This is a genomic window from Herbidospora sakaeratensis (assembly GCF_001570525.1).
Taxonomy (GTDB): Bacteria; Actinomycetota; Actinomycetes; order Streptosporangiales; family Streptosporangiaceae; genus Herbidospora; species Herbidospora sakaeratensis.
Window position 1 is genome coordinate 329,961 of the sequence record NZ_BBXC01000007.1, and the last position, 92,783, is coordinate 422,743.

Sequence of the window (92,783 nt, forward strand, 5' to 3'; positions counted from 1 at the left end):
GGCCGGCACCATGTGGGCGGGCAGCGACCTGGCCAGCGCGTCCCGCAGCTCACCGGGCGCGGGCGGCGCGCCGGGGTCGGCCGCCACGACGTGGGCGACGAGCGCGCCGTCGAGCAGGGTCACGACGCAGGCGCGGACCCCCGGGCGGGCGGCCAGCGCCGCCTCGACCTCGGCCGGTTCCACCCGGTGGCCGCGCACCTTGACCTGGTCGTCGGCGCGCCGCAGGTACTCGACCGCGCCGCCCGGCAACACCCGGCACACGTCGCCGGTCCGATAGAGGCGGGCGCCCGGCGGGCCGAAGGGGTCGGGGACGAAGCGGTCAGCGGTCAGGCCCGGCCTGTTGTGGTAGCCGTGGGCCAGCTGGAGGCCGCCGACGTGCAGTTCGCCCAGGACGCCGGGCGGGACCGGGCGCAGGTCCTCGTCCAGCACGTACATGGTGGTGCCGGGGATCGGGCGGCCGATGGGCAGCAGGTCGCCGGTCTCCCTGCCGTCGGCGACGTGGGTGGAGTTGGCGACCGTGATCTCGGTCGGGCCGTACTCGTTGACCACCTTCGTGCCCCGCCAGCGGACGGCCAGGCGGGTGGCGAAGCCCTCGCCGCCGACCACCAGCGTGCCCGCCAGACCGGGGTCCGGCGGCAGCAGTTCGAGGTGGCCGGGGGTGAGCTTCACGAAGTCGTAGGGAGCGCGGGCGGCCAGCGCGTCGGCGAGCCCGGCGGCCTCGACGTCTTTCGGGATGACGGTGACCGGGCGGCCGAGCAGCAGCGGCGTGTAGAGGGTGGTGACGACGAGGTCGTAGGCGACCGAGGAGAACAGCGGCGCGCCGTGGCCCGCCCCGCCCGCGTAGTCACGGGCCGCCCAGGCCAGGTAGTTGGCCAGCCCGCCGTGGGTGACCAGCACGCCCTTGGGCTTTCCGGTGCTCCCCGAGGTGTAGATCATGTACGCCGCCTCGTCCGGCCCCGGGGCCGGAACCTCCACGGGCGGGCCCGCCCGGAACGCCTCCCGGTCGAGGGCCACGACCTGCCCCGGCAGCCGGGCGGCGTGCGCCGACTCCGACAGCGTGACCGTCGCGCCCGCGTCGACGAGGACCTCGGCGATGCGCTCGTCCGGATGCCCCGGCTCGACCGGGACGTACGCGGCCCCGGCCCGCCACACGCCCAGCAGCGCGGGCAGCAGCAGCGGCCCCCGGTCGAGGCAGACGCCGACGACGTCACCCCGGCCCACCCCGAGCCCGATGAGACGGCGGGCCACCGCGTCGGCGCGCCCGTCCAGGTCGGCGTAGGAGACCGTCTCGCCCGCGCACCGCACGGCCGGGGCGTCGGGGGCGCGCCGGGCGTGCGCCGCGACCGCGGCCTCCACCGACGGGTGGCGGGGGAGCGGCGGGCCGCCGTCTCCGGCGCGGAGCAGGGCGTGCCGGTCGCCCTCGGTCATCGCGGTGAGCTCGGACACCCTGACGCCGGGGTCGGCGGCGATCAGGTCGAGAACACGCAGGTAACCGGCGGTCAGCCGGTCGGCCGTGGCCCGGTCGAACAGCGCGCCGGCGTAGCCGAGCCCGCCGAGGAGGGAGCCGTCGGGGCGTTCGGCGAGCTGGAGGGTCAGGTCGAACTTGGCCACGCCGCCGCCGGTCTCCAGCTGCTCCCAGGGCCCGCCGCCGGCGCCCGCTCCTTCGAGCAGGTCGAACATGACCTGGAAGAGCGGGGTGCGGGCGGCGTCCATGAGCAGGTGCAGCGGCACCTCCTGGTGGTCGAGCGCGCCGAGCAGGAAGGCCCTGCCGTCGTCGAGCAGGTCGGCGAAAGAAGGGTCGCCCTCCCATCGGGCTCGCAGCACCAGCGTGTTGAGCAGCAGCCCCACCAGGTCCTGTTCGTGCGGGCGGCTTCTGGCCGCCATCGCCGTGCCGACCGCGACGTCGCGGCGGCCCGCCCGGCCCGCGAGCAGCACCTGGTACGCCGTCAGCAGCACCGTGAACAGCGTGGTCCCGGCCTCGGCGGCGACGGCGCGCAGCGCGGCGGTCCGGGCGGCGGACAGCTCGAAGACCACCTCGTCGCCCGCCCAGTCGCGGACGGCCGCGCGGGGCCGGTCGGAGGGGAGGTCGAGCGGGGTGATCCCGTCGAGCGCCGCCCGCCAGTGGGCCAGCGCGCGCTCCAGGCCCGGCCCGGCCACCCGGCCGCGCTGCCAGGCGGCGTGGTCGGCGTACTGGACGGACAGGGGGCGGAGCCCGGCGGGCACGCCGGTGGCCTTCTCCCGGTAGAGGGCCGCCAGCTCCTCGACGAGGATCCCGAGCGAGCGGTTGTCGCAGGCGATGTGGTGCAGCACGAGGCTGAGCACGTGCTCGCCGGGCCCGATGGAGAACAGGCGGGCCCGAAGCGGGTGGTCGGTCTCCACGTCGATCGGCGCGGCGGCCTCGGCGGCCAGCGCGGCGGGAAGGTCGCCGACGGGCTCGGCCGGCAGCGTGAGCCGCGGCGGCGGGTCGATCACCTGGACCGGCTGGGCGCCGGCCAGGGCGTACCTGGTGCGGAGGATCTCGTGCCGGGCGACCAGGGCGGTCAGGGCCGCACCCAGCGCCGCCTCGTCGACGGGCCCGGGCAGCCGCAGCGCCAGCGGGACCAGGTACTCGGGGCTGTCGGGGGCCAGGCGGCTCAGGAACCACAACCGCTCCTGGCCGAACGAGAGCGGCAGCGGGCCGGTCCGGTCGGCGGCCGGGACGCCGGCGCGCCGCCGTCCGCCGCCGGAGAGCCGCAGCCGGATCAGCTCCTCGCGTGAGATGTCGATGGTCATGCGCGTGTCTCCTGTGGGGTCGTCTCGGCGCGGACCTCCGCGTCGGAGAGGCCGGCCACCTCCGCTCGGATCAGGTCCTCGACCGCGGCGGCGAGCTGGGCGACCGTCGGCCTCTCGAACAGCGTCCGCAGGGACACCTCGAGGTCGAACCGGTCCTGCACCGCCGCGATCACCTGGGCCGCGAGCAGCGAGTGGCCGCCCGCGTGGAAGAAGTCGTTGTGCACGCCGACCTCGGCGCCGAGCGCCTCGCTCCAGATGCCGGCGATGATCTCCTCCGCGGCGGTGCGCGGCGGCGTCACCCCCTGCTCGCGGAGCGCGGCGGCGGGGTCGGGCGGCGGCAGCGCCGCCCGGTCGGTCTTGCCCGCCGCCGTGCGCGGGACGGCGGGCAGCGGGATCAGCGCCGAGGGCACCAGGTAGCCCGGCAGCCGGTCCTCCAGGTGCCGCCGGACGTCGGCGCCGGTCGTCCCCCCGGCGGCCTGGAAGTAGCCGGCCAGCCGCAGGTCGCCCGAGGGCGGCCGCCACACGTCGACCACGGCGTCGAGGACGCCGGGGCAACCGCGCAACACGCTCTCGATCTCGCCGGGCTCGACCCGGACGCCCCGGATCTTGACCTGGTGGTCGGTCCGGCCGAGGAAGACGATCGTGCCGTCCTCGCGCCGCCGGGCGAGGTCGCCGGTGCGGTAGAGGCGGCCGCCCGGGGTGAACGGGTCGGGCACGAACGCCGCCGCGGTCCTGGCGGGGTCGCCGTGGTAGCCGCGAGCCACGCCGGGGCCGCCGATGTAGAGCTCGCCCCGGGTGCCGGGGAGCACCGGGCGCAGGTCGGCGTCCAGGACGTGGACGCGGGCCCCGGGCAGCGGGCGGCCGATGGGCACCGCGCCCGGCTCGCCGGCGTCGGCGCGGCTCACCCGGTGCCGCGTCGAGTCGATGGACGCCTCGGTGACGCCCCAGTGGTTGTGCAGCGTGACGCCGGGGAAGCGGTCGAGGAACGCCATGGCCAGCTCGGGGCGCAGCGCCTCGCCGCTGGTGCCGACGTGCCGCAGCCCGGCCGGGGGCGCGAGCTCCGTGAGCATCGCGAGCATGCTCGGCACGACCAGCACGACCGCGACGTCGTGGTCGGCGGCGGCACGCAGGATCGCCGCCGGGTCACGGTGCGCGCCCGGCGCCAGGAGGACGACCCGGCCGCCGGTCACGAGCGGCCAGAACACCTCGACCGGCAGGTCGTCGAAGACCACCGTGGTCTTCTGCAGCACCCCCTGGCCCGGCCGCAGCCCGATCGCCTCCTGCATCGCGGCGATCCGGACCGCCCAGCCCCGGTGGGTCGCGGCCACGCCCTTCGGCCGCCCGGTCGAGCCCGAGGTGTAGTAGACCGCGACGAGGTGGTCGGGCCGGGTGGTGGACGCGGGTCCGGCGGCGGCGGTGGCGTCGTCCACGGTCACCGCCCGCACCCCGGCGGGGAGCGGGGTGCCGGGCGCGGTCAGGCACAATCGTGCGCCCGCCTCGCCGAGGAGCCGGCCGATCCTGGCTGGTGGGTACTCGGTCTCCAGCGGCACGTAGCAGCCGCCCGCCTTCAGCACCCCGAGCAGCCCGACGACCAGCTCGAACGACCGGTCGAGCAGCACCCCGACCGGCACGTCGGGGCCGACGCCGAGGGCGCGCAGCCGGTGGGCCAGGGCGTTCGCCCGGGCGTCCAGTTCCGCGTACGTCAGCGACTCGGCCCCGAACTCGACCGCCACGGCGTCGGGCGTCCGGCGGACCTGCTCCTCCACCATCTCGGGCAGGACGCCGCCCTCCGGGACGTCGTCCGGCGGCGCGGGCGTCTCGGTCACGATCGGCTCCCCGGCCAGGATCCGCGTGTACGCGCCCGCGAGGCGGGCGATCGCCTCCGGGGTGAAGAGGTCGGTGGCGTACTCGAAGACCGCGCGCAGCGAGCCGTCCGGGCGCCGGGCGACGTTGAGGGTCAGGTCGAACTTGGCCCGGGTCCAGGCGCCGAGCACCTCGTCGTCGCCCGGGACCTCCTCGCCCATCTCGAACATCACCTGGAACAGCGGGGTCCGGCCCAGGTCCCGGTCGGGGGCGAGCTCCTCGACCAGGCGCTCGAACGGCAGCCCCTGGTGGGCGAACGCGCCCAGCGCGGTCTCCCGCGCCCGGGGGATCGCCCCGGCCAGGCCGGTCACGTCCGCCAGGTCGCAGCGCAGCACGAGCGTGTTCACGAAGAACCCGACGACCCCGGCCGACTCGGGCGAGAGGCGGCCGGCGACGGGCGTGCCGACGACGACGTCGGTGGTGGCGCACACGTGCGAGAGCAGGACGGCGAACGCCGCCAGCGTGGTCATGTACGGGGTCGCGCCCAGCTCCCGGCCGGTCGCCAGGGCCGCGCCGGCGACGCCGGCGGGGACGTCGAAGCCCAGGGTCGCCCCGCCGGGAGTGCGCCGGGAGGGCCGGTCGGCGGGCAGGTCCATGGTGGGCAGGCCGGCCAGGCGGGCCCGCCAGTAGCCGAGGTCGCCCTCGTCGTGGGCGGCGGCGACGTCGGCGTACCGGAACGGCAGCGGGGCGAGCGGGCGGCCCGCGAGCAGGTCGTCGAGGTCGCGGCGGATGATCCCGGCCGAGTGGCCGTCGCAGGCGATGTGGTGGACGAGCAGCAGCAGCCGCCCGTCGGCGGCCAGGGTGGCCCGCCAGACGGGACCGGCCGCCAGGTCGAACCCGGTGGCGAGCTCCCGCGCCAGCACCGTGCCGAGGTCGTCGGCGGAGACGGTGAAGTCGACCGTGGGGTGGGGGTCGACGATCTGGGCGGGAGTGTCGTCGTAGCGGGTGCGCAGGATCTCGTGCCGGTCGGCCAGCGCGCGCAGGGCCGCCGCCATCGCCTCCGGGGTGCCTTGTGGGCGCAGGACGATCGGGAGGACGTACTCGGGACTGCCGGGTTCGAGCCGGTCGAGGAACCAGAGCCGGCGCTGCCCCGGCGACAGCGGCGGCGGGACCGACCGGTCGCGGGCGACCGGCGCGGGTGCGGGGTCGCGGGAGGTGAGCAGCCGGGCCTGCGCCTCGACGGTCGAGGCGGCGAACAGGTCGCGCAGCGGGATCGGCGCGCCCGACCGGCCGCGCAGCGCGGCGGCCAGCCGGGGGACCAGCAGGGAGTAGCCGCCGAGCTGGAAGAAGTCGTCGTCGGCCCCGATGTCGCCGACGCCGAGGACGTCGGACCAGACGTCGCGGACCAGCCGCTCCTCGGGCGTGCGCGGGGCCACCCGGGAGACGGTTCTGCCGACCTCGGGGAGGGCGGCTCTGTCGATCTTCCCGTTGGGGGTCAGCGGCAGCTCGGGCAGCGTGGCGAAGTCGGTGGGCACGTACTCGGCGGGCAGCGAACGGCGCAGGAACGCGCGCAGGTCTGCCGGGGCGGCGGTGCCCGCGACGTAGCCGATGAGGCGGTTGTCCCTGGCGGTGACGGCCGCGGCGGCGACCTCGGGGTGGCGCAGCAGCGCCGCCTCGACCTCGCCGGGCTCGATGCGCACCCCGCGCACCTTGAGCTGGGCGTCGGTCCGGCCGCAGAAGGCGTAGCGGCCGTCGGGCAGGCGGCGGACCAGGTCGCCGGTGCGGTAGAGCCGCCCGCCGCCGCCCCTCGGGTCGGGCACGAACGCGGCGGCGGTCCTGGCGGGGTCGCCGTGGTATCCCTGCGCGACGGCGATGCCGCCCACGTACAGTTCGCCGACGGCTCCGTCGGCGACGGGCCCGCCGCCGGGCCCGGCCACCAGCACGTCGACCCCGGCGATCGGCGTGCCGATCGGCACCGCCTCGCCCGGGTCGCCGGCGAGGTGGCGGCCCTCCAGGCAGCCGATCGAACACTCCGTCGGGCCGTAGGCGTTCCAGAGTTCCGCGCCGGGCAGCCCGGCCGCCACGCGTTCGGCGGTCGCCCGGTCGAGCTGCTCGCCCGCCGAGTAGACCAGCCGCAGCCCGGCCGCGCCCTCGTCGGCGAGCAGCCGGAGCATCGACGGCACCGCCTGGAGCACGGTCACCCCGCGCTCGGCCACGGCGGTGACGACCGCGCGGGCGTCCCACGCGGTGTCGCCCTCGCCGACCACGACGGCGGCCCCCGCCAGCAGCGGGACGAAGATCTCCCAGGCGGCGGCGTCGAAGCCGATGGGCGTGCGCAGCAGCACCCGGTCGGCGGGGGTCACCCGATGGCGGCGGATCGTGTCGGCGACCCGGTTGGCCACCCCCCGGTGCGTGACGGCCACGCCCTTCGGCCGCCCGGTCGAGCCCGAGGTGTGGATCAGGTACGCCACCGAGCCGGGCCCCTCCCCGGGCCGGTGACCGGCGGTCGCCGCGACGAGCGCGCGGCGGCGCTCCTCGGGCAGGTCGGGGTCGAGCGGCAGGTAGGGCGCGCCCGACTTCAGCACCGCGAGCAGGGTGGTGACCAGCCCGGCGCCGTGCGGCAGGCACACGGGCACGGGCCGGCCGTCGCCCGGCAGCGTCGCGGCCAGCGCGTCGGCGGCCGCGTTCAGCTGGGCGTAGGTCAGGCGGGCGTCGGGGGCGTCGACGGCGAGGGCGTCCGGGGTGCGGGCGGCCTGGCGTTCGAAGAGGGTGTGCAGGCAGTCGTCCGCCGCCGGGGGCGCGGCCTGGGCGGCGGGCCACGCCAGGCGGTGGCGGCCGGCGTCGGCGTCCGGGTCGGCGGCCATCGCCGCCAGCACGCCGCGCAGCGTCGCCGTCAGCAGCTCGCCGTACGGCCGGGCCAGCCGGTCCTCCCGCGCGGTCAGCAGCAGGCCGTCCGGGGTGGTGGACACGTCGAAGGCCAGTTCCGACTGGGTGACGTCGTAGGTGGCCGTGTGGTCGAGCCGTTCGTCGGCGGACGTGGCGAAGTCGACGTAGTTGAACACCGCGTCCACGAGCCGGCCCGCGCTGGGGTGGCGGCGCTGGAGCTCGGCGAGCGGATGGGCCCGGTGCGGTTCCAGGTCCAGGTGCCCGGCGAAGACGCGGCGCACGACGTCGGTCCAGGTGCCGGTCAGCCGGGCCCCGAAGGGCACCGAGTTCACGAACAGCCCGAGCACCCGGTCGCCGCCCGGCTCCTCGGGGCGGCCGTGGCTGACCAGACCCGACCAGACGGTGTCCCGGCCGGTCAGCACGCCGAGGGCTTTCAGATAGGCCGTGTGCAGCACCGCCTTCATCGGCGCGCCCGCCAGCGCCGCCAGGGCGCGCAGCCCGGCGTCGAGGTCGCCCGTGTGGACGGGCAGCGTGTAGTGGCCGGTTCCGGTCCCGCCCCAGGCGGCGGGCACGGTGAGGGGGTCGGCGGCGGCCAGCACGGCGTCCCAGTAGGCCGATTCGGCCGGCCGCCGCCGTTCGGCGCGGACGAAGTCGGCGTACCGGATCGGGATCGGGCCCGGTTCGCGGCCGAGCAGCTCGCCGACGAGCAGGTGCTGGCTCCAGCCGTCGAGGACGGCGTGGCACTGCACCAGCGTGAGCCGCCACGCGTCGCCGGGCAGCAGGTGCGCGGTGATCCGCAGCAGCGGCGCCCGGGTCACGTCGAGCGGCGTGCGCCGCCACCGGTCGAGGAAGGCCCGCACCGCCCGGTCGGCCTCGGGGCCGGTCAGGTGGCGCAGGTCGTCGACGTCCACGCACGGCCCGGCGTCGTGGTGCACGAGCTGCATCGGCTCGCCGAACGAGGTGAGGTCGAACGACGTGCGCAGGACGTCGTGCCGGGCGTGCGCGGCGGCGGCGCGGGCGCGCAGCCCGTCGGCGTCGAACGCGCCCCGCACCAGGAAGCTGGTGATCGTGTGGTAGTCGGCCTCGCCGCCTTTGAGCTGCTCGTAGAGCATGCCGACCTGGTTGGCCGAGGCGGGGTAGGCGTCGTCGAGCCCGGCGGGCAGCCGGGCGCGGTCGCCGGGCTCCAGCAGCGCGAACGGGGCCGCGCCCTCCTGGCCCGAGGCGGGGGCGCGCCCGGTGACGGCCTCGGTGAGGGCGGCGACGGTGCGGTGGGTGAAGACGTCCCTGACGCTGACCCGGTAACCCGCCCGCCGCATCTCTCCGACCACGGCCACCGCCCTGATCGAGTCGCCGCCGGCGTCGAAGAACACGTCGTCGACGCCGACGGCGGACCCGAGCGCGGCGGCCCAGATCGCGGCGATCCGCGCCTCGTCGGGGGTGCGCGGGGCCGACCCGGATGACACGGAGGACACGGCCGGGGCGGGCAGCGCGGCGAGGTCGATCTTGCCGCTGGTGGTGAGCGGGAACCGGTCGAGCACCTGGAGCTGCGCGGGGATCATGTACTCGGGCAGGCCCCGCCGCAGGAAGGCGCGCAGCGCGGCGGGTTCGGCGGCCCCGGTGACGTACGCGGCGATCCGGTCGCCGTGCGGCACCACCACGGCGGCGCCGACGTCCGGGTGCCGGGCCAGCGCGGCCCGGATCTCGCCCAGCTCGACCCGATGGCCGCGGATCTTGACCTGGTGGTCGAGCCGCCCCAGGAACTCGATCCGCCCGTCGGGCAGCCAGCGGGCCTCGTCACCGGACCGGTAGAGACGCGAGCCGGGCGGCCCCCACGGGTCGGGCACGAACCGGCCGGCGGTCAGGCCCGGCCGGCCCGCGTAACCCCGGGCGACGCCGTCGCCGCCGAGGAACAACTCGCCCCGTGCGCCCACGGGCATGGGGTTCAGCGCGTCGTCGAGGATGTGCAGGCGCATGCCGGGGATCGGCCGCCCGATGGGGGGCACCCCGTCCGCCGGGTCGCAGTCGACCGCGCTCGCCAGGATGGTGATCTCGGTGGGGCCGTAGAGGTTGACCAGGCGGCGTCCCGGCGCCGACCAGTCGCGGACGACGGCCTCGGGGCACGCCTCGCCGCCCACGGTGAGCACCCGCAGCCGGGGCAGCTCGCGCGGCGGGGTCGCGGCCAGGCACGACGGCGGGATCAGCGCGGCGGTCACCTCCAGCCGTTCGAGGGTGGCGGCCAGGGCGTCGCCGGGCAGCAGGTCGTCGGCGTCGGCCAGGCAGAGGGTGGCGCCGTGCGCCAGCGCCATGACGATCTCGTAGACGGAGGCGTCGAAACTCGGCGACCCGAACTGGAGCACCCGGTCGGCGGCGGTGAGGCCCAGCAGCCCGGCCTGGTGCGCGGCCACTCCGGCCAGGCCCCGGTGCGGCACCGCCACGCCCTTCGGCCGCCCGGTCGACCCGGAGGTGTAGATGACGTACGCGAGCCGGTCGGGATCGTCGGTCCTCTCAAGGTCCGCCGAACCCCCCTCGTCGCCCGCCAGCACGATCGGGCGGCCGGGGAAGCGGGCGGCCAGGGCCGGTTCGGTGACCAGGAGCGGGGCCCCGGCGTCGTCGAGGGTCGCGTGGAGGCGCTCGTCGGGATGGGCGGGGTCGAGCGGGAGGTAGGCGGCGCCCGCCTTCAGCGCGGCCAGGAAGGCGATCACCCCCGACGGGCCGCGCCGCAGGCACACCGCCACCGGCGACTCGGCGGGCACGTCGAGCCGGGCGGCCAGCGCGGTCGCCCGCGCGTCGAGCTCGGCGTAGGTGAGCGTCGTGCCGCCGAACTCGACCGCGATCGCGCCGGGCGTGGCGGCGGCGTGCCGTTCGACGAGCCGGTGCAGGGGCGGCCACGGGCCGGGGGCCTCGGTGCGGTTCCAGCCGGCCAGGGCGTCGTGCTCGCCGGCCGTCAGCGGGTCGAGCGCGCCCAGCCGGAGGTCCGGGTCGGCGGCGACCTGCTCCAGGACCGCGACGTAGCGGGCGGCGAGCCGGGCGGCGGTCGGGTGGTCGTAGAGGGCCTCGGCGTAGGTGAGCAGCCCGTCGAGGCCGCCGTCGGGGGTCTCGGTCAGCTCGAAGGTGAGGTCGAAGAGCGCCGCCTGCCGTCGCGGCGGCAGCCGCCGCCAGTGGTCCTGCGGGGTGTTCTGGAGCACGAACGCGATCTGGAAGACGGGGTTGCGGCTCAGGTCCCGCTCCACCCCGAGATGGTCGACGACCAGGTCGAACGGGGCTCCGGCGTGCGCGAACGCGTCGAGCGCGACCTCGCGCGCCCGCCGCACCGCCTCGCGGAACGACGGGTCGCCGCCCAGGTCGGCGCGGAGCGCCACCGAGTTGACGAAGTAGCCGACGAGGTCCTCCACCTCGGGCACCGGGCGTCCGGCGACCGGGGTGCCCACGACCACGTCGGTGACCCGGGTGTGCCGGGCGAGCGTCATCGCGAAGGCGGCGTACAGGGTCGAGAACAACGAGGCCCGCTCGGCCGTGCCGAGGTCCCGCAGCGCGGCGGCGAGCGCGGCCGGCACGCGGAAGGGGTGGATGGCCCCCTCGCCCTGCTGGGTCTGCGGGCGGGGCCGGTCGCCGGGCAACTCGGCCGGGGCCGCGCCCGCCAATGTCTGCGCCCAGTAGGCCAGGTCGCCGTCGTGGCGCAGCGACTCCTGCCAGAGGGCGTAGTCGGCGTACTGGAGCGCGGGCTCCGGCAGCCGGGGGACCCGCCCCGCCGCGAAGGCCGTGTACGCCTCCCGCAGCTCCCGGCACAACACGTCCAGCGACCAGCCGTCGACCGCGATGTGGTGCACGGCGAGGACCAGCGTGTCCTCCTCCTCGCCGACGGCCAGGACCGCACGCAGGATCGGCCCGGTCGTCAGGTCGATGGGGGTCGCCGCCTCGGCGTCGGCGACCTCCTCGCGGGGCGCGCGGGTGACCGCGAGCGGGACGGGCGCCGGCGGGTCCACGATCTGGACCGGGCCGGACCCGTCGTCGGCGTAGCGGGTCCGCAGGATCTCGTGGCGGACCACCAGCTCCCCGAGCGCGGCGCCCAGCGCGCCCGCGTCGACGTGGCCGCCCAGCGGGACGGCCACGATCTCGACGTAGTGGGTCGCGCCGGGGGCGAGCTGGTCGAGGAACCACATCCGCCGCTGGCCGGGGGAGAGCGGGAAGGTGGCCGCCGCGTCCATCAGCTGTCCCCGTTCTCGGCCATCCTGCGCCGCAGGCTCAGCGGGCGCATGTCGGTCCAGACCCGCTCGATGTGGTCGAGGCAGTGGTCCCTGGGGCCCTCCACCCCGTCCCGCCGCCAGCCGGCCGGCGGCTCGCGGTCCGCGAGCCAGATGGAGTACTGCTCTTCGTCGTTGAGCACGACGCTGTAGGTGCGGTCGTCGTCGGCCATCGCCCTCCCCTTCCTGTACGGCTTCCCGATCTGGCTTGACGTCCCGAAGTCTCGGCCGCGCCGACATCGCGCCGGTGTCGCCCGAGTATGGGAACCGTTCGGAACCGCGCCGATACCGCGCGCCGCCAGGCTCCGGCCATGACCTCCGCCATGACCTCCGGCGCCTGGGCCGTGCGGCTGGGCGACCGGCCCGCGCCCGTCCGGCTCTTCTGCTTCCCCTATGCGGGCGGCGGCGCGGCCGTCTTCCGCCGCTGGCCGGCCGCGCTGCCGGGCGTCGAGGTGTACGCGATCAGGCTGCCCGGCCGCGAGAACCGGTTCTGCGAACCGCTGCTGACGAGTCACGACGGCCTGCCCGAACGGCTGGCCGACGCCCTGCGGCCGCTGCTCGACCGGCCCTACGCGCTGTTCGGGCACAGCCTGGGCGCGCTGCTCGCGTACGAGACGGCGCGGCTGCTGCGCCCGGCGCACCTGTTCGTGGGCGGCTCCCGCGCTCCGCACCTGCCGCGCCCGGCCACCGCGCCCGACGTCGCGGGCCTGGACGACGCGGCGTTCACGGCGATGGTGCGGGAGATGGGCGGCACGCCGCCGGAGTTCTTCGGCTCGGCCGAACTGGCCGAGCTGCTGCTACCGGTGCTGCGGGCCGACTTCGGCCTGGCCGAGGCCTACCGCCACCGGCCGGGCCCGCCGCTGGAGGCGCCGATCACGGCGCTGCGCGGCGCCGACGAGGACGTGACCCCGGCCATGGCGCGGGCGTGGGCGCCGCACACGGCGGCCGGGTTCGCGCTGCACGAGTTCCCCGGCGGGCACTTCTTCCTCCAGGACGGATGGGAGCGCGTCTGCCGGCTGGTCGCTCAGAACCTGCCGGCCGCGACGCCGCTGAGAAGCGCGGGGTCGCCCGACAGAATCGCCTGGTGAACCCGGCGCAGCCCCGGTCCGGGCTCCACGCCGAGCTCGTCGACGAGCAGCCGCCGCGTCGAGGCGTACACCTCCAGCGCGTCGGCCTGCAGGCCGCACCGGTAGAGCGCGACCATCAGGCGGCTCTTCAGCCCCTCGCGGAGCGGCTGGCGGGCGGCGGCCTCGCCGAGGTCCCTGATGAGGTCGCGGTGGCGGCCCAGCCGCAGTTCCAGCTCGGCGCACTCGTCGAGCGTGCTCCAGCGCAGCTCGTTGAGCCAGGTCGCGCGGGCGGCGACCGGCGGGCTGGGCAGCCCGGCCAGCGCCTCGCCCCGCCACAGCGCGAGCGCCTGCCGGAGCAGCGCGGCGGCGTCGGCGGGACGGCCGTCGGCGGCGGCCGACCGGGCGGCGGCACGCAGCGCGTCGAAGCGGTCGACGTCGAGGCGGCAGCCGTCGACCGCGAGGGCGTAGCCGGCGGACGAGGTCGTGATCTCGCACGCGGCGCCGGTCAGCGAGAACAGGCGGCGCAGCGCGGACACGCAGATCTGCACCTGCTTACGCGCCGTCAGGGGCGGGTCGTCGCCCCACACGGCCTCGATGAGGCGGTCGAGCGCGACCACGCGACCGCTTTCCAGCACCAGGACGGCCAGGATGACCTGCTGCCTGCTCGACTGGAGGTCGACCCGCTGGGCGCCGACCCGGAGTTCGAGCGGTCCGAGAATCAGGAGTTCCACGTCTTTCGGCATTGGCGTCACATACGGAATGTGACACGCGGGCCGATCATCGTGCAGTGCAGTCGGCCACCAATCGACCGTGAGGAACTCACATGTCCGGCCGCGGCAGCGTCACCGTGACCGTGAACGTCTCGCCGGGCCGGACCTCGACCGACACCGTGCCGCCGACGGAGGCCGCGCGTTCCTCGATGCCCTGCAGGCCGCCGGCCGGCGTCACCTCCTGCACGCCGTGGGCGACCCCGTTGTTGACCACGGTCAGCCGGATCCCCTCGGGCACGTCGACGAGCTCGACCAGCATCCGCTGGGCCTTGCTGTGCCGCAGCGCGTTGGTGGCGGCCTCGCTGAGGATCTTGGCGACCAGTTCGTTCAGCTCCGGGGGCAGCGGCCGGTGGTCCTGGGTGCAGCTGTACTCGATCTCGGCCGCCTTGAGCAGCGGGCCGAGCGCCGACAACTCGGCCTCCAGGGTCATCCGGCGGTAGCCGGCCACGACGGCCCGCACCTCGCTGAGCGACTTGCGGGCCAGTTCGGTGATGTCGGTGATCTCCCGGCGGGCGTCGGGGTCGCCGCCGACCATCCGGTAGACGAGCTCGCCCTTGATCGCGATGGTCGACAACGCGCGGCCGAGCACGTCGTGCAGGTCGCGGGTGATGCGGGTGCGCTCGTCGGCCACGGCCATCTGGGCGAGCTCGTTCTTGGCCTGGCTCAGCTCCATCGCCCCCTGGGCGAGCCGGACCATGGCGAACAACACGCCGCCCGTGAGGGCGGTGGACAGGGTGCCGTACAGGACGCTCGTCAGGGGCAGCTCCAGCACCCACATGGTGCCGAACTGCACGGCGATGACCACGGAGAACAGCCCCCACGACCACGGCGGCGGGACCAGCACGAGCAGCGCGAACGCCAGGAACCCCGGCATGCCCAGCCAGATCCACCCGAAGAACGCGAACGGCGCGTACGTCAGCACGACCTGCAGCGCCAGCGACCACTCCCAGCGGACGTGGACGATCCGGAGCGCGGTCAGCACGTGCAGCGTGTGCAGCGCCGTCATCGCGGCGAACAGCGACAGGGCGGCGCCGAAGGCGTCGGGCGGCAGGCCGCGGTCGACGATGCCCAGGACGGCCGCCGCCACGTAGCCGAGATGGACGAGCAGCGTGGTCAGGAACGCGGTCCTGGCCGCGGGGTGATGGCGCAGTGAGTCGAGGATCACGGTCCGCACGCCACTTCCTCCAGGGTCCTACAGGAACAGGGGCACGGGGTTGAGCGCGTCCTCGGGCGTGCGCGCCGGCAGGCGGCCGAGCTCGACGGGGACGTCGAAGAGACGGCCGGGCGCGAACCTGGCCCAGAAGTGCCGCATGCCCGGCACGACGACCTTCACGACGGGCAGCCCGACGTCGGGCCGCGTCTGGTCGAGCACGAGCACGTCCAGGCCGCGCGCCTCGGCGAGCGCGGCCAGGGTGGCGACGTCGGCGCCCAGGTCGGGGCCCGACAGGTCGGCATGGGTGCCCGGCCGGGTGGGCGGCGCCGCCCGATCGGGCAGCAGGTGCGGATCGGTCTCGATCGTGGCCGTCCGCCACCACGACACCAACGCGGGGTCGGTGACGGCGTACCGGGGGCCGGGCCCGGGGGTCACGGCGGGCAGGAACTGGTTCAGCTCCGTCAGCGCGCGGGACAGCGCCGCCGCCGCGCCGAAGTGGGCGCCGAAGCCGAGCATGACGTCTTCGGGCGGGCCGTCGGTCCGGCGGCTGACGGCGACGAACGCCGGCAGCCCGAAGTCGGCGGTCACGTCGAGCGCCCACACCTCGCGGCCCAGCCCGGCGTAGACCTCGCGCAGCCGGTCGAGCCAGGGGTCGGCGAAGGCGTCGAGGTCGACGGCGGGCATCCGCAGCCGGTTGTACCACCACAGGGCGACGGAGTCGCGCTCGACGACCTCCATGAACCCCTGCACCACCGCGTCCTCCAAGGCGGCCCCCGCCGCGTTGCCGTTGGAGTCGGCGAAGGCCAGGGGCGGGCCGGGCCACGGGTAGTTGTAGTAGAGGTAGCCGGTCGGCAGGTACCGCGCGCGCCCGCCGGTCAGCGACCACAGCGGCGTCCACTCGACCGGCGTCGCGGGGTCGAACGGCTCGGAGACCCGCTGGAAGGGGGAGCAGGCGCGGTTCCATTCGGCCCGGCCCGCGTACTGGCGCTCGCTGTAGAGCTGGCAGTCGTTCGGGTGCAGGCCCGCCTCGCCCAGGTCCTCAAGGGTGGCGGTACGCCGCAGCTCGTCGCCGTGGAAGACGCCCGAGTAGCGTTCCAGCGCCTCGCAGAGGGCGCTCGTGCGGGCCTGGACGGTGGTCCGGCCCTTGCCCGCGCTCATGCTCCGCAGGCCCGCGCGGATCTCGCCGAGGCTGCGCGCGTTGAGGGCGAAGTTGTGCCCGGCGACGTGGCCCATCAGGAAGCGGGGCCCGCGCCGTTGCCTGCGGACGTCTCTGACCAGGCCGGTCACCGGGTCGACCAGGTGACTGTAGCGTTCCCAGACCTCCTCGGCCCGCGCGGTGCGGCCGGCCTCGGTCTTGGCCAGCGGCCGGATCTCGACGGGGCGCGCGGTCCGTGCCGCCGTCATCCCCGGGTCGCCGCAGTCCGGGCACTGCGGCCGGGCGGCGAAAGGGTGGTGGGCGGTCCGCATCGTCTGCACGTCGAAGGTGAGCACCCGGCGGGGTTCGCGCAGCCCGCCGAGCCAGCGGACCACGTCGAGGGCGGCGAGCCGGGCGCCGAGGTCGCGGGAGACCTCCAGGTCGGCCCGGGGGACCGGCGCGGGCCCCGATTGGCCGGTGGCCCGCATGACGTACAACTCGGCGACGCGGTTGGCCCGTAATCGGTGGACCATGCACTCCCAGCAGCCCGGCGTCGCCGCGTCGAACACCGGCCCGCTCCACACCACCGATCCGCGGGGCTTCACCGGCACCCACGGCCGCCCGGCGGCGGCGACCCGCGCGGGGCCGGGCCCGAGGTAGTCGTCGCACACGGCGACGGTCAGCGCGGGGTCGTCGCCGGTGACCGTGACCCCTTCGGCGCGCAGCACCGCCGCGACCGGCTCCGGGTCGGCGCCCGCGTCCACGACCGCGACCCTGGCGGTCCGCACCGCCGCCGCGCTCAATCCCGACAGGTCCCAGAACGCGTCCTGCCCCTCGTCGTCGAGCCGGACGTACCCCTGCTGGAGCAGCCGGTCGAGCAGGTGGGCCACCTCGCCCGCCGAGGGCGGGTCGGGCCGCAGGAGCTCGACGATGTCCTCGACGGTACGGGGCTCGCCGAGCAGCGGGACGACCCGCTGGGCGACCTCCGGCCGGAGCATCTCGACGTCGCGTTCGGACAACAGGTACGCCGCCTCGCCGGGGACGGCGATCGGATGGAGGTGCCGCTTGAGCCGATAGCGGTGTCCCACCGCACCTCCAGAGATTGAGGGCATCGTCCCGTTGGCGGCAATTGTCGCCTTGTGCCCGTCGATCGTCTATAGAGGTGTCAGAGCCATCCCTGTTCGCGCGCGATGCGCACGGCGTCGACCCGGTTGCGGGCGCCGAGTTTGGTGATGCTGGCCGCGAGATAGTTCCGGACCGTGCCGAGCGAGAGGGCCAGCACCCGCGCGATGGCCCGCGGCTGCTCGCCCATCGCCACCAGCCGGAGGCACTCGATCTCCCGTGCGGTGAGCGGGCTCGCGGTCGCCTGCAGCGCGCCGATGACCACGGCCGGGTCGAGCACCGCCTCGCCGTTGCAGATCTTCCGGATGCTGGCCGAGAGCTGGTCGGGGGAGGTGTCCTTGGCGATGAACCCGAGAACGTGGGCGTCGAGCGCCCGCTTGAGGTAGCCGGGGGTGCCGAAGCTGGTGAGGATCAGCGTCTTGACCCCCGGGATCGCCTCGTGCAGCTGGCTGGCCGCCGTCAGCCCGTCGAGGCCGGGCAGGTCGACGTCGAGGATCGTGACGTCCGGGCGCACCTCCAGGGCGGTGGCCACGATCTCGTCGCCGCGCTCGATGTCCGCGACCACCTCGATGTCCTTCTCCTGCTCAAGGAGCCGGACGAGGGCCTTCCTCAGCAGGGCCATGTCCTCGGCGATCATTACGCGGATCACGGGGTCCTCCGATCGGATCTCGCACGGGCCGGCTTATTCGATCGAGATAAGGCAATTGCAGAATGTCAGAAATGTCGCGCTGGCCGAAGTGCCCTCGTCCTCGCGCCCGGTGAGCGACTCCACCCGGTAGGGGTCGGCGTCCGGCATCGGGACGGGGGCCCGCGGGGGGATCGCCCGTGCGGCCCCGGGCAGTCCGGCGGTCCGGATGACACCACGACGTGGATCGAAAGCCTGCATTTCCGTGCCCTTCCGAAGCGGGTTTACACCGACTAGGCGATTGTCGGCTTCCCCCAGGAACGGCCGGTAGTGCCGCACTCACCGATCGACCGTGAGATTCACACATTGATCTTCGACCGTTCCATTCGTGTCCCGCGGCGGAACGGGATGGAACGCCTTATCTGTGAGACGGCCGCGACCGGCCGCCTCTCCCGTTGCGATCAGAGAAGGACAGATCATGAAAAGCGTGCTCAACCGGCTGGCCGCCGTCATCGTGGCCGGCGTCGGCGTCGTCGGCCTCACCACGGCGCCCGCCCAGGCGGCGACCGTCATCACCGCCCACCTGGAGATCGGCTTCAACACCGGCGTGCCCGCCGCCCGGACCATCAACCTGAACGTCCACGTCCCGATGAACGAGTACGACGCGAACGGCTACCTCATCCACGGCGCCCGGATCCAGGTCCGCTTCTACGGCAGCGACCCGGGCACCGACCCGATGATCTACGGGCCGATCACCTGGTACAAGGACGACTACGGCCTGACCGCCGGCCCCGACGGCATCCACCTCGACTACGGCTGGGAGGTCCCCCAGGGCTCGTTCCTCAACGAGGACAGCGGCGTCGCCAACAACGGCGACGAGGTCTACATCGTCGCCAAGTTCATCGACGGCGACGGCGCGACCATCAGCGCCAACTCCAACACCGAAGAGGGCCTCTACTAGGCCGTCACCCCGCCCACCATCTTCAAGGCCCGTTCGAAGTACTCCGCCGCCGGCCCGAACCGCCCCTGCGTCAGATGGTCGTCCCCCAGGTCGCAGAGCGCCGCGATCGTCCGGGCCGCGTGCACCGCCGTCCGGTGCAGGACCCGCGCGTCGTCGTAGCGCGCGCACTCGTGCAGGTGCCGGTGCAGGGTCGCCGACAGGTCCAGGGCGTGCGCCGGCCAGCCGTGCCGGGCCGCGTGGACGGCCACCGCGAGCAGGTTGGCCAGTTCGCTCTCCACCGCCGCCGACGCCGTCTGCACGTAGTGGTCGAACAACCGGGTGAGCGCGGCCTGCCGGTCGTGGTCGGTGTCCTCGTCCGCGAGGGTCGCGGTGGCGTGGGCGCGGGGGAGGTCGTGGAAGCGGTACCGCCCGGGGGCGGGTTCCTGGAGCAGGTGGGCATCGACCAGGTCGTCCAGGAGACGACCGGCGTGTTCGATCGTGGTGCCGACCAGGGCGGCGGCGGCCAGGGGTTCGATGTCGGGGCCGGGGTGGAGGCCGAGCAGGCGGTACATGTCCTGCTGGCCGGGGGTGAGGTGGTGGTACGACAGGTCGAGCGCGGCCGCGATGCTGAGCGGGCCCACTTCCAGTTCGCCCAGGCGGTGCTGGTGGTCGCGCATGCGGTCGGCGAGGTGGGCGGGGGTCCAGCCGGGGCGGATGCGCAGGCGGGCGGCGGCGATCCTGATCGCCAGCGGCAGGCGGCCGCACAACTCCACGATCTCGGTGAGCAGGCCGGGGGCCTCGCCGCTGACCCGTTGCTCGCCGGCGGTGCGGGCGAACAGGGTGAGGGCGTCGGCGCGGGGGAGCACGTCCAGCGAGAGGGGGCGGACGTCTTCCAGGCCGGCCAGCCTGCGGCGGCTGGTGATCAGGACCAGGCAGGTGGGTGAACCGGGGAGCAGCGGGCGGACCTGGGCCTCGGTCGCCACGTTGTCGAGCAGCACCAGGACGCGGCGGCCCGCCAGGCGGGTGCGGTAGAGGGCGGCGCGGGCGCCGGGGTCGTGCGGGATGCGGTCGCCGGGCACGCCGAGCGAGCGGAGCAGCTGGTCGAGGGCGTCGCCCGGGTCGACCGGCGCGCCGCCCCGGGTGAAGCCGCGCAGGTCGACGAACAGCTGCCCGTCGGGGTAGCGGTCGGCCAGCCGGTGGGCGACGTGCACGGCCAGGGTCGTCTTGCCCACCCCGGCCATCCCGTCGATGGCGCCGATCACCGGGGTCGCGAGCTCGTCCAGGACGGCGATCTCGGCGGTCCGGCCGGTGAAGCTGGCGATGTCGCGCGGCAGTTCCCGGGGGACGACCGGGGGCGTGCCCGCCGGCGCGGCCAGGTCGGCGTGGCCGCCGAGGATCTGGTGGTGCAGGCGTTGCAGCGGCGGGCTCGGGTCGATGCCGAGGTCGACGTTGAGGCGTCGCCGCAGGTCGCGGTAGGCGCGCAGGGCCTCGGCCTGGCGGCCTGAGCGGTAGAGGGCCAGCATCCACTGGGCGTGCAGGTGTTCGCGGAGCGGTTGTTCGGCGACGAGGGCGCCCAGGTCGGCGAGCAGGTCGTCGTGGTGGCCGAGGGCCAGGCGCGACTCGATCCACGACTCCTGGGCGGCCAGTTTGCTCTCCTCCAGGCGGATGCGCTCGGCGTCGAGGAGGGGGTCGAGGGCGACGTCCTCGAAAGGGCGGCCTCGCCACAGGCCCAGCGCGCCGCGCAGCCGTTCGGACGCCAGGCCCGGCCGCCCGGCCGTCAGGGCGCGGCGGCCCTGGGCGGCGAGGTCCTCGAAGGTCAGCAGGTCGAGGTCGGCGGGCGTGAGGCGGATCTCGTAGCCGCTCGGCACCGTCGACAACAACGGCGGTTCGGCGCGTCCGGCCAGGCCGAGCACCTGTCTCAGCGCCGACACGTAGGTTCGCAGGGCGACGGCCGCGGTTCTGGGCGGGCGTTGCGGCCACAGGGCGTCGACGAGCCGGTCGACGTGGACCGGCCGGTTGACGTGCAGCAACAGGACGGCCAGCAGGACCCGCTGTTTGGCCGCGCCCAGCCGGACCACGCGGTGGCCGTCGGAGCGGACTTCCAGTGTGCCAAGGACACGAAACCGCATAGACCGGCAATACCACATATTGTTCACATACTGGGATCCTTGTTCCATTCTTCAGTTCAGGCACTCGGGGCCCGGGGGTGCCGCCGGATTTCGTGCCCTACACAATCCGGGTTTCCGGACAAAATTGCCGAACTCTGTCAAGCCACGCCTTTACCGGCTTTTTATGGGCGGGCCGCAAAGTGGCCGCATGTCTGATCTGATCAGCGTCGACGAATGCGAGCGGCTCACTCCCGAACACGTCCACGACCTCTACCGCCGGCACGTCAACCGCAGCCAGGTGTCCCTGATGACCTCGTTCGGGTTCGGCCGCGAACTGGTCGAACGCGCCGAGGGGGCCTATCTCTGGACCCGGTCCGGCCGGCGGATCCTCGACTTCACCGGCGGGGTCGGGGTGCTCAACCACGGCCACAACCACCCCCGGATCCTGGCGGCCCGAAAAAGGTTCCAGGAGCTCCAGCGGATGGAGGTGCACAAGACCTATTTCTCTCCGTACGTCGCCGCGCTCGGCCACAATCTCGCCCAGCTGCTGCCGGGCGACTTGAACATGTCCTTCTTTCCCAATTCGGGCGCTGAGGCGGTCGAGGGGGCGGTGAAGCTGGCGTACAAGTACCACGGGGGGCGCCGGCGCCGGATCCTCCGCGCCGACCTCGCCTTCCACGGCAAGCTGCTCGGCTCGGGCAGCCTCACCGGGGCCCACCAGAACTTCACCTTCCCCGGCATCCCGGGCGTGGAGGTCTTCCCGTACGGCGACCTCGACGCCGTCAGGAGGCTGGCCGGGAAGGACGTCTACGCGATCCTTATCGAGCCGTTCAGCGCGTCGACCATGACGGCCTGCTCCGAGGAGTTCCTGCGCGGGCTGCGGGAGATCTGCGACGCCCACGACATCGTGCTCATCTTCGACGAGATCTACACGGGCTGGGGCAAGACCGGCAGCCTCTTCTACTTCATGCGCTACCCGGGCCTGGTGCCCGACGTCGTCACCACGTCGAAGTCGTTCGGCGGCGGCAAGTCGTCCATCTCCGCCTACGTGGCCCGCGAGCCGGTGTTCAAGAAGGCGTACGACAACCTCGGCGACTCTTTGATGAACAGCACCAGCACCACCTACTACGGGTTCGGCGAGGAGACCGCCACCGCGATCGAGGCGGTGAACATCGCCGTCGAGGACGACTACCCGGCCCGCGCCCGCGCCATCGAGCGGGTGCTCGCGCCCGGCCTCGACCGGATCAGGAAGACCCATCCCGACACGGTGGCCCAGGTCAGAGGGGCCGGCGCGCTCTACGGGATCTTCCTGGACGGCGGCCCGAAGCTGCTCGACCGGGTGGCGAGGCTGGCCCCCGTCGGGCTGGCCCGCGACCCCAACTTCCGGGTCAAGCTGATCACCTGCGCCGTGATCGACGCCCTCTACCGCGACCACGGCGTCTACGCCTACTACACCCTGAACGGCGCGAATCCGCTGGTCGCCGCCCCGCCGCTGGTGGCGGAGCCGGCCGACGTGGAGTACTTCCTCGACAGCCTCGACCAGACCCTCGCCCAGGGGCTGCTCCGGCTGGTGACCCGATTCGTCAAGGAGAAGGTGGCGCCGCGATGGGGATCGTAGTCACGGGCGGCGCGGGCATGCTGGGCTCGACCCTGCTCCGCCGCCTCCACGAAGCCGGCCGCCCGGCCCTGGGCGTCGACCTGAACCCGGCCGAGGGCGTGGCCGCCGACATCCGCGACACCGCCCGGATGACCGAGCTGCTGGCCGGCGCCGACGCCGTCGTGCACACCGCCTCGGCGCTGCCCAGCTACCCCGACGACGAGATCCACAGCGTGATCGTCGAGGGCACCCGCAGCGTGCTGACCGCCGCGCGCGACGCGGGCGTGCCCCGGGTGGTGCACATCTCCTCCACCGCCGTGTACGGCCTGCCCACGCTGGTCCCCACCCCGGAGGACCACCCGCGCGAACCCGTCGACCCCTACAGCCGGGCCAAGGCCGCCGCCGAGGAGGTCGCGGAGAAGTTCCGGGCCGACGGGATGTGCGTGCCGGTCATCCGGCCGAAGACCTTCCTCGGACCCGGGCGGATGGGCCTGTTCGCGATGCTCTTCGAGTGGGCCGAGGAGGGCCACGGCTTCCCCATCCTCGGCCGGGGCGGGGCGCGCATCCAGATGCTCGCCGTCGACGACCTCGTCGACGCGATCCTGCTGGTCCTGGACGCGCCCGCCGACGTCGCGGGCGACACCTACAACATCGCCGCCGCCGAGTTCGCCACCCTGCGGGAGGACTTCCAGGCCGTGCTCGACGCCGCCGGGCACGGCCGCCGCGTGCGGTCGGTCCCCGCCGGCCCCGCGCTCGCGGTGCTGCGCCTGCTCGGCCGCACCGGCCTGTCCCCGGTGTACGACCGGCTGCTCTACAAACTGCTCGACGACTCCTACGTCGACATCGCCAAGGCGCGCGACCGGCTCGGCTTCGCGCCGCGCCACGCCAACCGCGACGCCATCCTCGACGCCTACGCGTGGTGGCGGGAGCACGCGCGCGGCCAGACCGCCGGGCGCACCAGCCGCGACGCCTGGCGGCAGGGCGCGCTCTCCCTCGTCAAGTTCCTCTTCTGACGGCGGGGGAGACGCCACATGGGTGTCATCGAGGCGGATCTCGCCGCCCGCGCGCGGCCGGGCCGGATCGGCGATCTGGTCACGCTGCTGCGGCCGCTGCACAGCGTCAAGAGCCTGCTGCTCGTGCCGCTGCCCCTGCTGGACGCCGGCCACTGGACCCTCACCGCGCTCGCCCAGGCGGCGTGGGCGGTCGCCGGGTTCGTGCTGGCCGGGGCCTGCGTCTACATCGGCAACGACCTGGCCGACCGGCACCGCGACCGGCTGCATCCCGTCAAACGGCACCGGCCGATCGCCGCCGGGCGGATCTCGGTGCGGGCCGCCCACCTCTACCGGACCGTGCTGGTGGTGCTGCTGGCGCTGCTCGTGGCGGCGGGGCCGGGCCGGCCGTACTGGCCGCTGCTGGCCTACCTGGCGCTCAACGTCGCCTACAGCCGGTCGCTCAAGCACGTGCCGCTGGTCGACGTCGGCGCGGTCGCGCTGGGCTTCGCGCTGCGGGTCGTCGGCGGGTACGCCGCGATCGGCGCGCCGATCTCCGGGTGGCTGGTGGTGACGGTGTTCGCGCTGTCGCTGCTGCTGATCGTCGGCAAACGCCGCCGGGAGCTGCTGGAGAGCGGCCCCGACCACCGGCCCGCGCTGCGCGGCTACTCGGTCGAGCTCACCGGCCACCTGCTCCAGTTCGCCGCCGTCCTGTCGGCCGTCGCCGGGCTCGTGTACGTGCGGACCGAGGCGCCGCTCGGGCCGTACGGGCCGGGGGCGCTGGTGCTGGCCACGCCGTTCGTGCTGTTCGCGCTGTTCCGCTACCTGCAGGTGGTGTTCGTCGACGGCGGGGGCGGCGACCCGGTGCGCGGTCTGCTCGGCGACCGGGGCCTGGCCGTCACCGCGCTCGGCCTGGCGATCGTGCTCGGGACCGCGTTCGTGCTGGCCCGCAACCCCGCCCTAGCCGCCGTCCTGCTGCGCTGAAGGAGACCCGATGACCCTCGTGTCGATCGTCATCCCGGCCTACAACGCCGCCAAGACCCTCCGGCTCTGCCTGGCCTCAGCGCTGGCCCAGACCCACCGTCCCCTCGAAGTGATCGTCGTCGACGACGCCAGCACCGACGGCACCGCCGAGACGGCCGCCGAATACCCCTGCGTGGTGGTCCGGCAGCCGTACAACCAAGGGGTGTCGGCGGCTCGCAACAGCGGGGCCGCGCGGGCCCGCGGCGAGGTGCTGTTCTTCCTCGACTCCGACGTCGCCCTCGCGCCCGACGCGGTGGCCGCCGCCGTGCGCCTGCTCGCCGCCGACCCCGGTTGCGGGTGCGTCTACGGGGTGTACGACCGGGAGCCGCTCATCGACGACGGCCCCGTCGAGGTCTACCGCACCCTCCACCTGCACCACGCGCTGAGCCGGGGCGCGGGCCCGACGGCGACGGCGGTCTTCGCCCTGGCCGCCCTGCCCCGGGCGGTGTTCGAGCAGGTCGGCCCGTTCGACGTCACCCTGCGCGCGGCCGAGGACGACGAGTACAGCGAACGGCTGCTGGCCGGGCACCGCATCCGGTTGTCCGGCGCGATCACCGGCCGGCACGACGAGGCCGACCGGCTGCTGCCGCTGCTCGCCGAGCAGTTCCGGCGGGCCCGGCTGCTGCGCCGGTCGGCCCGCAACCGCCTGCGCAAGGACGCGCTCGTGGTCAACCGCGTGAGCGGGGTCGCCGCCGCCGCGCTCACCCTCGCCACCCTCCCGCTCGGCCCGATCCTGCCGGTGCTGCCGGTGCTGTTCCTGCTGGCGTTCGCGGCGGCGGATCCGCCGCTGGCCCGGTTCGTCTGGCGCGAGCGCGGGCCCGCCTTCCTCCTCTACTTCGTCGCGGTGCACTTCCTCGTCCACACGGCCCTGCTCGCCGGGGCGGCGGCCGGATGGCTCCCCAGAAAGGCCGGTGACTCATGAGACCGCTGGTCTCCGTGATCATCCCCAACTACAACTACGGCTACGTGCTCGGGCAGTGCCTGGAGGCGGTCCGCGCGCAGACCTATCCCGACGTCGAGATCGTCCTGGTGGACGACTGCAGCACCGACGACTCCGTGGCCGTCGCCCGCGCCATGGGCGTCGAACCGCTCAGCACCCCCCGCAACGGCGGCGTGTGCGTGGCCCGCAACCTCGGCGTCGAGCACGCCAGCGGCGACATCCTGTTCTTCCTCGACTCCGACGTGGCCCTGGCCCCCGACGCCGTCGCCGAGGCGGTCGCCCTGCTGTCGGCCGACCCCGCGATCGGCGCGGTCAGCGGCAACTACGAGGCGATCCCGCTCAACCGGGTCAGCCTGGTCCGCGAGTACCGCAACCTCTACCGCCACTACTGGTATCTGGTCGCCGAGGGCCCGATCACCGGCTTCCTGCCGGTCGCCATCATCGCCTTCCCGGCCCGCGTCTGGGCCGAGGTCGGGCCGTGGACCGACGCGCTCACCCAGTCGGAGGGCGCCGACGTGGGCGAACGCCTCGCCGACCGCGGCCACACGGTGGTGCTCACCTCGGCCGTACGCGGCCGCCACGACGACGACGCGCAGCTGCGCACCGCGCTCTGGAAGGTCTTCACCCGCACCCGCATGCACGTGCCCTTCTTCCTGCAACGCCGCTACGCCGCCGGCGTGGTCGGCTCGCCCGAGTCGGGCGCGAGCCTGGCCGCCGCGCTGGCCGCCGCCACCCTGCCGGTGCCCCTGCTGACCGGCCTGCCCTGGACCGCCGCGCTGCCCGTCCTGCTGCTGCTGTCGTGGTTCTGGATCGACCGCCGGATGTACCGGTTCGTGCTGAGCAGCCGGGGTGTCGCCTTCACGCTCTACTTCGCCGCGATGCACTTCCTGATCAACCTCACCATCGCCGCCGGGGCCGGCGTCGGCATCCTCCAGTGGCTGACCTCGCGCTCGTTCCGCCGCCTGTACACGCGGGTGCCCGCGTGAAGCGGGTGCTGCGCTGGGCCGCCGTCGTGCTCGTGCTCGCCTTCTTCGGCTGGCAGCTCTGGCGGGTCCGGCACGGCGTCGGCGACAGCCTGCGCCAGGTCGGCTGGTCGACCTCGGTCCTGGCCGCCGTGCTCGCGGCGGTCGGCGGGCTGCCCGGGTTCTTCGCCTGGCGGCTGCTGCTCGGCGGGCTGGGCACCCGGTTGACGCTGCCGGTCGCGGCGCGCGTCTTCTTCCTGGCCGGGATCACCCGGTATCTGCCCGGCGGGGTCTGGCCGGCGGTCGCCCACGCGGCGATGGCCCGGCCGCTCGGCGCGCCGCCCGCCCGGCTCGCCGGGGCGTTCGTGGCCACGCAGGGGCTCGGGGTGGTGTCCGGGCTGCTGGTGGGGCTGATCGCGCTGCCGTGGCTGGTGGCCGCCGAGCCGATCTGGTGGGCGCTGCTGCCGCTCCTGGGCGCCTCGCTCGTCCCGCTGGTGGCGCCGCGGCTGCTGGAACGGCTGCTCGGGACGGCCCAGCGGGTGCTGCGCCGGGGCGGGGGAGAGCCGGTGCGACTGCCGGGGCGGCGCACGCTGCTCACCGTCACCGGGCTGCTGGCCGTCGGCTGGCTGATCAGCGGCCTGCACGTCGGCGTGCTCGCCATCGCGCTCGGGGCCTCGCCCGCCGGGGCGTTGTCGGTCGGGATCGGCGGGTTCGCGCTCTCCACCGTGGCCGGGATCTTCACGCTCGTGATGCCCTCGGGGCTCGGCCCGCGCGAGGTCGTGCTCGGGCTCACCCTCGCCACCCTGCTGACCGGGCCCGCGCTGATCACGCTGGTCGCGCTGAGCCGGGTGCTGATCACCGTCGTCGACGTCGTGTCGACCGCCGTCGTCCTGGCGGTGTTGTCCCGGACCCGTATCGCCCCTCTCGCCGAAGGAGTGTCGTCATGACGTCTCAGCTCAAGCACCTGACCCGGCAGGTTCCGGCCGGGCCGGTGTCGGGGGCGCTGCTGCGGATGATCGGCGCCGTGCCGTTCGCCGACCGGCCGTTCGCGTGGCTGGAACGCCACCCGGGCGTGCACGGCGTGGTGCTGTCGGCCTTCGGGCTGCGCCGCCCGATCTTCATCGACCACCCGATCGACCCCGAGCCCAGGTTCGGCCACGGCCGGCCCGCCCACGGCGAGCTGACCACCCTGATCGAGCGGGGCCGCGACCGCTACGCCGGCCGGCTGACCCGCTTCGGCGACCTCGCCCCCGCCCTGGCCGCCATCCCCGTCCGCGACCGGCCGTCGGGCAGCACGCCCTACTGGGACAACGGCTGGTTGCCCCCGCTGGACGCCCTCGGCCTCTACGGCCTGCTCGCCGAGACCGACCCGCGCCGGTACGTCGAGATCGGCTCCGGCAACTCGACCAAGTTCGCCCGCCGCGCCATCGCCGACCACGGCCTGCGCACCCGGATCACCTCGATCGACCCCGCCCCCCGCGCCAACGTCGACGCGCTCTGCGACGTGGTGGTCCGCAGCCCGCTCGAACGCGCCGACCTGTCGGTCTTCGCCGGCCTCGAACCCGGCGACGTCGTCTTCCTCGACGGCTCCCACCGGGTGCTGATGGGCTCCGACGTGACGGTGTTCTTCTTCGAGGTGCTGCCGCTGCTGCCGCCCGGCGTGCTGGTGCACCTGCACGACATCATGCTGCCGTTCGACTACCCGCCCGAGTGGCGCTGGCGGCACTACTCGGAGCAGTACCTGCTGGCCGCCTTCCTGCTCGGCGACCCCGGCCGCTACGAGGTCGAACTGCCCAGCGCGTTCGTCCAGCACGACCCGGAGCTGCGCGGCCTGCTGCGCCCCCTGTGGGAACGGCTCGGCGTCACCCAGCACTACCTGCCCGCCTCGTTCTGGTTCCGGCGGACATGAGGCGCACGCTCACCTGGGCGGCCGTCGCCGTGCCGGCGGCCTGGCTGGCGGTCACGGTCGTCAACTGGCTGAGCGGGGACTTCTGGTGGTGGGGCGGCGGCGCGCCGCTGGTGGTGTTCTTCGCCGTCCCGCTGCTGGTCGTCGCGGCCGCGCCGATGGTCCTGCTGCGCCGCCGGGTGCCGTCGCGGCGCGACCGGGCGCTGGTCAGCCTGGCGGCCGCCGCGCTGGTGCTCGTGGCGGCGCGCTGGGCGCTGAGCGGGCGCACCTGGCTCTGGGTCGTGCCCGACCTGGTGATCCCGCCGGTGTTGTTCCTGCTGGTCCCGGCGGTCCTGCTGCCGGCCGCCCCGCTGGCCCGGGGGGCCCGCCGGTGGACGGCCGCCCTCGCCGCCGGGGCCCTGGCGCTGGGCGCGACCCAGGCCGGGGTGCACGTCGGCGGGGGCGGCGGCCCGGCCCCGCCGGGCGCGGTGAAGGTCGTCTCGTGGGACGCCTACTGCTGGGACACCGACGACGACCCCGAGCAATTCTGGCGCTACCTCAAGAAGTGGCGGGCCGACGTCTACCTGCTCCAGGAGCACTCGGGCTGCGGCCCGGGCGCGCCCACCCCCATCGACGACGCCGACCGGCTGCGCCGCGAGTTCCCCGGCCACCACATCACCACCCTCGACGGCCTCCTCACCCTCTCCCGCTTCCCGGTCACCGCGCGGGCGGCGGTGGGGGAGACGGCCAACCCGTACGCGCCCAGCTGGCGGCACGCCGCGCTGCGCACCGACCTCGCCATCGGCGGGCACACCGTCTCGGTCTACAACGTGCACCTGTTCGACCAGCTCTACCTGAGCGCCAGCCCCCTGTCCCCGCGCTTCTACCAGGCCATCGCGACCCTCGACACCGCGCGGAAGGCCCAGTTCGACGCGCTGGCCGCCGACCTCGCCGCCAACCCCAACCCGGTCGTGGCCGCCGGCAACTTCAACACCCTGCCCGGCACGGGACACCTGCGCGCCCTCGACGGCCTGACGGCCGCCCAGGGCCCCCTCCTTCCGGCGACCCTGTCGTTCGCCGGGCTGCGCCTGTGGCGCATGGACTGGACCTTCACCTCCCCGGAGCTGGCCGTCCACGACTACGACCTGCACTCCCCGGACGGCCTGTCCACCCACCACCTGCAAGAGCTGCTCATCTCGGAGGTGTGACCCCATGGAAGCCCCCCTGGTCACCGTCATCGTCCCGACGTACAACCACGCCCGGTTCCTCCCGCTGGTCCTGACGGCGATCCGGGAGCAGACCCACCACCCGCTGGAGGTCGTCGTCGTGGACGACTGCAGCACCGACGGCTCGGCCGAGGTCGCCGCGTCGATGGGCGTGCCGGTGCTCCGCACGCCCGGCAACGGCGGCCCGGCCGCCGCCCGGAACCTCGGCGCCGCCCACGCGAACGGGGAGATCCTCTTCTTCGTCGACTCCGACGTCGCCCTGGCCCCCGACGCGGTCGCCACCGGCGTGGCCCTGCTGGCGGCCGACCCGACACTCGGCGCGGTCTGCGGCATCGAGGACCCCGACCCGCTGATCCGCTCCACCCGCACCGAGGACTACCGCGCCCACCAGCACCACTACTGGTCGATCGCGTCGGAGGGGGAGGTGTCGTTCCTGTGGTCGGCGATGTTCGCCATCCGCGCCTCGGTGTTCCGCGAGACCGGCCCGTTCAACCCCGAGCTGCGGCACACCGAGGAGGTCGACTACGGCAGGCGTCTCAGCGATCATTACCGGGTGCGGATCACGCGCGCCGTCCGCGGCCGGATGGGCCACGACCGCGAACTCCCGACCCTGCTGCGCAAACTGTTCCAGCGCGGCCGCCTGCGCGTGCCCCTCTACGCGCGCCAGCGCCGCTTCGCCCAGGGCTACGAGACCCCCGCGCGGGCGCTGGCGTCCCTGGCGTCGGCGCTGGCCGTGCTGACCCTCCCCGCGCCGTTCCTGCTCGGCGCGTGGTGGGCGCTCTTGCCGGCCCTGGCGCTGGCCGCGTGGGCGCTCGGCGACGCCGGCATGTTCCGGTTCGTCTTCGGGCGCAAGTGCCCGCTCTTCGGCGCCTACTTCGTCGCCGTCCACTTCGTGGTCGGCCTCGTCATCCTCGCGGGCGTCGCGGCCGGCGCCCTCCAGTGGCTGGCGTCCCCGTCCTTCCGGCGCCTGTACGACGCCCGCACCCCCGAGCCGGCCCGTTGAGGAAGGCGGCCGGGCTCGCGGCGGCCGGCTGGCTCGGCTTCGTGATCCTGCACCACCTGCTCACCGGCCGGTTCTGGTTGTGGCTGATCCCCGACCTGATCCCGCCCGCGCTCTATGTGGCCGTCCCGGTCGCGCTCCTGGCAGCCGCCCGCTGCCGGGGCCGCGCGGCCCTGCTGGCCGCCGGGTCGCTGCTGCTCGGCGCCCCGCACGGCGGCCTCAACCCCGCCGCCCTGCTCGCCCCGGACGGCCCGCCCCCGGCCGGGGTGGTGCGGGTGTTCTCGTGGAACACCGAATACTGGCACCAGGACGACGACCCGGAGGCGTTCTACCGCTTCCTCACCGACCAGCACGCCGACGTCTACGTCCTGCAGGAGTACCTCAACTGGGTGGACGACCGCCCCCGCGAGGTCGACGACCTCACCGCCCTGCGGCGGGAGTTCCCCGGCTACCACGTCGCGGCCGAGGGGGAACTCGTCACGCTGTCGCGCTTCCCCATCGTGGCCGCCCGCCCGGTCGTCACTCCGGGCGGTTCCTCGTGGCAGGACGCCTTCGACCTCGCCAAGATCCTCCGCACCGACCTGCGAATCGGGTCGTCGGCCCTGTCCGTCTACAACGTGCACATCCCGGCCCAGTACGTCCTGAACGAGAACCCGTTCACCCCCCGCTTCTACACCGAGCTGCGCAGCCGGAGCGACCGCCGCGACGCCCAGTTCCGCGGCCTGCTGGCCGACCTCGCCGCCAACCCCTCGCCCGCCCTGGTCAGCGGCGACTTCAACAGCACCGGCGCGATGGGCGAGCTGCGCCCCCTGTTCGACCGGCTGACGAGCGCGAACACGGCGAACCGATCGCCGTTCCCGACGTCGTGGTACGCGGGCGTGCTCCCGCTGTGGCAACTCGACTGGACCTTCACGACGGGCGTGACCGTCCACCACAGCGAATTGACCGACCCGCGCGGCCTCTCCGACCACCGGGCCCAGTCACTGGCGATCAGCCTCCACGGAGTTCGGCACCGAGGACGGGCCGCCGCAGGTCCGCCAGAGTGATCACCACGCCCGTCACCCGGGAGGCGAGGGCGAGGGCCATCTGGTGCGGGTTGTCGAGGGAGTCGTGGGCGGCCGGGTCGACGCCCAGCTCGCGCAGGTGACGGTTGAGCCCGTCGGGGTCGGCGCCGTGGCGGTCGACGGGGTGGCGCGGGTGGAGGGCGGTGACGAGGCGGCCGTCGACCGCGTAGGAGACCTGGTCGTCGGCGTAGTCGTGCCGGAGCACCGCCACGGCGTCGTCCCAGGCCTCGGGGTGGGCGGCGAGGAAGGCGTCCACGAACACCCGGGCGACCCGGCCGCGGTCGCTGACGGGGTGGCCCTGGTCTCGCGCCCAGGCGCGGACGCGGTCGGAGACGTCCCCTCCGAGCGTCCGGTGGGTGACGCGGAGGGGGTGAAGCCGAGGTCGCTCACGGGCGCAATCTATCGGGGCAGGGCGGCCAGCCAGTCGGTCAGGATGCGGTTGACCTCCTCAGGGCGTTCCTGCTGGATCCAGTGGCCGCAGCCGTCGAGCAGGTGCGAGGAGACCAGCCCCGGCAGCGTGGCGGGATAGGCGGCGATGGCGTCGGCCATCCACGTCGTGGTGGCGTCGAGGGCGCCGCCGGCGAATAGCGACGGCTGGGTGATGGGGGCGCCGTCGAACTCGGCCAGGTCCTCCCAGTCGCGGTCCATGTTCCGGTAGCGGTTGAGCGCGCCGCGCAGGCCGGTGCGCTCGAACTCGGCGGCGTAGACGTCGAGGTCGTCGTCGCTCAGCCACGCCGGCAGCCGGTCGGCGGGGAAGCGGTCGCGCAGCCGGCCGCCCGGGGAGACGTAGTGGGGATCGCGGTCGTGCGGCATGGTGTCGCCCGACAGGGCGGCGTAGACGCCGGCGAGCCAGCCGCGCACGTCCGGCTCGATCTCGGCCTCGGCCCGGCCGGGCTCCTGGAAGTAGCTGATGTAGAACTCGTCGCCGCCGCCCATGGCGGCGAAGATCTCGGTGGGCCGGGGCCCGCCGCGCGGGGCGTAGGCGACGCTCAGCAGCCCGACCGCGCGGAAGACGTCGGGCCGCAGCAGGGCGGAGTGGGCGGCGATCGAGGAGCCCCAGTCGTGCCCCACGACCACCGCCGACCGCTCGCCCAGGGCGTGCACCACGGCCACGTTGTCCTCGACCAGCTCCACCATCCGGTACGCCGCCACGTCGTGGGGCTTGGACGACCGCCCGTACCCCCGCACGTCGATCGCGGCGACGCGGTAGCCCGCCTCGGCCAGCACGGGGATCTGCCGCCGCCACGAGTACCACGACTCGGGGAACCCGTGCACGAGCAGTACGAGCGGCCCCGAGCCCTGTTCCACCAGGTGGATGCGGCCGGCGTCGGTCTCGACCAGGCGATGGGTGATCGTCGGCTCTCCGGGAACGTTCATGCCTCCATCATCCGACGGACACGAACGCGGTGTTGCCCACGCTCCGTAACCTGTCAAACCATATATGAAGGGTTACACTGGAGAAGTGCGGCCGGACACGCTGATGGGACTGGGCGGACACCCCGCCCTCGACTTCCTCAACAGCCGCCTCGTGTTCCACCGGGAGACGATCGAGCTCCTCGGTGACGGCCCGGCGTACCTCGACTGGCTGGAGGCTGAACACCTCGTCGACGCGGACGACCGGGCGGCGATCGAGGCGGGTCCCGGCCTCGACGCCGCCGCCCGCGCCGCCGTCGAGCTCCGCACGTCGTTGCGACCGGTGGTCGCGGCCTGGGCGGCCGGTGCGCCGGGCACGCCCGGCGACGCGACCCTGGCCACGCTGAACGGGCTGGTCCGGGCCGGGCGGCCGTGGCGTGAGGTGGTCCACGCCGACGACGGGCTCGCCTTCCGGTCGCGCCGCGCCTGGGACGGCCCCGAGGCGCTGCTCGCGCCGGTCGCGGAGGCGGTCGCCGACCTGTTCGTCCACGGAGACCGGGCGCTGGTCCGGCCGTGCGACGACACGACCTGTACCCTGTGGTTCTACGACACCACCAAGTCGCGGCGGCGGCGCTGGTGCTCCATGGCGATCTGCGGCAACCGCGCCAAGGTCCGCCGCCACCGGATGGCCACGTGAACCCGCTGCCCGACGTCCTCGCCGACGACCTCGACGTCGTGTTCGTCGGCATCAACCCCGGCCTCACCTCGGCCGCCCGGGGGCACAGCTTCGCCACCCCCGGGAACCGGATGTGGCCCGCGCTCCACCGCTCCGGATTCACCCCCCGGCTGCTGCGCCCCGAGGAGGAGCGCGACCTGCTGTCCTTCGGCCTCGGGCTCACCACCATCGTGCGCCGGCCGACCGCCAAGGCCGCCGACCTCGCCGCCGGGGAGTACGTGGCCGGCGGCCGCGACCTGATCGCCCGCATGGAACCCCTGCGGCCGCGATGGCTGGCCCTGCTCGGCGTCACCGGTTACCGCCGGGCCTTCGGCGCGGCGGGCGCGACGATCGGGCCGCAGCCCGGCCGCCTCGCCGGGGCGCGCGTGTGGGTGCTGCCCAACCCCAGCGGGCTCAACGCCCACTACCCGCCCGAGGCGCTCGCCGCCGAGTTCACCCGGTTCCGGCTGGCGGTCACGCGATGATCCGCCACGGGCGCATCATCTCGTTGTCCTCGTGTTCGAGCATGTGGCAGTGCTGGATGTACGTCGCCGGGAGCGCGGCCCCCTCGGGCAGGTCGAAGCGCAACACGATCCGGGTGACCATGCCCGGCTGCGCCACGGTCGTGTCGAGGCGGCCCGTTTCGTAGTCGCCGGGCGCGATCGGCTCGCCCCGCAGGTGGCGCGCCAGGTCCGGCCTGGCCTCCGGCCGCCGTCCCCCGGCGATCCAGGCGTCGTACGCCGCCCGGTAGCCCGTCGTGTCGAGGCGCTGCCGGTCGAGCAGGTGGAACTGAACCAGGTGGACGTGCATGGCGTGGCCGTCGCCCGAGAGGTTGACGTACTCCCAGATCTCGGTCGTGCCGGCTTTGGGGAAGTCCTCCACCGGGTCGTCGAAGAGGCGCTGGTTGATCGCCAGGTGTGTGGACTTTCCCTTGGCGTCCCGGTTGGCGATCAGCACGAACTGCCGCCTCGGCAGTCCGGGGGTCGGGGGCGGCGCGGAGGCCGCCGTCGGTGCCGATGAGCCAGAAGGGCCGCCGCGACCCGCCGTCCTGGAACCAGAAGTGGAAGTAACGCTGGTTGGAGCCGTTGAGCAGGCGCAGCCGGTAGCGGCGCGGCTCGACGTCCAGATAGGGGTGGGCCTTGCCGTTGACGACCGGGATCGCGCCGAAGAAGTTCGGGTTCCACTTCGGGTGGTAGGGCGTCGGGCCGGTGTCGGGGTAGGACAGCGCCCCGCCGGGGGTGAGGTCGCGATCCTGGAGGATCAGCGGCACCTCGAAGTCGCCCTCCGGCAGGGGCAGGCTCTCCTCGACGTCGTCGCGGATCAGGTACAGCCCGGCCAGCCCGGCGTAGATGTTCAGCCGGGTGATCGCCATGGCGTGGTCGTGATACCAGAGCATCGTGGCCTGCTGCTCGCTCGGGTAGGCGTAGACGACCTCGTTCGGCGCGGCCCCCGGCCGCGTCGTGTACGCCGGCCCGTGGACGCCGTCGGGGGTGAACCACGCCTCGGGATGGCCGTCGAACTGCGGCGGGTCGAAGCCTCCGTGGAGGTGGGGGACGGTCCAGACGTTCGGCAGGGCGGGGAAGTCACCCGGGTTCCGGCCCCCGGGCGGGTCGGGCGGCACGCCGGGGACCTCCCGCCAGAGGGTCACGTCGACCGCCGGCTCCAGCAGGTGCGTTCTCGGCAGCTCGTTGCGGTAGCGGACCACCACGGGCGTGCCCCGGCGGGTGACCAGCACCGGGCCCAGGTAGCCGAGACCGGCCCCGTCGGAGGCGTGGAACCCCCACGTCTCGGTCGGCGGCAGGTCGCGGTGGAAGCGCCAGGCGGCCTGCCGCATCGTCAGTTCGTAGTAGTCGGACCCCGGGACGACCGACCGGCGCGGGGCCGCCGTCGGCAGGCGGGGCACCTGGTCGACATACTTGGCCAGGGCGGTTCCGCCGCCGAGGGGCCCGACGACGTGAAGACCGGTGAAGCCGAGTGCGACCTGGGCGAACTGCCTTCGCGTCAACTCCACCGATACCCCCCATTTTGTGATTATTTGACTACTCATGGTAACCGGGGTGAATCAGTGCTGCGCGAGGTGGCGCTCGTCTTCCTCAAGCTGGGCGTCATCGCCTTCGGCGGCCCGGCCGCGCACACCGCGATGATGCGCGACGAACTGGTGCGCCGCCGGGGCTGGGTGACCGACCAGCGGTTCCTCGACCTGATGGGCGCGACCAACCTCATCCCCGGCCCCAACTCCACCGAGCTGGCCATCCACCTCGGCTACGACCGGGCCCGCTGGCGCGGGCTGCTGGTGGCCGGGGTCTGTTTCATCGTCCCGGCCGCGCTGATGGTGACCGCCCTGGCCTGGGTGTACGTCACCTACGGCGGCACCCCCGAGGTCCGGGGCATCCTCTACGGGGTCGTGCCCGCCGTCATCGCGATCATCGCCCACGCCCTGGTCGGCCTGCTGCGTACCGCGATCAAGAACGTCTGGCTGGCCCTACTGGCGGCCGCGGCCCTGGCCGCCTACCTCCTCGGCGTCAACGAGCTGCTGATCCTGGCCTCGGGCGCGGTGCTGGCCGGGGCCGTCCGGGCCGCCGGCCGGGGGCTGCTCGCGGCGCCCTTCCTCGGGCCGGTCGCGGGCGGGCTGCCGGTCTTCCCCGATCCGACCGGCGGGCAGCTCACGCAGCTGTTCCTGACCATGCTCAAGATCGGTTCGGTTTTGTACGGCAGCGGCTACGTCCTGCTCGCCTTCCTGCGCGGCGACTTCGTGGAACGGCTCGGCTGGATCACCGGCCAGCAGCTCGCCGACGCCGTCTCCGTCGGCCAGGTGACCCCCGGGCCGGTCTTCACCACCGCGACCTTCATCGGCTACCTGGTCGCCGGCCCGGTCGGCGCGTTCCTGGCCACCGTGGCGATCTTCCTGCCGTCGTTCCTGTTCGTCGGCCTGCTGACCCGGCTCACCGACCGGCTGCGCTCGGCCGACTGGACCGCCGCCCTGCTCGACGGCCTCAACGCCGCCGCCCTCGCCCTCATGGCCGGGGTCTCCTGGCAACTCGGCGGCACCGCGATCGTCGACCCGCTGACCGCCGCCATCGCCGTGGTCACCCTGGTGCTGCTCTGGGCGACCCGGCTCAACAACGCCTGGTACATCGCCGCCGGAGCCGTCATCGGCCTGGCCCACGCCCTGCTCACCTGATCACGTGATCAGCCGTGCAGCGCGGCCGGGTCGAGGTGGTAGCGACCCGACGCGACCGGCTCGCCGAGCAGCAGACGGCGGGCGGCGTCGGTGACCGCGCCCGCGCCCACCGCCACGTCCGAGGCGAGCTGCGGCCAGCTCGCGAGGGTCCGGCCGACCTCCGGCAGGGACGCGCGCATCCGGGGGCTGAGCGACTCCTCGGCGAACATGGCCAGCACGTGCCGGATCTTGTCCTTGGGCGCCAGCCCGATCAGGTCGTCGGCCCTGACCTCGCCGAGGAGGCCGTGGAAGATCGGGCGGCCGGGTTCGAGGTCGAAGCGTTCGACGTCGAGCATGCCGCGGTCGCTGGTGCTCATCAGCACCGGGACGCGCCGGGCGCGGGCCCGTTCCCGGAGCGCCACCTTGACGTAGAGGTCGTCGCACTCTTCGACGACGAGGTCGAGGCCGTCGAGGAAGGCGTCGACGTTGGCCGGGGTGACGCCCTCGCGGAAGGGCTGGACGTCCAGGTAGGGGTCGATCTCGTACATCTGCCGGGCGGTCACGACCGTCTTCTCCAGGCCGAGGTCGGGCAGCCCGGCCCGGATGCGGTTGAGGTTCGTCAGGTCGAGCCGGTCGAAGTCGGCGATCCTGAACGACCCCCCGACGCCCTCCATCGTCAGGGTGAGGGCGGTGCCGTTGCCGACCGACAGGCCCACCACGCCGATGCGGGCCGCGCCGAGCCGCCGCTGCTCCGCGGGGGTGATCTTGTTCCGGTTGCGGTCGGTGCGCAGCCGCCGGAACTCCTCGGCCGGATGGGTGCGCACCAGCACCGCCGACCACGGGTACCAGACCCACGTCCCGAAACCGAGGGGGTCGTGGACGCGGCGGACGACGCCGGAGTCGAGCAGGTCCTTCGCCTCGGGCTCGGTGAGCAGGGACGGGCGCCATTCGTCCACGTCACACCGCCGTGTAGCCGACGGTGTCGCGCACGACGTCCAGAATCTGGGCGCGCGTCGCGTAGCTGAGGAAGACCCGCTCGGCCCGCCCGCGCGGCGGGAAGTGGCCGTCGACGCACAGGATCGTGGTGGCCGTGCCGTAGGTGGACCGGAACGCGACGTCCTCGAAGGCGACCCAGGTGTCCCAGTCGGCGTCGAACAGGTCGAGCGCCGTCGCCCGGATCAGCCGCGCCATCGTCAGCGACAGACCCGAGCCGCGCACCCGGGGATGCAGCCACAACCCGCCGACGTGGGCGATCCGGCCCGACAACGCGGGCACGGGCGTGGCGAGCTCGATCCCGGCCGCCATCTCCGGCGGGACCGGGTCGAACCACAACGCGAGCGACTCGACCAGCGCGGCGAAGTCGCGGGTCACGAAGAGACGCCCCGCGCCGCAGGCGACGACGTCGCCCTTCTCGTCGAGCGCGGACAGATGGAAGGCCGAGCCGGGCGCGATCCGGCTGCGGGCGGGGTCGAAGGTCGGGTTGACGCCGTCGGCGCCCATGGCCGCGCCGACGGCGGCGGCCCAGTCGTGCAGGTCGCCGGTCACCTGGAGGCGCAGGCCGCGCCGCCCGGCCCAGTCGGCCGACGCGGCGGCGAGCTCGCGGACCTCGGGCCGCCGGAAGAAGATCCCCCTCATGGCCACCAGGCTCGCCGGTCGGCCGGAACCGGGCGATAGCGCGAGCGGGACAGTTGGGTGGACGCCGCCTAGGGCCGCCGCGCCACGAAGACCAACTCGTGGCCCGGCCGGTCGGGTGCCTCGCGCACCTCGTCGACGACGAGGCCGTGCTCCCGCAGGTCGCGCTCCACCTCGGCCCGCTCACGGAAGCGGAGCGTCGACTCCGAGACCAGCACCTCCCCGTCGGCGAACACGTGGACGCCCCGGAAGCTCACGAACGGCAGGCTGACGCCGGTCAGCTCGGCCCACGTCTCGACCCGGCCGACGCCCGGGAGGTCGGTCACCCGCCGGGTGGTCGCGCGGCTCCACCCCGCCCAGTCGTCCCACACGCGCCGGGCCGGATCGCGCGTCTCGAAGACGAACCGGCCGCCCGGCGAAAGCGCCGCGTACGCGCCGCGCAGCGTCGTGTGCCAGTCGTGCGGATCGACGATCGCCTGGGCGGCGTTCCCGGTCATCGTCACCAGGTCGACGCGCATCGGCGGCAGGTCGCCCGCGTCGCCGTCGAGCCAGCGCACCCGCTCCGCGCCCGGCTTGCCCCGTGCGACGTCGACCGACGCCCGCGCCGGATCGATCCCGGTGACCGTCAGGCCGCGCGCGGCGAGCAGCAGCGCGAGCACGCCCGTGCCGCACCCGACGTCGAGCACCGACCGCGCGCCGAACTCCTCCGCCATCGCGACATAGGCGTCGAGGTCGCTGCGGTCGGGGTCGAGCGGATCGTAGATCGCGGCCAGCCGCGGATGCCCGTAGTTCGCGTCGTTCACGGGATCAGGTCGATCGTGAGGCCCGCGTCGCGCAGCCCGGCGACGAGCCCGGGGTCGGCCTCGCGGCCGGTGATCAGGAGGTCGGCCTCCGGCAGGGCGCAGATCGGGGCCAGCCCCGTGCGGCCCAGCTTCGACGAGTCGGCCACGACCACGTGACGGCGCGCGGCCCCCAGCATGCGGCGCTTCATCTCGGCCTCCAGCAGGTGGACGCCGGTGACGCCCGAGACGGCGTCGACGCCGTGGCAGCCCAGGAACAGCGTGTCGGCGTTGATGCGGTCGAGCATCAGCGCGCCCATCGGGTCGACCAGGGCGTGGGTCGACGGGCGCAGCGTGCCGCCGGTGAGCAGCACGGTGACGCGGGGGATCGCGGGCTCCAGTTCGACCGCCACCCGCAGGCTGTTGGTGAAGACGACGACGTCGGTCAGCTCGGGCCGGGCGACCAGCGCCCGGGCCAGGAACGTCGTGGTGGTGCCGGCGTCGATCACCAGGCTCTCGCCGCTGACGACGAGGGCGGCGGCGTGGCGGGCCAGACGGGTCTTCTCGACGGCGGCGCTGCCGAGCGCGACCTCGAACGACGGCTCGGCGGGCCGCGCCGGCCGGGCCGGGATCGCGCCGCCCCGGACGCGGCGCAGCGAGCCCTGCCGGTCGAGCAGCTCCAGGTCGGCGCGGATGGTCACGCTGGTGACGCCGAACAGCCCGGCCAGGTCGGTCACCCGGACGAACTCGTGCTCCAGCACCATCGAGACGATGCGCTCCCGGCGGGTGTCCGCGGCGACGTCCGCCACGTCGGTCATCGGCGCCCGCCCCGCAGGCCCGGCGGCAGCAGCGCGCCATGGGCGTCGAGCAGTTCGTCGCACAACTCCTCGATGGCCGCCAGGGGCAGGGCGGCGGAGGTGGCAGGGTCGAGCATCACCGCTTGGTACACCGCCGATCGTCTCTCCTCCAGGGCCGCGGTCACGGTCAACTCAACCACATTGAGGTAGGTCCGGTTCAACGCCGCCAGCTGGACCGGCAGCGCCCCGATCGGCACCGGCCGCACGCCCGCGCCGTCCACGTGCGCGGGCACCTCCACGCACGCCTCCGGCGGCAGGTTGTCGATGAGCCCGTGGTTCGGCAGGGTCAGGTAGACCTCGCGCGGGGTCCCGGTGAGCATCGAGTGGATCACCTCCGAGGCCATCTCGAAGTGTTTCCACCGGGCCAGCAGCGGTTCGCCGGAGGCCAGTGAGCCGCGCAGCCGCTCGTAGGAGTCGAGCTTGCGGGCGCTGCGCCGCAGCGCCTCGTCGACGGGCAGGCCGAGCCGCTTGACCTCGCCGTCGTGCGGGAGGAACCACGGCACGTACTCGGCGGCGTGCTCGCTCGACTCGGTCGGATAGTGGCCGAAACGGCGGTAGATCTCGCCGCGCACGTCGTGGTCGCCCGCGATCAGGGGGTCGAGGTCGGGGTAGAGCGAGCGGCCGCCGCTCTCGAAGCGCAACACGAACGCCTGGTGGGTGACCCCGGCCGTACGGAAGTCGATCTCGTCGAGTTCGCGGCCGACCAGGTCGGCCAGCAGGGCGTGGGTGTCGCGGACGGCGTGGCACAACCCCGCGACGTTGCGCAGCGGGCTGCCCGCGCGCACCGCCCAGCACAACGCGGCCATCGGGTCGGTGTAGGTGAGCAGCCAGGCGTCCGGGCAGCGCCGGGCCATGTCGGCGGCCAGGCCGAGCATCTCGGGGATGGTGCGCAGCGCGCGGAAGACGCCGCCGACGCCGATCGTGTCGCCGAGGGTCTGGCGGAGGCCGTACCGGCGGGGGATCTCGACGTCGCGCAGGAGGGCGTCGTAGCCGCCGACGTCGAACTGGCAGACCACGAAGTCGGCGCCGTCGAGCAGGGCGGGCCTGGTCAAGGCGGCCTCGACGCGCGCGTGCGCGCCGGTCTCCGCGTTCAGCCGGGACGCCAGCGCCTCGGCGGTCGCGAGGCGGCCGGGGTCGACGTCGTGCAGGGCGATGTGGAGGGCGCCGGCGAGGTCCGTACCGGAGAACAGATCCGAGAGGATCTTGCGGGTGAGTTCGACGTTGCCGGCTCCGGTGATGACGATCTTGGCCATCCGAAACCTCCCGGAGGAGCGGCCACCGCCCGGAGGCGGTGGCCGCCCGCTGCTATTCGAAGCGGATCTCGTCGATGGTGATGGTGGAGTTGCCGCCGTACCAGAAGCCCATGGTCAGCTGGCTGGGGGAGTTGCGGTTGATGCCGTTGGCGGCCATCGGGATGCGGATGTCCTGGTAGGCGGTGGTGACGACCGGGTGCGCGCCGCCGTCGAGGGTGTAGTCGGCGAAGAGCTTGGTCGAGCCGCCCAGGCCCAGGTTGAAGTGGGTCTGCTCGCCGCCGGCCGCGCCCTTGACCCGGATCACCAGGTGGGTCTTGGACGTCAGGTCGACCCCGACGTCGCTGCCGAACCAGCCGCAGTTGTTGTAGCGCAGGTTCAGCGCGCCGCCGGTGACGACGCCGGAACCGCCGCCGTCGAGGAAGCAGTTCGCGCCGGTCCACTTCCCGAGGTCGTTCTGCGACGGCCAGGCCGGAGTCCCGTTGTAGTCGTCCAGCACCAGCCCCGTGGGACTGGGCGAGGGTGACGGCGAAGGCGAAGGCGAAGGCGATGGTGATGGAGATGGTGATGGGGATGGAGAAGGACTGGGTGAGGGGGACGGGCAGTTCGGGGCGCACTGGCCGACGGTGAAGGCCGGGGCCAGCACGTTGTAGCCGCCCGCCGCGTGCCAGGTCCCCGTGTTGGCGAACCTGATCGAGTACTCCGCCCGCGACCGCAGCCCGGCGGCCTGGTCGGGCAGCCACAGGGCCAGCCGGTAGGTCCCGGGCGCCACGTTCGACGGCACGGTCACCGTCTGGGTCGCCACGGTGTGCGCGCCGGGCGTCCAGCGGCGCGGGTCGAGGCCGGGCACGGCGAGGTCGTACCGGCGGGCGCCGTCGTCGAGCACCAGGAAGACCGGGCGCTGCTTCACCGGACCGGCCCACCCGTCGTTGCGCAGGGTGGCGGAGAAGGTCAGCTGCCCGCCGGGCTGGACCGAGTCGGAGAAGTTCGCGCCGACCAGCCGGAGCCGGTAGCCCATCTTGCGCTTGAGCCGCACGAACGCCGTCTCGGCCGGGTCGTCGCCCGAGGCCGCCAGGTTGGTGGCCTTCCACTTGTTGGTGTTGACCGCCGCGTAGTCCTCGTTGATCTCGGTGAAGTTGAGCTTGGCCATCTCGGTCTGGACGTTGACCCCGGCCGCGTCGTTGTAGCCGTCGGAGTTGCAGGTCTCGCCGCCGGTGATGGTGTTGAAGCCGGTGGACGTCATGCGGTCGTACATCCACTGCTTCTTCACTTCGATGTCGAACCAGCCCATCCACGAGTTGTTGTCGTAGGTCCCCATGTCGTTGTAGTCGGCCAGGAAGCAGTCGTTGTGGAAGCCGATCCGGTCCTTCTGCGCCTGGGTGAGCGAGGGCGAGTCGAGCATCTCCTTGATGAAGATCGGATAGCGCATGGCCAGCGGGATCGTGGCCGGGGTGGTCTCCAGGACCCTGGTGACGATGCGGAGCCGGGTGGCGTACTGGTCCTGGTTGAAGGGGTCGGAGTAGGCGCCCGTGTGCCACTCGCCCCACGCGCCCAGATAGCCGGTCTCCAGGTGCGCCACCACGTCGGCGTTGGCGGTCAGCACCGCGCCGACCTGCGTGACGTGGCCGAGGATGCGCGCCTCGGGCACGGAGGCCCAGCCGTCCCAGGTGTAGGCCGGGCGCAGCACGATCTTCAGGCCGGCCGCGCGGACCGCCGCGAGGCCGCTCGCCAGGTTGTCGAGCAGGGCCTGCGGGAGGGTGTCGGTCCCGCTGTACTTGTCGAGGTGCAGGTAGCTGTGGACGAGGGTGTTGCCGTTCTGCCTCGCCCGGGAGAAGGTGCGGTCGAGCAGGTCGGGGTTGAAGCCGGGGATGGTGGCCGCGTTGACGTAGTCGTTGACGGCCGGGTCATTGATGATCTCGTAGCGGTTGTGGTAGCCGCGCTCGGGGTTGGCGATGACGGTGGCGAGGTCGGCCTGGTAGGTGCGGGTCTGCGCCTCGGCGGTGCCGATGACCAGGCCGGTCACCATCAGGGCCGCCGCCGCGACCACGGCGCTCGTTCTTCTCGGCATCATTCGAACCGGATCTCGTCGATGGTGATGGTGGAGTTGCCGCCGTACCAGAAGCCCATGGCGAGCTGGCTGGGGGAGTTGCGGCTGATGCCGTTGGCGGCCATCGGGATGCGGATGTCCTGGTAGGCGGTGGTGATCACCGGATGCGCGCCGCCGTCGAGCGTGTAGTCGGCGAACACCTTGGTCGAGCCGCCCAGGCCCAGGTTGAAGTGGGTCTGCTCGCCGCCGGAGGCGCCCTTGACCCGGATCACCAGGTGGGTCTTGGACGTCAGGTCGACCCCGACGTCACTGCCGAACCAGCCGCAGTTGTTGTACCGCAGGCTGAGCGCGCCGCCGGTGACGACGCCGGAACCGCCGCCGTCGAGGAAGCAGTTGCCGCCGGTCCACCTGCCCAGGTCGTTCTGCGAGGGATAGGCGGGCGTGCCGTTGAAGTCGTCGAGCACCAGCCCGGTGGAGGCGCCGGGGTCGGTGACCACGGTGACGGTGTTGCTCACCGGCGACAGGTTGCCCGCGGCGTCCCGGGCCCTGACCGTGTAGGCGTGGCTCGTGGAGGCGGACAGCCCGCTGTCGGTGTACGTCGTCCCGGTGACGGCGGCGACCTGCGTGCCGCCCCGGTAGACCTGGTAGCCGGTGACCCCGGTGTTGTCGGTCGCCCCGCTCCACGCCAGCGACACCGACGACGAGGTCTTGCCCGTCGAGGTCAGCGTGGGCGCGGTCGGCGCGGTGCAGTCGCCGGTGCAGGGCCCGCCGCCGGTGCTGACCGAGCCGAGGTTCACCCAGCCGTCCGAACCCTGGTTGGCGTTGGCGAACGACAGCGGATAGGGCGGCCGCCACCGGTCGATCGTGAAGTCGGACAACCGGGTCGCGGCCGGCCGGTTGCGCAGCACGGTCTGGGTGACCGCCTCCAGCGGGTTCCGCACCCGCAGCACCAGCGAGTACGACCCGGCCGGCACCCCCGCCGTGCTGAGGTTGGCGGAGAAGTTCACCGGCCGGCCGAAGTCGAGGTACTCCGAGGTGTTCCAGTCGGGGAACGCGCGGATCCTGAGCGGCTGCACGGTCCGGATGTCCCAGTCGGTGTCCCACGTCTTCACCACGGCGCCCGCGCCGTTGCGCAGCCCGAGCACGAACGTCCACGGGTAGTAGAACGGGGCCACCCCGTCGTTCTGGACGGTCACCCCGACCTTGAACGTCGAACCGGCGGAGGCGTTGAAGTTGGCCTGCGGGATGTGCAGGTTGTAGCCCATCTTGCGGACCCCGGCCGCCACCTTCGGGTCGGTCGGGCTGTAGCCGCCGGCCCCGGTCTGGTTGATCATCCACGAGATGTGGGTGAGCTCGGTGGCCGCGAGCACGTCGTCGACCTGGCCGCCGCCGGCGGGGTAGTTGGCGTACAGCGAGCCCTGGATCTCGGGCCGGGCCTCGCCGCCGATCGACTGCTCGGTCCACCGGTTCTCGGTGCCGGTGTCGAGCATGATCTGGGTGAACGCGTCGTCCCAGCCGTTCATCGACCGGGGCAGGGTCATGCTCTTGAGCTGGTTGCCGCGCCACTCCTTGTAGGGCCACGAGTCGTCGTGGAACCCGATGTCGGCCGACTCCGCGCCCGCCAGGCCGGGGTAGCGCACCTCCAGCTGGAGGTTGTCGAAGGCGGCGTCGTAGGCGTTGATCAGGGTGCGGATCGTGGTGTCGCTCGGCATCAGGTTCGGGTAGCCGTCGGCGGCGTCGCGGTCGTACGGCCACGTGTGCCACTCGCCCCACAGGCCGACCAGGCCCAGCGACATGAAGCCGGCCCGGGGGTCGTCGTCGTAGCGGGCCGCGAAGGCGTTGATGAAGCTGATGAACGCGGCGATGACGTCGGGGTCGTCGTAGTCGGGGCTGACGGTGCCCCAGAACCCGTTGGCGCGCAGCGCCGTCTTGCCGTTGAGGCAGGGCGGGATGCCGTTGCCCGGGTGGGAGCCGGTGCCGCCGGGATACTCGACGTAGAACCGGAAGGCGAGCTGGCGGCCCCAGACGGCGGCCTCGTCGAGGGCCTTCTCGAAGACCGTCCAGTCGAAGACCGAACAGCTCGACGGGTCCTTCATGACCTCGTTGAGGGCGAAGTAGCTCCACAGGACGCCGCCCGGGAACTTCGCTCCGTAGTCGTCGCCGGGGAACAGGTAGGGCGCGAACCCCTTGAGGGGCTGGCCGACCGGCGTGTTGGCGTAGGTGTAGGTGTGGGTGGTCAGTGCGGTGTCGGGGGCCGGACCGGCGGGCGGCCGGGGCGGCGGACCGGCCGCGGCCTCGGCGGGGAGGGCCTGGCCCAGGAGCAGGGTCGTGAGGGCGGTCAGGGCGGCGAGCCAACGCTTCATGGGGGCCTCGGTTTTCACATCGAAACCTGGACGTAACGAATTACAAACAGGAATCTTCGCTTTCGCAACCCTCCGTGAGGTACTTATGATTAGCTCTTGACAAATTTTCGCTAGCCTACATCATTACTTCCGGAAAGGGGCGCGCATGCAGGCGGTTCTGAGGAAGCGTGACGACCGGGTGGCCGGCTGGTTGTTCCTGCTGCCGGTGCTGGTCGGTTTCCTGATCTTCTACGCCTATCCGACGGTCCGCGGCGTCTGGTACTCGTTCACCGACTACAGCCTGCTCAACGACCCCGCCTACGTCGGCGCCGACAACTACCGCGAGCTGGTCGGCGACGGGCAGTTCTGGAACGCCCTCAAGGTCACCGCCTACTACGTCGTGGTGAACATCGGCTCCCAGACCCTGCTCGCGCTCGGCCTGGCCGCGCTGATGCACCGGCTGACCCGGTCGGTCGTGCTGCGCGCGGCGCTGCTGGTGCCGTGGCTGGTGCCGAACGTGACGATCGGCCTGCTCTGGGCCTGGCTGCTCGACCCCGACCTGGGCTTCGTCAACCACCTGCTCGGCGTCGTCGGCGTCGACACCACGTTGTCGTTCAACTCGCCCACCTGGGCGATGCCGCTGGTCGCGCTGGTCAACAGCTGGGCGTACACGGGATACACCGCGCTGCTGCTCTACGCCGGGATGTTGCAGATCCCGCAGGGCCTCTACGAGAGCGCGTCGATCGACGGCGCGGGGGAGGTGCGCATGTTCCGGTCGATCACGCTGCCGCTGCTGCGGCCGATCATCGCGCTGGTGCTGGTCGTGTCGCTGATCGGCTCGTTCCAGATCTTCGACACCGTCGCGGTCGTCTACGGCGGCAAGGCGCCGATCCCCGAGGCCCGCGTCATCTACTACTACATCTTCCAGCAGGCCTTCACCTACTTCCACATGGGCTACGCCGCCGCCGTGGCGATGGTCCTCGTGCTGGTCCTCGGCGTGCTGACCGCCGTGCAGATGCGGATGCTGCGCGCGTCCCGGTCGGACCTGGGCTAAGGAGCTCCCCCCATGCTGAAGCGCGCCTCCTGGCTCGCCCTCGTCGCGGCGCTCGTCGTGACCGTCTTCCCCTTCTACTGGATGATCCGGACGGCGCTCACCCCGGCCGCCGACCTGTTCCGCGACTCGACCGCGCTCTGGCCGTCGAACCCGACCCTGATCAACTTCACCCGTGTGCTCGGCCTGGTCTCCTCCGAGGAGGCGCGGGCGGCGGGCGGATCGGGCGCCGAGATCGACTTCCTGCTCTACACGACGAACTCGCTCGTCTACAGCGGCCTGATCGCGGTCGTCCAGACGTTCTGCTGCGCGATGGCCGGCTACGCCTTCGCGCGGTTGCGTTTCCCGGGGCGCGACCTGGTGTTCGGCGTCATCGTGGCGGCCCTGATGGTGCCGCCGATCTTCACGCTGCTGCCCAACTTCGTGCTGGTCAAGCAGCTCGACCTGGTCAACACCTTCCCCGGGCTGGTGCTGCCGAGCCTGCTCATGACGCCGTTCGCGGTGTTCTTCCTGCGGCAGTTCTTCCTGTCGATCCCGCGTGACGTCGAGGAGGCCGCGACGCTGGAGGGCGTCGGCCGGTGGGGCATGTTCTGGCGGATCGTGTTGCCGATGAGCCGGGGGCCGCTCATCACGATCGGGCTGACCACGATCGTGTGGAGCTGGAAGGACTACCTGTGGCCGCTGCTCGTCGGCAAGGCCGAGGAGACCCGCGTCCTCACGGTCGGCCTGGGGGTGTTCCTGCAGCAGTCGCCGAACCGGGCGCCCGACTGGACCGGCCTCATGGCGGGGTCGGTGTTGTCGGTCGTCCCGGTCCTGCTGCTGCTCGTCTTCCTGGGCCGGCGGCTGGTTCAGTCGCTCAACTTCTCCGGCATGAAGTAGCGCAGTGTCGCGGCGTCGAGGGGCGGCACGTCGAACGGCGTGCCGCCGTCGCGCAGCGACAGGGTGGCCAGGTAGCCGGCCGCGACGCTCATCCGGGCCGCCACCGGCGAGGTGTCGGTGGGGCCGCCGTGCCGGGCGAACCGGAGGAACTCCTCCATGATCGCCTCGTCGGCGCCGCCGTGCCCGCCGGTCGCCGCCGGCACCCGGTACGTGTGGTCGGGTTCGCGGCAGGCCGACTGCCCGCTGTTCCAGACCTGCACGACCGAGCCGGGGCCGTCGCCGAGGTTCTCCAGGCGGCCGTGCGTGCCGATGACGGTGTAGTTGCGCCAGTAGTCGGGGCTGAAGTGGCACTGCTGGTAGGCGGCGATGACGCCGTTGTCGAGGCGCATGTTCATGACCGACACGTCCTCGACGTCGATGAGGTGGTGCAGGCCCGTCGACGCCGACGGCGGCCAGGGCCACTCGCGCAGCCAGCCCTCGGCCGGGGGTGTGCCCGGCGGGCGGCGGTCGAGGTTCCCGTACATCATGAGATCGCCGAAGGCGCTGACCCGTTCGGTGTAGCCGCCGGCCAGCCAGTGGATCACGTCGAGGTCGTGGGCGGCCTTCTGCAGCAGCAGGCCCGTGGTGCGGCGGCGGTCGGCGTGCCAGTCCTTGAAGTAGTACTCGCCGCCGCGCCCGACGAAGTGGCGCACCCAGATCGTCTTCGGCTCGCCGATCTCCCCGCGCGCGATGACCTCGCGCATCAGCCGGACCACGCCCATGTGCCGCATGTTGTGGCCCAGGTAGAGGCGGGTGCCGGTATCGGCGGCCGTGCGCAGGACCTCGTCGCAGTCGGCGATCGTGATGGCGAGCGGTTTCTCCAGGTAGACGGCCTTGCCCACGCGCAGCGCCGCGATGGCGATCTCGGCGTGGGTGTCGTCGGGGGTGGCGACGAGCACGGCGTCGACCCCGTCGTCGTCCAGCAGGTCGCGGTAGTCGGTGAAGGCGCGCTCGGCGGGCAGCCGGGTCAGCGCGGCCGGGTCGGTGTCGCACACGGCGGTGATCCGGCACCCCCGGCCCGGGCGGTGGGCGGTCGCGGCGAGGGTCGAGCGTTGTCCGGCGCCGATCACGCCCAGGCGGAGGTCGTGCATGTCGCGTCCTTAGTGCGTTCGGCCGAGGGTGAGCCAGCCGGTCAGTGTGCTGTCCTGGCCGGCGTTGGCGAAGCGTAGCGGCACGCCGTTCCTGAGCGGGTTGGCGACCCGCATGACCAGCGTGTGGTCGCCCTTCTTCAGCCCGGGGAGCCGGGTGCTCAGCTCGACCGGCGCGCCGGGCAGCACGCGGGTCAGCTTCCAGGACGTCGTCCACGTCCGGGCGATCCGGCCGTTCCGGACGGCGGCCACCTCGACCGGCCAGTCGTAGGCGAACGGGGCGACCCCGTCGTTCTGGATCTGTACGGCCACCTCGGAGCTCCCGATCCGCGCCCTGGTGACCCGCAACGAGTAGCCGAGCGATTTGGCGGCGGCCAGCGCGGTGTCGTAGGCCGCGCCGGTGTATCCCGGGCTGAAGGCGTAGTGGTTGAGCAGCCACGTCGCGTGGGTCTGCGCCACGCTCCCGGCGAAGTCGCCCTCGCAGCCGCCCGAGAACAGGCAGCCCTGCAGCTCGGGCCGCAGTTCGCCGGCGACCGTGTTGGTCTTCCACTTGTCGGCCGTCCCGGCCTGGTTCATCAGGTCCATGAAGTGCCAGCCCGGGCCGGGCAGCGTCGAGAAGACGAACGAGTCGTCGTGGTAGCCCAGGTCGAGGGCCGCGTTGTCGGCGCTCGGGTAACGCACCATCAGGCGGGTCTCGTCGAAGGCCGCGTCGTAGGCGCGCAGCACCCGCTGCTGCTGCGCCGGGGAGGCGAACCAGTTCTCGGTGCCCGGGTCGCCGTTGTGCGGCCAGGTGTGCCACTCGCCCCAGAAGCCCAGCAGGCCGAGCTGGACGAAGCCGATCCGGGGGTCGCCGTCGTAGCGGCGGCCGAGCGCGGCGATGAACGCGTCGAGCGCGGCGGCCAGGCGCGGGTCGTCGTAGTCGGGCGACACGCTCAGGCCGTCGTTGCCGAAGTCGTCGTACGGCCGGGTGAGCAGTCCCTGGTCGATCAGGAACCGCGGGATGCCGCTCGGCCGGGCGGGATAGTCGAGGTAGAAGCGGAACGCGGTCTGGTGTCCACGGGCCGCGATGGCGTCGAGCCCCTCCTCCAGGGCCCGCCAGTCGAACCGGTGCGGGCCGGTCATCACGGCGTTGAGCGGCAGGTAGAACCACTCCATCGAGTGCGGGAACGTCGCGTAGGCGTCGGCGTACGGGATGAAGCCCTTGAGGGGGTTGGCGGCGGGTTCCTGGCCGGCGGCGAGCGGCCGCCAGCCGGGGTGGGCCTGGGCCGGTGCGGTCAGCAGCACGGCCGTGATCAGCGCGGCCATGAGAATCCGGGCAGGTCGGGGGACCATCGGGCCTCCAGCGAGGTACTTATGAGCCAGCCTTGACAAATTTTCGATGAGCCACATCATTATTCGGGAGAGCCACCAAGGCAAGAGGGAACTTTTCTGGCCCCTCGGCCACATCCCCCCAGGAAGAGGTACCTCGATGATCGACAGGAAGCGGGTCGGCGCGGCCCTGCTGTGCGGGTTGCTGGCGCTCACCGGCTGCGGCGGCGCCGACGAGGAGCCGGGGAACGGCGGCGGCCAGGTCACCCTCGACTACTGGCTCTGGGACGACAACCAGCAGGCCAGCTACCAGGCCTGCGCCGACGCCTTCGCCGCCGCCAACCCCGGCATCACCGTGAAGATCACCCAGACGGCCTGGGCGCAGTACTGGCAGAACCTGACCACCCAGCTCGCCGCCGGCGACGCCCCCGACGTCTGGACCAACCAGGTCTCCTACTACCCGCAGTTCGTCACCAGCCAGCAGATCCTCGACATCCAGCCCTACGTCGAGGCCGACAAGGTCGACCTCAGCCAGTACCAGGACGGCCTCGCCGACCTCTGGACCAAGGACGGCAAACGCTACGGCCTGCCCAAGGACTGGGACACCGAGGCGGTCGTCTACAACAGCGACCTGCTCGCCAAGGCCGGCGTCGACCCCGCCGAACTGGCGAACCTCACCTGGAACCCGCAGGACGGCGGCACGTTCGAGCAGGTCATCGCCAAGCTGACGGTCGACTCCAAGGGCCGCAATGGCCTCGACCCCGCCTTCGACAAGGACGACGTCGCCGTCTACGGCTACCAGCCGGAGTGGAACGACGGCTCCCAGGGCCAGAACGGCTGGGGCGAGCTCGCCGCCGCCAACGGGTTCGTCTACCTCGACAAGAACCCATGGGGCACCCAGTACAAGTACGACGACCCCAAGCTGATCGAGACCATCGGCTGGTACAAGGCGCTGACCGACAAGGGCTTCGCGCCGAGGTTCGACAAGCAGTCGACGCTCGGCATCGACGCCGTGATGAACTCCGGCAAGGCCGCGCTGACGATCGCCGGCTCCTGGACGATCAACACCTACCTCGGCGAGGGCGCCCAGCAGAAGTTCGCGCTCGCCCCGCTCCCGGTCGGCCCGACGGGCACCCGCAAGAGCGCCATCAACGGCCTCTCGGACGCGATCTGGGCCGGCACCGAGAACAAGGACGCCGCCTGGAAGTGGGTGAAGTACCTCGGCTCGGCCGAGTGCCAGAACACGGTCGGCGACAACGCCGTGGTCTTCCCCGCCATCAAGAGCGCCACCGACCGCGCGCTGGCCGCCCACCAGGCCAAGGGCCGCGACGTGCAGGTGTACGTCGACTACACCACGACCCCCGGCGGCACCTTCCTGCTCCCGATCACCGACCACGGCACCGAGATCAGCCAGATCGTGCAGGACGCCCTGCAGTCGGTGATCCTCGGCCAGATCAGCCCCGCCGACGCCCTGACCAAGGCGAACCAGCAGGTCAACGCCCTGTTCGTCTGAACATCCCGCCCGGCGGGACAACCTCCCGCCGGGCCCCGTCATCCCGTCTTGAGGAGAGCCATGCCCCTGCTCGTCGACCTGTCCGGCCGGGTCTTCGCGGTCGAACCGACCGGACCGGCCCCCGTCGAGCCCGTCGCCGGCGGCCTGATCCTGCCGCCCGGCCGGGTGGCGGTCCTGCACGGTCTCGGCGACGCCCTGTTCTACCGGCACGGCCAGAACTCGTGGAGCCCCTGCGGCTGGCGCCGCCTCAGCGAACCCCCGCTGCGCATCGCCAACCCCGAACGCCGCCTGACCGCCGACGACACCGTCTGGGACGACCCGTCCCGCCACCACTCCTCGGCCGTGGCCGCCCTCCAGGGGCCTGACGGGAACGTGCTCCTGCTGGGCGCGCTCGGCCTGGGCACCCCCCGGCTGAGCGCCGACCACGACACCCTCGCGGGGTGGTGCGAGGAGGACGGCGCGCCGTGGTTCCTGGCGTACGGCCCCGAGCGGGAGGTCTTCGCCTCCTACACCCGGGAACTGGCCGCGCGGCTGGGCAGCAGCGACCGGCGGGCGGGCAACGTCTGGTGCACCTGGTACGCCTACTACGAGGGCATCACCGAGGAGCAACTCGGCAAGGACCTGGCCGGGCTGGCCGGGCTGCCCTACGACGTCGTCCAGGTCGACGACGGGTGGCAGCGGATCGTGGGGGACTGGGAGCCCAACGACAAGTTCCCCTCGGGCATGGCCGCGCTGGCCGGGCGGATCGGCGCGGCGGGCATGCGGCCGGGGCTCTGGCTGGCGCCGTTCATCGTGCTGCCCGGGGCCGAGCCCGACCCGGAGTTCCTGCTCCGCGACGCGGCGGGGAACCCGGTCGAGGCCGGGCACAACTGGGGGGCCGCCTACTGGGCGCTCGACCTCACCCACCCCGGCGTGCAGGAGCATCTCCGGGGCCTGATCCACCGGGTGGTGCACGAGTGGGGCTTCACCTATCTGAAGCTCGACTTCGTCAACGCGGGGGCGGTCCCGGGGGTGCGGCACTCGGGGGCGGCGCGGGAGCAGGCGTACCGCGACGGGCTCCGGCTGATCCGCGAGGCGGCCGGGCCCGAGGTCTACCTGCTCGGCAGCGGCGGCCTGCTGCTGCCCTCGCTTGGGCTGGTCGACGGCATGCGCAGCGGCCCCGACGTCGCCCCGATGTGGGCCAACTACGCCACCGACGATCCCTCGGACGCGATGGCCTACAACGCCGTCGTGAACTCCCTCCACCGGTTGTGGCACGCGCCGCTGCTCCAGGTGGACCCCGACGTCGTCTACTTCCGCAGCCGGTTGAACCTGCTCACCGACGCCCAGATGGCCTGGTTGCAGGACCTCGCCGCGATCTGCGGCTTCCGGGCGGTCTCCGACCCGCCCTCGTGGCTCAGCCCGGCGGAGCTGGAGCGCCTGCGCGCCTATCTGACCGACCGGCCGGAGATCGTCCAGGGCGGCCGTTACCGCTTCACCGTCGACGGCCGCGAGGTCGACTTCACCGGCGCGCTGAGCCCCGGCCAGCAGTACCCGATCTCGTGAGGGGACCGGTAGAATTACGCTTTCTCAAAGCATAATTAGGGGGCAATGGTGGTGGACCCGGCCGGAGCCGACGTCAGCAGGCTCCGCGAGCTCAACTCGCTGAGCATCGTCCGGGCGATGCGGGGCCAGCCGCCCGCCACCGTCACCGAACTGGCCGGCCGCACCGGCCTGTCGCGGCCGGGCACCGACGTCGTCGTGCGCGGCCTGGTGACCGACGGGTGGGTGCAGGTCGTCGAGCCCGACGGCAGCACCGTCGGCCGCCCGGCCCGCCGCTACCGCTTCAACGCCGGCGCCGGTCACGTCTTCGGGGTCGACATCGGGGCGCACAAGATACTGGTGCTGCTGTCGAACCTCGAAGGGGAGGTGCTGCTCAGCCGCCGCCTGCCGGTCGACCCCGGCGCCGGACCGGCCGAGCGGCTCGCGGCCCTCGACGCCGCCCTCGACGGCTGCCTGACCGAGGCCGGGCTCGAACCCGACCGGATCTGGGCCATCACGGTGGGGGTGACCGGCCCGGTCGACGCCTCGGGCCGGACCTCCCTGTTCACGCCGCTGCCCGGCTGGTCGAGCGTCTCCCCGGCCGACCACCTCGCGGCCCGGTTCGGCTGCCCGATCTCGGTCGAGAACGACTGCAAGCTGGCCGCCGTGGCCGAACGCTGGCAGGGCGCCGCCCAGGACGCCGACGACATCGTCTACCTGCTGGCGGGCATGCGCATCGGCGCCGGCCTCATCATCGACGGCACCCTGCGGCGGGGCTACGGGGGCGCCGCCGGTGAGATCGGCGCGCTCAAGGCGCTCCGCTGGTTGTCGGCCCCCGCCCGGCTGGAGAACTATCCCGGCATGCCCGCCGACGTCCATCCCGACGACCGGGCGGCGTGGGTCTTCGAACGCGCCCGCGAGGGCGACCGCGAGGCCCGGACCGCGCTGCGGCGCTACGCGAAAGACCTCGCGGTCGGCGCGGCGGCGCTGGTGCTGACGCTCGACCCGCAGGTCGTGGTGCTCGGCGGCGGCTACTCGCGGTCGGCCGACCTGATCATCGACCCGCTGGTCGACGAACTGGAGCGGCTCGTCCTGCGGGTGCCGGAGGTCCGGGCGTCGAGCCTGGGCGCCGACAGCGTGGCGCTCGGGGCGCTGCGGCTCGCGCTCGACCAGATCGACGCCCAGCTGTTCGCCGACGGCATGCCCGCGCCGCTTAAAACGTGACAAGCCCCCATCCGCGACGTTGACGACCTCTGACGGCTGCTTTAGCGTCAGGCGGATTGAAACGTTTTTGCGGTGAGGTGGTCGACAGTGGTGACGGCTGGGGTGACGGCCGGGTTGCGGGCGCTGCGCATCGAGACGCCTTCCTGGGCCTACGGGAACTCGGGCACCCGGTTCAAGGTCTTCACGCGCGAGGGGGTGCCCCGCGACCCCTACGAGAAGATCGCCGACGCCGCCCAGGTCCACCGCTTCACCGGCGCCGCGCCGACCGTCGCCCTGCACATCCCGTGGGACCGGGTGGCCGACTACCGCGACCTGGCCGAACACGCCCGCGCCGGCGGGGTGGCGATCGGGGCGATCAACAGCAACGTCTTCCAGGACGACGACTACATGCTCGGCAGCGTCACCAACCCCGACCCGGCGATCCGCCGCAAGGCGCTCGGCCACCTGCTGGAGTGCGTCGACGTCATGGACGCCACCGGCTCGGAGGTGCTGAAACTCTGGTTCTCCGACGGCACCAACTACCCGGGGCAGGACGACATCCGGGCCCGGCAGGACCGGCTGGCCGAGGCCCTCGACGCCGTCTACGCCCGGCTCGGCGACCACCAGCGGCTGGTGCTGGAGTACAAGCTGTTCGAACCGGCCTTCTACGCCACCGACGTGCCCGACTGGGGCACCGCCTACGCCCACTGCCTGCGGCTCGGGCCGAAGGCGAAGGTGGTCGTCGACACCGGCCACCACGCGCCCGGCGTCAACATCGAGTTCATCGTGGCGTTCCTGCTGCGGGAGGGGAAGCTGGGCGGGTTCGACCTCAACTCCCGCTTCTACGCCGACGACGACCTGATGGCCGGCGCGGCCGACCCGTTCCAGCTCTTCCGGATCATGTACGAGGTGGTGCGCGGCGGCGGTCTCGACGGCGGCGTGGCGTTCATGCTCGACCAGTGCCACAACATCGAGCCGAAGATCCCGGGCCAGATCAGGTCGGTGATGAACGTCCAGGAGGCGGCGGCCAAGGCGCTGCTCGTCGACCGCGACGCGCTGGCGCGGGCGCAGCGCGCGGGTGACGTGCTCGGGGCCAGCGGGGTGTTCATGGACGCGTACAACACCGACGTGCGCCCGCTGCTGGCCGCCCTCCGCGAGGAGGAGGGCCTGGCCCCCGACCCCATGGCCGCCTACGCCGCCTCTGGCTACGGCGAGCGCATCGCGGCCGACCGGATCGGGGGGCGGCAGGCCGGCTGGGGAGCCTGAGTGCCATGTCACACATCCAGTACGAGGTGGTGTCAAAGCCGTAACCTGATCTTGTCGGTTATGAGGGTTTTCAAAGAGATTTGGGGTAATTCCCCTGTCTCTGGAGGCTCTTCGTGCCACCGTTGCGAGCCGCCCTCGTCGCCGTCGGACTGGTCGTGGCCATCGCCACGCCCGTCCAGGCGAGTGCCGCCCCCGCCATTTCCGTGGAGAACGGGCGCACCCAGCCCGTCTTCTCCTACGCCGACGCGATCCGCGAGTCGGTCCTCGTCGAGTCGACCGTCGACAGCGACTCCGACGGAGTGCTCGACCGCGTGCGGGTCGACATCATCCGCCCCAAGGAGTCGGGCCCCGGTCTCAAGGTCGCCTCGATCATCGACGAGAGCCCCTACTACGACAACTCCGGCCGCGGCAACGAGGCCGAGCGCAAGGTCTACGACGCGAACGGGAACATCGTGAAGTTCCCGCTCTGGTACGACAACTACTTCGTGCCGCGCGGCTACGCCTTCCTCGCCGTCGACATGATCGGCACCACCAAGTCGACCGGCTGCCCCGACGTCGGCGGCAAGGCCGACATCCTGGGCGGCAAGGCCGTCATCGACTGGCTCAACGGCCGCGCCACCGCCACGAAGCTCGACGGCGTCACCCCGGCCGTCGCCGACTGGAGCACCGGCAAGGCCGGCATGATCGGCAAGTCGTACGACGGCACCCTGGCCAACGGCGTCGCCGCGACCGGCGTCGAGGGCCTGGAGACCATCGTCCCGATCTCGGCGATCAGCTCCTGGTACAAGTACCAGCGCATGAACGGCGTGATCTACAACTTCAACTACCAGTCGTACCTGGGCAACGTCGTCGACACCGACCCCGACGCCAAGTGCGCCGCGGTGCGTGCCTACGCCGACGCCAACGACGGCGACGACACCGGCAACTACAACGCCTACTGGGCCGAGCGCGACTACATCGCCGGCACCCTCGCCGACGTCTCCAAGGTCAAGGCGTCGGTGTTCGTCGTGCACACCGTCAACGACCTGAACGTCAAGCCGGACAACTTCTCCGTCTGGTGGGACGCGCTGGCCAAGAACGGCGTGCCGCGCAAGATCTGGGTCGGCCAGACCCAGCACGTCGACCCGTTCGACTTCGAGGGCCAGCGCGACCGCTGGGTCGACACCCTGCACGCCTGGTTCGACTACTGGCTCGTCGGCGTGAGCAACGACGTCATGAAGCAGCCGCGCGCCGACGTGCAGACCGGCCGGACCGACTGGATCACCCTGCGCGACTGGCCCGAGCCCGCCGCCCAGAACCACCTGTTCCGCCCGGCCGCCGACGGCACCCTCGGCCTGGTCCAGGCGCAGAACGGCGAGACCGCGACCTTCACCGACGTCCGTCAGTCGGAGAACGCCATGGTCGCCAACATCACCACCCCCGCCGCGGGCCGCGTCGCCTTCACCACCAGCGAGTTGTCCAAGGACATCCGGATGTCCGGCACGCCCGAGATCAGCCTCCAGGTGAAGCTCGACAAGCCGACCAGCAACCTGACCGCGCTCCTCGTCGACTTCGGCACCGACAACCGCATCAACTGGCGCAGCAACCAGGGCATCCGCAACCTGACCACGCAGAGCTGCTACGGCGAGTCGACCGCCGCCGACGACGGCTGCTACTTCGACGTCGAGACCAACATGACGACCGCCGCCCTGGAGATCGTCGGCCGCGGCTGGATCGACGTGCAGAACCGCGACTCGATCAGCGCCTCGAACCCGCTCCCCGTGGGCTCGTACGGCGAGGTCAAGTGGCTGACCCTGCCGCAGGACTACACCTTCAAGGCCGGGCACCGCATCGGGCTCGTCCTCGCCGGCACCGACTCGACCTACAGCGGCGAGCCGGCCACCGGCACGAAGGTCACCGTCGACCTGCAGCGCAGCCGCGTCCGCATCCCGCTCGTCCTGGCCCCCGGTGAGACCATCTCCGAGGCCGACGTCCGCGCCCGCCGCGCCGCTCCGTGGGTCGCCCCCGCCGAGCCCGAGTGGCCCGCGCCGGAGTACCGCTTCTGGTAGACCGCGCTCAACCCGGCGACGGCCCGGCGGCTCCGTGCCGCCGGGCCGTCGCCCTTTTTCACCTGCGGGCCGGTCCGTAGCGGGCGGTGCCCGCCCCGGTGACGTGGGCCCAGTAGCGGTCGCCGTACGACCAGTGCCACCACTCCGTCGGATAGTTGACCAGGCCCGCCTCGGTGAGCGCCGCGCCGAGCACCCGGCGGCGGGCCGCCGCCTCCGGCGCGATCGTGGTGTCGGCGGTGTGGCACGCCTCGGTGTCGGTGTCGTTCACCTCCGTGCCGAGCCACAGTTCGGCCCCGTCGGCGTCGCGCAGGGTCAGGTCGACGGCCGCGCCCGCGACGTGCGGGGCGACCTCCGGCGGGGAGATGTAGCGGGCCGCCCGGTGGTGGTACCAGTCGTCGTCGCGGCCCGGGTGGGCGTCTCTCAGCCGGTCGACGTGCTCGGTGAAGTAGGTCGTCTGCAGGTCCACCGGCCGGAAGCCCTCCACCACGAGGAAACGCAGGCCGGGCGGGAGCAGCGACTGCGCGACCACCAGCCGGTCGACGACGCCGCGCCGCAGCCACGCGTGCGACGGGTTGGCCGCGGCCATGCGCGGGTCGACGCACAACGCGGGCACGGTCCCCAGGTCGAGCAGCTCGTCGCCGTTCTCCTCGACGGGGATGCGGCCGATGACGGGGTCGGACAGATAGATCATGTCGTCGCTCCTCAGGAGACGGGGATGTGGCCGTTGACTCCCCAGTTGGAGAGCTGCACGCGCTGGCCGGTGGTGGAGTAGGCGGCGTACCAGGCGCCGGTGGACGGCCGCCACAGGACGCGGTCGGCCTGCCCGTCGCCGTTGTAGTCGCCCGGGACGGGGACGTCGCCGTTCTGGCCCCACGGTTCGGTCTCGTTCTTCACGCCGTCGCGGCTGAACTCGACGAACCACGCGCCGTTGGCCGGGTTCCACAACGCCCGGTCGGATGTGCCGTCGCCGTCGTAGTCGCCCGGCACGGGCACGTGCCCGTTGACGCCCCAGTTGCCGAGCTGCACCCGCTGGCCGGTGCCGGAGTAGGTGACGTACCAGGCGCCGGTGGAGGGGCGGAACAACATGCGGTCGGCTTCGCCATCGCCGTTGTAGTCGCCCGGCACGGGGATGTCGCCGTTCTGGCCCCAGGGTTCGGTCTCGTTGTGGTTGCCGGTGCGGCTGAATTCGACGTACCAGACGCCGGTGGACGGCCGCCACAACGTGCGGTCGGCCTTGCCGTCGCCGTCGTAGTCGCCCGGGACGGGCACGTCGCCGTTCTGACCCCAGGCGGGCAGTTGCGCCCGCTGGCCGGTCGTGCTGTAGGTGGCGTACCAGGCGCCCGTCGAGGGGCGGAACAGCACGCGGTCGGCCTGCCCGTCGCCGTTGTAGTCGCCCGACACCGGGACGTCGCCGTTCTGGCCCCACGGTTCGGTCTCGTTCTTCACGCCGTCGCGGCTGAACTCGACGAACCACGCGCCGTTGGCCGGGTTCCACAACGCCCGGTCGGATTTGCCGTCGCCGTCGAAGTCGCCCGGGTGGCGGAAGCGGGGGCCGCTCGCGGCGAGGGCGGCGAGCTGAGAAAGGCTGCCGTTGAAGACGTTCTGGTCGCCGGGCAGCGAGCCCGCGTCGGCGTACTGCCACAACGTCCACTTCGACCAGCCCGAGGGTAACGGGGTGGGCGCGCTGCCGTAGTTCGCGATGAACAGCGGGTTCCCGCCGAACCGGGTGGTGCCGCCGGTGCAGGGGTTCCACCAGTTCGTGTTCGTGTAGATCATCGTCGGGCGGCCGGTGCGTTCCCTGACCCGGTCGACGAAGTCGCCGATCCAGGTGACCATCTGCGCCGGCGACAGGCCGTAGCAGGGGGACGGGCTGCCGGAGCCGTTCCACGGCCACTCGATGTCGAGCATCGGCGGGAGGGTGCGGCCGTCGGCGACGTACCGGGCGCGGTCGAGGAAGTAGTCGGCCTGGGCCCGGCCCCCGCTCTGGTCGGGGCGGGCGAAGTGGTAGGCCCCGGCGTAGAGGCCGTTCGCCTTCGCGCCCGCGTAGTTGGCGGCGAAGGTGTCGTCGAGGTAGTAGGTGCCTTCGGTCGCTTTCATGTACGCGAACCTCGCCCCGGCGGAGGCGACGTTCGGCCAGTTGACGTTCCCCTGCCAGTGGGAGACGTCGATGCCGGTCACCGGGTAGCCGGAGGGGGCGGCGGCCTGGGCGGGGGAGGAGGTGAGGGTCAGGGCGGTGACGACCGCGGTGATCAGGGCGATGGCGCGCATGGCGTTGCTCCGCATGGGTCGGAGACCCCGGCCGGATTACGCCGGCCGGGGCCTCAGGGGGAAGGGGTCAGCTGACGGGGATGTGGCCGTTGACTCCCCAGTTGGAGAGCTGCACGCGCTGGCCGGTGGTGGAGTAGGCGGCGTACCAGGCGCCGGTGGAGGGGCGGAAGAGCACGCGGTCGGCCTGGCCGTCGCCGTTGTAGTCACCGGGGACGGGGACGTCGCCGTTCTGGCCCCACGGTTCGGTCTCGTTCTTCACTCCGTCGCGGCTGAACTCGACGAACCACGCGCCGTTGGCCGGGTTCCACAGGGTGCGGTCGGACCTGCCGTCGCCGTCGTAGTCGCCGGGCACCGGGACGTGGCCGCTGACGCCCCAGTTGCCGAGCTGGACGCGCTGGCCGGTGCCGGAGTAGGTGACGTACCAGGCGCCCGTCGAGGGACGGAAGAGCATGCGGTCGGCCTCGCCGTCGCCGTTGTAGTCGCCCGGGACGGGGACGTCGCCGGCCTGGCCCCACGGTTCGGTCTCGTTGTGGCTGCCGGTGCGGCTGAACTCGACGTACCAGGCTCCCGTGGACGGCCGCCACAACGCCCGGTCGCCCTTGCCGTCGCCGTCGTAGTCGCCCGGGACCGGCACGTCGCCGTTCTGGCCCCACGCGGGCAACTGCGCCCGCTGGCCGGTGCCGGAGTAGGTCACATACCAGGCGCCGTTGGACGGGCGGAAGAGCATGCGGTCGGCCTCGCCGTCGCCGTTGTAGTCGCCGGAGACCGGGATGTCGCTGTTCTGGCCCCAGGGCTCGGTCTCGTTGCGGCTGCCGTCACGGCTGAACTCGACGAACCACGCGCCGTTGCCCGGGTTCCACAGGGCGCGGTCGGTCTTGCCGTCGCCGTCGAAGTCGCCGAACTTGGGCCTCGGGGTGGCGGCGACGTCGTCGACGATGTTCTTGTAGCGGATCGGCTGATAGCCCTGCATGCTGGACCACGACTCGTCACCCACCTTGCCGCGGGAGTTCGGGGTCGGGCCCTTGGCCCAGTCCTGTTCCCAGCCTTGCGCGTCCCCACTGGAATTCGTTCCGTTCAGCGAGTAGGTCCAGGCGCCCTTCGTGTGGTCGGACGTGTCCTTCCAGCGCACGAACAGCTCGATGTGGGTGCTGCTGAGGATCGCGTCACCCGGCTTCAGATCGTGGAGGCTGTCGAGGTCCTCCACCCCATCCCACGCCGCGAAGTCGCGGGTGCTGTTGCCCCCCTTCCCGGAGTTCGCGGTGATGTGCCACGCCATGGAGACCAGGCCGGAGCAGTCGGGGCCGTACTTGTTGTCACCTTCCACGTCGGTCTTGAGCGTGCCGGGGTCGCGGGTCAGGTTGTACTGGATCTCGCGGTTGACCCAGTTCTGCGCTCGGGCCAGGACCTCCGAGCGGGTGATCTGGCCGCCGGCTGTCGAGGCGTTCGCCGGGGTCGTGGTCACCGCGGTGGCCAGGCTGAACGAGGTGGCGATCATCAGGCCGGCGCTGATCAGGCGGGTGATCTTCATGGTCGTGTCCCTTTCGGTGGGGGTGTTTCTCGCTCGCACCGAAAGGTTCCGACGGGCCGCTGAAACGGCGGTGAAAATCCGCGGCGGGCCGTTTTCAGCGGCCGGTGAGCTCCCCGTACTCGCGGGAGCCGTGTTCGTGGAAGACCGTCAGCGCCCGCGCGCGGACCTCCTCGGCCAGCCCCGTCTCGCCCCGCGCCTCGTGCAGCAGGGCCAGGTCGCGGTCGGTGCGGGCCTGCCAGAGCGGGGCCTCCATGCCCTGCCAGACCTCCGCGGCGGCGGTCAGGCACACGTCGGCGTCGGCCAGGTCGCCGTCGGCCAGGTGGAGTTCGCCCAGGGTGCGCAGCGTGACGCCGAGCCCCCAGCGGTCGCGCATCGTCTGGGAGGTCGCCAGCGCCCGCTCCAGCGGGGCCAGCGCCTCCCGGGTGCGGCCCATGCGCATCTCGGCCTTGGCCCGGGTCCGCACGCAGTACGCCTCCATGAGCCGGTCGCCCAGCCGCCCGAAGACGGCCGCCGCCCGTTCGGCCGGGTCGAGCGCCGCCTCCAGGTCGCCGGTGGCGCGGTGGAACAGGCTGATCGTGCGGAGGGTGACGCCCTCGCCCCGGAGGCTGCCGGCGCGCCGGTAACCGGCCAGGCTCTCGGTCAGCTCCGGCCAGGCGGCGTCGTAGTCGCCGAGTTCCAGCCGGACGGAGCCGGCGAGGCGGCGTACATAGGAATGGCCGACCTCCTCCCCGAGGCCGGCGAACAGCGTGGCGGCCTGGTCGAGGAAGTAGAGCGCGTCGGTCAGGCGGCCGGCCTCGCGGCAGGTCACGCCCAGCCCGGCCAGCACCCGGGCCTGGCCGCGGGCGTCGCCGAGGTCGTGGAAGGCGCCGAGCGCCTCGCCGAGCAGCCGCCGCGCCTCCGGGAACCGGTCCTGCTCGTAGCGCAGGTGGCCCAGCTCGGCCAGCATGCCCGCCTCGGCGGGCCGGTGCCCGGCCGCGCGGGCCGCCGTCAGCCCCGCCTGGTTGATGCGCTCCCGCGACTCGAACCGGGTCGCGCCCAGGAACGACAGGCCGAGCCGTAAGGACGCGAACCGGCCGACGAGCGCGTGCAGGCCCAGCGCGGCGGCCCGCTCCATGCCGACGACCAGCGCGGGCTGCTCGATCTCGAACCAGTCGTGCGGCGCCTTCAGCACGCCGGCGACGAGCTCCGGGGGAGCGGGCGCCGGGTCCTCCGGCCGGTCGCGGTGGCCGGCCTCGTCCGACGGCGCGTCGACCGCCACCTCGTCGGCCACGGCCAGCCAGCCGCCGAGCACCCGCCCGACGGCCGCCAGCAGCTCCTCGTGGGGCTCCTCGGCCTCGGCGCGTTCGCGGCCGTGGATGCGGACCAGGTCGTGCATGCGGTAGCGGAGCGTGCCCAGGTCGTCGACCCGGCCGAAGTCCACCACCTGCGCGTCGACCAGCCGCTCGACGACGTCCTCGGCGACCGTCCCGTCGACGTCGCACAACCAGGCCACGATCCAGGGCGAGAACTCCGGCACGCCGAGGAAGCCCAGCCGCCGCAGCGCCCGCCCGGCCGCCGGGTCGAGCCCCCGGTAGCTGACCTCGAACCCGGCCCGCACCTCCAGGTCGGCGATGGCCAGCTCGTCGAGCCGCCGCCGCTCGTCGGCCAGCCGGTCGGCGAGCACCCGCAGCGGCCAGCGCTGCCGCGTCGCCAGCCGGGCCCCGGCGATCCTGATCGCCAGCGGCAGCCGCCCGCACAACTCGACGATCTCCCGGGCCACCTCCTCCTCGGCGGCGACCCGCTCGGCGCCCACGATCCGCGCCATCAGCTCCCTGGCCTCGTCCGGTTCGAGCACGTCGAGGTCGGTGCGCCGGACGCCCGAGAGCCCGCCCAGCCGGTTGCGCGAGGTGATCAGCACCGCCGCCGCGCCGCCCGGCAGCAGCGGCCGGACCTGCTGCTCGGTCCCGGCGTCGTCGAGCACGACCAGCGTCCGGCGGCCGGCCAGCAGCGTGCGGTAGAGGTCGGCGCGCTCGCCGGTCGACTCGGGCAGGGCGTCCGGCGTCACCCCGAGCGCCTTGAGGAACCGGCCGAGCACCTCGCCCGGGTCGGCGGGCGCGGCCGTCATCCCGCGCAGCTCGGCGTACAGGCGGCCGTCGGGGAAGGCGTCGGCGACCTGGTGGGCGACGTGCAGCGCCAGCGCCGACTTGCCGCTCCCGGCCCGGCCCGCGACGATCTGCACGATCCCGCCGCCCGACTTCAGCGCCGCCCCCAGCGCGGCGCTCTGCCGGTCGCGGCCGGTGAAGTCGGCGGCGGCCGGCGGCAGCTGCGCCGGGACGGCGACCCGGCGCGCCTCGCCCGACGGCGGCCCGAGCAGCGCGGCGTCGCCGCGCAGGATCGCGTGGTTGATCGCGGTCAGCTCCGGCCCCGGGTCGACGCCGAGCTCCTCGGCCAGCAGCGCGCGGCCCTCGCGGAACACCGCCAGCGCGTCGGACTGGCGGCCCAGCCGGTAGAGGGCGGTCATGTACTGCCCGCGCAGCCGCTCGTTGGCCGGATGGGCGTCCACCAGCGCGGCCAGTTCGGCGACGAGCTGACCGTGGCGGCCGAGCGCCAGGTCGGCGGCGACGCGGTCCTCGGTCGCCGACAACCGCAGCTGCTCCAGCCGGGCCGCCTCCCCGGCCAGCGCCGAGTCGCCCAGCCCGGCCAGGGCCGGTCCCCGCCAGAGCGCCAGTGCCGCGCCGAGCAGGTCGGAGGTCTCCTCGGGGGTGGTGACCTGCCGCGCCTCGGTCAGCAACCGGCGGAACCGGTCGACGTCGAGCGAGCCGGGCGGCAGGTCCGCCAGGTAGCCGGGCGCGCGGGTGACGATCACCTCGGGCAGCCCGGCCTTACCGAGGGCCTGCCGCAGGCTCTTCACGTACGTCTGGATCGCGGCCTTCGCCGTCTCCGGCGGGTCGTCCGGCCAGAGGATGTCGATGAGCCGGGTCATCGGCACGACGTGGCCGTTCTCGAGCAGCAGCGCGGCCAGCAGGGTCTGCGGTTTGGCGCCGCCGATCCGCGCGGCCGCCTCTCCGGCCCCCACTTCGACGGGCCCGAGCAGCCGGAACATCACCGGCCCAGCATGACAATCGCCGCTTTCCACGACAAGGCCACTGACTTGCCTGTGAACGCCAGGAAAAGGGTTCACTGTTCGCCCTGATTTCGCCTTCCGGTCAGGCACGTCCACCAGGCTCGCTGGAACGTTGTTCGCTGTGGTGAAAAGGGCACGAAGTTGAGCATGAATTGGCGGCGGACAGTCGCATTGGCATTACCGATCCTGACCGCCGTCCCGCTTCTCGTGACACAGGCCTGGGCGGCCGACCCGGTTCCCTCGATCAAGGTGAACGAGGTCGAGTCGAACGGCGGCGTCCCCGGTGACTGGGTCGAGCTGACCAACACCGGCGCAACCCCGGTCGACATCGGCGGCTGGCAGATCAAGGACAACGACGACACGCACGTCCTCACCGTTCCGGCCGGCACCACCGTCGCCCCGGGCGCCTTCCTGGCGATCGACACCGAGGCCGCCTACGGCCTCGGCGGCGGCGACTCCGTACGGGTGTTCCTGGCCGACGGCGTCACCCTGGTCGACACCTACACCTGGGCCGCGCACGCGCCGATCACCTGGGGCCGCTGCCCCGACGGCGCCGGGGAGTTCGCCGCCACGGTCGCCCCGACCAAGGGTGCGCCCAACGACTGCGGCACCCCCTCGGCGTTCGTGAAGATCAACGAGATCGAGTCGAACGGCGGCACCCCGGGCGACTGGGTCGAGCTCGTCAACGTCGGCCCGATCCCGGTGAACATCGGCGGCTGGCTCGTCAAGGACAACGACGACACGCACGTGTTCACCGTCCCGGCCGGCACCGTCATCGCCCCGGGCGCCTTCCTCGCGCTGGACACCGAGGTCGCGTACGGCCTCGGCGGCGCCGACTCGGTCCGCGTCTTCCTGGCCGACGGCCTCACGCTCGCCGACTCCCACACCTGGACGGCGCACGCCGCGGTGACCTACGCCCGCTGCCCCAACGGCACCGGCGCGTTCACCGACAGCACGGCCCCGACCAAGGGCGCGGCCAACACCTGCGGCTCCCCGGCCGCCACGGTCAAGATCAACGAGATCGAGTCGAACGGCGGCGCCCCCGGCGACTGGGTCGAGCTGACCAACACCGGCGCGACCCCGGTCGACGTGTCGGGCTGGCTCGTCAAGGACAACGACGACACCCACATCCACCCGATCCCGGCCGGCAGCACGATCGCCCCCGGCGGCTTCCTGCCCGTGGACGTCGAGCTCTCCTACGGCCTGGGCGCCGCCGACTCCGCGCGCCTCTACTCGGCCGACGGCCTGACCCTCCTCGACTCCCACACCTGGCCGGCGCACGCCGCCGTCACCTACGGCCGCTGCCCCGACGGTTCCGGCGCGTTCGCCGACACCACCGCCCCGACCAAGGGCGCCGCGAACGCCTGCGGCACCACGACGCCGACCGGCACCCCGTGGCCCGGCGGCGCCGACGTCGCCACGGCCGACCCCGCCGGCCTGCTCGGCGGCAACATGAGCGGCCTCTACCACCAGCCCTCCGGCGACGCCGGCCCCGGCTCGTTGTGGGCGGTCAAGAACGGCCCCGGCACCCTCTACCGCCTGGAGAGGAACGGCGCCGCCTGGACGCCCGCCGAGACCCACACCCTGAAGTTCCCGACCGGCCTGGGCGACCCCGACGCCGAGGGCGTCACGCTGACCTCGGCCGGCGTCGCGGGCGGCGTGTTCGTCTCGACCGAGCGAGACAACGGCGTCAGCGGCGTCAGCCGCCCGGCCGTCCTGCGCTTCGACCCGACCGGGGCCGACGGCACGCTGTCGGCCGCCAGGGAGTGGGTCCTCACGGCCGACCTCCCGGTGGTCGGCGCGAACGCGGGCCTGGAGGCCATCGCCTGGGTGCCCGACTCCTACCTCACCGCGAAGGGCTTCGCCGACGAGCGCACCGGCGCGGCCTACAAGCCCTCCGACTACCCGAACCACGGCGACGGCCTGTTCCTCGTCGGCGTCGAGGGCACCGGCGGCGTGCACGCCTACGCCCTCGACCAGAACGGCGGGGCGTTCACCCGCGTCGCCACCGTCGCCAGCGGCTTCCCCGGCGTCATGGAGCTCGCCTACGACCCCGAACTCAAGAAGCTCTGGGTCGTCTGCGACGACACCTGCCAGGGCCGCGCCGCCCTGTTCGACGTGAACGCCGCCGGCAAGCTCGCCGCCACGGTCGTGTACGACCGCCCGGCGGGCATGCCCAACCTCAACAACGAGGGCTTCGCCCCGGCCGCCCAGGCCGAGTGCGTCGCCGGCCGCAAGCCGGTCTTCTGGACCGACGACAGCAACACCGGCGGCCACGCGCTGCGCACCGGCACGATCGACTGCACCGCGCTCGACCTCGACGCCGACGACGACGGCATCGACGACGCGATCGACCCCAAGAAGGACGACCCCGCCAACGAGACCTTCTCCGACGGCGTCACCTCGGGCCGCGTCCTCGCCCGTGAGGGCCGTACCGTGACCGTCTCGGACACCACCGCGCCGGCCGGCGTCCTGGTCGCCGTCGGCGCGGGCGACCAGCCGGCGCGGGTCCAGCTCAACGGCGTTTTCGGCACCGTCGCCCTGACCGAGGGCGCCTACCGGATCACCGGCGGCGGCAAGACCTACACGGTCACCGCCCTGAGCGGGCAGGCCGCGGTGAAGGTGACCGTCAACGGCACCCCTGTCACGCTGACCGCCGGCGCGGGCGGCTCGGCCACCCTGACCGAGGTCCCGGGCAACGGCACCGTCGCCGGGATCGTCGGCATCGGCCACACCGGTGACGTCACCCTGACGGCGGCCGGCGTCCCGGCCGGGACCTGCGGCGACATCGTGGTCCGCAACGTCATCGTGGCCACCGCCGGCGCGACGTCGGTCTCCGGCACCGGCGCGAACGACCTGATCATCGGCCGCTCGGCCGACGACGTCATCACCGGCAACGGCGGCGACGACTGCGTCGTCGGCCAGGGCGGCGCCGACACAGTCACCACCGCCGACGGGAACGACCGCATCGACGCCGGCAACGGCGCCAACGCGGTGAGCTCGGGCGGCGGCGACGACCGGATCCAGGGCGGCAACGACGCCGACACGTTCGACTGCGGCGAGGGCACCGACGTGGCCCGCCCGCTCCGCGGCGCGAACGTCAACGTCGAGGGCCGCTGCGAGACCTTCTGACCGGTTCCCCCATGAGCCCGTGACCCCTTGGTGGGTCGCGGGCTCAGCCGTCCACGGCGACGGCGGCGTACTCGTAGTTGGTGCGGCCGTTCTCGTCGCCGTAGTGGGAGCGGCCCGTCATGATCTCGCCCGTGGGGGAGAGCGAGGTGTGCTTGCTCTCCTTCAGGTCGGCCGTCCAGTGGCGGCCGACGATCCGCAGGCTCTTGCCCTGCCAGCGCATCATCTGCGCGTAGTAGACCGTGTAGCCCTTCTCGTCGCCGTAGTGGTAGCGGCCGGTCAGCGCGTAGCCGTCGGGCACGGTGTACACGCTGCGCGGCTCGTCCACCCGCACCCAGTAGCGCTCCGGGAGCACCTCCACCCGGACGTCGTTGACGTAGATCTGCCCGCAGTAGTAGGTCGTGGTGCCGTTCTCGTCGCCGGTGTGCGCCCGGCCGACCAGCATCTGGTGCTCGGGGCAGAAGAAGGTGCTGTTCGACTCCTTCACCTTGCCGATGTGCCCTCCCAGCACCCTGATGGTGTACGTCTCCGCGGCGGCCGGGGCGGCGGAGGCCAGGGTCGCCGCGGCGACGGCCGCGGCCAGGGTCTTCTTCAACATGGCGGTTCTCCCGTTCCTCGTTGGCTTCGACGGGAACTCTCGCCCAGGCGACTTGTGGGGCGGTGGAGACGTTCTTGGAGGTGGCCAGGGAGCCGGTTGTGGCGTGTCACAAGTGAGCTTCCGGCGGTGCTCTACCAATGTGAACGTCGTACAGGAGAACGTGCTGGTCGGGAGGGGCGTCGCCGTGGGGTCCGATCCGCCGGTCCGGGCCGACCTGGAGCAGGTGTTCCGGGCCGTCTATCCGCGCGTCGTCGCGGTGGCCGCCCGTGTGCTCGGGTCGCGGGACGAGGCGGAGGACGTCGCCCAGGAGGTCTTCCTCGCGTTCGGCCGCTCCACGGTGCCCGCGGGGGAGGCGACCGGCTGGTTGTCGGTCGCCGCCGCGCACACCGCCCTGAACCATCTCCGGTCGGGCCGCAGGAGGACCGCCCGGGAGGAGAACGCCACCGGCGAGACCGTCGCCCCCGACATCGCCGACGCCGTCGTCACCCGCGACGAACGCCGCCGCGTGCGCGAGGCCCTCGCCCGGCTGCCGCGCCGCCAGGCGGTCGCCCTGGTCCTGCGGCACAGCGGCCTCAGCTACGCCGAGGTCGCCGCCGCCCTCGACCTCTCGCCCGGCAGCGTCGGCACGATCGTGCGACGGGCCGAGTCCGCTCTGCGCAAGGAGTTGAACCGTCATGCGCCATCCGACTGACGGCACGCTGCGCCGGCTCCTCGACGAGCCGGACGGGGTCGCCGACGCCGACCGCGACCACATCGCCCACTGCCCCGCCTGCCAGGAAGGACTCACCGTGGCCCGTGACGACGCCGCCTTCGCCGCCACCCTCTTGCGCCCCGACGCCGAGGTGGACGTCGACCAGGCGTGGACCCGCTTCTCCACCCGGCCGCCGGCCGCGAGGGCGACCGTGCTGAGCCGCTGGCGCTCCCGGCTGCGCAGCCCCGTCGTCGCCATCGCCGGCGCGGCCGTGCTGGTGACCGGCGCGGGGGCGGCGGCCGCCGCCGACTGGCTGCAGATCTTCCAGGCCGAACGGGTCGCCCCGGTGACCGCGCCGCAGGCCGAACTGGCCAAGATCCCCGAGCTCGGCGAGTTCGGCGACCTCGTCATCACCGACGAGATCTCGTTCCGCGCCGCGAAGGGCCTCACCGAGGCCCAGGAGGCCGCCGGCCTGACCCTTCCGGCGGTCGCCGAACTGCCGCGCGGGGTGAGCGGCGCGCCCGCCTACTACGTCGTCGGCAAGGCCGGCGGCAGCTTCACCTTCTCCGCGGACACGACCGCGCGCACCGCCGCGAAGGCGGGGACGACCGCCCCGCCGGTGCCGCCGGGGCTCGACGGCAGCCGGTTCCTCCTGTCGGCCGGTCCGGGCCTGGCGGCGGTGTGGGCCTCCGACCACGAGATCCCCGCCCTGGCCGTCGCCCGGATCACCGCGCCGTCGGTCTACTCGGCGGGCGTGCCCTTCACCACCGTCCGCGACTACCTGACGTCGCTGACCTTCATCCCCGCCGACGTCGCGGCCCAGCTGCGCGGCTTCTCCGGCGACGGCACGCTGCCGCTGTTCTCGGCGGTCGAGGAGAAGCAGACGTCCATCACCGACGTCGGTGGACGCCCCGCCACGCTCGTGAAGAGCGGCTCCATGACCGCGGTGCTCTGGGTGGCCGACGGCGTGATCAACGCGGTCGCCGGGTCGCTCACCGCCGACGAGGTCCTGACCGTCGCCCGGGGGCTGCGATGACCAACGCCGTCTGGACCTCCGGCCTGCGCAAACGCTACCGGAAGCGGACCGCCGTCGACGGCGTCTCGTTCGCGGTCGCCCGGGGCGAGGTGCTCGGCCTGCTCGGCCCCAACGGCGCCGGCAAGACGACCGTCATCAAGATGATGCTCGGGCTGGTGCGCCCCGACGCGGGCGAGGTCATGCTCCTCGGCCGCCCGGTCACCGACCCCCGGGCCCGCGCCAAGGTCGGCTACCTGCCCGAACTCTTCCGCTACCAGCCCTGGCTCACCGCCAGGGAGGTGCTCGACCTGCACGTCCGGCTCGCCGGGGCCGGCGTGCCGGAGAAGGAACGCCACGACACCCTCGGCCTGGTCGGCCTCGCCGACCGGGCGGGCGACCGCGTGGGCGGGTTCTCCAAGGGCATGCAGCAGCGCCTCGGCCTGGCCGTCGCGCTCGTCGCCCGCCCCGAGTTCGTCGTGCTCGACGAGCCGACCAGCGCGCTCGACCCGGTCGGCCGGGCCGACGTGCGCGACATCCTGCTGTCGCTGAAGGAGCGCGGCGTCGCCGTGCTGCTCAACTCCCACCTGATCGGCGAGGTCGAACGGGTCTGCGACCGCGTCGTCATCCTCGACCGGGGCCGGGTCGCCGCCTCCGGCACCCTCGCCGAGCTGCTCGGGGGCCGCGAGGTGCGGCTCCGGCTGGAGAAGGTCACCTCCGAGGCCGAGGAGCGCCTGCGCTCGGCCGGGCCGCTGAGCCGCGACGGCGACCTGTTCACCGTCGCCGAACTGGAGGCCGACGTGGTCCCCGACCTGGTCGCCGACCTCGTCGAACTCGGCGTGCGCGTGCACTCGGTCGAACCGGGCCGCGTCAGCCTGGAAGACCGGCTCCTCGACATCCTGGGAAGTGAACGATGATCGTCCTCACCTTCGCGGCCCTCACCCTCCGCGAGGCCGCGCGCCGCAAGGTGCTGCGGGCGCTGGCCGTGCTCACGGTCGTGCTGCTGGCCCTGTCGGCGTGGGGCTTCCACACCCTCGTCACCCGGGAGTTCGACGGCGCCCTGCTGACCAGCGGCGAACTGCGGCTGATCGCCTCGCAGCTGCTCAACCTGGTCATGTTCGGCCTCAGCCTGATCGCCGCGCTCGGCACCGCCTTCCTGGCCGGCCCGACCGTCGCCGGCGAGATGGAGTCGGGCGCCGCCCTGGCGATCCTGGCCCGCCCGATCCGCCGCTCGACCGTCCTGGCCGGCAAGTGGCTCGGCCTGGTCGCCTTCGGCGGCGGCTTCGTCGCCCTGGCCGGGCTGGCCCAGTTCGTGATCGTGTACGCCACCACCGGCTACTGGCCCTCCGACCCGGTCACCGGCCTGGCGCTGCTCGCCTTCCAGACGGCCGTCCTGCTCACCCTGGGCCTGCTGTTCTCCACGCTGATCTCGCCGATGGCCTCGGGCGTGGTCGCCGTCGGCCTGTTCGGCGCGACCTGGATCGCGGGCGTCGTCGGGGGAGTGGGCCGCGGCCTCGGCAACGACAGCGTCGCGGCCGTGGGCACGGTCTCCCAGGTCCTGCTCCCGACCGACGGCCTGTGGCGCGGCGCGATGTACGCCTTCCAGGACCCCGCCGCGCTGCTGGGGTTCGGCGGCCCGGCGGTCAAGGGAGGCTTCCCCTTCCTCAGCGACGCCCCGCTCACGTGGGCCTACCTGGCCTGGACGATCGCCTGGACCGCCCTGGTGCTCGGCCTGGCCGCCCTGCTGCTGCGCCGCCGCGATCTGTGACCCCCCAGGTCACAGGCATTTTTTGCGCAGGTGAACAAAGGATTTCACCTCACCGAAACCTAAGTCCGGTCCGGGGCCGGATAGGGTCTCCCCATTCTCGACAACGTTGATCCCTTCATCGGCACCGCGGCCACCGACCTGCCCCCGGCAGGCGGCCTGGCCGCCACGTGGTGGTGGCCGAAACCGCAGGTGGGCAACACCCACCCCGGGGCCACCTCACCCCTCGGCATGGTCTCGGCCTGTGCCTACTCCGGTGCCTACCCGACCGGTTACGGTCGTTACGCCAAGAACACCGAAGGCGTGCCCGAGGAGATGTTCGACCGTCTCCAGGCCAGCGGGTTCACCCACTTCCAGCAGTCGGGCACCGGCGCGATCCGCAAGTACTACAACTACGTGCGGGTCACCCCGATGGTGCAGCCCCTCGACGACCTCGGCCAGTCGTGGTCGTTGTCCGACGAGGAGGCCTCGCCCGGCTACTACGCCGCCACCCTCGACACCGGCATCCGGTGCGAGGTCACGGTCGGCCAGAAGGTGGCCGTGCACCGCTACACCTTCCCGCGGCACAGCAGCGCCCGCGTGGTCGTCGACCTGTCGTGCGGCGGGCTCGCCATCGACCTCGGCCGCACCGTCCCGCTGCGGGCGCAGGTGGAGAACATCGGCCACGGCCAGGTGCAGGGCACCGTCGTCATGGAGGGCGTGCCGCTGTCGGTGTACGTCGACGTCGACGCCCCCGGCTGGCGGCAGATGCTCTGGTACGACCGCCGTCTCATCGACGGCGGCACCCGGCTCGACTTCGACAGCATCCGGCACACCACGCTGCGCCCCTTCGGCATGCTCTACATGGGCCCCACGCGCGCCGGGCAGACGATCGAGGTCCGCATGGGCTTCTCGCTGCGCGGCTGCGACCAGGCCAAGCGCAACCTGGAGCGCGAGACCGGCCTCGGCCAGCCCTCGTTCGACATCGTCAAGCTGCGCACCCGCGCCCGCTGGGGCGACCACCTCGGCCGGGTCAAGGTCGACGGCGGCACCCCGGCCCGCCAGACGGTCTACTCCACCGCGCTCTACCACTCGCTGATCAAGCCGTGCATCGTCGACGACGAGAGCCCGTTCTGGCCGAGCAACGGGCCCTACGCCTTCGACGTCTGCACGATGTGGGACATCTACAAGACCCAGCTGCCGCTGCTGATGGCCATCGCGCCCGACCGCGCCTCCGGCCTGCTCGAATCGCTGATCCGGGTCTGCGAGGAAGAGGGCAACTTCCCGATCGGCTACCGCATGGCCCGCGGCGCCGACCGGTTCTTCCGGCAGGGCAGCGCGCTGGCCCACACCGCGCTCGCCGACGCCCACGCCCTCGACCTCGACGGCATCGAGTGGAGCTGGGCGCTCGTCCACATGGCCGACGACCTGCGCCGCATGTACGGCGAGGACTTCTTCGAGCACGGCGTCGTCCACCCGATCACCCACACCCTCGACCTGGCCTACGGCCACCACCTGACCGCCCAGCTGGCCCGCGCGCTCAACGACACCAAGCTCGCCGACGACCTGGCCCGCCGCGCCCACGGCTGGGTCAACGCCTTCGACCCCGGCACCGGCCTGCTGCGCGACTCGGAGTTCTACGAGGGCGGCAAGTGGAACTACTCGTTCCGGCTGCTCCACGACATGGCCGCCCGCATCGCGCTGGCGGGCGGCGACGCCGGCTTCATCGGCAAGCTCGACCGGTTCTTCGGCTACGGCGCGGCCCCGGTCAAGCAGGCCGGGCGGCGTCCGCAGCCGGTCGAGATGGCCGCCGGCTACGCCCTCAACCGGTTCGAGGGCCTCAACAACGAGCCCGACATGGAGGCCCCCTGGGCCTACCACTACGCGGGCCGTCCCGACCGCACCGCCGAGGTGGTCCACTCCGCGCTCACGTGGCAGTTCGGCACCGGCCCCGGCGGCCTGCCCGGCAACGACGACTCCGGCGGCCTGAGCTCCTGGTACATCTGGGCCTCGCTCGGGTTGTTCCCGGTGGCCGGGCAGAACCTCTTCCTGATCAACGCGCCCGCGTTCGAACGGGCCGCGCTGCGGGTAAGAGAAGGCGAGTTCGTCATCGAGACCAGCGGCCTCAAAGAGGCGCCGATCAGCTCCGACGGCGCCGAGCATGAGCCCCCGGTCCAATACGTCCAGTCGGCCACCCTCAACGGCCGTCCACTGGATGCGGCCCACCTGACTGCCGCGACCGTCCATCGGGGCGGCAGACTGCACCTGCGACTCGGCCCCGAGCCATCGGGATGGGGGCGGGGTGTCCGCCCGCCGTCCCTGTCCGATTCCCCTGCGCTATCGGAGGAGACTCGATGACCCACCCCCGTCGCCGCCTTGTGATCGTGGTCAGGGCCGACCCGGTCATCTGCGGCCATTCCGGCGAGGCCCGCAACCTCGCCGAAGTGGCGCTGACCCGTGGTTACGACGACGTCAGGCTGCTGACCTGGCCCATCCCGGCCCTCCAGGCCGCCGGGCTGCCGTTGAAGCCGCTCGACCGGCTGCTGCCGTACAGCCCCGGCATCACCGTCGAACGTCCCGAACCCGTCGGCGACTACCGCGTGCCCGACGGCCGCCACCTGGCCGGCCTGACCGGGCGTCTGGTCGAACTGCTGGCCGAGCCGGTGCCGACGACCTGCCTGTCGATGTACATCGTGCCGCACGCCAACGTCGTGCTCGACGCCGTCAACGCGGCCCGGGCGGCGGGCTTCAACCCCAACGTCCGGACCATCGTGAAGGCCGTCGGCTCCGACGTCACCAACGTGATCCGCAACTGCCTGCGCGACAACCACTTCGGGGCCGCGACGGCGCTGTTCACCACGTTCCTGGCCAACGACGAGGTCGTGGCCGTCTCCGACTACACCCGCGACGAGATCATCGACGCGGCCGGGCAGGTCGACGCCCACGTCGGCACCACGTTCGCCGAACAGTGCCGCCGCCGGGTGACGGTCAGCTACCCGCCGATCGACTCCTCGGCGTTCCTCGACCCCGACCCGGCGCTGGTCGACGCCGCCCTCGCCCACCGCGGCCTCGAACGCGACGGCTATCTGCTGTTCCTGTCCCGGGTCACCCCGGCGAAGGGCATCTTCGACCTGCTGGCCGCCTACCGGCAGGCCCGCAGCCGCGAGAAGGTCAAACTCGTGGTCGCCGGCACGGGCACCGCGCTCGCCCAGGTCCAGGCGATCGCGGCGGCCGACGAACACGTCGTCGTCCTCACCGACGTCGACGACAACGAGAAGCCCCTGCTCATGCGGGGCAGCGCGGCCTACGTGCTGCCGACCAAACCCGAACCCGACTTCGTCGAGACGTTCGGCATCGCCCTGGCCGAGAAGATGCTGGCCGGCGGCGGCCCGATCATCACCACCGACACCGGCGGCACCCTGGAGGCGGTCGGCGACGCCGCCATCATCGTCGACCAGGGCGACGTCACCGGCATCGCGGCCGCGATCGACCGGGTGGTGCTCGACATGAACGGCACCGAACGCCGTGAGCTGGAACTGCGGGCCCGCGACTGGGCCATGCAGTTCGACCGCGCGGCCGTCTTCGACGACCTGTTCCCCGAGACGGCCCTCCGCCAGAGCGCCTGACCGCGATCGACGCCGGCCCGGACGGATCACTTGCCGCCCGGGCCGGTTCATTTCAGCGGCAACACCGCGCGCACCGCGAAGCCGCCGTCCATCGGCCCGGCGGCGAGGGAGCCGTGGAAGAGCGCGGCCCGTTCGCGCATGCCGATCAGGCCGTGGCCGCCCTGAGTGTGCGGCGCGGGCCGGAAGCCGTCGCGGGGCCCGTCGTCGGTGACGTCGACGCGCAGCTCGCCCGGCCCGTGGTCGATCGTGACCGCCACCCGGGTGGGCCCGGCGTGCTTGAGCGTGTTGGTCAGCGCCTCCTGGACGATCCGGTAGGCCGACAGGTCGAGGCCCGCCGGCAGCGGCCGGGGGTCGCCGGTCACCTCGACGCGCACGTCGAGCCCGGCCGTGCGCGACTGGTCGACCAGCTCGCCGACGCGGGCCAGGCCCGGCTGCGGGAGACGGCTGTCGGTGGCGGGGCCGCGCAGCAGGTGGAGCATGCGCTGCAGCTCCTCGACCGCGCCCCGGCCGGTCGCCTCGATCTGGGTCAGCGCCTCGCGCTCCCGTCCCAGGTCGGCGGGCAACCGCCGGCGCAGGCCGCCCGCCTGCATGACCATCATGCTGACGCTGCTGGCGACGATGTCGTGCAGCTCGCGGGCCAGCCGGGCCTGCTCCTCGGCGACGGCCTCCCGCACCAGCTGCTCGCTGCGCGCCACCACGGCGTCGGTGCGCTCGTCGGCCCGGCGCGCCATCACCTGGTAGCGGCGCACGCCCGCGCCCGCCCCGCCCGCGATGGCCGCCATGCCCGCCGCGATGGCGTAGTCGGCGAACCCGGCCCCGCCGTACGTCAGGCCCATGGTGGCGACGAAGACGGTCGTGGCCGCCACCCCGAACAGGGCCCGCGCGCTGCGCAGCCGGGTCTGGCTGAGCACGGTGAACAGGAAGAGCAGCTCGGTCAGCCACTGCCAGGCGGCGGCGTCCTCCAGGGTGAACACGAAGACCGCGCACGACACGACCGTGTAGACCGCGGTCGTCGCGATGGGGGCGGCCCGGCGGAACAGCACCAGGACCGCGGTGACGATCCCCCAGGCCACCCACACCGACGGGACCGACCGCTCGGCCAGGTTGGTGCCGCCCGTCAGCTCCTCGATGACGGCGAACAGCCCGACCGCCCCGGCCACCAGGCCGTCGGCGGCGTTCAGCCGGGTACCTTGCACGAGATGAGCGTAGTGCGGCTCAGGTGGCGATTCGCCGCCGAATGTACGCCGACGACTGGTCGACCGCGATCACCAGCACCAGCACGACGAGGATGTGCGTCACCATCTCGTCGAACCGGAACAACCTGATCGACTGGTTGATCAGGAACCCGATCCCGCCCGCCCCCACCAGCCCCAGGACCAGCGACGACCGGACGTTCACGTCGAACCGGTAGAGCAGCAGCCCGAGGAACTGCGGCACGACCGAGGGGAGCACGGCGTGCGCCGCCGACTGGATCTTCGACGCCCCCGCGACCGTGAGCGCGTCGCGCGGCCCGAGGTCGATCTCCTCCATCGCCTCGGCCCACAACTTGCCCATGACCCCGGTGTTGTGGAAGATCAGCGCCAGCACGCCGGCGAACGGCCCGAGGCCGACGGCGGTGACGAAGACCAGCGCGAACACCACGTCGGGGACCGCCCGCAGGAACGACAACAACGAGCGCGCCGCCTGGTAGGCCCACACGCCCGGGGTGGTCGCCCGGGCCGCCAGCAGCGCCAGCACCAGCGCGAACGGGATCGAGAGCGTGGTGCCGAGCAGGCCGATGCAGAGCGTGACGAGCGCGGCCGCGACGCTCGGCCCGAGCACCTCGCCCGACAGGTCGGGCGGGAGGGCCTGGGCGAAGAAGTCGGCCATGCCCCGCCAGCCCTGGACCAGGGTGGCGGGGGAGAACTCGGTCGCCTGCCAGGCGAGCACGTGGACGCCGACGACCACCACCGTGATCACGGTGGCGAGGGCGGAGGGTCCCTTCCGCCGGGGCGGGGCGGGTCGAGGGGTGCTCATGGCGTGCCCGTGGCGTACAGGACGTCGAGATCGGCGATGTCGGCGGGCGGGGCGTCGACGACCGCGCGCCCGCTCACCATGCCGACCACCCGGTCGGCATACCGCCGCGCCAGCGCGGGCTGGTGCAGCACCGCGCCCACCGCGAGGTGCTGGGCGTGGGCGAGGTCGGCGAGCAGCGCGACCACCTGGTCGGCGGCGGAGGGGTCGAGCGCCGACACCGGTTCGTCGGCCAGCACCACCCGGGCGCGCTGGCACAACGCCCGCGCGATGGCCACCCGCTGCTGCTGGCCGCCCGACAACCTCCCGGCCGGTTCCCCGGCGCGGGAGGCCAGCCCCACCCGGTCGAGGCAGGTCATCGCCTCCTCGCGCAGGTCGCGCGGGAACAACACGGGCGCCAGCGAGTGCCGCAGCGGCAGCCGCCCGAGCGCCCCGGCGCAGACGTTGTCGAGCGCGCTGCGCCGTTTCACCAGGTGGATCTGCTGGAAGACCATCGCCGGACGGCCGTCCATGACGACCCGGCCGCCGTCGGGGGTCTCCAGCCCGGCCACGCAGCGCAGCGCGGTCGACTTGCCGCAGCCGTTCGCGCCCAGGAGGGCCACCAGTTCGCCCGGCCGCACGACCAGGTCGAAGTCGTCGAGGACGACCCGGCCCGCGTACGACTTACGCAGGCCGGCGACCTCCAGCATCAGACGTCCTTCTCGGTCAGCCCGAGCGCGGTGGCCAGGTCGAACAGCGGCTTGTAGGTGTCCTCGGTGACTGCGGCGAGGGGGCCGGGCGGGGTGACGTCGAGGAACTCGCCGACCTTGGCGACGTCCTCGGGGGTGAGCTTGAGCAGCGCCGCGGCGACGGCGTCCCGGAAGGCCGGGTCGAGCTTGCCGTGGACGGTGATCGGGTCGTTCGGGATCGGGGCGGAGGTCCAGATCCGGCGGAACTTCGACGCGTCGAACACGCCCTCGCCGGTCGAGGTGGCCAGCTGCTGGCTGTTGATCTCGGCGGCCTCGACCTTGCCGTTGGTCAGCGCGAGCAGCGCCTCGGGGTGGCCGCCGGCGTAGTCGATCTTCACGTCGGCGTCGGCGAGGCCCGCCTCGCGCAGCGCGTAGCGGGGGAGCGCGTCACCGCTCGTGGACCCGACGCTGGACAGGGCCAGCGACTTCCCCCTGAGGTCGGTGATCGTCTGGATAGGCGAGCCGGCGGGCACCCAGATCCCCGCCGTGTACGTGGTCAGCGCCCCCTTCGCGTCGGCGAACGAGGCCACCGCGACGGCGTCGGCCTGCTGGTGGGCGAAGACGTATCCGAGGGGCCCGAACTGGGCCATCTCCAGCTGGCCGTTGCGCATGGCCAGCACCTCCGCCGAGTAGTCCTCGACGATCTTCAGCTCGACCGGGCAGTCGAGCTCCCGCTCGACGGCCTTGGCCAGCACCTGGTAGGCGGGGGTGAGCTTGGCCGGGTCCTCGTAGGGTTCGACGCCGAAGCGGATGCGGCCGTTGGGGCAGGTCGCGCCACCTTCGGCGGACGTGCCGCCGCCGCAGCCGGTGACGACAAGGGCGAGCGCCGCGGTCGCGGCGGCGAAAAGTCGGATGTGCACCGTACGACTCCAGTCAGGTGAGCAATTCGTCGAGCACGCGGGGTGCGAGCCCGAACGCGGTGGTCATGCCGATTCCGGAGGTCACCGAGACCACCCGGACACCGGGCACGGGGGAGACGTCGAGGAACGGCCGGTCGGCCGAGGCGTACACGCCGCGCCAGCGTTCCCGCACGTCGAGGCGGGCCACCCCGAGCAGGCGGGCGATCTCGTCGAGCACGAACCGGTCGAGTTCCTCGGCGTTGAACGGGTCGAGCGTCGTCGCGTAGCGGTGGGTGTCCCCGATGGTGAGGTCGCCGTCGGGCCGCTGGGTGAACATGAGGTTCAGGCCCGCGTCCACCAGATGAGGGCTTTCGGCTTCGAGCCGGGCCCGCACCTTCGGCGCGGTCGGCAGGGTGGCGAACCCGTCGTAGCGGAGCATGGAGAAACCGGTCAGCACCGCCGGGTCGAAGTCGTGCGGAACCGGGTTGGCGACCCGGAGCATGTGCAGGGCGCAGCGCCGGACCCCGAACCGCCGCGACAGGTCGGGGAAGTGCCGGTCGACGTCGTGCCCGACGCAGACCACCACCGCCTTGGCCGTGATCGGCCCCCGGGAGGTGCCGACCAGGCCCGGCTCGATGGTGTGCACGCTGGTCTCCCAGAGGAAGGTGACGCCCTGGCCGGCCAGCCACCGGGCGACCGCGCCGACGGCCTCACGCGGGTCGACTCGGATGTCGAGCGGGAACAGCGCCCCGCCGACCGCCTCCACCGGCACCTTCCCGGCGGGCAGCAGCACGACCTGGTCGCCCCGCTCCTCCCGGAACTCCTCCAGGACGGCCATCTCGTCGTCGTGCCGCGCGGCCAGCACCGTGCCCGACTCCCGGAGCCAGAACCCGGCCTCCCGGGCCAGCCGCACCCAGGTGGCCCGGGCGTCGATCGCGTAGCCGAGGGCCGCCCCGGCCTGCGCGGTCACGCACCCGTGACCGAAGTTGCGGATCGACGCGCCGGTCGCGTGCCCGTCCCGTTCGACGACGGCGACCGTCAGGCCCCGGCGCACCGCGTCGACCGCGTGCGCCAGCCCGACGATGCCCGCACCCACCACCACGACATCCACATAACTTGTCATGACAGGTACGGTGCTTGCCTTCGGGCACCCTCGTCAACACCTGTCACCCGGAGTTCGTTTGCCCGTCATTTCGGCAGGATGTGATGCCTTCATGCCTGTAATGTCAGGTGACATGGATGGTCCCCTGCACGAACGGATCGCGGCCGATCTCCGCCACCGCATCGCCTCCGGCGACCTGGCGATCGGCTCGGCCCTGCCATCGGAGTCACAGTTGTGCGACCAGTGGGGCGCGTCCCGCGCGCCCGTGCGCCAGGCCCTGGCGGCGCTGCGCGCCGACGGCCTGATCGGCGGCGGCCAGGGCAAGCCGCCCGTGGTCCGGTCGACGGCGGTCAGCCAGCCGTTCGAGACGTTCCTGTCGTTCTCCCGCTGGGCCCGGGACCTGGGCCGCACCCCCGGCCAGCGCACTATTGAGATCGCCCGCCGCGCCGTCTCGCCCGAGGCGGCCGAGGCGCTGTCGTTGTCCGAGGGCGAACCGGTCGTCGAACTGCTGCGCCTGCGCCTGCTCGACGGCGTGCCGGTGATGATCGAGCGCACCACCTTCGTCTGGCCGGTCGGCCGCCTGCTGTTCGACCACGACTGCGACACCGGCTCGATCTTCGCCTACCTGAGCGGCCAGGGCGTCGACCTGGCCCGCGGCCGCCACGTCATCGACGCCGTCAACGCCGACCCCACCGACGCCGAACTCCTCGAGATCCCCGCCGGAGCCGCCCTGCTCCGCGAACGCCGCCACACCTCGTCGGCGGCCGGCGAACCGATCGAGTACTCCGACGACCGCTACCGCCCCGACGCCGTCTCCTTCACCGTCGAGAACTCCCAGCAGGCCCGCCCGGCCCTGCTGCGCACCCAAGGACTGGTCTCATGATCGAACTCGTCGTCCTCGACATCGCCGGCACCACCGTCGAAGAACACGGTTCCGTGTACGACGCCCTGGAGGCCGCCGTCCGCGCCGCCGGCGCCACCCCGACCGACGCCGACGTCAACCGCTGGATGGGCGCCGACAAACGCGAGGCCATCGCCGCCCTCCTCGGCGCGCCCTCCGAGGCGGTCTACCTCGACTTCCGCGCCCGCCTGTCCGCGCTCTACGCGTCGAAGCCGCCGTTCCCGCTGCCCGGCGTGCCGGAGGCGGTGACCCGGCTGCGCGCCGCGGGCGTGAAAGTGGCCCTGACGACCGGCTTCGACCGCGAGGTGACGACGGCGCTGCTGGAGTCGGTGGGCTGGACCGGCTTCTTCGACGCGGTGATCTGCGTGGACGACGTCCCGGCGGGCCGTCCGGCGCCCTACATGATCTTCCGTGCGATGGAGGCGACGGGCGTGACCGACGTCCGCCGCGTGCTCACCGCCGGCGACACCGTCCGCGACCTGGAGGCGGGCGCCAACGCGGGCGCGGCCATGGTGATCGGCGTGTTGACCGGCGCCCAGAACGCCCACGACCTGGGCCCGGTGGCGCACACCCACCTCCTGCCGGGCGTCGCCCAGATCCCCGATCTCGTCCTGCCCCGGGCGGGCGCATGACCGCCGCCGAGCTCGCCGCGCACCTCGCGTCTCTGGGCGTCGACGTGCACTCCATCGGACGCGACCTCGACGAACGTTACTGCCTCGTCGAGGCGGCCGACGGCTGGCACGTCTACTACAGCGAACGCGGCCAGCGGTCCGGCCTGCGGGTCTTCCGCGACGAGGACGCCGCCTGCCGCGCCCTGCTCCGCGACGTCCTCGCCGACCACGGGGTTCAGGCGCGCCTGCGGACCTCGGGGAACTCCGGCTCCGGAACCTGACGGCCGCGCAGGTGCCGGTCCAGGAACCAGGCCGTGTACGTCCGGGTGATCTCGACGGCCCGCGCGCCGTCGAGCGGCTGGGACGGCAGCCCCACCTGCCCCCGGAGGACCGCGTAGTCGGTGAAGGACGAGTGGTCGGCGCCGGACACCTCCAGCCACGTCTTCGGCTTCGCCCGGACGGGCGGCCAGGTCGTGTCGGTCCGCACCGCGCCCATTAGCAGCACCGGCCCGGGCAACGGCGGCGCGTCGGGCAGCAGGGTGCCGTCGAAGTCGACGGCGGCCCGGATCGACGGCCGGGCCGCCATCGTGTGCACGGCGGCGTTGCCGCCCATCGAATGACCCGCGACCGCGACCCCGTCGACGCCGAACCGCCTCTTCACCTGATCGACGACGAACGTCAGGTCCCTGACCCGCCCGGCCGAGACCTGCGCGCCGAGCTCCCTCGTCTGCGCACGTTCGCACACCACGCACGTGGTCGTGCGCCCGTCGGGAAAGGTCGTGCCCACCGACTCGTACGTGTGCTCGACCGCCGCCACCAGGTAACCCCGGCTGGCCAGGTCCTCGCCGAGCGACGTCAGGGTGGCCCGGGGAAAGGAGAAACCGGGTGACAACACCACGAGCGGCAGCTTCCCCCTGACCATCGGGGCGCCCGACTGGGCATGGGTGCGGGTCGTGGCCAGCACCCCCGGCGGGATGTCGTCTGCCCCGGGGACGCGGGCCAGGATGTTGGCCGACTCGGCCGTGGTGACGTACCGGAACGGCCGGCCCTTCGAGGAGAGCGCCGGATACCAGACCGTCACCATGAGCTGCCGCGGACCGGACGCCGGCACCCACGGATCGGGCCGCGACCGGTCGACGAGGTGCAGCGCCCTCGCGCCGACGGGGTGCGGGCCGGTGGGAGCGGGCAGGGACGGCGCGGTGACGAGGCCGCTCACCAGCGCGCCGACGGTGAGGATGTCCATGAGCCCACCGTCCCGCGCCGCCGCCGCTCGTCGTCAGCGCCGAAGGTCAGCCGGCGCTACCGACTTCCGGCGGAGGTCGCGGCGACCAGAAGACGGTGGCCCGGCATCAGCTCGTGGGGCAGCGCCTCCTCGGGGAACCAGCCGGCTTCCAGGATCTCGGTCGGGTCGAGCGCCAGGGTCCCGCCGAGCAGCTCGCCCTCGTAGGCGATCTCGACCCGCAACCGGAACCCGCTCTCGACCCGCACCAGCCGGGTGACCCGGGCCTTCAGCCCCGTCTCCTCCATGACCTCCCGCGCGACGGTGTCCTCGAAGGTCTCGCCGCGTTTGGCGTATCCCGTCGGCAACCCCCACTGGCGACCCTCGGGCCAGAACCGGTGCTTCAGCAGCAGGACCCGGCCGTCGTCGTCACGGACGACACCCACCACCCCGACCATGAACGTCGCCTGCGACAACCAGAGCAGGCGCCACTGCACCGCGCCCCCGATCGCCCGCCAGACGGTCGCCGCCAGACTCCTCAAGGCTGCCATCGTCCCGTTCTACACCACCACGCCGGACGTCAGGGCGCGCCTCTCCCGATCTTGACCGCGGCCATCACCCGGTCGTCGAGAACCGTCTCCGTGCCGTCGAAGGCCGGCACCACCCGCGACTCCGCCACGAGCGGGATGGCCCGCCACTCGGCCGGATCGAGCACGGCCAGAATGTCGAAGTGGTCGACGACCAGCAACGTGCCACCGGGCCGGACGGCGGCGGCCAGTTGGGGAACGATGTCCTCCAGCGCGTGGACGTAGTTGGTGCAGACCAGGTCGTATCCGTCGGCGGGTGCGGTCCAGGCGGTCAGATCGACCTGCTGCCAGGTGATCCTCTTGGCGACCTCGGGATCCTCCTCCTCGGCGAGAGCCCGGGCGTGGCCGAGAGCCACCTCGGAGATGTCGACCGCCGTGACCTCCCAACCCCGGCGCGCCAGCCAGATGGCCTCGGCGCCCGGCCCGCACCCGGCGTCGAGGACCCGGCCCGGGGTGAGCGACCGGGCGACGTCGAGCAGGTAGGGGTTGGGCTCGTGGCGCAGGGCTCTGGGGTCGGAGGTCCGGTACTTGTTCTCCCAGAAGTCCCGATCGAACACCTCATCATGATCGGGATGCGCACCGTGCCCATGCCCATGTACGCCCCCATGGCCGGACTCGTGGCCGTGCCCATGGCCGGGCTCGTGGTGGTGCTCATGGTCGGGCCCGTGGCCGTGCCCATGGTTGTGGCCGTGGTCGCGGCCGGTTTCATGCCGCTGCTCGCGCTGTTCGGCCTGCTCTTGGCCGGGCTCATGGGGGTCGACGCGGTCGTGTCGTCCGCCGTGCTCCGCGCCATCCTCCTGCCGCTCGCCCCGCCCATGCCGATGATCGTGCTCTGGGATGTGCTGTCGGCCGGATCCCGGGCTGGTGCCGAGGTTGTGTTCCTCGCCGCGCTCCGGGTCCAGTCCGTGCTGCGTGTCACCACCCTCCGGCCGGTGGCCGAGTTCATCGGTGGTGTTCTTGTGCTGTTCCGGTGTGGTCATGGTCGCCTCGGGTCGATGGGTGTCCGGATTTTTCATGACGTCGCCGCCGCGACCGCCTGGCGGGTCTCCTCCGCGATGAGGTCGCCGTTGATGCGGGCGCCCGCCAGCGCGCCCGCCGAGGCCGACGCCCCCACCTGGGCCATCAGGTCGGTGACGTTCCCCGCCACCCACACCCCGGGCACGTCGGTCTGGCCGTCGGGCGCGGCCGGGATGTGCTCGCCGAAGCCGCCGGGGTGCGGGACGGCCTTGAGGCCGAGCGACTCCAGGAAGCCCACCCGCGCCTCCAGCCGGGTGCCGACCACCACGGCGTCGCGGGGCACGACGGTGCCGTCCTTCAGGCGGACGCCGGTGATGCGGTCGTCGGCGATCTCCAGCGCCTCGACCTCGCCGACCACCACCCGGATGCCCCGGGCGCTCAACTCCACCGCCTGCTCCTCTGCGGGCGGCTCGGCGGTGAAGAGGGTCACGTCGTCGCTGAGCTGGCGGAACATCATCGCCTGGTGGAGGCCCATGGAGGTGGTGGCCAGCACGCCGATCGCGCGGTCCCCGATCTCCCAGCCATGACAGTACGGGCAGTGGACGGCGTCCCGGCCCCACCGTTCCCGCAGGCCCCCGATCTCGGGCAGGACGTCGGTCAGGCCGGTCGTGACCAGCAGGCGGCGCGCGCCGACCTGGCGTCCGTCGGCCAGGGTCACGGTGAACCCCGGGGTCACGCCGACGACCGAGCCGGTGGTGACGTGGCCGCCGTACCGTTCGACTTCGGCCCTTCCCCTGGCCAGCAGTTCGGCGGGCGGGGTGCCGTCGTGGGCGAACAGTCCGTGGACCGCCTCGGCGGGCGCGTTGCGCGGCTCGCCGGCGTCGATGACCAGGACCGATCGGCGGGACCGGGCCAGCATGAGGGCCCCGTTGAGCCCGGCCGGGCCGCCGCCGACCACAACTACGTCGTAGGTTTCTCTCATGCCGCAACTGTGCGGGACATGACGGCGGATGTGCAAACTTGTTTGCCGATATGGCAAACTCGCAGACATGACGGACGACATCGGCCAGGCCCTCGACGCGGTCGGCCCCCGGCTGCGGGCGCTGCGCAAGGAACGGGAGACCACCCTGGCGGCGCTCGCGGAGGCGACCGGGATCTCGGTCAGCACGTTGTCGCGCCTGGAGTCGGGCGCGCGGCGGCCCACGCTCGAACAACTGCTGCCGCTGGCCCGCGCCCACGGGGTCACCCTCGACGAACTCGTCGACGCCCCGGCGACCGGCGATCCGCGGGTCCATCTGCGCCCGACGTTCCGCAACGGCCTGACCATGTTGCCGCTGACGAGGCGGGCGGGCGGCATTCAGGCGTACAAGATCATTCTTGCCCCCGGCGACCGCAGCGCGGAACCGGAGCTGAAGACGCACGAAGGGTACGAATGGCTCTACATCCTCAACGGGCGCATGCGAGTGATCCTCGGCGAACACGACGTGATCATGGAGCCGGGCGAGGCGGCGGAGTTCGACACGCGGGTGCCCCACTGGTTCGGGGTCGCCGGCGACGAACCGGTCGAGTTCCTGAGCCTGTTCGGCACCCAGGGCGAACGCATGCACCTACGGGCCCGGCCGAAGAAGGCCAGGGAGGCCGACCACCTCGACTGAACAGGCGCCGGGCCATGAGGTCGCGCAATGCTCCCGTCCGGTTCGACGGCGTGTCCACCGCGTCTGAACGGGCCGGTTGAACGGTCGGGGGCGCCGGTGCCGGGCCATGAGGTCGCGCAGCGCTCCCGTCCGGTCCGATGGCGTGTCCGCCGCATATGAACGGGCCGGTTGACGAGTCAGGGGCGCAGGCGCCGGGCCATGAGGTCGCGCAGCGCTCCTGACCGGTCCGACAGCACGTCCAGTGCGTCTGAACGGGCCGGTTGGCCAGTCAGGGGCGCAGGCGCCGGGCCATGAGGTCGCGCAACGCCCCCGTTCGGTCCGACAGCACGTCCAGCGCGTCGAGAAACGGCTCGGGGTCGGCCAGGTCGGCGAGCAGTTCCTCCGTCACCGCCTGCCGGGCCGCCCGCCCCGCCTCGATCGCCTCGCGGCCCCGTTCGGTCAGTTCGAGGGCGCGCACCCGCTGGTCATCACCCGACACCCGCCGGGTCACGTACCCGATCCGCTCCATCTCGGCCGCGACCTTGGACGCCCCCTGCGGCGTCATCCCCAGCAGCCCGGCCAGGTCGGTGATCCGGATAGGCCCGGTGAGCAGGTGCTGGAACACGTACCCGTGCACCGAGCGCACCTCCGGATGTCCCGCCCCGGCCATCCGCCCCCGGACCCGTTCGTCGCAGGCGGCGGCGAGGGCGGTGAACAGCAGGGTGAGATCTCTTGACGGCACGTCCGCATCCTCCGATACTCAACCAAGGTTGCACAACCAAGGTTGAAGGAAATCATGAGAGACCTCTTCAAGCAGATCGTCACCGCCGCCCCCGGCGGCGCGGCCCTGGCCGTCTGCCGCGACGGCGAGCTCGTCGTCGACGAATGGGCCGGCGACTGGTCCCGTGACGACGTCGTCAACGTCTTCTCCGTCGGCAAGGGCGTGGTCGCCGCGCTCGCCCACCGTCATCTCACCGGCCTCGACCGGCCCGTCCGCGACTGGTGGCCCGAGTTCACCACCGACTGCACGGTCGCCGACCTGCTCTCCCACCGCGCCGGCCTGCCCGCGATCCGCCGCGACCTCCCCGACGGAGCGCTCTTCGACTGGACCGTCATGACCGAGGCCCTCGCCGCCGAACGCCCGTGGTGGCCGCCGGGGGAGCGGCACGGCTACCACGCCGTCACGTTCGGCTGGCTGGTCGGTGAGGTGCTGCGGCGGGCGACGGGGCGGACCGTCAGGGAGCTCGTCCAGGATCTGGGTATCGACGGGCTCAGCGTCGGGCTGACCGGAAACACGCCGGTCAGGGACGTGCTGCCGCCCGAGTCGCACGGGCCGCCGCCGCGGATGACCGCAAGCGAGCTCACCGTGAAAACGTTTGCGAACCCCGCCGAGCAGCTGACCCCCGGGCTGCCCAACACCGCCAGATGGCGGGCGGCGCAGATCCCGGCCGCCAACGTGCACGCCCACGCCCGTGCCCTCGCCACGCTCTACGGCGAGCTGCTGACCCGGCCGAACCTGGCCGAGATGATCGAGCCCCGGAGCGAGGGGCACGACGAGGTGCTCGGCTCGGAGACCCGGTTCGGGCTGGGGTTCATGCTCGCCAACCCGACCCGGCCGTTCTCCCCGAACCCGCGCGCCTTCGGCCACAGCGGATCCGGGGGAGCGCTGGCCTTCGCCGATCCCGACGAGGGTTTCGCCTTCGCGTTCACCCCGAGCCGCACCCTGCTCACCCCGGCCGGGCCCGATCCGCGCTGGCCCGCGCTCAACGAGGCGCTGTACCGGATCCGAGGACGTCGATAGCCGCCGTCCCGTCCGCGGACACGTTCAGCACGCCCCACGTCGTGCCCGCGACCACCGGGAACCGGCCCGGCCGGGTGGCCGTGACCTCGCCGGTCGCGGGGTCGTGCCGGAAGCCCGTGTAGGCGTCGAGCAGCGACCAGCCGGCCATCGCGCGCACGTAGTGGTCGCCGCACTCGATCTCGTTGAACGGGTTGCGGCGAGTGCCGTCGTAGCGTTCCCGCAGGCCGTCGAGGATGCGGAACGCCTCGTCCGGCAGGCCCTCGTACAGGCAGCTCGCCGCCACCTGATACTCCACGCCGGTCCACACCTCGTCGCAGTAGCGCAGCGGCACGGCGGGCCGTCCGCCGTGCGGCCAGGTGCAGACGACCAGCCCGGTTTCGGTTCCGTCGGCGAACGAGCGGTAACCGTGGGGCTCGAAACCGGTGCGCAGGTTGTACCGCACGATCGATTTCAAAGCGGTCCTGACCCGGTCGGCGGGCAGGATGTACCCCAGGTTCAGCTGGTGCGCCCACCACTGACCGAGCAGCTGGTCCGACAGGCACCCCTGCCCGAAGTCGTGCTCCTCGCCGGTGTCGGGCTGGCCGTAGTACTCGCCCGTCCACAACAACGTGTCGTAGCCGTCGCGCCCGAGCGTGAAGAGTTTCGCGAAACCGGCAGCCAGCGCGGGTTCCACGAGCCGCGCCATCTCCTCCATCGCGCGCAGCGCCGCGAGCCACAATCCGCCGACGAACATGTTCGGTCCGTGCAGGCTGATGTCGTAGGTGCAGGGCTGGTCGCCGCGCAGGATGCCGGTTCCGTCCGGGTCCCAGGTGCGGGTGACGTGCTCCATGAGCCGCCGCAGCGCGGGCCACTGCTCGCGGAGCCAGCCGAGGCCCGATCCGTCCAGAACCGACCTGTACGTCTTGAGCACCGCCCCCAGCATCCCGTCGAGCGCCGGCCGGACCGGCCCCCCGATCGCGACGTCGTGGTACTGCGGCAGGTAGAGCGGCAGCGCCACCCGATGGGGGATCGACCCGTCGGCGGCCTGGATCGCGAACTCCGTCTCCCGCATGTCCCGCCCGAGCGAGGGGAACAGCCGGGCCAGCGCCTGCTCGTAGTTGAAGACGTGGTTGCAGTTCAGCGGGCACGACCCGCCCACGTCCCCGTTCCAGTTCCGGGTGGACGCCCCCAGCGCCCCCTCGAACCCGTAGGCGCGCCCGTCGGCGGTCCGGAACAACGAGGGCGACCGCACCAGCGTGCCCTGCGCCGAGATCACATCCTTGAGGATCTCCGGGAGGTCGCTGTCGGCGACCGCCGACGCCCACGCCCGCGACGTCGCGTCGAGGTGGTCGCGGTCGGCCAGGTAGGCGTCGAGCACGTCGACCGCGCCCCCGAACCGGGTCGCGTAGTGGTTGCCCACCCAGAACCGACTGCCCGCATAGGACGGTGTGGGACCGAAGCGGTCGAAGTCGGCGAACCGGTTGGGGAACCACCAGGCGTGCACGAAATCGATCGTCGCGGTCTCGCCCGGCGCCAGCGCGAAGGCGGCGGCCACGGCGGCGTCCCAGGTGAACCCGGCCGGGCTCGGCCCGGCGGGCGCCCGCAGGGGAGAGGCGCCGTCGGCCAGCGCGGCCCGCAACGCGGCGTCGGAGAAGTCGCCCAGCTGCACCGGCGTGACCAGCTTGACCGTCTCGGCGAAGCGCAGCACCGCCTCGGCGCCGACCGCCCGGGGGAAGGCGACGGCCGGGGCGTCGGTCCACAACAACATCTCGCCGTAGCCCTCGTCGGTCTCGCCGAGCGAGGGGTTGTCCATCAGCACCCCGGTCTGCCCGGGCCTCCTGAGCAGCCGGTTCACGTTGCCGCCGTAGCCCGCGCCGCGGGTGCCGTCGATGGGGGTGACCCCGTCCCAGCCGACCGCGTTCTGCAGCGCGCCCAGCAGGAAGCCGTGCCGGAACTCGGCGCTGGTGTTGGTCACCGTGAAGCGGTAGCGCACCAGCGGCAGCGAACTCGCGTCGGCGTCGAGTGGCACGAACGGGGTGAACGCCGACATCGACACCGCCACCGGCAGCGCGTCGTCCAGGTAGGCGACCTCGGCGAAGGGGTAGGCCGCCTCGAACTTGGTCGCCGTCACGGTCGGCCACGACGGGAGTCGTCCCAGGTCGGGCACCTCGGTGTCCGAGACGTTGGGCGCCGGGTCGGCGCCGGGCGGCACCGGGTCGCCGCGCAGCAGGCGCACCACGTCGTCCGGCGGCTCGGTCGAGGAGACCCGCAGCGCGAAGAAGCTGTCGGGCAGGAAGCCCCGATGGTTGGGCACCCCGCCGAGTTGCCACTGCCGCAACGCCCCGTCTCCGGCCAGCGCCACGTGTCCGGTGCCGAAGCCGCCGAGAGGGAACGCGACCGCGCGCCGGGCCTCCCCGGAGTACCGCTTCACGGCCCCCGCCTTTCCAGGTTGGATTTCGTTGGTCTTGAAATCGATTTCAGGCACGCTAGACGAGCTCATCAGGGGTGTCAAGCGCAGGTATGGTGTGGCGCTATGGCGACGATTTACGAGGTTGCGGCGCTCGCCGGGGTCTCTCCCGCGACGGTTTCCCGGGTTTTCAACGGCAACACCGTCTCCGAGGAGAAGCAGCGCCTCGTCCGCGACGCCGCCCAGCAGCTCGGCTTCACCCCCAACAAGACCGCCCGCAGGCTGCGCAAGCAGAGTTCGGAGATCATCTGCCTGCTGGTGCCCGACATCGAGAACCCGTTCTTCACCGCGCTGGCGCGCGGCGTCGAAGACCGCGCCCAGGAGTCGGGGTTCTCCGTCGTGCTCTGCAACACCGATGACGACCCGGCCAAAGAGCTGCGCTACCTGCAGATCGCCGCCTCCGAGCAGATGGCCGGCGTGATCCTCTCGCCCGCCTCCGACGAGGTCGACCTGGGCGCCATCGCCTCCCTCGGCCGGCCCGTCGTGGCCGTCGACCGCACCACGCCCTACCCGGTCGACGCCGTGAAGATCGACAACCGGGCGGCCGGCATCGCCGCCACGACCGCGCTGGTGGAGGCCGGTTTCCGGCGCATCGCCTGTATCGCGGGCCCGGCCGGGATCGAGGAGACCGAAGACCGCTACCTCGGCTGGAAGCAGGTCGTCACCGCCCGCAAGACCCTGGTCCGCGACGGTTTCCTGCAGCACGCCAACTTCCGCGTCGACGGCGGCCGGTCCGCGATGAAGGCCCTGCTGGAGCTGGTCCAGCCGCCCGACGCCGTCGTCACGACCAACAACCTGATGGCCATCGGCGCACTTCAGGCCCTGCACGAGACCGGCATCGACCCCGAGGACTTCGGCGTCGCCGTGCTCGGCGAACTGCCCTACCTGCTGCCGCCGCCGTCGAGCGTCGTGCAGGTCCGGCTGCCGGCCCGCCACCTGGGGCGGACCGCCGCGTCGATGCTGCTGGAGCGCATCGGCGGCGACACCCAGCCGCTGCGCACGGTCGTGCTGCGGGCCGAGATCGCCCGTCCGCCGTTATCGCTGTAATCGATACCGTCCTGTTACTTGCCTGATCAGTGGCTTCATGAGGTACGTTTCGCGGAGTGCTTGACGAAATCGATTTCTTGCACTTTCATGTGGCGCACGCCACACGTGCCGAGGCCGCAGGGCGGCTCTGGCTCGCGTTGTGCATCTGCCCCAAGGAAAAAAGGACGCAGGCCTATGAACATCCCCCGCCGCAAGGTCGCGCTGGCCTGCGCGACCGCCACCCTGGCGGCGACGGCCCTTGCGGGTTGCGGAAGCGACTCGGAGACGGCGTCGACCGGTGCGAAAGCCCTGGAAGTCGTCTACTGGAACTACGGCCCCGCCGCCGAGAGCGGCAACAAGGCCACCGCCGACGCCTTCACCAAGGCCCACCCCGACGTCAAGGTCACCCTCACCCCCGTGACCGGGGAGAACTGGGGAACCTACTACGCGAACGTCGCCACGCTGATCGCCTCGGGCAAGAAGCCCGACCTGATGGTGATCTCCGGTGAGGGCGCCCAGTTCGTGCACAGCAACAAACTCGTGAAACCGATCAACGAATACCTGGAGAAGGACGCCGGGGCCAAGGCCATCACCGACGACATCGCCCAGGGCCTCATCGACGGCTTCACCGTCAAGGGCGACGTGATCACCCTCAGCTACGGCTGGAACGACATGGTCGTCTACTACAACACCGACGTCTTCCAGAAGGCCGGCGTCGAACCGCCCAAGCCCGACTGGACCTGGGACGACTTCAAGGCCGTCGCCAAGAAGCTGAGCGTCGACACCAACGGCGACGGCACCAACGACCAGTACGGCTTCACCTGGGCCAGCAACGAGATCTTCCCCGGCATCATGCCGTGGGTCGCCAACGCCGGCGGCAACCTGACCAGCGACGACGTCTGCCAGGCCACCGCCGACTCCCCGCAGGTCAACAAGGCCGTGACGTTCCTCAACGACCTCATCAAGGAGGGCGTCGCCCCGGCGCCGATGCCGATGAGCGACGTCTTCACCCGCTTCCAGAACGGGCAGATCGCCATGTTCGGCGCGGGCCGCTGGCCGATCGCCACCTTCCTGCCCGCCGGGTTCAAGAGCTTCGACATCCAGCTCTACCCGAAGGGCGACACGTACAAGACCGTCTTCGGCGGCGCCGGCTACCCGATCCTGAAGTCGTCGCAGAACCCCGACCTGGCCTGGGAATACCAGAAGTTCACGGTCAGCGACGAGATCGAGAAGGGCTACGTCGGCACCCCCGACAAGCCCGGCGACTCCATCCCGTCACGGCGCTCGGTGGCCCACACGATCTCCCAGGTCGGCGTGCCGCCCGCCAACAGCGACCTCTACTACGACAGCATCGACAAGTTCGAGACCCTCGTGCCCTACCCGGCCCCGGCCAAGTACAGCACGTTCGAGTCGACCGTCCTGCGCCACCTCCAGCAGATCTTCGCCGGCGAGACCACGGTCCCCGACGGCCTGAAGGCCATGCAGGGTGAGCTGACGGGCATCGTCACCTGCTGAAAGACCGGGTCCGGCCCCTGAACCCGGACCCGGTTCCCCTCCCAAGGCGGACCATTTTGACCACCAACACTCACGCGACGACCCGCCCCCGGCGCGGTTCGGCCCTCGGGGCGGGTCTCGCGGCCACCATCGATTTCACAGCGACCCGGCCCCCGCACGGCAACGATCGGCGCGCGGGCCGCACGACCTCCACCGACCCCGGGGCGATCCGGCCCCAGCGTGGTTCCGCACCCGACGCCGGCGGCGCGGCGATCCGGCCCCAGCGTGGTTCCGCACCCGACGCCGGCGGCGCGGCGATCCGGCCCCAGCGTGGTTCCGCACCCGACGCCGGCGGCGCGGCGATCCG

72 protein-coding genes and 2 pseudogenes (1 of these 74 only partly in view) are annotated in these 92,783 nt (G+C 72.8%); 37 read left to right on the forward strand and 37 right to left on the reverse strand.

Annotated features, from left to right (window positions below):
• The 3 genes in view from AW271_RS01435 to AW271_RS01445 are tightly spaced (each overlapping or abutting the next) and all read right to left on the reverse strand, a layout consistent with a single transcriptional unit that may run on beyond the window.
• A protein-coding gene (locus AW271_RS01435; RefSeq protein WP_062330537.1) for a non-ribosomal peptide synthetase crosses the window boundary here: on the reverse strand, positions 1 to 2,772 show its beginning. The gene continues 4,617 nt to the left of window position 1, outside the view; only the first 2,772 of its 7,389 coding nucleotides appear in the window; the start codon lies at positions 2,770 to 2,772; the stop codon falls past the left edge of the window.
• Positions 2,769 to 11,666, reverse strand: a complete 8,898-nt coding sequence (locus AW271_RS01440) for a non-ribosomal peptide synthetase (protein ID WP_062330540.1) — start codon at positions 11,664 to 11,666, stop codon at positions 2,769 to 2,771. Before AW271_RS01440 ends, AW271_RS01435 begins: the two co-directional genes overlap by 4 nt.
• Complete coding sequence (locus AW271_RS01445) at positions 11,666 to 11,875, reverse strand: MbtH family protein (protein WP_062330542.1); 210 nt, start codon at positions 11,873 to 11,875, stop codon at positions 11,666 to 11,668. Before AW271_RS01445 ends, AW271_RS01440 begins: the two co-directional genes overlap by 1 nt.
• Before the next feature lie 138 nt (positions 11,876 to 12,013).
• On the opposite strand from AW271_RS01445, the gene AW271_RS01450 reads away from it, so the two are divergent.
• The gene (locus tag AW271_RS01450) at positions 12,014 to 12,790 is read left to right on the forward strand and encodes a thioesterase II family protein (protein WP_245652887.1); all 777 of its coding nucleotides are present in this window, start codon (positions 12,014 to 12,016) and stop codon (positions 12,788 to 12,790) included.
• Here the strand turns inward: AW271_RS01450 and AW271_RS01455 are convergent.
• From AW271_RS01455 to AW271_RS01470, 4 genes are all read right to left on the reverse strand, one after another.
• Complete coding sequence (locus AW271_RS01455; protein ID WP_062330544.1) at positions 12,727 to 13,512, reverse strand: AfsR/SARP family transcriptional regulator; 786 nt, start codon at positions 13,510 to 13,512, stop codon at positions 12,727 to 12,729. The genes AW271_RS01450 and AW271_RS01455 overlap by 64 nt on opposite strands.
• Before the next feature lie 76 nt (positions 13,513 to 13,588).
• Positions 13,589 to 14,713: a sensor histidine kinase gene (locus tag AW271_RS01460; RefSeq protein ID WP_062330546.1), complete on the reverse strand. Its 1,125-nt coding sequence runs from the start codon at positions 14,711 to 14,713 to the stop codon at positions 13,589 to 13,591.
• Positions 14,714 to 14,731: 18 nt separating this feature from the next.
• Positions 14,732 to 16,915 (reverse strand): TOMM precursor leader peptide-binding protein, encoded by a 2,184-nt coding sequence (locus AW271_RS01465; RefSeq protein WP_062330547.1) that lies wholly within the window; start codon positions 16,913 to 16,915, stop codon positions 14,732 to 14,734.
• 77 nt (positions 16,916 to 16,992) lie between these two features.
• Complete coding sequence (locus AW271_RS01470; protein ID WP_062330549.1) at positions 16,993 to 17,598, reverse strand: response regulator transcription factor; 606 nt, start codon at positions 17,596 to 17,598, stop codon at positions 16,993 to 16,995.
• A 454-nt stretch (positions 17,599 to 18,052) separates the two neighbouring features.
• Between AW271_RS01470 and AW271_RS01475 the strand changes: the two genes are divergently transcribed.
• Positions 18,053 to 18,535, forward strand: a complete 483-nt coding sequence (locus AW271_RS01475; RefSeq protein WP_062330551.1) for a hypothetical protein — start codon at positions 18,053 to 18,055, stop codon at positions 18,533 to 18,535.
• Here AW271_RS01475 and AW271_RS01480 read toward each other — a convergent pair.
• Positions 18,532 to 20,643: an AfsR/SARP family transcriptional regulator gene (locus AW271_RS01480; protein ID WP_169806255.1), complete on the reverse strand. Its 2,112-nt coding sequence runs from the start codon at positions 20,641 to 20,643 to the stop codon at positions 18,532 to 18,534. The genes AW271_RS01475 and AW271_RS01480 overlap by 4 nt on opposite strands.
• Before the next feature lie 187 nt (positions 20,644 to 20,830).
• On the opposite strand from AW271_RS01480, the gene AW271_RS01485 reads away from it, so the two are divergent.
• The 10 genes from AW271_RS01485 to AW271_RS01530 are packed head-to-tail and all read left to right on the forward strand — an operon-like array spanning position 20,831 to position 31,290.
• Positions 20,831 to 22,240, forward strand: a complete 1,410-nt coding sequence (locus AW271_RS01485) for an aspartate aminotransferase family protein (RefSeq protein WP_062330555.1) — start codon at positions 20,831 to 20,833, stop codon at positions 22,238 to 22,240.
• A complete protein-coding gene (locus AW271_RS01490) occupies positions 22,228 to 23,232 on the forward strand; it encodes an NAD-dependent epimerase/dehydratase family protein (protein WP_062330557.1) in 1,005 nt (334 codons plus the stop codon). Before AW271_RS01485 ends, AW271_RS01490 begins: the two co-directional genes overlap by 13 nt.
• Positions 23,233 to 23,250: 18 nt before the next feature.
• Complete coding sequence (locus AW271_RS01495; RefSeq protein ID WP_062330560.1) at positions 23,251 to 24,192, forward strand: UbiA prenyltransferase family protein; 942 nt, start codon at positions 23,251 to 23,253, stop codon at positions 24,190 to 24,192.
• Between the two features lie 10 nt (positions 24,193 to 24,202).
• A complete protein-coding gene (locus AW271_RS01500) occupies positions 24,203 to 25,153 on the forward strand; it encodes a glycosyltransferase family 2 protein (RefSeq protein ID WP_245652888.1) in 951 nt (316 codons plus the stop codon).
• Positions 25,150 to 26,157, forward strand: coding sequence for a glycosyltransferase family 2 protein (locus AW271_RS01505; RefSeq protein WP_062330568.1), 1,008 nt, complete (start codon positions 25,150 to 25,152; stop codon positions 26,155 to 26,157). The genes AW271_RS01500 and AW271_RS01505 overlap by 4 nt, the downstream gene beginning before the upstream one ends.
• On the forward strand, positions 26,154 to 27,080 hold the full coding sequence (locus AW271_RS01510) for a lysylphosphatidylglycerol synthase domain-containing protein (RefSeq protein WP_169806256.1): 927 nt from the start codon (positions 26,154 to 26,156) through the stop codon (positions 27,078 to 27,080). The genes AW271_RS01505 and AW271_RS01510 overlap by 4 nt, the downstream gene beginning before the upstream one ends.
• Entirely contained in the window at positions 27,077 to 28,042 is a 966-nt protein-coding gene (locus AW271_RS01515; protein WP_218007912.1) for a class I SAM-dependent methyltransferase, read from the forward strand. The genes AW271_RS01510 and AW271_RS01515 overlap by 4 nt, the downstream gene beginning before the upstream one ends.
• Complete coding sequence (locus AW271_RS01520) at positions 28,039 to 29,226, forward strand: endonuclease/exonuclease/phosphatase family protein (protein ID WP_062330572.1); 1,188 nt, start codon at positions 28,039 to 28,041, stop codon at positions 29,224 to 29,226. The genes AW271_RS01515 and AW271_RS01520 overlap by 4 nt, the downstream gene beginning before the upstream one ends.
• A 4-nt stretch (positions 29,227 to 29,230) precedes the next feature.
• Entirely contained in the window at positions 29,231 to 30,247 is a 1,017-nt protein-coding gene (locus tag AW271_RS01525; protein ID WP_062330574.1) for a glycosyltransferase family 2 protein, read from the forward strand.
• Complete coding sequence (locus AW271_RS01530; protein WP_062330576.1) at positions 30,244 to 31,290, forward strand: endonuclease/exonuclease/phosphatase family protein; 1,047 nt, start codon at positions 30,244 to 30,246, stop codon at positions 31,288 to 31,290. The genes AW271_RS01525 and AW271_RS01530 overlap by 4 nt, the downstream gene beginning before the upstream one ends.
• Here AW271_RS01530 and AW271_RS01535 read toward each other — a convergent pair.
• Positions 31,235 to 31,732: a DUF6461 domain-containing protein gene (locus tag AW271_RS01535; RefSeq protein WP_083975929.1), complete on the reverse strand. Its 498-nt coding sequence runs from the start codon at positions 31,730 to 31,732 to the stop codon at positions 31,235 to 31,237. The two genes, AW271_RS01530 and AW271_RS01535, sit on opposite strands and share 56 nt — an antisense overlap.
• Positions 31,708 to 32,685, reverse strand: a complete 978-nt coding sequence (locus AW271_RS01540; protein ID WP_062330580.1) for an alpha/beta fold hydrolase — start codon at positions 32,683 to 32,685, stop codon at positions 31,708 to 31,710. The genes AW271_RS01535 and AW271_RS01540 overlap by 25 nt, the downstream gene beginning before the upstream one ends.
• Positions 32,686 to 32,770: 85 nt before the next feature.
• Between AW271_RS01540 and AW271_RS42100 the strand changes: the two genes are divergently transcribed.
• Both AW271_RS42100 and mug read left to right on the forward strand, forming a co-directional pair.
• Positions 32,771 to 33,358: a CGNR zinc finger domain-containing protein gene (locus AW271_RS42100; RefSeq protein ID WP_062330583.1), complete on the forward strand. Its 588-nt coding sequence runs from the start codon at positions 32,771 to 32,773 to the stop codon at positions 33,356 to 33,358.
• Complete coding sequence (gene mug, locus AW271_RS01550) at positions 33,355 to 33,861, forward strand: G/U mismatch-specific DNA glycosylase (RefSeq protein ID WP_245652889.1); 507 nt, start codon at positions 33,355 to 33,357, stop codon at positions 33,859 to 33,861. Before AW271_RS42100 ends, mug begins: the two co-directional genes overlap by 4 nt.
• On the opposite strand, the gene AW271_RS40500 is transcribed toward mug, so the two are convergent.
• Together AW271_RS40500 and AW271_RS43045 are read right to left on the reverse strand one after the other, a co-directional pair.
• Positions 33,851 to 34,333: a multicopper oxidase domain-containing protein gene (locus AW271_RS40500; RefSeq protein WP_062330585.1), complete on the reverse strand. Its 483-nt coding sequence runs from the start codon at positions 34,331 to 34,333 to the stop codon at positions 33,851 to 33,853. The genes mug and AW271_RS40500 overlap by 11 nt on opposite strands.
• A 364-nt stretch (positions 34,334 to 34,697) precedes the next feature.
• Positions 34,698 to 35,423: pseudogene (locus tag AW271_RS43045) on the reverse strand (hypothetical protein); the annotation flags it as partial.
• 18 nt (positions 35,424 to 35,441) lie between these two features.
• On the opposite strand from AW271_RS43045, the gene chrA reads away from it, so the two are divergent.
• Positions 35,442 to 36,557 carry a chromate efflux transporter gene (gene chrA / locus AW271_RS01560; RefSeq protein WP_157553851.1) on the forward strand — a complete coding sequence of 372 codons (1,116 nt, stop codon included), beginning with the start codon at positions 35,442 to 35,444 and terminating at the stop codon, positions 36,555 to 36,557.
• An 8-nt stretch (positions 36,558 to 36,565) separates the two neighbouring features.
• Here chrA and AW271_RS01565 read toward each other — a convergent pair whose 3' ends face one another.
• From AW271_RS01565 to AW271_RS01595, 7 genes are all read right to left on the reverse strand, one after another.
• On the reverse strand, positions 36,566 to 37,492 hold the full coding sequence (locus AW271_RS01565) for a ThiF family adenylyltransferase (RefSeq protein ID WP_083975936.1): 927 nt from the start codon (positions 37,490 to 37,492) through the stop codon (positions 36,566 to 36,568).
• A gap of 1 nt (position 37,493) precedes the next feature.
• The gene (locus AW271_RS01570; RefSeq protein ID WP_062330589.1) at positions 37,494 to 38,171 is read right to left on the reverse strand and encodes a hypothetical protein; all 678 of its coding nucleotides are present in this window, start codon (positions 38,169 to 38,171) and stop codon (positions 37,494 to 37,496) included.
• Positions 38,172 to 38,239: 68 nt separating this feature from the next.
• Positions 38,240 to 38,971: a class I SAM-dependent methyltransferase gene (locus AW271_RS01575; RefSeq protein ID WP_062330592.1), complete on the reverse strand. Its 732-nt coding sequence runs from the start codon at positions 38,969 to 38,971 to the stop codon at positions 38,240 to 38,242.
• A complete protein-coding gene (locus tag AW271_RS01580) occupies positions 38,968 to 39,765 on the reverse strand; it encodes a DeoR/GlpR family DNA-binding transcription regulator (RefSeq protein WP_062330594.1) in 798 nt (265 codons plus the stop codon). Before AW271_RS01580 ends, AW271_RS01575 begins: the two co-directional genes overlap by 4 nt.
• A complete protein-coding gene (locus AW271_RS01585; RefSeq protein WP_062330597.1) occupies positions 39,762 to 41,057 on the reverse strand; it encodes a family 4 glycosyl hydrolase in 1,296 nt (431 codons plus the stop codon). Before AW271_RS01585 ends, AW271_RS01580 begins: the two co-directional genes overlap by 4 nt.
• Before the next feature lie 52 nt (positions 41,058 to 41,109).
• Positions 41,110 to 43,122 (reverse strand): DUF4832 domain-containing protein, encoded by a 2,013-nt coding sequence (locus tag AW271_RS01590; protein ID WP_169806257.1) that lies wholly within the window; start codon positions 43,120 to 43,122, stop codon positions 41,110 to 41,112.
• Entirely contained in the window at positions 43,122 to 45,464 is a 2,343-nt protein-coding gene (locus tag AW271_RS01595; RefSeq protein ID WP_062330601.1) for a DUF4832 domain-containing protein, read from the reverse strand. Before AW271_RS01595 ends, AW271_RS01590 begins: the two co-directional genes overlap by 1 nt.
• Before the next feature lie 145 nt (positions 45,465 to 45,609).
• On the opposite strand from AW271_RS01595, the gene AW271_RS01600 reads away from it, so the two are divergent.
• The gene (locus AW271_RS01600; RefSeq protein WP_062330603.1) at positions 45,610 to 46,497 is read left to right on the forward strand and encodes a carbohydrate ABC transporter permease; all 888 of its coding nucleotides are present in this window, start codon (positions 45,610 to 45,612) and stop codon (positions 46,495 to 46,497) included.
• Between the two features lie 12 nt (positions 46,498 to 46,509).
• Positions 46,510 to 47,373 (forward strand): carbohydrate ABC transporter permease, encoded by an 864-nt coding sequence (locus AW271_RS01605; protein WP_062330605.1) that lies wholly within the window; start codon positions 46,510 to 46,512, stop codon positions 47,371 to 47,373.
• Here the strand turns inward: AW271_RS01605 and AW271_RS01610 are convergent.
• On the reverse strand, positions 47,343 to 48,503 hold the full coding sequence (locus AW271_RS01610) for a Gfo/Idh/MocA family protein (RefSeq protein WP_062330606.1): 1,161 nt from the start codon (positions 48,501 to 48,503) through the stop codon (positions 47,343 to 47,345). The genes AW271_RS01605 and AW271_RS01610 overlap by 31 nt on opposite strands.
• Positions 48,504 to 48,512: 9 nt before the next feature.
• The gene (locus tag AW271_RS01615) at positions 48,513 to 49,832 is read right to left on the reverse strand and encodes a hypothetical protein (RefSeq protein WP_062330607.1); all 1,320 of its coding nucleotides are present in this window, start codon (positions 49,830 to 49,832) and stop codon (positions 48,513 to 48,515) included.
• A 136-nt stretch (positions 49,833 to 49,968) separates the two neighbouring features.
• On the opposite strand from AW271_RS01615, the gene AW271_RS01620 reads away from it, so the two are divergent.
• The 5 genes from AW271_RS01620 (at position 49,969) to AW271_RS01640 (ending at position 57,359) form a co-directional block, all read left to right on the forward strand.
• The gene (locus AW271_RS01620) at positions 49,969 to 51,321 is read left to right on the forward strand and encodes an ABC transporter substrate-binding protein (RefSeq protein ID WP_062330608.1); all 1,353 of its coding nucleotides are present in this window, start codon (positions 49,969 to 49,971) and stop codon (positions 51,319 to 51,321) included.
• A gap of 60 nt (positions 51,322 to 51,381) precedes the next feature.
• Positions 51,382 to 52,866: a glycoside hydrolase family 36 protein gene (locus tag AW271_RS01625; protein WP_062330609.1), complete on the forward strand. Its 1,485-nt coding sequence runs from the start codon at positions 51,382 to 51,384 to the stop codon at positions 52,864 to 52,866.
• 45 nt (positions 52,867 to 52,911) lie between these two features.
• Entirely contained in the window at positions 52,912 to 54,066 is a 1,155-nt protein-coding gene (locus AW271_RS01630; RefSeq protein ID WP_062330610.1) for an ROK family transcriptional regulator, read from the forward strand.
• Positions 54,067 to 54,153: 87 nt separating this feature from the next.
• Positions 54,154 to 55,311 carry an L-rhamnose isomerase gene (rhaI, locus tag AW271_RS01635; RefSeq protein WP_062330611.1) on the forward strand — a complete coding sequence of 386 codons (1,158 nt, stop codon included), beginning with the start codon at positions 54,154 to 54,156 and terminating at the stop codon, positions 55,309 to 55,311.
• Between the two features lie 113 nt (positions 55,312 to 55,424).
• Complete coding sequence (locus tag AW271_RS01640; RefSeq protein WP_083975941.1) at positions 55,425 to 57,359, forward strand: Xaa-Pro dipeptidyl-peptidase; 1,935 nt, start codon at positions 55,425 to 55,427, stop codon at positions 57,357 to 57,359.
• 58 nt (positions 57,360 to 57,417) lie between these two features.
• Here the strand turns inward: AW271_RS01640 and AW271_RS01645 are convergent, their stop codons facing one another.
• The 4 genes from AW271_RS01645 to AW271_RS01660 all read right to left on the reverse strand — a co-directional run bounded on the left by AW271_RS01645 (position 57,418) and on the right by AW271_RS01660 (position 64,237).
• The gene (locus AW271_RS01645) at positions 57,418 to 58,050 is read right to left on the reverse strand and encodes a M15 family metallopeptidase (protein WP_062330612.1); all 633 of its coding nucleotides are present in this window, start codon (positions 58,048 to 58,050) and stop codon (positions 57,418 to 57,420) included.
• An 11-nt stretch (positions 58,051 to 58,061) separates the two neighbouring features.
• Positions 58,062 to 59,627, reverse strand: coding sequence for a GH25 family lysozyme (locus AW271_RS39335; protein WP_063817822.1), 1,566 nt, complete (start codon positions 59,625 to 59,627; stop codon positions 58,062 to 58,064).
• A 67-nt stretch (positions 59,628 to 59,694) separates the two neighbouring features.
• The gene (locus tag AW271_RS01655; protein ID WP_062330613.1) at positions 59,695 to 61,155 is read right to left on the reverse strand and encodes an FG-GAP repeat domain-containing protein; all 1,461 of its coding nucleotides are present in this window, start codon (positions 61,153 to 61,155) and stop codon (positions 59,695 to 59,697) included.
• 94 nt (positions 61,156 to 61,249) lie between these two features.
• A complete protein-coding gene (locus AW271_RS01660) occupies positions 61,250 to 64,237 on the reverse strand; it encodes an AfsR/SARP family transcriptional regulator (protein ID WP_062330614.1) in 2,988 nt (995 codons plus the stop codon).
• 192 nt (positions 64,238 to 64,429) lie between these two features.
• On the opposite strand from AW271_RS01660, the gene AW271_RS37940 reads away from it, so the two are divergent.
• A complete protein-coding gene (locus AW271_RS37940; RefSeq protein ID WP_063817824.1) occupies positions 64,430 to 67,390 on the forward strand; it encodes a lamin tail domain-containing protein in 2,961 nt (986 codons plus the stop codon).
• A 43-nt stretch (positions 67,391 to 67,433) separates the two neighbouring features.
• Here AW271_RS37940 and AW271_RS01670 read toward each other — a convergent pair whose 3' ends face one another.
• Positions 67,434 to 67,985: a hypothetical protein gene (locus tag AW271_RS01670; protein ID WP_062330615.1), complete on the reverse strand. Its 552-nt coding sequence runs from the start codon at positions 67,983 to 67,985 to the stop codon at positions 67,434 to 67,436.
• Between the two features lie 139 nt (positions 67,986 to 68,124).
• Between AW271_RS01670 and AW271_RS01675 the strand changes: the two genes are divergently transcribed.
• The 6 genes from AW271_RS01675 to AW271_RS01700 all read left to right on the forward strand — a co-directional run bounded on the left by AW271_RS01675 (position 68,125) and on the right by AW271_RS01700 (position 75,058).
• Complete coding sequence (locus tag AW271_RS01675; RefSeq protein ID WP_081898486.1) at positions 68,125 to 68,676, forward strand: sigma-70 family RNA polymerase sigma factor; 552 nt, start codon at positions 68,125 to 68,127, stop codon at positions 68,674 to 68,676.
• The gene (locus AW271_RS01680; RefSeq protein ID WP_062330617.1) at positions 68,660 to 69,712 is read left to right on the forward strand and encodes a hypothetical protein; all 1,053 of its coding nucleotides are present in this window, start codon (positions 68,660 to 68,662) and stop codon (positions 69,710 to 69,712) included. The genes AW271_RS01675 and AW271_RS01680 overlap by 17 nt, the downstream gene beginning before the upstream one ends.
• Positions 69,709 to 70,605: an ABC transporter ATP-binding protein gene (locus AW271_RS01685; RefSeq protein WP_062330620.1), complete on the forward strand. Its 897-nt coding sequence runs from the start codon at positions 69,709 to 69,711 to the stop codon at positions 70,603 to 70,605. Before AW271_RS01680 ends, AW271_RS01685 begins: the two co-directional genes overlap by 4 nt.
• A complete protein-coding gene (locus AW271_RS01690; RefSeq protein ID WP_062330624.1) occupies positions 70,602 to 71,456 on the forward strand; it encodes an ABC transporter permease in 855 nt (284 codons plus the stop codon). The genes AW271_RS01685 and AW271_RS01690 overlap by 4 nt, the downstream gene beginning before the upstream one ends.
• Before the next feature lie 117 nt (positions 71,457 to 71,573).
• A complete protein-coding gene (locus AW271_RS01695) occupies positions 71,574 to 73,790 on the forward strand; it encodes a glycoside hydrolase domain-containing protein (protein ID WP_275935751.1) in 2,217 nt (738 codons plus the stop codon).
• On the forward strand, positions 73,787 to 75,058 hold the full coding sequence (locus AW271_RS01700) for a glycosyltransferase (protein ID WP_062330629.1): 1,272 nt from the start codon (positions 73,787 to 73,789) through the stop codon (positions 75,056 to 75,058). The genes AW271_RS01695 and AW271_RS01700 overlap by 4 nt, the downstream gene beginning before the upstream one ends.
• Before the next feature lie 47 nt (positions 75,059 to 75,105).
• On the opposite strand, the gene AW271_RS01705 is transcribed toward AW271_RS01700, so the two are convergent.
• The 5 genes from AW271_RS01705 to AW271_RS01725 are packed head-to-tail and all read right to left on the reverse strand — an operon-like array spanning position 75,106 to position 79,761.
• Positions 75,106 to 76,254 (reverse strand): sensor histidine kinase, encoded by a 1,149-nt coding sequence (locus tag AW271_RS01705; protein WP_062330632.1) that lies wholly within the window; start codon positions 76,252 to 76,254, stop codon positions 75,106 to 75,108.
• A 19-nt stretch (positions 76,255 to 76,273) separates the two neighbouring features.
• Positions 76,274 to 77,074, reverse strand: a complete 801-nt coding sequence (phnE, locus tag AW271_RS01710) for a phosphonate ABC transporter, permease protein PhnE (RefSeq protein ID WP_062330635.1) — start codon at positions 77,072 to 77,074, stop codon at positions 76,274 to 76,276.
• Positions 77,071 to 77,760, reverse strand: coding sequence for a phosphonate ABC transporter ATP-binding protein (locus AW271_RS01715; protein WP_062330638.1), 690 nt, complete (start codon positions 77,758 to 77,760; stop codon positions 77,071 to 77,073). The genes phnE and AW271_RS01715 overlap by 4 nt, the downstream gene beginning before the upstream one ends.
• Positions 77,760 to 78,659 carry a phosphate/phosphite/phosphonate ABC transporter substrate-binding protein gene (locus AW271_RS01720; protein ID WP_062330640.1) on the reverse strand — a complete coding sequence of 300 codons (900 nt, stop codon included), beginning with the start codon at positions 78,657 to 78,659 and terminating at the stop codon, positions 77,760 to 77,762. Before AW271_RS01720 ends, AW271_RS01715 begins: the two co-directional genes overlap by 1 nt.
• 13 nt (positions 78,660 to 78,672) lie before the next feature.
• Positions 78,673 to 79,761 (reverse strand): TIGR03364 family FAD-dependent oxidoreductase, encoded by a 1,089-nt coding sequence (locus AW271_RS01725; protein WP_062330644.1) that lies wholly within the window; start codon positions 79,759 to 79,761, stop codon positions 78,673 to 78,675.
• A gap of 112 nt (positions 79,762 to 79,873) precedes the next feature.
• Between AW271_RS01725 and AW271_RS01730 the strand changes: the two genes are divergently transcribed.
• Genes AW271_RS01730 through AW271_RS01740 form a run of 3 tightly spaced genes read left to right on the forward strand, consistent with a single transcriptional unit; the run spans position 79,874 to position 81,533 of the window.
• Positions 79,874 to 80,623, forward strand: coding sequence for a GntR family transcriptional regulator (locus AW271_RS01730; RefSeq protein ID WP_157553852.1), 750 nt, complete (start codon positions 79,874 to 79,876; stop codon positions 80,621 to 80,623).
• A complete protein-coding gene (locus AW271_RS01735; RefSeq protein WP_062330650.1) occupies positions 80,620 to 81,273 on the forward strand; it encodes a phosphonatase-like hydrolase in 654 nt (217 codons plus the stop codon). Before AW271_RS01730 ends, AW271_RS01735 begins: the two co-directional genes overlap by 4 nt.
• Entirely contained in the window at positions 81,270 to 81,533 is a 264-nt protein-coding gene (locus tag AW271_RS01740) for a hypothetical protein (RefSeq protein WP_062330653.1), read from the forward strand. Before AW271_RS01735 ends, AW271_RS01740 begins: the two co-directional genes overlap by 4 nt.
• On the opposite strand, the gene AW271_RS01745 is transcribed toward AW271_RS01740, so the two are convergent.
• The 4 genes from AW271_RS01745 to AW271_RS01760 all read right to left on the reverse strand — a co-directional run bounded on the left by AW271_RS01745 (position 81,488) and on the right by AW271_RS01760 (position 84,997).
• Complete coding sequence (locus tag AW271_RS01745; RefSeq protein WP_062330656.1) at positions 81,488 to 82,495, reverse strand: alpha/beta hydrolase family protein; 1,008 nt, start codon at positions 82,493 to 82,495, stop codon at positions 81,488 to 81,490. The two genes, AW271_RS01740 and AW271_RS01745, sit on opposite strands and share 46 nt — an antisense overlap.
• Before the next feature lie 56 nt (positions 82,496 to 82,551).
• Positions 82,552 to 83,022, reverse strand: a complete 471-nt coding sequence (locus AW271_RS01750; RefSeq protein WP_062330659.1) for an NUDIX domain-containing protein — start codon at positions 83,020 to 83,022, stop codon at positions 82,552 to 82,554.
• A 29-nt stretch (positions 83,023 to 83,051) separates the two neighbouring features.
• Positions 83,052 to 83,615 (reverse strand): class I SAM-dependent methyltransferase, encoded by a 564-nt coding sequence (locus tag AW271_RS39340; protein WP_062330662.1) that lies wholly within the window; start codon positions 83,613 to 83,615, stop codon positions 83,052 to 83,054.
• Positions 83,616 to 84,070: 455 nt separating this feature from the next.
• Positions 84,071 to 84,997 carry an NAD(P)/FAD-dependent oxidoreductase gene (locus AW271_RS01760; protein WP_083975950.1) on the reverse strand — a complete coding sequence of 309 codons (927 nt, stop codon included), beginning with the start codon at positions 84,995 to 84,997 and terminating at the stop codon, positions 84,071 to 84,073.
• Positions 84,998 to 85,064: 67 nt separating this feature from the next.
• Here AW271_RS01760 and AW271_RS01765 point away from each other — a divergent pair, with 67 nt between their 5' ends.
• Positions 85,065 to 85,670: a helix-turn-helix domain-containing protein gene (locus AW271_RS01765; protein ID WP_062330668.1), complete on the forward strand. Its 606-nt coding sequence runs from the start codon at positions 85,065 to 85,067 to the stop codon at positions 85,668 to 85,670.
• 268 nt (positions 85,671 to 85,938) lie between these two features.
• On the opposite strand, the gene AW271_RS01770 is transcribed toward AW271_RS01765, so the two are convergent.
• Positions 85,939 to 86,391: a MarR family winged helix-turn-helix transcriptional regulator gene (locus tag AW271_RS01770; RefSeq protein WP_218007915.1), complete on the reverse strand. Its 453-nt coding sequence runs from the start codon at positions 86,389 to 86,391 to the stop codon at positions 85,939 to 85,941.
• A 54-nt stretch (positions 86,392 to 86,445) separates the two neighbouring features.
• Between AW271_RS01770 and AW271_RS01775 the strand changes: the two genes are divergently transcribed.
• Positions 86,446 to 87,450, forward strand: coding sequence for a serine hydrolase domain-containing protein (locus tag AW271_RS01775; RefSeq protein WP_062330672.1), 1,005 nt, complete (start codon positions 86,446 to 86,448; stop codon positions 87,448 to 87,450).
• On the opposite strand, the gene AW271_RS01780 is transcribed toward AW271_RS01775, so the two are convergent.
• On the reverse strand, positions 87,413 to 89,860 hold the full coding sequence (locus AW271_RS01780) for a GH116 family glycosyl hydrolase (RefSeq protein ID WP_062330673.1): 2,448 nt from the start codon (positions 89,858 to 89,860) through the stop codon (positions 87,413 to 87,415). The genes AW271_RS01775 and AW271_RS01780 overlap by 38 nt on opposite strands.
• A 102-nt stretch (positions 89,861 to 89,962) precedes the next feature.
• Between AW271_RS01780 and AW271_RS01785 the strand changes: the two genes are divergently transcribed.
• The 3 genes and pseudogenes from AW271_RS01785 to AW271_RS40510 form a co-directional block, all read left to right on the forward strand.
• Positions 89,963 to 90,943: a LacI family DNA-binding transcriptional regulator gene (locus AW271_RS01785; RefSeq protein ID WP_062330676.1), complete on the forward strand. Its 981-nt coding sequence runs from the start codon at positions 89,963 to 89,965 to the stop codon at positions 90,941 to 90,943.
• 174 nt (positions 90,944 to 91,117) lie between these two features.
• Positions 91,118 to 92,437 (forward strand): ABC transporter substrate-binding protein, encoded by a 1,320-nt coding sequence (locus AW271_RS01790; RefSeq protein WP_062330679.1) that lies wholly within the window; start codon positions 91,118 to 91,120, stop codon positions 92,435 to 92,437.
• Positions 92,438 to 92,493: 56 nt separating this feature from the next.
• Positions 92,494 to 92,783 (forward strand): annotated as a pseudogene (locus AW271_RS40510) (hypothetical protein); the annotation flags it as partial.

What these genes read in the sequence shown, in the direction of transcription:
- AW271_RS01525 (WP_062330574.1), top strand. Translation starts at nt 29,231, where the DNA reads ATGGAAGCCCCCCTGGTCACCGTCATCGTCCCGACGTACAACCACGCC.
- AW271_RS01655 (WP_062330613.1), bottom strand. Translation starts at nt 61,155, where the DNA reads ATGAAGATCACCCGCCTGATCAGCGCCGGCCTGATGATCGCCACCTCG.
- AW271_RS01515 (WP_218007912.1), top strand. Translation starts at nt 27,077, where the DNA reads ATGACGTCTCAGCTCAAGCACCTGACCCGGCAGGTTCCGGCCGGGCCG.
- AW271_RS01730 (WP_157553852.1), top strand. Translation starts at nt 79,874, where the DNA reads ATGGATGGTCCCCTGCACGAACGGATCGCGGCCGATCTCCGCCACCGC.
- AW271_RS01775 (WP_062330672.1), top strand. Translation starts at nt 86,446, where the DNA reads ATGAGAGACCTCTTCAAGCAGATCGTCACCGCCGCCCCCGGCGGCGCG.
- AW271_RS01740 (WP_062330653.1), top strand. Translation starts at nt 81,270, where the DNA reads ATGACCGCCGCCGAGCTCGCCGCGCACCTCGCGTCTCTGGGCGTCGAC.
- AW271_RS01670 (WP_062330615.1), bottom strand. Translation starts at nt 67,985, where the DNA reads ATGTTGAAGAAGACCCTGGCCGCGGCCGTCGCCGCGGCGACCCTGGCC.
- phnE (WP_062330635.1), bottom strand. Translation starts at nt 77,074, where the DNA reads ATGAGCACCCCTCGACCCGCCCCGCCCCGGCGGAAGGGACCCTCCGCC.
- AW271_RS01490 (WP_062330557.1), top strand. Translation starts at nt 22,228, where the DNA reads ATGGGGATCGTAGTCACGGGCGGCGCGGGCATGCTGGGCTCGACCCTG.
- AW271_RS01765 (WP_062330668.1), top strand. Translation starts at nt 85,065, where the DNA reads ATGACGGACGACATCGGCCAGGCCCTCGACGCGGTCGGCCCCCGGCTG.
- AW271_RS01580 (WP_062330594.1), bottom strand. Translation starts at nt 39,765, where the DNA reads ATGACCGACGTGGCGGACGTCGCCGCGGACACCCGCCGGGAGCGCATC.
- AW271_RS01735 (WP_062330650.1), top strand. Translation starts at nt 80,620, where the DNA reads ATGATCGAACTCGTCGTCCTCGACATCGCCGGCACCACCGTCGAAGAA.
- AW271_RS01715 (WP_062330638.1), bottom strand. Translation starts at nt 77,760, where the DNA reads ATGCTGGAGGTCGCCGGCCTGCGTAAGTCGTACGCGGGCCGGGTCGTC.
- AW271_RS01685 (WP_062330620.1), top strand. Translation starts at nt 69,709, where the DNA reads ATGACCAACGCCGTCTGGACCTCCGGCCTGCGCAAACGCTACCGGAAG.
- AW271_RS01660 (WP_062330614.1), bottom strand. Translation starts at nt 64,237, where the DNA reads ATGTTCCGGCTGCTCGGGCCCGTCGAAGTGGGGGCCGGAGAGGCGGCC.
- AW271_RS01605 (WP_062330605.1), top strand. Translation starts at nt 46,510, where the DNA reads ATGCTGAAGCGCGCCTCCTGGCTCGCCCTCGTCGCGGCGCTCGTCGTG.
- AW271_RS01690 (WP_062330624.1), top strand. Translation starts at nt 70,602, where the DNA reads ATGATCGTCCTCACCTTCGCGGCCCTCACCCTCCGCGAGGCCGCGCGC.
- AW271_RS01445 (WP_062330542.1), bottom strand. Translation starts at nt 11,875, where the DNA reads ATGGCCGACGACGACCGCACCTACAGCGTCGTGCTCAACGACGAAGAG.
- AW271_RS01455 (WP_062330544.1), bottom strand. Translation starts at nt 13,512, where the DNA reads ATGCCGAAAGACGTGGAACTCCTGATTCTCGGACCGCTCGAACTCCGG.
- AW271_RS01790 (WP_062330679.1), top strand. Translation starts at nt 91,118, where the DNA reads ATGAACATCCCCCGCCGCAAGGTCGCGCTGGCCTGCGCGACCGCCACC.
- AW271_RS01610 (WP_062330606.1), bottom strand. Translation starts at nt 48,503, where the DNA reads ATGCACGACCTCCGCCTGGGCGTGATCGGCGCCGGACAACGCTCGACC.
- AW271_RS01475 (WP_062330551.1), top strand. Translation starts at nt 18,053, where the DNA reads ATGAAAAGCGTGCTCAACCGGCTGGCCGCCGTCATCGTGGCCGGCGTC.
- AW271_RS01600 (WP_062330603.1), top strand. Translation starts at nt 45,610, where the DNA reads ATGCAGGCGGTTCTGAGGAAGCGTGACGACCGGGTGGCCGGCTGGTTG.
- AW271_RS01440 (WP_062330540.1), bottom strand. Translation starts at nt 11,666, where the DNA reads ATGGACGCGGCGGCCACCTTCCCGCTCTCCCCCGGCCAGCGGCGGATG.
- AW271_RS01570 (WP_062330589.1), bottom strand. Translation starts at nt 38,171, where the DNA reads ATGAGGGGGATCTTCTTCCGGCGGCCCGAGGTCCGCGAGCTCGCCGCC.
- AW271_RS01750 (WP_062330659.1), bottom strand. Translation starts at nt 83,022, where the DNA reads ATGGCAGCCTTGAGGAGTCTGGCGGCGACCGTCTGGCGGGCGATCGGG.
- AW271_RS01485 (WP_062330555.1), top strand. Translation starts at nt 20,831, where the DNA reads ATGTCTGATCTGATCAGCGTCGACGAATGCGAGCGGCTCACTCCCGAA.
- AW271_RS01595 (WP_062330601.1), bottom strand. Translation starts at nt 45,464, where the DNA reads ATGAAGCGTTGGCTCGCCGCCCTGACCGCCCTCACGACCCTGCTCCTG.
- AW271_RS01585 (WP_062330597.1), bottom strand. Translation starts at nt 41,057, where the DNA reads ATGGCCAAGATCGTCATCACCGGAGCCGGCAACGTCGAACTCACCCGC.
- AW271_RS01615 (WP_062330607.1), bottom strand. Translation starts at nt 49,832, where the DNA reads ATGGTCCCCCGACCTGCCCGGATTCTCATGGCCGCGCTGATCACGGCC.
- AW271_RS01760 (WP_083975950.1), bottom strand. Translation starts at nt 84,997, where the DNA reads ATGAGAGAAACCTACGACGTAGTTGTGGTCGGCGGCGGCCCGGCCGGG.
- AW271_RS01785 (WP_062330676.1), top strand. Translation starts at nt 89,963, where the DNA reads ATGGCGACGATTTACGAGGTTGCGGCGCTCGCCGGGGTCTCTCCCGCG.
- AW271_RS01725 (WP_062330644.1), bottom strand. Translation starts at nt 79,761, where the DNA reads ATGACAAGTTATGTGGATGTCGTGGTGGTGGGTGCGGGCATCGTCGGG.
- AW271_RS01505 (WP_062330568.1), top strand. Translation starts at nt 25,150, where the DNA reads ATGAGACCGCTGGTCTCCGTGATCATCCCCAACTACAACTACGGCTAC.
- AW271_RS01680 (WP_062330617.1), top strand. Translation starts at nt 68,660, where the DNA reads ATGCGCCATCCGACTGACGGCACGCTGCGCCGGCTCCTCGACGAGCCG.
- AW271_RS01540 (WP_062330580.1), bottom strand. Translation starts at nt 32,685, where the DNA reads ATGAACGTTCCCGGAGAGCCGACGATCACCCATCGCCTGGTCGAGACC.
- AW271_RS01520 (WP_062330572.1), top strand. Translation starts at nt 28,039, where the DNA reads ATGAGGCGCACGCTCACCTGGGCGGCCGTCGCCGTGCCGGCGGCCTGG.
- AW271_RS01630 (WP_062330610.1), top strand. Translation starts at nt 52,912, where the DNA reads ATGGTGGTGGACCCGGCCGGAGCCGACGTCAGCAGGCTCCGCGAGCTC.
- AW271_RS01700 (WP_062330629.1), top strand. Translation starts at nt 73,787, where the DNA reads ATGACCCACCCCCGTCGCCGCCTTGTGATCGTGGTCAGGGCCGACCCG.
- AW271_RS01590 (WP_169806257.1), bottom strand. Translation starts at nt 43,122, where the DNA reads ATGCCGAGAAGAACGAGCGCCGTGGTCGCGGCGGCGGCCCTGATGGTG.
- AW271_RS01645 (WP_062330612.1), bottom strand. Translation starts at nt 58,050, where the DNA reads ATGATCTATCTGTCCGACCCCGTCATCGGCCGCATCCCCGTCGAGGAG.
- AW271_RS01625 (WP_062330609.1), top strand. Translation starts at nt 51,382, where the DNA reads ATGCCCCTGCTCGTCGACCTGTCCGGCCGGGTCTTCGCGGTCGAACCG.
- AW271_RS01500 (WP_245652888.1), top strand. Translation starts at nt 24,203, where the DNA reads ATGACCCTCGTGTCGATCGTCATCCCGGCCTACAACGCCGCCAAGACC.
- AW271_RS01620 (WP_062330608.1), top strand. Translation starts at nt 49,969, where the DNA reads ATGATCGACAGGAAGCGGGTCGGCGCGGCCCTGCTGTGCGGGTTGCTG.
- AW271_RS01480 (WP_169806255.1), bottom strand. Translation starts at nt 20,643, where the DNA reads ATGCGGTTTCGTGTCCTTGGCACACTGGAAGTCCGCTCCGACGGCCAC.
- AW271_RS01495 (WP_062330560.1), top strand. Translation starts at nt 23,251, where the DNA reads ATGGGTGTCATCGAGGCGGATCTCGCCGCCCGCGCGCGGCCGGGCCGG.
- AW271_RS39335 (WP_063817822.1), bottom strand. Translation starts at nt 59,627, where the DNA reads ATGCGCGCCATCGCCCTGATCACCGCGGTCGTCACCGCCCTGACCCTC.
- AW271_RS01745 (WP_062330656.1), bottom strand. Translation starts at nt 82,495, where the DNA reads ATGGACATCCTCACCGTCGGCGCGCTGGTGAGCGGCCTCGTCACCGCG.
- AW271_RS01450 (WP_245652887.1), top strand. Translation starts at nt 12,014, where the DNA reads ATGACCTCCGCCATGACCTCCGGCGCCTGGGCCGTGCGGCTGGGCGAC.